Below are 115,343 nucleotides of genomic sequence, written 5' to 3'. Positions count from 1 at the left end.
ATTGGTCATGAAGGCCACCCTGAAGTTGAAGGTACAATGGGGCAATATGACCTGAAAAATGGTGGTGCGATTTATTTGGTTGAAGATGAACAAGACGTGGCTGAGCTTCAAGTGCATCATCCTGAGCGCGTGGCTTTTGTTACTCAAACCACTTTATCAATTGATGATACCGCAAAAGTGATTGATGCTTTACGGGCGAAATTTCCTGAGATTCAAGGGCCGCGTAAAGATGACATTTGTTATGCGACTCAAAACCGTCAAGATGCGGTGCGTGATTTAGCAACCCAATGTGATGTGGTTTTGGTAGTCGGTTCACCAAACTCATCGAATTCGAATCGTTTACGAGAATTGGCCGAGCGAATGGGTAAAGCCGCTTATTTGGTCGATAATGCAGATGAACTTCAGCAGGCATGGTTTGAAAATATCGCCAAGGTTGGCGTCACAGCGGGTGCATCTGCACCTGAAATTTTAATTAAGCAAGTGATTCAACGATTACAAGACTGGGGTGCAACCCCACCAAAAGAGCTTGCTGGAACGGAAGAAAATATTACCTTTAGTTTGCCAAAAGAGTTACGTATTGCGGTAACTCAAGCCTAAAAGGTGGATTGGTTAACATTCTAATTTTATTGAAAAATTGACAGATGATTGTAAATTGGCAATCATCTGTTTTTTTATGCCTTTTATCCTGTATTGTGCTGATTGTGTAAAGAATTAGAATATGATTTTAAATAGGGTAAAGTTTTGTTGCCTTGGGGAGGGAGTATGCAAAATAAACATAAAGGGTTCACCTTAATTGAGCTGATGGTGACGATTGCTGTTATGGCAATTATCGCGATGATGGCCGCTCCTTCTTTCGGGGATATGTTACAGCGCCAAAATTTAAATAAAAGTACAAAAGAATTGGTTGCTACTTTAAATCAGGCAAGGGCAAAAGCTGCTTTAGAGCGTAGAGAAATTACAGTTGAATTATTGTCTGCGGATGAAAATACTGACGATACGTTGAATTGGATGCCAGTCGGTAAGTCCAGTTTAAAGACTGGTCGTGCGACAGAAATAGTTTTTATGCCGACAGGCCTAGTGAAAGATCCAGCAGCAAATCAAATCATTGCCACAGATACGAGTTTTGAAATTTGTGATGCATCTTCTGATCCTAAATATTCCAGAATGGTCACGATATCTAAAATGGGGGCGATCCAGCAGATCGTTGAAGGGGATTGTTCATGATAACTATAAAAAAGCAAGCAGGTGTTGGGTTAATAGAAGTATTGGTTGCCTTGCTTATTCTTGCAGTTGGTGTGCTTGGTTTTGTAGCGTTGCAATATCGAGCAATTGAGGCATCTAGTGAGGGGGCTAACCGTGTACAAGCAATTAATTTGGCACGTGATTTAGCTGAGAAAATTCGTGTTAATCGTGACCAGTTGGGTGTGTATGCTACGGCTATTGCGGGAAATGCGACCAATATCACCAATCCGAATTGTTACACAGCATTTTGTACGCCAACACAAATGGCACGTTTTGATGCTGCACTTACAAATTTATCTGCTCAACGAGTGGGGATGACAGTCAATATGTTTGCTTGTCCAGAGGTGAGTAATGGGCGGAGATGCATTTATGTTGCATGGGGGGACACTGCGGCAACGAATGCGGATGGTTTAAATAACTGTACCACAGCGGGTGCTTACCGTGATGAATCGACTTGTGTAGTCATGGAGGCCTACTAATGAAAATACAAAAAGGCTTTACACTTATTGAACTCATGATTGCTCTAGCTCTTGGGCTCATTGTAGTTGCAGCAGCAGCAATGTTATTTTTGACAGGGGTGAAAAGTAGTCAAGTACAACAAGGAATGGCGGATTTACAAGACAATGCAAATTTTGGGCTTAACTATATAACTCAGGATCTTAGATTAGCCAATCTAGATACTGTTGAAGCTGCGATGAATGATGTTTTACTTCATGGGGGGGTTGTTTTGAGTCAATCCAATCTGCCTACAGGAATTCAAGCTGGTGTGGATGATGTTTTATTAAGCCAAAGTAATGGTGATGCAGTTGGTAGTGATAATGAGTGGACTGGTGCATCGAATGTAACTCAAAACAGTGATCAACTTGTAATTCAGTATAAACCTGCACAAACAGGTGGCTTTGATTGCGAAGGGCGTGAGATCACGACTGTAGATCGTATTGTTATTCAACGTTATTTTTTGCGAATAGATGCAAATGCTGGGGCTGGTGAGGGGAACCCTTTAGCTTTAGCATGTGATGCTGGTAACTATAGTGACACCAATCTTGCTCGTTATGGTGATGCTGGTGAAATCATTATGAAACGCGTTGATCATTTTCGTGTATTGCTTAATGTGAGTAATGCTGCTGGTAACCGTCGATATATCGGTATTCACGAATATATGGCATTGACAGGGACTAAACCGCGTATTTTAGGAGTGAGTTTAGGTGTGCTCGCACGCTCAGGCCAGTCAACAGGCCAAGAAGCGTCGACAGCACAAAACAATGCTTTTGTGGTGTTAGACCAAGATGTGGCAGTTGGAGAGAATGGTAACCCTCAAGGATTTATCCGTCAGGTTGTGACTCAAGAGGTTGCAATACGTAACGCGTTGGGAGAGAGAGAGTGATGATTAGACAACAACATGGCTCGACACTCATCGTCGTATTAATCCTTTTATTGGCGATCACTATTATTGGTACATTGGCTATTCGTCAAAGTATGGTGTCATTAAATATTGCGACCAATAGCCAAGCTCAACAACTCATGATCCAAAACTCTGATGCTGCAACGTTTAACGTTGAAGACACAAATAATTTATTACGCAGTTTAGCAGCTGATGGCATGTTTGGGTTTATTAGGGGCCCTGAAAACAAAGGTAAAGAGTTAGTGTTTTGTTATAGAGGCAGCCGAGCTCAATTCTTTACTTTGTCGCAAGCGAGCATGGTCTATGTGAATGACAGTGGAAATATCGTGAATACGGATCAAGGAGTAAGTGGCTTCTGTCGAACAGGAGCGAATAATGCAAACTTTTTTACCAGCGAACGTAGAGCAGTCATGACTCAAGTATCTGTGAGTTTTACAAATTCGGTATCATCTACCCCATTCCAAGACTCAGTTCGTGGTACGGATGAAGAACTATCTAAAATTCAAAAAACAGATCGCGTGATTGTGAATACGACTTCACTGATGCCTGCACTTACTTCAGCAGATACAGATGATATTGATGACTGTTTAGATAGCCATATTAGTAATAGTTCGACGAATGGTGTAGCAAATTGTCTATCGGATTTAAATGTACCTTTTACAACACATGTCACTGAATATACGTTAGGTCAGGCATTTCTTTAAGGGTGAATGAAATGAAAATTAAAAAGAAAGAACAACTTATAGCTCATCCTTTAAAGAAAGCATTGGCTGTGAGCCTATCAGCTCTTATGACAGGATTTGTGTTTAGTGCAACTGCTTCATATGCGAGTGATATTGAGATTTATCAACAAGCACGCTCGGGAAATATCTCTTTAATGTTTGTATTGGATATTTCAGGAAGTATGAGATATTTCGATGCAAATAATCAAGAGTTGACAAGTTGTAGTGGTGGTGCGAGTGAAACAACATTTACAGACAGCACTAATGGTATTTCTTATAATCGACGTTACTGTCAAATTAGCAGTCGTGAATACTATTACATGCGTTCTGGTGGGAGGAATAACCGTAAATGGTATCGTTGTGGAGGAGCTGCATCAGGGAGTACATCCGTAAATAAAACGGATTGTACTTATGCGCTAACTAGTGAACCAAGTCTGTCTGGACTTGATGATGATGGCGGTGGCAACCCGCAATATTATTATAGAAATGGAGCAGCCTCTACTTATTATGATCGTATCACTTTAGTTAAAGATGCGATGTACCAACTTTTATATGGTGCTAATGCCATTGGTAAAGATAAATTTTTTGGACTGACCACCTATTCTATTAATGGTGATGGTACTCGTGGACAAGTTCGTATTCCTGTTCAAAGGCTAGGTTTAGATACTGAAACTACCTTAGCCTCTGAAACACATCGTAAAACTTTAATGACTGAAGTGGCTAATTTGGAAGCTAGTGGAGGAACACCAACAGCAAATGCTTATGCAGAAGCGGCTGCTTATATGTTGGGAACCTCTACTTCAGGAGGTGTGTACAAATACGCATATTATGATCGTACTTGGTATGGATGTACCACTTCTAGTACAACGAACAACTGCCAAAGTGATGGCTATTCTTATAATACTCCAGGTGGATATTTCGGCGCGCATAGTTGTACATTGAGATATAGCAACAGAAATTATAGCGCTACATGTTACTACGCTGCTAATAATTCAGCATCTGGTCAATATGCGGCAGGTAGCGGAGTTTTAGTTACAGATCACTCAAAGTATCAAATGCCGACCTCCTTGTCTGCACAGTTAGAGCCGGATGCAGATACCAAACAGTGTAGTGGTCAAGGTATTTATGTACTAACCGATGGTGTTCCAAATGGGAATAATTCGGCACAGAGTTTAATGCAAACTGCGTTAGCTGGCAGTAGTGCTTTTACCTGTTCTGATTCAAGTGGTGGATGGAATTGTGTAGAGAATTTTAATACTCGTCTTTTAAATCAAACAACGAATGCTAGTCCACGTGATTTAAAACTCAAAACAGCTGTTGTTGGATTTGGCTCAGCTTATAACTCAATCCCTTCGTATAATAAAAACTTATCTGAAGAAGAAAATATCGCCTTACTAGGCACAGTGAATGATGGTGATGACGAAAAACGTGCAGCACGTTGGGGTATTCGTGGTCAAGGTGGTTGGTATGCGGGTACAAGTTCTCAGGACGTTATTGATAGCGTAAATGACTTTATTAATAACTTGTCAACAGAAATTCCAGCTGTAACAACTGGAACATCAACGATCCCAAATGATCAATTAAATCCTGCTGCATTGCAAAATTATGCGTATTATCCACAGTTCCAACCAACCCCTGATAAGAGCTATCAATTATGGGCGGGTAACTTGAAAAAGTATAAAGTTACTAGTACAGGTACGTTGGTCGATAAAAACGATGATATTTTTGTCAATAGTCAAGGTAAAATTGGTGATAACTACGATTTATGGTCTGCCGATGCAGTTACGGGTGTAAATCAGGATGATGAATCCATTCTTGGTAGCAGTAAAAATAGATTGGTTGGTGGTGTCAAATCACGGTTAAAACTACGTTCAAATACGAATGGTGCAATACAGCGCAAAATATTAACCGACAGACCTGCAACAGCAACAAATAATGAATATTTGGACGCAACTACATTAAGAGCGTTGGATTTAACTTTGGTCAATAGTACTGACCCAGCTAGAGGATATTTATTATCATTGCTTGGTTATCGTGTAAATGCCAAACAACCTCAAACCATTACAAATACGTCGATTGCTCAAGCGGAGGAGTTGCGTCAGGTAGGTGCTGTAATGCATTCTTCGCCATTGCTTCTTACAAACCAAGGGAAAGTGACATATGAAAATGGTGTTCTCGGTTCTGAAGAGCGAGATGACTATATTTTATTTGGAACCACGCAAGGTGTTTTGCATATAGTTGATGCAGATACTGGAGAAGAAAAATTCGCATTTTTACCGAATAGTATGGTGGAAAACCAAAAGGACGCATTGTTAAACTTTGATACCACTATTGGTGGAATGGATAAGTTGTATTATGGGGTTGATGGGCCTTGGACTTCTTATACTGAATATGTGAATGCGGCAGATGATATGTTAACTGTTGGGGCTGGTTTAAATAGTCGATCAGGTAAACAGATTGTTTATGGCGGTTTACGTATGGGGGGACGTAATTATTATGCGCTAGACTTAGCTGATATCAATAATCCAACACTTAAATTTACTATAACCCCGCCTGCATTAAGTCAGTGTTCGAGTGCGAATCCACTTGCGTGTATGGGGCAAAGTTGGTCTAAGCCTACATTGACTTGGATTAATTGGAAAGGAACCAAAAAACTCGTCATGCTAGTAGGTGGAGGTTATGATGCTGAAGGGTTACCAACATCCATTAGTAGTATGCCTGAGACTACAGCGGCAGAGCGTGCAGCGAAACAAGCAAAAATCAAATATTACCGTGGTTATGAATATAATGACTATGCTCAAACCAATAAGATTGGTTCTGGTGTGTATATGTTTGATGCGCTTGATGGTAGTTTGTTGTGGTGGGCGAGTGCGAATGCAACAGTGCATACATCACCAACAACAGCAAACCCTGGCCCGACTTATGCTCCAACAAATGGTACAGCCAGTTCTTATGATGTAGACATGAAATATAGTGTGGTGAGTCAGATTAAGGCTGTAGATAGAGACTCTGATGGATTAACTGATCACTTATACTTTGGTGACTTAGGTGGTCAAGTTTGGCGTATCGATTTAAATAATAAAGCTGGTACCAACACAGCATTATTTGCCAAACAGCCTACAAGAGTTCTTAATTTAAACAATGGTACATACAGTCCACGTTTCTATGAGATGCCTAGTTTCTCAACATATTCAGAAGGAGGAACAATTTTTGGTGTTGTATCGATTGGTAGTGGAAACCGAAGTCAACCTCTCGCTGAATATAGTACAAGTACCAATTATAAACACGATGGTGTTTTTAACTTATATGATAAAGACGTAGCAAGAAGTGATTTATTTAACTTAACGAGTGCAAATGCCTATAGTGTTACAGCAACAGGGACAGCTCCTAATAAATTAAATACATTAGGTGTAACGTTGTTGAATGAGAGTAGTAGTGTTGGAACCACTCCTATTAATCAACTCGTTGCACTTGATAATACCAATAGATTTGCTATTACCACTTATAGAGCGCCTTATGCCTTAACTCAGGGTTGGTACTACTTATTTAAGTCCACTTTAGTACAGAGTGAGAAGGTGATGTCTACACCATTGGTTATCAATAATGACATGTTTGTAACCACTTTTGATGGAAGTCGAAATGGAATGTCTGGAGATTGTGGAGCTGGTGTAAAGGGTGAAAGCTTCATGACTTTATTCTGTATGCCGTATGGGCAATGTAATGGTGGGACATCTACTTCTTATAGGCTAAGTATGGGGGCAGGTATCGTCGGTGGTGCTGTTGGTGCAGGTGATGGTAGTGGGATGCAGCGACTTATTGTTGCAAACGTAGATACATCAGGGGTTACGGGCAATGCTATTTTAGATAAACGTTACAATACTGGGAATAAACTGATTCCTCAGCGTTGGTACGATCGACGTTAATTTAAGGAGGAGCTATGAAAAAAATAATAAAGTCCTCTGGATTTACATTGATAGAACTAATGGTTGTTGTAGTAATTGTTGCGATTTTCGCAGCAATTGCTATACCGTCATACCAAGAGTATGTACGACGCGCCGTAGCTAGTCAGGCACAACAAGAGATACAGCGATTAGCTACTTTGTTAGATCGGCATAAAGCGCGTAATTTTAGTTATCGAGGATTTACGACCACAAGTGCAGTATTACCTGTGGGAGCAACTGGCTCTGCGATTAAATATACATTGACGATCAGAGATGGAAATGATCCAGATTTGGATTTAACAGAGGATGATGCTGCAGGTCGGAATTGGGCAATTCAAGCTGTGAGTTCGGACGATAAGAATTATACGATGCTACTTACGAGTACAGGGATGCGTTGTAAGAATAAAACTACAGCAAATGTTGATTTTGAGAGCTGTGGCAGTACTGCAAATGGTAGTGAGGAGTGGTAAATGAATAAAGGATTTACGCTTATTGAACTCATGATTGTGGTTGCAATTATTGGTATCTTGGCTGCTATCGCATATCCATCTTATCAAGAGCATGTACGAAAAACAAAGCGTGTAGAAGCTCAGGCTGAACTGGTTGCCCTAGCTAACCAAATTCAGCGTTATAAAGTATCCAACTTTAGGTTTTTATTGGCGAATGGTGACCCGATCACATTGGAAACATTAGGTTATACACTCAATGCAAACGATAATCTTGAAATTCCTCAAGGTAGTGATCCATTGTATGAAGTATCTTTAACAAATGTTGCGGCAAATACATGGACATTAACAGCGACTCCTATTAATGGAACCATTCAGGAAAATGACGGTGCTAGTATTTTGAATCACCGCGGGGAAAAATGCTGGACTAAAGGTGCATCGACTTGTGCCCTAAGTGGCACATCCAACTGGGACGGCAAATAAAATCCAAATTCAAAACTGTGGATAAATAAATTTTAATCTTTCTTTCGCAGCAAAGATAACGTAAAATATTGCCCTCTATGAAAGGGGTTTGAAATGTTCCGGTGGTCGGGGCAGGGATAATCCGTAAAAACTATAAGGTTGTATCATGGTAGTTATTCGTCTTGCACGCGGTGGTGCTAAAAAACGTCCGTTCTATCAAGTTATTGTAACTGATAGCCGTAATGCACGTGACGGTCGTTTCATCGAACGTATTGGTTTCTTTAACCCAACAGCTCAAGGTAAAGCAGAAAAACTTCGTTTAGATGCTGACCGTTTTGCACACTGGGTTGCTCAAGGTGCTCAACCATCTGAACGTGTTGCTTCTTTAGCTGCTCAAGCTAAGAAAGCTGCAGCTACTGCATAATTTTTGCTAATTAAGTAGTAGGTAGCCCATGACACCAACACAGAATGTTCCCGAAGATCGTATTCAGATTGGACAGTTACGTTCAGCATATGGATTAAATGGGTGGCTCTGGATCTATTCCAATACAGAACCGATGAGCAACATCTTTGACTATCTGCCTTGGTACATTGAAACCAAAGCAGGTTGGCAAACAATAGATGTAAAACGTTGGAAACCGCATGGCAAAGGCTTAGTTGTTTCGCTCAAAGGCGTCATTGATCGCACTGCAGCAGATAACCTAGTTGGCGCAAATGTCTGGATTTCAAAAGCGCAACTTCCTAAAGCAGGAATGGATGAGTTTTACTGGTCAGATTTGAAAGGCTTAACAGTGTTAGGTTTGGATGATGAAGAACAAGAAGTAAACCTCGGAAAAATCCATGAAATGTTTGAGACAGGTGCCAATGATGTGATGGTGGTTCACGCAACACCAGACAGCGTTGATTCCGAAGAGCGTATGATTCCATGGCATAAAGATGTGGTGCAACGCGTTGATCTCGAAGCTGGTCGTATCTACGTTAATTGGGGCGTAGATTACTAATTATTTTTGGAAATACGGGGGTCTGCGATGTTTTTTGCAGTCATTACGCTTTTTCCTGAAATGTTTGAAGCGATTACAGCCTACGGTATTAGCGGGCGTGCAGCAAAAAGTGATTTAGTACAAGTAACTTGTATTAATCCTCGTGATTATGCTGAGGGCAACTACAAACGAGTGGATGAACGTCCATTTGGTGGTGGTCCAGGTATGGTGATGATGGCTGAGCCTCTGGCAAAAGCAATTCAACATGCCAAAGAGCTTGCCATGCAAGCAGGTGCAGTTCATGTTCCTGTGGTGTATATGTCACCGCAAGGAAAAACCTTAAATGAGCCTGCAGTACAACAGTTTGTCGACTATGATGGATTGATTGTATTATGTGGTCGTTATGAAGGGGTTGATGAACGTTTGATCCAAAAGTATGTTGATCAGGAATGGTCCATAGGGGATTACGTTTTATCGGGTGGTGAGCTTCCTGCGATGGTTTTATTAGACAGTATTATTCGGAGACTCCCGGGTGCAATGTCTGATGAACAGTCTCATGTGCAAGACTCATTTGTGGATGGTCTTTTGGACTGCCCACAATATACCAAGCCAGACCATTTTGAAGGTTTGGATGTCCCTGAAGTCTTAAAGTCGGGACATCATGCCAATATTGAGAAATGGCGGTTTTTGCAGCGTTATCAACGAACACAACAACGCCGACCTGAGTTGGTGGACAATGTGGAGTTGACGAAGCAGCAAAAGAAATGGCTAACAGATTTGAATACTTAATTCAGAGTATTCTTTTAATAGGCTCTTTGTGCATTGAAGTGGTCAAGCATAAAGAGAAAGATAATCGGGTCTATGCGATTTAGCCTCTATACCCAGCGGATATCAGACCTCTTCTGACCCGCACATATTGGAGATACCCCATGAGCGGTAAGCATCCTTTAGTACAAGCTGTTGAAAATGCACAGCTTAAACAAGACATCCCAGCTTTTGCACCAGGCGATACAGTTATCGTTCAGGTTAAAGTAAAAGAGGGTGACCGTGAGCGTCTTCAGGCATTTGAAGGTGTTGTAATCGCGAAGAAAAACCGTGGCTTGAACTCTGCGTTCACAGTACGTAAAATTTCTAGCGGTGTTGGTGTTGAGCGTGTTTTCCAAACTCACTCTCCAATCGTTGCTAAAATCGAAGTGAAACGTCGTGGTGACGTTCGTCGTGCTAAACTTTACTACCTACGTGAATTGTCTGGTAAAGCTGCACGTATTCGTGAAAAGTTGCCAGCTCGTAAAGTTAAAGCTTAATTTTAAGTTTTATACGAGTAAAAAAATGCGCCCAATGGCGCATTTTTTATGCCTAAATTTTAAAGTCCTTGAAGCTTCAAACGGTTGGCGTGTTGACGATAAACATCCACAGGGTCTGGAGCAAAAATAGAACGTAGACCAAAGAACTGGTTAATCACATCTAAATGGTTCCAATTATAGTTATCGCGCACGGTCTTGCCATACTTGGCACTACAACGTGAGACTAAGCCATCATTATCATTGGGCGCTTGCATGAGTAAGCCTGTCGCACCCAATAATGAGTCTGGATCAAGAATATTGGTTAATGTTGAGTTGCCAGAGAAAGAGTAAAAATAAACTCCATTTTCTTTCGCTAAGCCTTCACCACAGCTTGTTTTTGGCATACCCAATGGATATCTTTGTGCAAAAGCTTTAGAACCAGCTTGACTTAAACTTTTACCAGCACCGAGTGCATCATGTGGAAGTGAGTTCGGATCTTGCTGTTGTGCCCAAACAATAGCCTTGGACCCAAAGTTGATTAAGCCTACCAGCGGTTGTTCTAGCGGCGTACCTTGCGCGGAAATAATCAGATCCGCTACAGGAGAGCCTTTTAAAGGACTAGAAATGGCTGTTGCAGACGCGATTTTATTGGGCATAACATTTGAGACATAGGCAATACTATGTCCGCCGTGACTATGACCAAGCAAATTAACTTTGGGTGCTCCTGTAATCGCTAAGATTTCATCAACTTGTTGCAGCAGTTGTTCACCACGCACTTCAGATGTGTTGAATGGAGAAACGCGTGTTGCCCATGCGTTTGCACCGTTACGGGCTAAATCTGGCAAGATTTGATACCAATAATCCACTCCGAGTTCATCGGTTCCTGCTCGAATCCAGCCACCCATACCATGTGCAAAAACCAAAGGGTATTTGGTCTTTGCATAATTAGAGGCAACGTAGTTTGATTTAATTTGTGAAGCGGCTGCTTGCGTTTGTGTAGCAGCAAGTGCGCAGGTCGACAGCAGTCCAGCTATCAATAATCCATATTTCATTGATCATCCTCATTTTTTATTTTTTATGACGACAATTTAAGTTGTCAAAAATGAGTATAAAGGTGAGGGAGGAAGAGCGTAGAGAAATCCGATTAAATTAAATACAGTTTGTAACTGGATAATTCTAGGAGGCATCCCTCCGAAACGGTAAAGATTCGAAGGGAAAAATAGAACTAGAGTCCTTGAAGTTTTAAGCGATTGGCATGTTGGCGATAAACATCAACAGGGTCTGCGCTAAATAGTCCACGTAGCCCCATAACTTGGTTGACCTCATCTAAATGGTTCCAGTCATAGTTATCACGGATGACTTTACCGAAGTGTGTACTACAGCGTGCCACCAAACCATCATTGTCTAAATGGCCATAGGCTAAAGGCCCTAACAGTGAGATCGCACTATCTGCAACATCGAGAATGTTCGTGACTTGAGATGTGCCTGTCCACGAATAGTAATATACGCCATTGCTGGATGTTGCACCGCTCTTGTTACAGTCTGAAGCCAGTGCTGATGTTGGATATTTCTGATTAAAAACAAGGGAACCTTGCTCACTAATTGAGGTGAGCGATGCCGTTAAATTGCTTTTTAATGCAGGGTTGCTTTGTCCATAGGCAAGCATAGGACCAATAATATAATCTGCCGCTAGGCTGAGGAGTTGTGTTCCGCCTTGATTGGCAAGAAGCTGATCAGCTACTTTTGAACCTCTAAACGTTGCTCCCACGCCTGTCAGTGAGGCCACATATTGCGGTTTAACTGCTTCTACATAACGGATGGTTGGTCCACCATGGCTATGCCCAATCAAATTAACTTTGGGCTTGCCAGTCAGGGCGATGACTTCTTCAACTTGTTGTAGTAACTGTTCACCACGTACTTCAGTTGATTCAAGTGGGGAAATTTGTGCTGCAAAGGTGGTTGCACCATTTCGAGCCAAGTCGGGTAAAATTTGATACCAGTAATCTAGTCCAAGTTCGGCAACGCCCACTCGGCTGAACCCAAACATGCCATGGGTAAATAGCAATGGATATTTAGTTTGAGCATAATTACTTTTTACGCTTGCAGTCACCGTCTGTAATCCAGCTGTGGCTGTGGTTGCGCTGAGTCCAAGGCTGGTAATCAGTCCTACGAGTGACATTGTTTGTATCATTCTTTTCATTATAAACATTTTTTTCATCCTGAAAAAGTCAAACACGGTATAGCTTTAATCTGCGAACGGAAGTTTTCCTCCCGTGTCATGCGTGGTTTCAAAGGCTCCTAGTCGAAGTTGTTCTTGTGAATTATTAAACTGTTGATCACGTAGTTTTTGAATGGCTTGCTGCTGCACGTCTTGACTCATGTTGCTGTTGAGAATGCTGTCGCGTTGTTCTAAGTAAGTATTGACCCGAGATTTCCAATTGTTTCGATCTTGGTCGAGTTTTTCTAGGCGTACGGTCGCTTCGGCACCGACAAGATTCTGGCGCATTTGGCGAATTTCTTCGGCAGAGCCGCCGCGCGCTTTAATATCTGAGGTCAGTTTACGCAGATCTTCGAGTTTGGAGAGTTGTTCTAGGTTTTCTTTCCAATCTTCAGGCAGTTGAGCAAACAGTTCTTTCAGTTTCTGCGCTTTTTGTACTTCGGTCAGGGACTGATCTGCCATGATGCTCATGCGGTCTAAGGTATATTCATGGTAGGTATTTTCAGCGCCAAATAGACCTTCGATTTCATAGTCAGAAAAGAACTGGCTACGTAGGTTTTTCATCAAAGTAAAAATTTTACGATAGTACTCGGGATCTTCTTTATTTAGGCTTGGCTCCTTCAGACTACCCAATTGCACACGATAATCTAAATAACGAGTCCAAAGATCTAAAATTTGCTTAAGCGCAGGTTCTTTATAACCTTGCTGGATATAGGCTTTAAAATCTTGCTTGATCTGGTCAATATTTTTTTCACCATATTGGGTGATAAAATATTCAAAACAGTTACGTGTTTGTTCATTAACAACTAAGCGATTACTTTGGTCGAGCACCAGTTGGCAGTTGACTTCGGTGTCCTGTTGGCTGTTACTGGCAAAAGGCAACCCTGAAGCATGTGGCAAGTCTGACGCTGTGGGTAATAAGCCTGTCGTATTTTGAGCGCTAGAGCGAATCGGCCCTTGGTTTGAGCCGACAGTTGCATTGGGTGCGAGCCAAATGAGAAAACCAAGAATGACAACAACGATCACGGCGAAAATGAGCCATAATTTCTTTTTTTGCATATCCTATGCCTAACATCCCTATTGTATTTTTTTATTGGGTTCATATGACTGAACTCGATTTATTCTGAAACAAAAGGGCAAATAAACAACAGAAAAGTTGTAAAACTAGACAAGCGGTTGATAGTATTGCGGCAGCTTTAAGACGTGTCTATGTTATGAAATCATCTGCTTCAAAAATCCAGCGCCGTGCAGTGAATGGTGTATTTTTATTGAATAAGCCATTGGGGATCAGTTCAAATGCGGCATTGCAAAAAGTGCGCTGGTTATACCGTGCGCAAAAGGCGGGGCATACAGGAGCGCTTGATCCATTGGCATCGGGACTGCTGCCGATTTGTTTGGGCGAAGCGACCAAGTTTTCGCACTTTTTGTTGGACTCGGTGAAGCGCTATCAAACCACCATTCAGCTGGGTCACAGTACCACCACAGGTGATGTAGAAGGTGAGCAACTGTTAGAGCAGGCTGTACCTGAGTTAACCGAAGAGCTGATTCAGCCCGTTTTGGCTCAGTTTGTGGGTGATATTCAGCAAGTGCCACCAATGTATTCCGCTTTGAAGAAAGATGGTCGTCCTTTATATGAGTTAGCCCGTAAAGGGATTGAGATTGAGCGTGAAGCACGTCCAATTACCATCTCTGCGATTGAGCTGCTTTCATTCACAGCAGACAGTGTCACCCTTGATATTACCTGCTCGAAAGGCACATATATTCGTGTTTTAGGCGAAGATATTGCGAAGGCATTGGGTACTTATGGTCATTTAACTTATTTACACCGCATTAAAACAGGTCATTTTGATCTGATTCCAAGTTATACCATTGAGTATTTGGAAAGTTTGTCTGAACAAGAGCGCGAAGCACTGTTGTTACCTGTATATGCACCTGTAGATCATTTTCCTAAAGTACAAGTTCCAGAAGGACGCAGTGAATACTTTAGTCGCGGTATGGAAAGTAATATTGAGCATACAGCCGAAGCACAGGTCTTGGTTTTCGATGGGGAAAAATGCTTAGGCTTAGCTGAAATTACTGATAAGAAAAGATTGGTTCCAAAGCGGGTTTTAAATCTATAATCGAAATATATCACTCGGTAAAAAGGACAAGGCGTGGACATCGACATTATTATCAGTCTGATCTTTTTTGCCTTTTGTGCAGGTGCAATTGACGCTGCCGTCGGTGGTGGTGGGCTGATCCAAATTCCCGCTTTGATGAATGCATTTCCGTCGATGGCACCTGCCACTTTATTTGGCACCAACAAATTAGCGGCAGTGGTGGGTACAGCCACTTCCGCCGTTTCCTTTGCCCGTAAAGTGCGCTTTGAATGGAAACTTTTGGCTGTGGTCGCAGTGTGTGCCACCATCAGTTCATTTGGGGGCGCGGCCAGTGTCGCCATGATTCCAAAAGAAGTCCTCCAACCCTTTGTCTTGGTCATGTTAATTGTGATGGCGGTATATACCTTCATGAAGAAGCAATTTGGGCAAGTGCATATGGCGCAGCGTGTGACGCCTAAAATTTTGCTGTTGGCGGGAATCGGAAGTTTAGCCATTGGCTTTTATGATGGTTTGTTTGGCCCAGGTACGGGCAGTTTCTTTATTTTCTATTTTATTCGCTATTTACGCGTTGATTTTTTGCATGCGGCGGCATTGGCTAAAATTGGCAATGTGATGACCAATCTTGCAGCGCTAAGCTTTTTCATTCCCTCGGGCCATGTGCTTTTTGCTGTGGGAGGCACGATGGCCGTTGCAAATATGATCGGGTCTATTTGTGGGGTAAAAATGGCGCTGAAATATGGCAGTGGTTTTATCCGCATTTTATTTCTTATTTTGGTGACGATTCTAATTGTAAGATTGAGCTATCAAATGTTTTGGATGTAATGGTGCGATACCTTTAAAACTTCATTACAAAAAACGCGCAGTCTGTGACCTCATTTCTCGTTTATTGCATTTAAGATCAATACAGTGCACTCAATGCTGTGCCAATAAGCTTTTCAATAAAAAATGATGTTTTAAGTTGAACGGAACTGGAGCATAGAATGAATATATTTGAAGCCTTAAGAGAAAGTCACGTTATACAACGAAATTTAGCTGAACGGCTACTCGAAACTTCAGGGGATACACCTGAACGCCGTGAGCTATTTGAATGCCTTAAAAATGAATTATTTGCGCATGCTGTGGCAGAAGACCGTTATTTTTATATCCCGTTAATGATGACTGATTCGGGCCTCAACATTACCCGCCATGCTTTGGCAGAACACCATAAAATGGATGAGTTATTGGAACAATTGACCGAGACGGAATTCTCAAATCCGGGCTGGTTGGCAATTGCAAAAAAATTATCGGAAACGGTACATCATCACTTACAAGAAGAGGAGCATGGTTTTTTTCAGCAAGCAGGAAAAATCTTACTCGATGCTCAAAAGACTGCGCTCGCCAAGCAGTATCAGCAGGAATACAAAAAGTACAAAAAAATTGAAAAAGACAGTTTGGTTTAAGTCCATTTCAAACAAAAGATGGCGAGTGCCATCTTTTGTGATTTAAAGCGCATCATCACTTTGCGGTTTGGCTCTAAAGGTAACACCAACGGAGGCAATCATAATGCAAACTAGCGCCAGCGTTTGCCACATGCTAATTTGTTCTTTCAGTAGTAACCAACCTGCCAAGGCTGCTAAAGCCGGCGACAAACTTGAAAGCGTCCCATAGCTGAGTTTACTTAAACGTTTCAAAGCCATGAGGTCTAGAGCATAGGGAATGGTTGTGGCGAGTAGTGCAATCAATAAGGCTTTGGGCCAGTATTCCGTTTGCATTAGCGCTGTAGGATTATGCGTGGCACTAATCGGCAGAAGCACCAAGGCTGAGATCACAATAGCAATACTGAGGGCATGCATGCCGATATTTTGACGGACGACTTTTTGCCCAAAATAGATATACAGCGCCCAGCAAGCACCCGCTGAAACCGCAAATGCGGCTCCTAAGAAGGAGAAGTTGGTTGCATTGGCTTGATGCCACGGCACCATCAGTGCAATGCCTAAAATCGCTAATCCGACCCAAATATAATCACGACGTTGTTTGATCGAGAGTAGAGCTAAAGTTAAAGGGCCTAAAAACTCTAAACCTACGGCAATACCTTGCGGCAGTTTACCCAGCGAAGCGTAGAACAAAATATTCATGAGGCATAAGGCTGCTGTATAACTGAGTAAATCTTTCCACTTTAAATGCGGTAGGCGTTTCATGATGCTCCATGAGCGGAACATCAGCACAATTAAAATTGCCGCAAAGCACAGTCTAAGGGTCACCACGGTCAGCGGGTCAAGGATGGCAATCAACTGCTTGGCAAAAGAAGCACTGATTTGATAGGACAGCATGGACAAGACCATGAACATCACTGCCATCAGTTGAGAATTAGGCATCATGTACACATCAGGTCATGGCGACCTGTTATTTTAAGAAGGTGGATTAGTATAACGATTCAGCACCCAAGTTGGATGCTGAATAAGCTGATTTTTTGAAATGCAACGACATGAATTTAAAAGTAATCGATAGAGCCTTTGGATTTAAATGCTAAATTCAAACGTTTGATCACATGGTTTAAACTACAGTTTTTCGGCTTTTCTGGGCTGTATAGGTACAACCAATAGACGCCATGATAATCACGCTGAGCGCAAGCCACTGTGACCACAATAGTTGCTCGCCTAGAAATACAAAACCAGATAGTGCTGCAATGGCAGGCTCAAGGCTCATGAGCGTTCCAAAACTTAGAGCGGTTAAATTGCGTAGCGCAATCATTTCCAAGCTAAAAGGCAAAGCGCTGGCCAAAACTGCTAAAGCCACGAAATAAATCAGGTTTGAGGGTTCAAACACATTTGTGGGTAAACCACTGAATACGGCGAGTGGCATTAATATCAGCATGCCGACAAACATACCTAAGCACACGGTATGATTGCCCGAAACACCCGATGGGCGCTGCCCCGCCACGATATACAAGGCCCAACATGCACCTGCACCTAGTGCAAATGCAATCCCAAGAGGGTCTAAAGGTTGAGCTGCTTGGTCGAAAGGAAACAGTAAAACCAAGCCTAAAATAGCCAGCCCGACCCAAACAAAGTCAAAGCGTTGTTTGGCATAAAACAGAGCAACACTGAGCGGGCCAATAAACTCAAACGACACTGCAATGCCGAGTGGCAGGCGAGCAATGGATAAATAAAACAATAGGTTCATGCCTGCCAAAGCAAAACCATAGCTGAGAATGGCTTTATATTTGACTTGCTTAAAATCAACCTGCCAAATTTTAAATAATACGGCCAAAATGATTGATCCCAACAGCAAGCGCATGGCGGAAACGGTTAAAATGGGAAATTGATCGAACAGCACTTTGGCCAGTGAACCACTACTTTGCAAGCTGAGCATTGCAATCAGCAATAAAACGGTCGCTTGGAGGTGGGGAGTACTTTTTAGATTTGGCATTATTAGAATACTAGATAGAGAAGTGAATACTTGCGAAAAGTAGCGGAGAATGTGCTTGGGTGGCACATAAAATTTTAACAAGTATTCAAAAATAAAAAAACCACAGCTTGGCAGCTGTGGTTTTTAAATAGAGTCGAATTAGAACAATACGCGAACGCGGATTGTGCCTTCAACGTCTTGTAGAGTATCTAAAGCTTCTTGAGATGCTGTTGCGTCTACATCCATCACCAAGTAACCCACATCACCTTTGGTCATTAAAGACTGACCAGAAATGTTGATGCCGTGTTCAGCAAACAAGTTGTTGATTTTTGACAACACGCCTGGCACGTTTTTGTGGATGTGAAGTAAACGGTGTTTGCCTTCGGTCAACGGTAACGCGATTTCTGGGAAGTTCACCGCAGATAAAGTCATGCCTTTATCTGAATAAGAAACGAATTTCTCAGCCACTTCTAAACCAATGTTCGCTTGCGCTTCCATGGTCGAACCACCCACGTGAGGGGTTAAGATCACGTTTGGAATGTTACGTAGTGGAGAAATGAACTCTTCACCATTGGCTTTTGGTTCTTTCGGGAACACGTCAACCGCGGCACCAGCAACATGACCTGATTTCAAGGCATCTGCTAAGTCTTCAATCACGACACATGTACCACGTGCAGCATTGATGAAGATGGCACCTTCTTTCATTTGTGCAAATTTTTCTTTGGTCATGAAGTTACGTGTAGACGGAACATCAGGTACATGCAAAGAAACAACATCAGCATTGGCTAAAAGTTCGTTTAAACTACCGACTTGACGTGCATTACCTAATGGTAGTTTTGTTACTGTGTCGAAGTAGATCACTTTCATACCCAAGCTTTCAGCAAGGACAGAAAGTTGTGAACCGATTGAACCGTAACCGACAATCCCTAAAGTTTTGCCACGAGTTTCGAACGAACCAACCGCTGACTTGTTCCAACCGCCTGCATGTGTATCTGTCGATTTTTCAGGTACACGGCGAAGAAGAAGAATAGCTTCAGCAAGTACAAGTTCAGCCACTGAACGTGTATTTGAGTATGGTGCGTTAAATACTGGAATACCACGAACCATCGCAGCATTTAAGTTCACTTGGTTGGTACCAATACAGAAACAACCAACAGCGATTAATTTATTCGCTGCTTCAAACACTTCTTCAGTGAGTTGTGTACGGGAACGAATACCAATGAAATGTGCATCTTTAATCGCTTCTTTCAACGCTTCACCTTCAAGCGCAGTTTTACGATAATCGATGTTGGTGTATCCGGCAGCATTTAGTGTGTCGATTGCGTTTTGGTGAACGCCTTCTAACAACAAGAAACGAATTTTATCTTTAGGAAGTGAAAGATGTTGGCTCATTACGGCTCCGCTACAAAGGCCAAATTTAGTGGCGATATAATAGCACGTACCGCGCCCGATATACATTTCCTTTATGCAGACTCTGCTGGGTATTTTTAACCTCTATGGTGCGTAAAAAAGTCTTTTTGGTCTAATTAAACTAATCATTTCAAAGGTATCCTGAATAAAACAGCTTTTTCTGCGGGAAACAGAAAAAATGCCTTATAATATGACTCCGTGAAAATAAGCCAGTTGCACACTGCTGCTTAAATCCTCACGAACTGCCTGAGCCTTAGGGCATGGAAAGACTGAAATGAAGCGCTTTTCATGCAGAGAACCCTAGCGCCACAAACAACTTGTTTACTTCTTGCAAGGTCTGAAAACGATGAATGCTCCAGTCGCTTTAACCCCAGAGTTATTGACCCAATTGACAGCAATTGTAGGTGAAAACCGCATTAAAACCGATGCGGATAGCCTTGAAAATTGGGGACGCGATCATACCAAACATTTTGATCCAAACCCGTCAGTCATCGTTTTTCCATCGAGCACGGAACAAGTGCAAGCGGTTGTGAAACTTGCAAATGAGTTTAATGTTGCGATTACACCATCAGGTGGTCGAACTGGCTTATCTGCCGGTGCAGTCGCTGCCAACGGTGAAATTGTGGTGAGCATGGACAAGATGAACCAAATCTTGGAATTCTTCCCAGCAGACCGTATGGTTCGCGTCCAAGCAGGCGTGGTGACTGAGCAGTTGCAAAACTATGCTGAAGAGCAAGGCATGTATTACCCAGTTGATTTTGCTTCTGCGGGTTCGAGTCAAATTGGTGGAAATATTGGCACCAATGCAGGCGGTATTAAAGTGATTAAATACGGCATGACGCGTAACTGGGTACTCGGTTTAACTGTAGTCACAGGTAAGGGTGATGTGCTGCGTTTGAACAAAGGCATGATCAAAAACGCGACTGGTTATGCACTGCAACATTTATTCATTGGTGGTGAAGGGACACTGGGCTTAGTGACTGAAGCTGAAATCAAGCTGGAACGCCAACCGCAGGACCTTCAAGTAATGGTATTGGGCGTACCTGACTTTGATGCTGTGATGCCTGTACTGCATGCTTTCCAAGCAAAAATTGACCTGACTGCATTTGAGTTCTTTGGTGAACTTGCAATGCAAAAAGTGTTGGCACATGGTCATGTACAACGTCCATTTGAAACTGAATGTCCATTCTATGTATTGTTAGAATTTGAAGCGCCATTTGAGCCAATTATGGATAAGGCGATGGAAATTTTTGAGCACTGCATGGAACAAGGCTGGGTACTGGATGGCGTGTTGAGCCAAAGCCTCGATCAAGTGGAAAGTTTATGGCGTTTACGTGAAGACATTTCTGAGTCGATTGCGCCATTTACACCATACAAAAATGACATTTCAGTTTTGATTACGCATGTGCCTGCATTTATTAAAGAAATTGATGCGATTGTGGCAAGCAACTACCCAGACTTTGAAATCTGCTGGTTCGGTCATATTGGTGACGGTAATTTACACTTAAATATTTTAAAACCGGCTGAATTAAGCAAAGACGAATTCTTTGCCAAATGTCAGGTAGTGAATAAATATGTCTTCGAAACTGTGAAAAAATACGACGGTTCAATTTCTGCTGAGCACGGTGTTGGTATGACCAAAAAGCCATACCTTGACTACACGCGTTCGGCGGAAGAGATTGAATATATGAAGGCATTGAAGCAAGTTTTCGATCCAAACGGAATTATGAACCCAGGTAAATTATTCGACCTTTAAGTTCGAATCGAGTTTTAAAAGCGCATCCATTGTGATGCGCTTTTTTATGGCTGAAGGGACTGAATTACATTTACTAAATAGTGTAATAGGCCTAAAAAAGGCATGATGGACTGATAAATAATGAATTTTGGGTGGGATTTATGTTGCGTCTTATTTTAGCATCAGCCGTATGTGTGGGATTATTGTCAGGTTGTGCGACGACCAAAGAGTTTGTGAATAAAGTCGGTTCGTCAGATACGCCGTTGGCTCAGGTACTTAAAGAGCGTCCAGATTTGCGTAATGAGTTGGCTACGGTTGAAATCCGTCAGTACTTTAATACAGTTGAGTCTCCGACTGCGGCAGAAGTTAAAGTGACTGAAACAGGGTTGTTAGATGATTCGGTGAAGTCGGTGCGTACCGTATATAACTTTAAGTTGGTCGATGGCGACTGGGAAAAAACTGCGACGAAAACCTCTTACCAATGTGCGCGCGGTAAAAATACCAAGAACTTCCAAACAGCGAAGTGTTCTTGATTGAAGTAGATCCTTGTTTTGTTGGTGATAAAAAGGCGTATTGGGTTTACGCCTTTTTATCATGGTCATGTTGAATCATTCAAACAAAGATGACGTCTTAAAAATGCGTCAGTCGATTCTGAATAATAATTTTAGAGCTGAGCTCACTTTTAGAATGAGCACCTAGCTTCTTCATTAAATTGGCTTTATGAACCTCGACTGTACGATGTGACAAAGAAAGTTTTCGTGCAATTTCTTTGCAGGTTAATCCATTTACAATGAGTTGCGTAATCTCAGACTCACGTTTGGTTAACTTCTGTTTATTGGTCAGCGGATGTTGTTCTTTACGTTCAAAATGCCACACCATCAATTGAAAAGGATCTTCAGGGGTGAGTGTACGTCCATGGGTATGTGTCCAGAAAATCTCTCCACTTTTATGCTGCATAAAACGTTGATCCGAATAATGCAGGCTATTTTTTTGCAATAGGCTTTGCAAAGCATCATTTCCGACTTTTTCATAGTCTTCAATACTGGGGAAAATTTTAATAATGGAGTGATGAAGAAGCTCTTCACGCTCATAACCAAACATCTGAGCGAAGGCGTGATTCATTTCGACCATATGCCGATTACTGAGCACCACGATAGGTGCAGGGCTAAAATCAAAAGCCAATTTATTATAGTGAATCATAATAAGTATCCATACTTAGTATATGAAGCAATATAGTAAATTGTGCTGAATTAGCAATTGTAAAAAATGACCTTTTTATTCTTTCTGTTGTTCTTAATAATGCATTTCTGATTCAAATATTGCGGTGGCTAAGTGCTTTATCAGCGCTTAAAAAGCAGTAATTTATTTTTAAGTTTATGTAATTTAAATAAAAAACATTTTATAAAAACTACTTAAGTAATTAAGTAGATTGACTCTGTTTCAAGATTAATCCACATTAATAAATTAGTGAATTTTAGTTCACTTTTATAATATTTTTCTTAAAGTTATGAGTGGTCATAGCTTTAAAACTCATGAAATCATAACCAATATCGTTATAGTCACGTGGTTTAAAAATCAGGACAGATTTTAACCGTGACAGAAAGCAGACAATACTAAGAATTGCAAGAGGTGGGTATGGAGCAGATACAAGGATCGGGTCTTCCACATAAAAAGGCTTCTCACCGTTTGGCTGGAATCTCCAGCATGGTAGGAACGACCATAGAATGGTACGATTTTTTTATTTATGGTGCCGCTGCGGCGCTGATTTTTAATAAATTGTTTTTCCCCAATTTAGACCCTTTAACTGGGGTATTGGCAGCTTTCGCCACCTATGCGGTGGGATTTATCGGACGACCACTGGGCGGGATTATTTTTGGACACTTTGGTGACAAAATTGGTCGTAAAACCATGTTGTTAACCACCTTGCTTATGATGGGAGTTCCGACGGTTTTGATTGGGCTGTTACCCACTTATGAAAGTATTGGTTATTGGGCAACCTTCTGTTTGGTCATTCTTCGATTTATTCAAGGTATGGCGATGGGGGAGAGTGGGGCGGTGCTGTTTTGATGGCAGTTGAGCATGCACCCGAAGGTGGTAAGGGTTTCTGGGGAAGTTTACCTCAGGCCAGTGCAGGGGGAGGTTTATTACTGGCTTCTCTTGCTTTAGGCGCTGTTTCTTTACTGCCTGAAGCTAGCTTATTTAGTTGGGGATGGCGGTTACCATTCCTTGCCAGCATTTTGCTATTAGGAGTAGGTTGGTATATTCGCGTAAAAGTGCCTGAATCACCTGACTTCGAAAAAGTGAAAGAGCAGGCGCAGGAAATTAAAGTTCCTGCTATGCAAGTCTTTAAAAATCACCCACGTGAGTTGCTGACGATTATTTTTGCCCGCGCAGCAGAAAATGCTTGGTTTTATATTGCCTCTACATTTGCCTTGGCGTATACCACCACCAAACTAGGGATTCCGCGTCAGGATATTTTATTTGCAACGATTTGTGGTGCAGGCTTAATTATGGTGATGACACCATTGTGTGGTCATTTATCGGATAAAGTCGGGCAACGAAATATGTTTATGTTTGGTCTCTTAGTCTTGGCATTATATTGCTATCCATTTTTCACCATGTTGGGCACCAAAGACCCAGTATTGGTTTGGACGGCGATTGTGTTAGGTATTGGTGTGGTTTTCCCCATTATGTATGCACCACAAGCCCAGCTATTTGCCCGTCAATTTCCGGCTGAAATTCGTTACAGTGGCATTTCCATTTCTGTGCAATTTGCAGGTGTATTAGGAGGGGGTTTAGCTCCGCTTATTGCAACTAAACTCTTGAGTATTGGCGATGGCAGCCCGCATTTAATCATTAGTTATATTGTGGGGATGGCTGTATTTGCAATCATTTGTTCTTTCTTTATGAAACCTGATCATCTCACTCGTGAACCGAACACGATAAAAGTCAAAACTGAAATCTCAGCTTAGCTACTGTAAGAAAAATTACAATTTCTCAAGTTATAAACTGCTAAACTACACCCACTCAAATTAGTGGGTGTAATTAGTTTGAGTTATAAAAATCTCACAACTGAAATCGTTTGATCTATCTTAGACACCTTGTGAATACGGTGTATTAAGCCGCGAAATCTCAGCGCATTCAAAAAAACGTAATTTAATAAATTTCTCAGTGCTTGCCATTGGGCTTAGTCGTCTCTCCCTCTAACTGACTTTGCTCAGGCTTGTACGCATTTTATATGTAGATAACAATGCAAAACGTACAAACTTTAAAGTTAAACCGTGCCACATTGATGTTTCCTTTGGCATTGGTTTTATTCGAATTTTCGGTCTATATCGGTAACGATTTAGTCCAGCCTGCCATGCTCGCGATTACCCAAGACTTTGGGGTAAGTAGTGCGTGGGCACCATCGTCTATGTCCTTTTATTTACTGGGCGGGGCTTGTGTCGCGTGGCTGCTTGGACCACTCTCAGACCGTTTAGGCCGTAAAAAAGTGTTGCTCGCAGGTGTGGCATTTTTCGTGCTGACCTGCCTCGCGATTTTACTCACTCAAAATATTGAGTCTTTTTTGGCGCTCCGCTTTTTACAAGGCGTGGGGCTATCGATGATTTCTGCGGTGGGTTATGCCGCAGTACAGGAAAGTTTTGAAGAGCGTGATGCCATTAAAGTCATGGCACTCATGGCTAATATTTCTCTGCTGGCACCGCTGCTTGGTCCAGTAGTGGGCGCGTTTATGATTGACCATGTGTCATGGCATTGGGGCTTTATTGGCATCGCCTTTTTGGCTTTTTTAAGTTGGTTTGGTTTAAAAGCCAAAATGCCTGCGACACAACAGCGTCATTCTAAAAAGCCGCTGCGTTATATTTGGGATGACTATAAAACGGTCTATAAAAATAAGACCTTTTTGGCGCTCACCTTTGGCCTACCTATGGTCGCGATGCCTTTGATGCTGTGGATTGCACTGTCACCCGTGATTTTGGTGGAAGAACTCGGCTTGAGCAGTATGCAATACGGCTTGGCGCAGTTCCCCGTCTTGGGTGGTCTCATTCTGGGCAACATTGTATTGATTAAAGTCATCGACAAAATGGCACTGGGTAAAACTGTGTTATTCGGTTTGCCTTTGATGTTCGTCGGTACGCAGTTGGTGGTGCTCGGCACCATTTTCCAAAGCTATTTCTTGCCGTTACTGATTGTGGGGATGACTTTGGTGAGCTTTGGTGAAGGCATTAGTTTTTCGGTGTTATATCGCTTTGCTTTGATGTCATCGGAAGTGTCCAAAGGGACGGTTGCCGCAGCAGTTTCCGTATTGATGATGTTTACATTCTTCTTCGTGATTGAACTGGTTCGCATGGCTTATGTGGCATTTGGTCTTTGGGCCTACAGTTTGGTCTGCCTCATTTTGATTGCACTTTGGTTTAGCTTTCCACGTGTGACCGTGAAAAAAGTGATGCAAAAACGTCTTGAGCGTGGTGTTTACTAAAATTTTATTCGCTGAATTCAGCGAAGTGCACATCATAAAAAAGCGCGCATTCATTTGAATGGGCGCTTTTTTATTAAGGCTTTAAAAAATCCTTTTTAAAGCCAGTTTTTTAAACTTAGGCTTCAGCTTGCTCAGGTTCTAATTTTTTAATTTTGGCATCAAACACAAAAGGCCCAAAAGGTAAGATTGAAGCGATCAAACCTAAAATAAACATCTTCAAAGACCATTTTTGCTTTTCACAGACCACAAACAGCACGATGAGAAACAGGATAAATAATACGCCATGGCCCATACCCACGTATTTGACTAGGATCGGGTTATCAAAGATGTATTTCATTGGCATCGCAACGAATAACAACAGTAAAAAAGAAATCCCTTCTAAAAATCCTACAACACGTAATGTCTGAATGTTCATGGTCAAAAAATCTATGAGAATGAAGCTCGAGTGTACGCAAGAACCAGATAAAAATGAACCACAATACACCCGTACATCATGAACCATTTAAAGATAGTCGTTGTGTCGTCCGTTTTATTTAATGTCTCGGGCCAGCAGTTCAGTTTTTAACTTCAGCAATTCAGGCAAGGTTTCCAGTAGTAGACTGATTTGTTTGAGGACCAAGTGTAAATTCTGACTCATTGTTTCTTGCGCATTTAAACGTTTAATCTCTGCCAGTTTCTGCTGGATGTCGAGTTCAGCTAATGCCTGCTGATGGAGTAGTAAATGATTCAGCGTATTTTGACACCAGAGCATGAGTTCCAGCACTTGCGTATCCTGCACCAATTCTCGGTGACTTCCCAAAGCAGAAATATAACTGAGTTGACTGTGGCTATATACCAAGTAGCGAAAAGCATGATGTACCAGTTCTGGGTTTGGATTGGGCTCGGTACTAAGACTGGAGATCATGTTTGCCAGTTCAGTTTGGGCATTATGCGCAGTACGACGCGCACTGCGGTAAGCCAGACTATTATTTTTACCGTGTTGATATTGCTCACAGATGGCATTGAAATAGTTGAGGGTTGCATCGGATGCTTTTTTAATGGTGTTGGAAATATTGCGGAAGTCCCAATCGGGCCAAATAAAACTCACTGCGAACCAAGCAATGGCACAACCAATGAGGGTGTCTATAATTCGCGGTAAAATAATGGCATAGCCTGCACCTTTTAAATTAAAAATCAGCAGCACCATGAGTGTTGCCATCAGGGTTGCCATGGCATATTTCTTGGAACTGAGATAGAAAAAGCACACGCCAAAAATAATGGTTAGTAGCAGTTGTCCTTCAATACTCGGCACAAAATACAGCAGCGGAATCCCTAAAACAACGCCCAAAATTGTGCCTAAGGTTCGCATTTTTAAGCGGCTTTTGGTGGCGAAATAACGCATTTGGCAAACGAATAAACTGGTGAGCAAAATCCAATAGCCATGTTGCGCAAAGGGCAGAAGCGAGATGCCATAACCTACAGCAAAGACAAAGGCGATGCGTACCGCATGTCGAAACAGTGCGGATTGGGGGGTGAGATGTTGACTGAGTTTGAGCCACAGATCATGCCAATCATGGATATCATCATCATATAAGTTGAGGTTATCAATATGCTGTTGATAACGCTGTTCTTGGCGCGATTGTAGTTCGTTGAGGTGCTGAAAACGTTCATGAACACTGTCCAAATTATTTAAAATCAGTTGTAGGTTTTTGACTTCAATATTGTGTGGATGATCTCGAACCCAGTCCTGCATGGAACTGTGTAAATTCAGCAACGCCTGAGTGGTCGTTGGATCTGATACATAGGTTTGATTGTTCAAAATACACCGTGCCAAAGCCTGACAGGCAAGGGCTTGCAGTCGAATATTTTTTTGAATACGAAAAATGAGATCAGTTCGGCTAAAGTTTTGATGTAACTGCTCATAGTGTAAATAATTAGAGCTGGCTTGTTCATGAATGTCTTGAACGAGAAAATATAGGTTGAGCCAATAAATTGTATTTTGGTTGGCGCGAGATGCTTTTAGTCGCGTCAGTAGTGAACTTTTGGTGTGGTTAAAACTTTGCACCACAGTACTGTTTTGTAGGGATAAATCGTAGAGCAGCGCTTCTACATTGTCTCGATTGTCTGGGTCGAATAGACGTGCTTTTGCGTTGAGCAAATCGGCAACTTGATTAAAACAGCGGGCTAAGTTGTCCTGAACGGCCAAGGTGGGTTTAAGAATATAAAACACAATGGCGGTACAGCCATACCACAATGCTCCCAAGACAAAACAACTAGGTTGAAAGTACCAAGCCGAATATTCACCTAGGCCAAACATACTGTATAGGGAAAGTAAAATGGTACCAAAGCTCATTGCTGCATAGCGTTGCCCCAGTGCCCCCAGTAAAATAAAACAAGCACTAGACAGTGATAAATATAAGATGAAGAAGAATTTATAAGGATGTAAAAAATCTAAAATGCTACTAACACTAAAGAACAAGATACAGACATAGGCAAGGTTTCTGAGACGAATGCTGAGCCGGTCATCGAAGTCGGTCAGGGCTGTTGCAATTGCACCTAATGTGGTCGGAACAATAAGCTGTTGTAGTCCTAAAAAATATAAACCTAAGGTTGTGCCACTCAGCACAATCAAAATTTGCAAGCAATACATAAAAATTGCATTGGACTGAAAGGACTGAAACCACTGACGAAGATTGTTCACGATGTAATAGTCTAGGCTTAGTTTTATTTTGGTTTTAGCCTGAACTTTTTTCAGGGCACTGTCAATTTAATGCGGTGCTCCATTGCATCAAAAATTCGCCTATGACAATAAAAATGCAGCGGAGCCATGCTCCGCTGCATTGTGTGTATAAGTCGAAACTTATCCACATGTGTGAGGTCAAAACACTGCTTTATTCACAGTGCAGGGGGCGATAGAGTTACTTAATCACGCCACACGCGATACGGTCACCGCCACCGCCAAGTGGTTTAGGTGTATCTGAATAGTTATCGCCACCTGCATGTACCATCACCGCTAAGCCCTCAACGTCAGCTAAACTTAAGCGAGGAGCGAGTAAATTGACTTTTGCATTACCTGCTGAGTCGACATTCAAGATTGGTAAATCACCCATATGGCCATTGAGTGGTGTGCCGTGGTTTGGCGCTTTTTCTGGGTTAAAGTGTCCCCCAGCGGCTAGAGCAGCCACAGGTTTTCCTTCTTTTTCAGCCACATCACACGAACCTTTTTCATGGATATGAAAACCGTGTGGGCCAGGTGGAAGTTGAGTCAAATTGGTTTGAATTGCTAAACCAACAGGGCTATCAATAAAACGAATGGTGCCAATTTTTTGTCCCACACCTGTAGTTGAAACAGCGTGTACATCGACGTCTTTGACCATCGTGTTGGTTTCAGTAGGTGTAGTGGTACATGCCACAGTCCCTAAACCGATTAAAGTCACAAGTGCGCTTAGTTTGAAAGCAGAAGACAACATGTTGGATCCTTTTTTCCTTAAAATTCAGAACCATTCAAACAAAGCCAGGGCTTCTGTTCAATGTTGTCCGTACAGCGTTTTTGTATCTGACATAAAAAACGCATGGTTTCATTGAAAGCATGCGTTGAAGTCATTTCACTGAACTTATTTTTTTGGCGTATCTAAAGGCTCTTCGGGTGGATCATAAGCCAATGTCGCTTTTGGCATCATTAGGGGTTCATTGACTTGTTCATGTAGCCATTCGCGCCAAATGGCTAACAGTACCGCTAGAATCACGGGGCCGACAAATAAGCCGACCATACCAAAGCTGGCTAAACCACCCAATACACCAAACATGATCAGTAAGAACGGAATTTGCGTTGCACCTGAGATCACCAATGGGCGAATCACATTGTCTGCTGTGCTGACCACACAGACACCCCACACCATCACACCAATCGCTTCAATAGTCTGCCCTTGAGAGAATAACCATAAAGACACGGCGCTATATGCCACAGGAGGGCCAAAAGGAATGAGTGCAAAGATAAAGGTCACAATGGTCAGTACCATTGGGTTTGGGACACCAGCAACAAAATAGCTCAGGCCTGCCAAGAGTGCTTGCGCAATTGCAGTCAGGCCAACCCCATAGACTACAGCACGCGTGGTTTCAGAAATAGTATCTAAATAGTGGTGGATACGTGGGCCAATCACCATCTCCAGCGCTTTACTGACCTGATTTAAAATGGTCTGGCCATCACGATAGAAGAAGAATAACGACATCACCGCAAAACAGAGTTTAAAAATATTTTTACTGATTTCACTCAGCACCAAACGACCATAATTTAAATGGCTTTGAAACCAGCCTGAGACATTTTGTACAATACTGTTCGGATCGGTGTTGATTTCTTTTAAAGTACGGGTGACTTCTTTACCAATAATGGGCAAGTCCCGAATAAATTGAGGTACATCTAAATGACCTGAGAACACTTGTCTTTGCAGTTCATAAAACAGATTACGGCCCTCATGCTGCAGCATAAAGATGGCAAAGGTCAGCGGGATGCCGACAACTAAAACCACCATACTGATCATGATGGTGGCGCTTAAGGTTGGACGCGGTCCACAGAGTTTCTGCACTGAGTGATATAGAGGCCATGTGATGTAGGCAATAATCGCAGCCCAAAGCACAGGTACAATAAAGTATTTCAGGACTTGAAAGCTCAAATAGAACAGAATAAAAATCAGTCCAAATAACAATACTTTTTGTAAGGCTGGTGCGTATCGTTGCACGGTATTCACTGCTATATCTCTAAGGTCAAAGTCATATTAACTGAAAAAAATGCGCACGAGAACGTACCCTTGGTAAGTTCTCGTGAATAACCGACTATAAATAGGGAATAGCCCCGTTTTATCTATAGCAGAATATTTTAGAACCAAGCACTTGGGTCATCGACAATGGCGTTGAGCAGCGGTTGCCATTGGCTTTGAATGGAGAGGTAATTCTTTTGTGTTTTATCAAATACACTTAAACCGTGCATTGCCAATTGGCCATACGCGGTACGTTCTGAAATCCATGCTACAGGTTGCTGTTCAATTTTCGCAAAAAAATCTTGGATGTCTTTGGCACTGGCGCTGTTGGCTTTGACCCGATTGGCCAAAAGCAAAATTTGCACTTTGCCTTTACGAATGCGTTTAATGTCTTGTAAATGTTTTAAAAAACGACGGGTACTGTCAATATCAAAAAACGAGGGTTGCAGTGGCGTCACAATCGCATGCGCTTCACTGACCAGCTGTTCGGCATGCTCACCAGACAGCGCACCCGGCGCATCGATAATTAAATATTCAATGTTTTTAGGCACTTCACCTATCGATTTCTCATGGCGCCAATCTAAACTTTGAATATGCGCCACTTGCTCTGGACGCTGTTTTAACCATTGACGAGCAGATTTTTGATTATCGGCATCGGCCAAAGCCACTTTATAACCTTTTTGTGCGAGTGCCGAAGCTAAATTGATTGCGGTTATCGTTTTGCCACAGCCACCTTTTTGGTTGGCGATTAATATCGTTTTCATGACCTTAAATGATTTTATTCTGCTCACCCCTAGCATATCATTCTTTTGTGTGTCGCATATGACACCAAACCAAAGTTGTAAGTTTAAATCTTGCTACCTGTAGCACAAAATTAGGAAAGAACCATGTCCATATGGATGGCAATGTTGATCGGTGCAGCAATTGGTGTGGTCTTGACCACCCTCATTTTAAGTCACAGCCGAAATGGACGCATCAAAGCAGAATATGAGCGCTACATTGCTGAATTAGAACTAGAGCATCAGCAGGCTTTGGCTCAAGCACAAAAGCGCAGTGTCAATACCAGTCGTGCAGTGCTCAAAGGCAAAATGGCGGAGCAACTGGCACCGATTATGCCGCAGTTTGAATACTTACCTAGTGATGCCAAGTTTTTGGGTGATCCTGTCGACTATGTGGTCTTTGATGGTTATACCGACCTGCGTGATGGAGAAGGGCGACCAGAGGACATTGAAATTGTTCTCATTGATATTAAAAGCGGTGGGGCGAGGTTAACCAAAGGACAAGTTGCCATTGCACAAGCGATTCAAGCAGGGCGGGTTCGTTTTGAAACGGTCCGCATCGACTTCGATACGATTGAATAAGCTTGATAATGTCTACCCATGAAAGCATCTTGCTTGATATAGAGCAGATGTCTTCTACATGACTATCATGACCCATCGCTTGAATGTAGCTTTTGAGCACGTGCAAAAAACATCAGTTGTCCGAGTTTCGGAATACCTTCGGCATAAAAGTAGTGTTGTTCTATCAAATTAAAACCTGCTGCTTTTAAGGCCAGTTCAATGTTTCGATTGAGATGGCAACCATCGGCTAAACGCTTTTGCACAGGTGTGAGTAAGTGTTGTAGACGCTGAATATAAAGGTTATTTGTATTTAATACATGTTCGACCACATGTAAGGTGCCACCCGGTTTGAGCACGCGTAATATTTCCGCCAAAGCCAGTTCTAGCTCAGCAATACTACACAGTGTCCATGTACTGACCACATGCTCAAGGCTCTGGTCAGCAAAAGGCAGCTTTTCCGCACGGGCTTGTACATGATGCACTTCAAATGCTGCTGCTTGTACTCGCTCTAAAGCTAAATGATAAATCTCAGGACTGGGTTCAAGGGCAAAGACAGTATCGACATTTTGATAAAAGGGTAGATTCAGCCCTGTACCAAAACCAATTTCTAATACCTCTCCCTGAATTGGCAAAAGCAGTTCGCGGCGTTTGTCCATTAAGCTTGGTACTTGCATGACCTGATTCAGGACATGCGGAAAGATGTGTTGTTGATAGTATTTATAAAGCATGATTGTTTTTGGGTCTCTGTTCTTCAGCTCTAGCCTAACTGAAAAGTTCTGTGGCTAAAAGTAGACTGCATAATTCGTTCACAATGTTACTAAGTTCATAAGCTTCTTTTCAGGAAACTGGACTAAGATGAAAATTGGTTGATATTTTCCTAGGTCGATGGGAATGAGGTTTGCAATGAAATCTAAATTTATCCTGCTTAGTTTACTCAGCAGTTTGCTGTTGCCCATCAGTGCAAGTGCCACGGTAGATTACAACATTGCCAAAGGTTTAGCGCCGACCTCTAAAGATCAATCGATTTCGGTATTGAAACCGTTTAAAGGTGATTTTCGAATTTTAGGTTCTAAAATGTATTCGGATGATGCACAAGCCAAATTCTCTCCGATTGACTACGCAGTGAGTTGGGGCTTATTTGCTGAACCTGAAATTGCACGTCATATTACCGTGAATCAATACGACCGTTATCTCAACTGGAAAATTGATCGTTTGCCTGTGCCTGCCGAGCAAGCCATGCAAATGGTGTCAAATATGCACATCATTCCAGCCAACCCTGAAATTGCTAAACAAATTAAACACGTGAAACGTGGTGATTTGGTCCGTTTAAAAGGTGAGTTGGTTGAAATTAAAGACAAAGATATGGTCTGGACCTCATCCTTAACCCCGACCGATACGGGCGATGGAGCATGTGAAGTATTTCGGGTCAGCTCAATCCAATGGATCGAACGGGTAAAGGGGTAATGTGGAAGTAGCGCTGAGTTACTTCAGCGTGCTGTTTTAATGTTTTATAGCTGATTAACACCCATATGAAGTCTTGCTCCACGTGAAACCTACTTGTCAAATCTGTGGATGCTTATAGGTGTATCAATGTTAATAGTGTTTATAAATATCTGATAATAAAATTAATATTGTATTTGTTTAAAACCACGTTCAAGTTACTTGGACGTGGTTTTTTATCTTTATTTTGCAGTTAATGCCGTACCCTCAAATTCAATACCATCCCATCCATTCAACATGAACTGACGAATATTTTGATGATCTGTTGCATCAGGTGTGGCTAAAACGGAAGCATAGTGTTCAGCAAATAGGCTTAAAGTTTGCATTTGATCGAGACCTTGAAGTTGTGCAAACGAAAACACTTTTGCGCTACCTTGGTTTTCAGTTGCCGCATTGTGCTGCAAACCATTTTTAAATGCAGTTGGTGTATGTGTATAGGCTGCTTCAATAAAAGCCAATACATCTGAAAATTTTGCTTCGCCCGCTGCAAGCTGAGCCAATAGTACTTGTGCCATGCGTCTATTTCCGACTAAATTTATGTCCACATCATACCCAAAAATTGCATGTTTGGGAGTTTTTGCCTGAGAGAAAACCTTCTGTTTTGCATGAAGAACCTATGTTAGTGATTTTGTGAATCTATGTTGCATTGGTCATAGTGCGCACTAGGGTGAAGTAAAGATATTTGGCGATCCTGAGTTCATTATCCAATGTAAAGCATGTGTGAGTTTGAATGCTGAAGTTCACTTTTGAGAGTGAGACAAGAAGATATATAAGGATCAACAACCGATGTTGAAAAACCTTGAAGTGCAAGGATTGATTCAGGTTTAATAGCGTTATAGTTGATGAACTGTGGATAACTTTGGACTTATCCATACCGCATTTTGTAAAGAATAGGATAGGTCAATGAATTGGATCTTGGTGGCAATGGGGGGCGGAATAGGGGCCTGTTTACGCTACGGTGCAGGATTATGGTTGTTTAAACCGAGTATGAGTTTTCCATGGCTGACATGGTGGATCAACATCATCGGTTGTTTTGCTGCGGGTATTTTCTTTGCTTTTAGCCAGAAGTTTCCAGTACTACAACAAGAAGCACGTTTATTTTTGATGGTGGGCATATTGGGCGGTTTTACGACATTTTCTAGTTTTGGCCTCGAAACTTTTCAGTTATTTAGACAGGGACAAACAGTGCTGGCTTTGAGCTATGCGCTGTCGAGTTTAGTGGTGGGCGTCATCGTGCTTGGGATCGGATTTTATCTGTTGGATAGTGTGCTTAAACATTAAGAAAAAAGCTGGTCAAAATAGGAACCAGAAAAGAACGCATAAAAAAGAAGCCTAAGCTGGAGGAGGTCTTAGGCTTCTTGATATCTTTACTATAACGCGTATAGCTTAAAGAAAAATGAAATTATTGTGAGCGTTTGAAACGCGCGAAACGTTTATTGAAGCTTGCAACACGACCTTCATTACTGGTTTGACGTTGTTCACCTGTATAAAACGGATGTGAAGCACTTGAGATATCTAAACTGACGTAAGGATAAGTCTTGCCTTCATACTCACGAGTTTGATGACTTTGTAAGGTACTGCCGATCACGAAAAACGCGTCGGCATTGGTGTCGTGGAACAGGACTTCACGATACTCTGGATGAATATTGGCACGCATAGACTTCTCCTTAAATGCATTATTTTGAAATGTTATAATATAACAATTGAGAAGTCAAAATAAACCCAGTGACTTTATGTAACTGGATTTATAGAGTTGTAGCGATTTTATCGTGCCCGCAGTTCTTATTTAGGCAGAAGGCGGGACCAACTCTTCAAATAGATCATTGAGGTTGTCGTGTACTTTGAGATGAATCAGGTTCCAATAATGTCCTGAGACTGTGCGATTGACCATTAGTGTATCGGGTGAGGGTTTAAATACATCCCAGTATTTTAGCGATGGTTTGACCAGTTCAATACCATCATGATGCGCTGAGTTCTCAGCAAAGTCATACAAAGTGGTCAGTGGACGCATGAGCACCTCTAACCATGCTTCATACAGTTCGGCAGGGAACTTGCCTTGCTCAGACATAGAGTGCAAAGCAGTCAGTTGCTGTTCCATGGCCAAGATATCACTGTCGCGCGCCGCTTGAATCAGCTGCTTAAAATGCATCACGATTTCAGTCGATAGGGTTTTTACACCGCCGTAGTCATATACGATCACGCTACCATCTTCTCGGAAAGCAAAGTTGCCCGGATGGGGGTCACAGTGGAAGCGCTTTAAGAAGAAAATCTCACGCCCAATGGCACGAAATAAACGACGGCCCAGTTCATTGCGCGTCTCTTGTGACCATGTACTAGCAGTTTCAATGCTTTCGCCGTGCTCTAAGCTTAAGGTCAAAATATGACGGCTTGAATAGTCTTTGTAGACTTGAGGAATAATAATTTTAGAGTCTAAAGCTTGATGAAAGGTTCTTGCGACCTCTAAGTTTTGGGCTTCTATTTGATAGTTTAGCTCGTTGTCTAAACTGTCCTGAATTTCTTTAAAGAGTTGATCTTGCAGCTTACGGTCAATTTTGAGCACGCCCATCAAGCGAAGCGCTAAGCGTACTTGTTTTAAGTCACTTTCACAGGCTTCTTCTACACCCGGATATTGAACTTTAACCACAACTTGCTCACCACTCGGTAAAGTGGCTTTATGCACTTGGCCAATGGAGGCCGCGGCAAAGGGTTGTTCATCAAAGGCGGTAAAAATTTGATTGAGCGGCTTGCCGAGTTCATTTTCAACTTGAGCTTTGATCTCTTGAAAAGGCATCGCAGGCGCTTGACGTTGTAATTTACTAATCGCACGTGCCACTTCAGGTGGGAAAATGTCTTTGTATTGAGATGCAATTTGCCCGACTTTCATCACGGCACCTTTCATTTCACCTAAGGTGTCTGCAATTTGAAGTCCAATGTCCTGAAAAAGCTGACTGCGCGCCGCATTTTTTTTATCTTCATCGGCATTGAAGTTTTTAATTGAATTGGTCACAGTTTTGGTTGCGATACTTGCTGTCATGCTGGCAAGTTTCATAAAGCGACGACCGGGCGTACGAGTCGTATTTGCCATGCGATATTCCTCGGGGAATTTTCATTACATCTCAGATTTGATCATAGGCGACAAATGCAAAACTGCCTACTTTAAATTGTTAAGCTGATGTTTCTATTTAAATAGTAGTGGTCGGTTGAGTGAATTGCACACAAGATGTCGCTGCATTTAAAAATCGCGTTACACTGTGCGAAAAATTTTGAGTAAGAAATAAATGAAAGTTTATCGTTATTTTACAGGCAAGGATGATGTGCATTTTTGTGCGCGTGTCACCAAAGCACTGAATGAAGGCTATAGTTTGTATGGTTCACCCACCATGACCTTTAATGGCAGTGAGGTGATCGTGGGGCAGGTGGTGGTTAAAGACGTTGAGGATGAGAGTGAAGTGCCACAAGGTCTGAAAGACGCTTTGGCACAACAGTAGAACAACTGGAATAGGAGAAGAGTCTGGCTCCTTCCTATTCTATGCCATGCATGACTTATGGATAGTCCTGACTGAGGCGTTTATTGTTGTTATAAAGTCGGAGCAAGAGCAGGACACATGCCACGCTTAAACCGACAATCAGTCCAATCCAAACACCTGCTGCACCTATGTTGGTGTAGCGCGCTAAATAGATACTGACTGGGAAAGCCACGATCCAATAGGCAACCATGGTAATCCACATTGGGCCTTTGGTATCTTGCATGCCGCGTAAACAGCCTGCGGCACTAATTTGCCAAGCATCCATCAGCTGGTAGGCCAGTGCAAATAATAGTAAATACATTGCAACTTCCGATACTTCATGATCAGAGGTATAAATCGCCACAATTTCAGGACGAAACAGTGCAATCAGCAGCATGGTCATCAGCGCCAAAACCGTGCCTGTAGCCAGTCCAAGCTTTTGTACCTTGCGCATCGCGATCCAGTTTTTTTCACCATAGTAAGTCCCGACACGAATAGTCAAGGCGATGGCAAGGGACATCGGAATCATAAACAACTGAGAGGTGACCGACATTGCAATTTGATGCGCTGCCACAATGGTTTCACCCAATGGACTGAGAATAATCGCAGCGGTACTAAAAATACTGACTTCGAAGAAAATAGCTAAGCCAATGGGTAGGCCAAGTTTTAAAATACGCTCGATCCAATAGCGATCCATCTTCTCCCAAGTGCTAAACACTTGAGTTTTTTGATATGCCGAGGCTTTAAAAATATAAGTGGCCAAGGTGAAAAACATGATCCATTGTAAAATAGCAGTGGCAAATCCGCAGCCTGCCGAACCGAGTGCTGGAATCGGGCCGAAACCATACATAAAGACAAAGTTCAGTGGAACCAAAAGAACCAAGGCTGCTAAGCTAATCACAGTGACAGGGCGCGGATGACCAAGTGCCTCAGAATATCCACGCAGTGCCGCATACATAGTCACCGCAGGCATGCCAAAGCCAATGGCATGTAAAAATAGGCTGGCTTTAGGTAGTAAGTTTGCAGGTACACCCATGAGTGGCAGTAAGAGTGGCATGCTTTGTAAAATTAAACCCGCAATGCTCCCCAAAATAAAGGCGACCCACAGGGACTGACGAGCAATGGTGGCGATTTTTTCAGGGGTGCGTGCACCATTGGCTTCTGCCACCAACGGTGTTGTCGCAATCATGATGCCGCTGAACAGCAACATCACTGGTATCCATAAACCAACACCGACGGCAATCGAGGCTAAATCGGTAGGGGATAAATGCCCCGCCATAATGGTATCAATTAACCCGAGACCCGCTTGAGAAAACTGCGTGATCAGGATGGGCAGCATTAACACCAATAACTTTTTTAATTCGAAACGATGGGACGTGATTTTATTTGTAGTCGACACAAAAATTACTCATATTCATCATGTGCTTGGTCTAAATAAATTCAGCGTTGTAAAGTGAGAAGCACACCAATAAAAATTACGACGCCACCAAGTAAACGCTGCCAATTGACAGGGGTTTTTTCGGTACCAAGTAGACCATAGTGGTCAAAAATCATCGAGGTCAGGATTTGTCCAAAAATAACCAAACCTGAAAACGTGAGAAAGCCTAATTTAGGCGCAGTATAGATGCTTATACTGATGGCATAAACCCCTAAGCAGCCACCGAGCCATAAGTACCAAGGAATATTGGAAAAATCATGTAACTGTGGTTTGTCGACGGGCTGGACTACAACCAAAAGTGCTAAAACGCAGGTTCCAATGAAGAAGGATAACAATGCGGCTTGTAGTGGAGAGTAAAAATATTCTCTGAGCTGTGTATTCAGCGCCGTTTGAAAAGTCATAGCAATGCCAATACCAAAGGCCAGTGGTAGCATAAACAGCAAGTGGCTCGATATTTTCATCATTTTAAACCATTCATTCTTCTTGTCTTTTTATCAGTCTAATCCAAATAGATTCAGATTTCATAAGTGTCTTGATGCAGTCATGTTAAAATATGCAAGATTACCGCTGTGCTTTAGAGTCTATTCCTTGACTGATTTACATCCTGCAAATATTCCGTTGTCTTTATATATTCACATGCCGTGGTGTGTGCGTAAGTGCCCCTATTGCGACTTTAACTCGCATGCGGTGCCAGATGGAAAACTGTCTTTAGATTTAGAGCAAGAATATTTACATGCTTTGGTGGAAGACTTTAAAACTCAACTCGAGTTTGCTCAAGGGCGTCATATTCATAGTGTGTTTATTGGGGGCGGAACACCGTCATTAATTTCAGCACAAGGATATCAATGGTTATTTGCCCAGCTGAAAGCACTGCTGCCTTTTGAGGCGGATTGTGAAATTACCTTAGAAGCCAATCCAGGAACAGTTGAACATGACCCTTTTGCCGATTATTTGGCAGCAGGTATCAATCGCTTGTCGATAGGGGTTCAAAGTTTTAATACTGAACATTTAACCAAGTTGGGACGAATTCACAGTAACGCCGATGCGATTTCTGCAATTGGCCTTGCGCGTGATGCAGGTTTTAAACGTATTAATGTCGACCTGATGCATGGTCTGCCTGAGCAAACTTTAGAGCAAGCTTTACTGGATTTGAAGCTTGCCGTGGATAATGGTGCAACGCATATTTCATGGTATCAACTCACGATTGAACCAAATACCGTGTTCTTTAGAACCAAGCCTGTCTTACCTGTGGATGATGTGCTTGAAGAGATTCAAGCCCAAGGTGAAGCTTATTTAAAAGCACAGGGTTTTATCAATTATGAAGTCTCGGCATGGCGTAAAGAGCAGCCTTCCACGCATAATTTGAATTACTGGCAGTTTGGCGACTATTTAGCGATAGGGGCAGGTGCACATGCCAAATTGACCCAGCCAGATGGAGTCTATCGTTTCCAGAAAACTCGTTTACCCAAAGACTATTTGGCTAAAGTCCCTGCGGAGCATGTGCAGTTTAAGCGGATTGAAGCCGACGAACTTCCATTTGAGTTTATGATGAATGCTTTGCGTTTAAATGATGGGGTTGCAGTTGAATATTATGCGCAGCGTACAGGTTTGAATCTGGATAGTTTGGCTGAAACGTTAGACTCACTACGCAGTCGAAAATTAATGGTGGATGATGCCATGCGCTTAGCATGTACCGAGCAAGGGCATATATTTTTAAACTCAGTGTTGGAAGAATTTATCTAAGTTTTATAAAGCCATGATTGTATGAGTTGCCATCATGGCTTTGAATTTTGCTCAAAAGCGATACATGCGCTGTGGAAGTTCTATAAAAATTCTAATTTTTGGTATTTTTTATAAGATATAGATTTATATAATAAAAAATATTTTACTGTTATTGATTGTAAGACCTATAAATCAGCACGGCACAATCTTCATTTCATAGTCGGCTAAGATATGTGAGAAAAAATAGAAGACATGAAATTGGGGGAACGAATATCACGGCCTTCGTTAAGAATCTTCATTTAATTAAAAAACTGAGAATTTGGGTATTCAAGCATGGCAAGAGTTTATACAAAGATCGGCGATATTTTTTCTGTAGACTTAGAGCATGGCACGAAGAAATATTTTCAACTTATTGCTTATGATCAAACACAACTGAATAGTGATGTGATTAGGGTATTTAAAACTGAGTATCCATGTGGACCTCACCTTGACATATCGGATATTGTTCATGGTGAGGTCGAGTTTTATGCTCACTGTGTGACGAGATGGGGAGTAAAAATGGATCTGTGGACTAAAGTTGGCAAGAGTACGGAGCTTGGAGATATTTCTAAAATTCTATTTAGAGATTCAAGAGATTATGGTGCGAAAGTAGGAGAGGAAACAATAAAAATATCTCAAAACTGGTATGTATGGCACATCAATGATGATCAATTTACTTATGTTGGCGAGTTAGAGGGGGAAAACCGTAAAGCCGAAATAGGGGTGGTTGTGAACCCTTTTGATATAGTGAAACGTATAAAAACAGGGTATTACGATTTCGTATATCCACAATTTGAATAGATATTTTCTTTTAAGTTTACTTAAGTTTTAGCTCAAATATTAAACAATAAAAAGCTTATGATTCAATCCCTCTTTTTACATAGAGTCTCATTCAAAGCCCAATCTGTGATTAGTGTTTCATGTATCTATATTGTTTTGATTTAAAAAATGACTGGATGATTTAATCATCATAGATCAGATCATCTTCATGCACATTGATAAAGTCAGGTTGCGGATTTGTATCAAATTGAACCGCAGAAATGGACGCCTTGCCTAAAATCTTTGCTTTTGCCACTCTGTGCATACCATCCATTAATCGGCCTTGAGCACATAAAATTATGGGATAAGATAAATCTGCATCTAGAATGAGTTGCATATGCGCAATAATGTCTTGAGTGGTGGGGTGAGTATCTGGATACCAATAAGCTTCGTCTAATTCCTTCATTTCTGATAGCGGAACTTGTCTGACTTGAAAAGATTGAGTGAGCTCGACCAAGTGATCGACATCCCAGATATAGGTATCGTTTTCAACTTTTCTAAAATGGTATTGCTTTCTCATCAGGATTAAACCCAGCTAAAATACACAAGAATTAAAACATAAAGTCTAAAAGAATACCTGCGCGTGAAATTAAGCGAGTTAATAATCATCAGGTTTTAAATGGTCAGCCATTTTTGATTCAGCCGATAATGAATAGGGTTGATTCATTTGTACGAATTAGCTTACATCAATTCCCGCTTTTTTCGCCTATACGTCTGCTTGTAAGTTTTCTAATATAGAACCATAGAGAGCAGGATGCTCCAATAGAATAACAATAAAGATCAGCTCAAGGACGAAGGTACGACAGGAGTCATACCTCAGCACTTAATACGAAAAACCCCGACAGGATGTCGGGGTTTTTTATTGTTCAAATTTTTATCTTGTCATACAGGCAAGCTTATATTTACATCTTAAAACAGAGCCACGTTGAAACTTTGTTATGCTGAATAAATGAGCTGTGGTACAGAACTCTAGGTTTCGTAAAACTGAAAATATCCAAGCAATAATAAAGGAGAATCAGCATGGCACAGACCAGCCAAGACCGTAATCCAAGCCCTGATTTAGCTGAAGATAATGCCTTTTTCCCATCACCTTATTCACTTTCCCAATACACCGCCAGTAAAACCGACTTCGATGGAACCGACTATCCAACACCCTATATTGGGCATAAAAAAGTTTTGATGGTCGCAAGCGATGAGCGTTATCTACTGATGAAAAATGGCAAGTTCTTCTCCACCGGCAACCACCCAGTAGAAACTTTATTGCCTATGTATCATTTAGACCGTGCGGGCTTTGACATTGATATTGCTACGTTATCCGGCAATCCAGTTAAACTTGAAATGTGGGCGATGCCCCATGAAGATGCTGTCGTGCCTGCAACATTCCAAAAATACCTAGCCCAATTTAAGAAACCCCTAAAACTGGCAGATGTACTGAAAAACAGTTTAGGTGATGACTCTCCCTATTTGGCTGTTCTTATTCCTGGTGGGCATGGTGCTTTAATTGGTCTACCTGACAGTGAAGACTTAAAAACCTTACTGAAGTGGGCGGTGGCAAAAGATAAATTTGTCATTTCGCTGTGTCATGGGCCAGCAGGCTTATTGGCTGCCGCGGTTAATGAAGCGCCTGAAAACTATATTTTTAAAGGCTATAAAATGTGTGTGTTCCCAGATGCACTCGATCAAGGGGCAAACTTAGACATAGGTTATATGCCAGGAGAATTACCGTGGTTGTTGGCAGATCGCTTAGAAAAGTTGGGTGTTGAAGTGGTCAATAAAGAGATGTCGGGACAGTGTATTCAAGACCGTAAGTTAATTACAGGAGATAGTCCTTTAGCATCGAATACCTTGGGTAAAATGGCAGCACAAGCGCTTTTGGCTGAGGTTCAGTAGTTTATTTTCTTCAATCAAGAGCGCCGTGGCGCTCTTTTTTATGTCCAATTTTCTTATTAAAAGTTCGATTTTTTAAGCTTGGAAACTGATCTTTAATGTGAGTCAAAGATTAAAATTCAGCACTCATTTGTTCCAACCAAACTGTTTAAAAATCGCATGGCCTTGTGGAGAACTTAAAAACGTAACAAAACTTTTTGCTTCAGGATTTTTTAGACTGTGCTGAGTCAGTGCAACACCTGCATCACGGTAAATCACCAGTTCAGGTTCGATCGGAATAATTTGCCCAATGTCTGGATTACTGACTCCCCAAATATTAAATACCAACCATGCATCATAACTGCTGTCTGTTTCCCATGCTTTTTTCGCTGCGCCTGTATTGGGCGCATACATGGCGATATTTTTACGGAAGGATTTTGTGAGCTGAATGTTGCCTGTTCTACCTGCAATATCTTCCCACATGCCCACTTGGCCTGCGCCATGTGTGACCAAAACTTTAGTGTTTGGTTTGCTTAGGTCTTTAAATCCTTGAATATGTTTTGGATTTCTTTTTCTGACTAAAATGGCAGCAGGGCGTAAGTAGAGTGGTTCAATCGAGTCCTTTACGATTTTGTCAGCAAATACGCTTTCGAAATCTGACATCATCGCTTCTGAACCGCTATAGATGATGTCGGCATCGAGTTTGGCTTTGTCGGCCCATTGTGAAGTAGGACCAGCGGTTACATGGACATCTATCCCTGTCTTATTTTTAAATTGTTTCGCTGCTTCATGCATCGCTGGTGCTGGCCCACCTGGGCCATAAACATTGATTGCCGCAATAGTGTCCATTGATAAAAAGCCCAGCATGAGCGGAAAGATATAGTAGCTCAGCTTATATATTTTTAACATAGTTATTTCCTTTACTGATATTTGAATGCTGATCATATTTGTTTTTCTGATGTAATTGAATATTTATATTATTTTTTTTGTTAAATGGTTTTTAAAATATTAGCGCGATTTTCTTACTTAAATTTAAGTTGTAGAAAGACAGAGCCCTGACAAAATTTTTAACGCACTAACTCTAAAAAACTATCTGGAAGCGTAGAGAGCCCTTTTTAACTGTAGGGGGCACTTTTTCCAAAGTCTAAGGATGAGGCCAGAAAATTGGAGCTACGGCTAAATTACAGGGGGAGTTGAATTTTAAGGTCGGACAGGAAATAAAAAGAGCGCCTGAGCGCTCTTTTTATCGGTCTAATACTGTTAATTAGTAATCAAAGCTAAAGTGTTCAGCAGCCAATGAGGTCATGGTTTTTGAAGGATTGACCATTGCTTCAGCATGACCTTGAGTGCGCGGTAACATGCGTTCAAAGTAGAAGTCAGCCAGCTTGATTTTTGCTTTGTAGAATTCAGGTGTTTCTTGACCTTCACCTGATGCCACTTTAGCAGAGGCTACAGCTGCTTGTTGAGCCCAGAAATACGCCATCATTACATAGCCCGAGAACATCAAGAAATCGACAGATGCAGATGACACGATGTCACGGTCTTTACGAGCGGCCAGCATGATACGAACAGTTAAAGCATTCCATTGCGCGCAAAGCTTAGTTAAGTCCCAAGCAAAACGGCGCATGTATTTGTTGCGAGCATGTTGGCCACAGAATTTCAGAATTTCAGCAGTGTAATCACGAATGACTTTACCTTTAGAGGTCAGAAGTACTTTACGACCAATCAAGTCCAGTGCTTGAACTCCTGTAGTGCCTTCATACAGTGTTGCAATACGTGCATCACGTGCAATTTGCTCCATGCCCCATTCTTTAATGTAGCCATGACCGCCATAGACTTGCATACCGTGGTTTGCAGCTTCCAAGCCCAATTCAGTTAAGAAGCCTTTTAAAATTGGGGTATAGAAACCTAAGTGATCATCATGTGCTTCAAATGCAGCAGTATCGCCACGTTCAAGCGCATCTGCCATTTTGTCGGCAATTTGCGCGGCATAATAAATCATTGAGCGGCCGCCTTCAGCAATCGCTTTTTGTGTGAGCAACATACGGCGAACGTCAGCGTGATGAATAATGGCATCCGCGACTTTTTCAGGGTCTTTCTTGCCAGAAAGTGCACGCATAGACATACGTTCTTTGGCATATGGAAGTGCACCTTGGAAAGAAAGCTCAGCATGTGCAATACCTTGAATTGCCGTACCGATACGTGCGGTGTTCATGAAGGTGAACATGGCATGTAAGCCTTTGTTTGGCTCACCAATCAAGTAACCGACAGCATTATCAAAGTTCAACACTGCGGTTGCAGAAGCACGAATCCCCATCTTATGTTCAATTGAACCACAGGTCACAGGGTTACGTTCACCAAGGCTACTGTCTGCATTGACCAAGAATTTAGGCACAATGAACAGTGAAATCCCTTTGGTGCCTGCAGGTGCATCTGGAAGACGAGCAAGTACGATGTGAATGATGTTTTCCGTTAAATCTTGTTCACCTGCAGAGATGAAGATTTTGGTGCCTGAGATGTTATAAGTGCCATCAGCATTCGGTTCGGCCTTGGTTTTGACTTGGCCTAAGTCGGTGCCACACTGAGGTTCAGTTAAACACATGGTACCAGACCATGTACCTGCCACTAAGTTCGGCATATACAGATTTTTCTGTTCGTCTGTACCAAACTGTAAAATGGTGTTCATACAGCCGATGCTTAAACCTGGGTACATTTGGAAAGACCAGTTTGCTGTGCCCATCATTTCCGATTTAATCAGATTTAAAGATTGTGGCAGATTCTGACCGCCAAATTCTTCAGGAAAAGACAAACCTTGCCAGCCACCTTGGACAAACTGGTCGTAAGCTTCTTTGAAGCCTTTTGGTGTTTTCACTTCACCATTGTCGAAGGTACAACCTTCTTCATCGCCCGATTGGTTTAAAGGAGATAAAATATTTTCACAAAAATCTGCTGCGCCTTCTAAGATCATATCTACCGTATCAGCGTCGGCAGCTTCACCATTCGATAGGGTTTGATAATGTGCAGGATAATCCAGCACTTCATTCATTAAGAAGCGAATATCATGTAAGGGAGCTTTATATGCAGGCATGTGTGTAATCCTAATTTAGAAATAGTATTGGATTATTTAAATCGATCATTTCATTATTCATACATCGTATCAAAATACATTGATAGATCCGACTTGAGAAAATGTCAGAAAGGCGAATTGGTAGATAAAATCATCAATCTAAAAAGACAGTTCTGTTACACTGACTCGATGGTCTTTTGATCATGTACTTTTTTAATAAACTATAATTAACTCAGGTTTTCAGCAAGTATTATGCGCTTAAAATATATAACACTTTGTTTATTGGGTTTGAGTATCAGTGGGTGTACTCAGCATGTCATTAAATCCAATGCCTCTTCAGATCAGCAGCTCGGGCAACAAGCCACGCAAGGCCTAAATGCCATGTTTGAAAATGCCAGCTATGATTTTAAAGGTCAGTTCTCTATTCAATCTGACTTTAATTTTAATGAGTCCAAGCCAAATTCTAAGTCGAATACTCAGTCAAATGGGACGAACTTAGATCCAGAGTTGAAAAAACAATTAGATCAACTATTAAAAAATCAAAAGATTTCTTTTACGGCCAAAGAAAAACAAGCCCTATATGATGCACTTGCGCGTGAACAAAATCCGTATGCATCGTTGTATGGCAGTGGTGAATCACGGTCTGCTAAGGTTCAAATCGCAGAATCTTTGGTAAATTTACTCAATGACTTACAGTTTAGTTATCAAGGCTCTGTGCATTTCCGTCAAAAATTGGCAGCATTGACTTTGCAGTTAAGTTATCAAAAACCAACCCTACAAGTGCAAGCACAGTTGCCGATGGTGGTTGATTTTAATGATTATAAATTCTACACCAACTACTTTGCCTTTATGCCGTTCATGGTGAATCGTGAAAGTCAGGATCGTTTTGCCTACATTGACTTTTCTAAGCATAAAGAAGCATTCGGTCATATTGATTTTAAAAAGTTTGCTGAATATTTGAAGCAGATGAATGCACTGCCATATGCTTTGGCAGAGCCAAATCAGGTGCATAGTGTTGATTTAAGCAAGTCAGAAAAAGAAGCAGGGCTAAGCAAGAAAATTCGCTATATGGGTGACTTAGAAACAGCACAAGTACAATTGGGCTTGTTTGAATACGTCAATAAACTGCACTATACCCAGCAGATACAAGCTTTTGATGCTGAGCGTCTGATTGAGGATGCTGCAAAAACGCCAAGCGCAGCGGAAGATGCAATGCAGGCAGTGAAAGAAGTAGAGAGTGCTGCAAGTAGCGCAAGTGAAGATCCAGCCTATGATTCACTCGAACGAGTCAGTCATTTGGTAAACCAAAAAATGCAGAACCTGAGTGGTTATGGGCAGAGCGATGAACAAGACATTGTTGTAGATGCAGCAGCAGATGTGGCTTATGCGCAGGCCGCGACAGAAGATGCTGATGAGACAGCAACTGAAGTGTCTACTTCTGCAGCACCAAATACACTCTCTGAAGAAGCTTGCGATGCCCTCATCAACAGCAAGAGCATTCCTATTGGGAAGGTGACCGCATGCCGTGATTATCAAGATATTGATGTACTTGCACCTAAAGTAACCAATGAATCTGCAGATGAAGAGAGCTTTGGACAAACAGCGACCAATGTTTTGGAAGAGCTGAAACCACTCTTTAGCGCGTATCAAACAGAGCAACTGGTAGACGCACAAAGCTTTAAACAACTTTGGCAAAAACATCAGGCTGAAATTACACCGATCATGGCGCAGCTGGGTAGCGAGCGTTCACCGTTTGTGATGGATGTTGGACTCGACCAAAAAGGTCGTGCGCAAAACATGGATTACAACATTGTGATTAGCGATGAGCAAATTGGTAAGCTACAAATTAAGAGCACCAATCAGGTGTTTAATTATGGCAGTGCGACCGCCATTGACCGTCAAGCTTTAAGAAATGCCAAATCGATTGAGGAAGTATCTAAAGGTTCACTGCTGGAAAATGTAGTGAAAGGCATGCTGGGCCCGTTAGGTGCAGATTCATCAAGTGTAGAGAGCGCATCATCAAGCACAACAGAATTACCTAAGGCTATTTCAGATTATTACCAGCAGGCAGCGCAGCAAAGCTATGCACGTCAGCATTCTGAAGTCAAAGCCTATCAAGCGGTATTTGCTTTGATGTTTGCTGCACAGCGTCCAGAGTATATTCGTTACTATAGCTCAGCGACCATCAATGAAATTTCAGAAGTTTATGCCTATGAGTTCATGGATGTTGCAGAGCCGAAGGGTGCAGCACTTAAACGTCTGAATCAGTTACGTCAAAAACATGCTTTACAACATGAACAAGACTTTGATGAGCTGGGAGAAAGTATCGCCAATATTGTTAATGATGCACTGGAAGATGTACAAGAAAATCAGCATTGGAAGGATTTGGCGAAGAAATACAAAACCAAGCAAGCGGTTTTTGCTCAGGTCTATCAAGACAAATTCACCGATACCTATGAGATTGACCAAGAGCAAACTGCATATTTGACTCAGTCTGCACAAGTCTTTGCTAAAGCATTTGCAGATGACTTAAAAGGTCAATTGACAGAAAAATCGTTGCAAGGTTTGAAGCTTGAACATGACGACTTCTTTAGCGATTCGACCTATTACGAGACCTATAAAGCCGTACAGAAACACATGAACTAATCTGAAAAAAAGAACCTCTGCGGAGGTTCTTTTTTATTTGTGCTTATAAAAAATCTTTCAGGTTAGGTTTGACGCTATTCCAAATTGAAAAAGATTCAATCGCCTGACCAACCAGCATGCCGTAGCCTTCTGAGGTAGGTATGCCGCGAGCTTTGGCTTGATCTAAAAAGGTTGAGGGTTTGCCATAGGCCATTTCATAGGCATGTTGAAACTGGAGTGTTTCTGGCAGAACGAGGGCATCGCCGCTTAGGCTGGCAGAGGTTGCGTTAATCACCAAGTCAAACTGACCTTCGAGCGCATCTAAGCCGATGGCTTGCAATTCGGCTTGCGGTACAGCTGTTTTTAAGTCAGCAACCAGTTGCTCAGCACGGGCAAGGGTACGATTGGCAATCACAATTTTTTTCACCCCTGCTTGGACCAGTGGATAAATGACGCCACGAGTTGCACCACCTGCACCGATGATCAGTGCATCTGTCTGGTCTAAGTTCCAGTCCAACGCACGAATGGCATCGACTAAGCCTTGTCCATCGGTGTTGTCACCATGTAATTGACCATCAACCATCCACAGCGTATTGACTGCTTTTGCGATTTTAGCGCGTTCAGTGAGGACTGCGCAGGCTGCAAAGGCTTGTTCTTTAAACGGGACCGTGACGTTTAGACCCATGCCACCTTGTGAGAAAAATTCTTGGATGTTGGCGAGGAAGCCATCCAGTGGTGCAAGACGTTTACTGTAGTTGAGGTTGAGCCCCATTTTTTGTGCAAACGCATGGTGAAGTTCAGGTGAGCGAGACTGCTCAATTGGGTTGCCAATGACAGCGAATTGTTTGCTCATCGCACCAAGTCCATGTGAGAAATGCCTTCAATATACGGCAAATTACATGCAGGCTAAAGCGTTCAATGGTGTTTATAAATAGAAAAAATAGTTAAATTATGGATTACAGATGCTGTGAATCGCATCAAACAATAATTTTGCTGCAGTCAGGGTTAAGCCGATACCTGCAAATACAGTGATGCTGATGGATGCATTGTCATTAAACGCACTTTCAGAAAAAATTGTGGTACTGATCGAGCTTAGCAACACAATAGCAAAGCAGAAAAGAACCATAGTGGTCGAGCTAACTCTTTTTGCGAACATGTTTTGGGCCTCATAGAACACAAAGGAGGATACTAAATGTTGATGTCATTAAAATGAATATATTGCAAATGACTTGATTTAGCTTACGACTTCAATGAACTCAAAAGAACCCAATTACTGTGTTAAACCTGTGACAATGCTTTAATAGATGCAAAGAAATGACGCTTTGTGTAGTAGCTATTCTACGGGGAATTGATCGGGAAATATATAAAATTTAATGGATAGGCTGCCCTAATCTAGTGAAAAGGGCATGCGTGGGGGGTGTAGAATTGTAAGCCTGTGTGTCTATTTGAGTAGGTTGAGCCAATCTTGCGGTTTGAGGTAAAAGGCGGTCAGTTTTTTCTCAGCGGAATCGACCTCCCATTCAGGTCGATATGACCAACCAGCCAAATTCGGCAAGCTCACTAAAATCGATTCAATCCGGCCACCTGTTTGTAACCCAAAAAGTGTACCGCGGTCATAAACCAAGTTATATTCGACATAACGACCACGACGATAGATTTGAAAGTCGCGTTGCGCCTCGCTAAATGGCTTGTCTTGGTTACGCTGGAAGATCGGAAGAATAGCTTCTAGGTAGCCATTGCCCACGGCTTGGATATATTGGAAACAGGTTTCAAAGTCCCATTGATTGAGATCATCAAAGAACAATCCACCGACACCACGTTGTTCGTCACGGTGTTTTAAATAGAAGTAGTCATCACACCATTGTTTATGTTCGGCATAGACTTCAGCGCCAAAGGGCGCACATAAGTCATGCGCTGTCTGATGCCATGACAGCACATCTTCATCATTTGGGTAAAATGGAGTGAGATCGAAACCCCCTCCAAACCACCAAATTGGATCTTGACCTTCTTTTTCAGCCACGAATAAGCGCACATTGGCATGTGAAGTCGGGACATTTGGATTTTTCGGATGGATCACTAAGGACACACCCATAGCCTGTGCTTTGGCACCTGCAATTTGCGGATGGCGCTCAGTCGCTGAAGAGGGGAGTTTAGAAATGTTGATGTGTGAGAACATCACTCCGCCTTTTTCAATCACTGTGCCATTTTGCAGCACGCGTGAACGACCACCACCGCCTTCAGGACGCTCCCAATCATCTATTTCAAACTGCGCAGTCCCGCCACCTGCACGTTCTTGTTGTTCAAGTGCGGCACAAATACGAGTCTGTAAGTCGAGGAGAAATTCGCGAACACGTTGGATATCCGCAGACGTTGGGTGCTGCATGAAAAGCCTCATGGGAAAAGATGAAAACTGCCTACATCAAAACATAAAACAGCAAAAAGATTAAGAATATTTTCCGAAGAGTCCTACCGCAGCATTCGATGTTGTGAAGCAATTCAAAAATGAAATGTTGCTATGTGCAAAATAACCTGACCAATTCGCTAGGTTGAATTCTGATACTAAGCTCAGCAGAATAACCACAGTACAGACCCGAGTTTGGCGATGCAGAATAGGCTGCATTTTCTGAATGTGGAAGAGCTGATGGTAAATATGCGCGATTCATTGATTCAAAAATACAATGTTCCTGGTCCACGTTATACCAGTTACCCAACGGTGCCGTATTGGGAAGAGCCACAGTTTTCTTTAGAGCAATGGAAACAGACGCTGAAAACATCGTTTGCTGAATCGAATTCGACTGAAGGCATAAGTTTGTATATTCATCTGCCTTTTTGTGAAAGTCTCTGTACTTTTTGTGGCTGTCACAAACGCGTGACCAAAAAGCATGAGATGGAGCAGCCTTATATTCAGGCGGTTTTAAAGGAATGGTCTCTTTATTGTGAATGGCTTGAAGAAAAACCCCGCATTAAAGAAATTCATTTGGGTGGAGGAACGCCCACTTTCTTTTCTCCAGCGCATTTAACTCAACTGATTGAAAGTATCCTTGCGCAAGCAGAGATTGCCGAGCAGCATGAGTTTAGCTTTGAAGGGCATCCGAATAATACCACACGGGAGCATTTGCAAGCCTTGTATGACTTGGGTTTTCGCCGTGTCAGTTATGGGGTGCAGGATTATAATGAAACCGTACAAAAAGCCATTCATCGGATACAGCCTTTTGAACATGTCCAGCAAGTGACGCAGTGGGCACGTGAAATAGGCTATAGCTCAATTTCACATGATTTGGTCTTTGGTCTGCCTTTTCAAAACCTAGATGATGTGCTCAATACCATTGATCAAACCAATCGTTTACGCCCAGATCGTCTGGCATTTTATAGTTATGCGCATGTGCCATGGATCAAAGGCAATGGGCAACGTGGTTTTAAAGACCATGATGTGCCGAAAGATGAAGTAAAACGCCAGTGCTATGAAGAAGGGAAGAATAAATTACTGGCACAGGGTTATCATGAAATTGGTATGGATCATTTTGCTTTAGAAAATGATGCGATGTATCAATCATTTCAGGCAGGCACTTTGCATCGCAATTTTATGGGCTACACCGCATCAAAAAACCAAGTGATGATAGGTTTAGGTATTTCATCCATCAGCGACAGCTGGTATAGCTTTGCGCAAAATGAAAAGAAACTCGAAGATTATTATGCGCGACTCGAAAACAATGAACTTCCTGTCTATCGTGGGCATATTTTAAGTGCTGAAGATCTGATGATTCGTCGTCACATTTTAAATTTGATGTGTAGCTTTCAGACGTCGTGGGCAGAATCAGATATGCAATTTCCTGAATTGGCTGAGGTCTTGGGACAACTGGAAGAAATGCGGGACGACGGTTTATTAGAGATTGGGCCACAGAGTTTACGAGTGACTGAGCAGGGTAAAGCCTTTGTGCGCAATATTTGTATGGCGTTCGATTTACATTTAAAACGCCGTCGACCCGAGAGTCGTATTTTCTCAATGACCATCTAATGTCATTAAAGCGCTCTAAGCCGGCCTTTTTCAAGCAGGCTTAGAGTATGTTTTCAAATTTTAGAAATCATCTTTCTTGTACAAGTGTGCCATGCGTTCATGTTTGGTTTTTAAATACTCTTCATTGAAAGGATTTAAACCGACCGTCAAAGGCACACGATCTACCACATTGATCCCTTGCTCTTGCAGTGCTGCAATCTTCAATGGATTGTTGGTAATCAAACGGACTTGTTGAATATTTAAATGCTCCAACATAATACTGACCATGTCATAACGACGTGCATCGGCAGGGAGGTTGAGCATTAGGTTGGCATCGACCGTGTCATGCCCTTGATCTTGTAGCGCATAAGCACGAATTTTATTGGTCAGTCCAATGCCACGACCTTCTTGGCGCAAATACAGAATCACGCCTTGCCCAGCTTCATTGATCAGTTTTTGCGTGGCTTGCAATTGTGGGCCACAGTCACACTTCAAGGAAGCAAAGGCATCGCCCGTGAGACATTCGGAATGAACACGGACTAAAACGGGTTCTGTGATCGGCTGATCCAAACCTTTTGAGAGTGCAACATGTTCTTCACCGGTCTTAGGATCTTGAAATACGGTGATGTTAAACTCACCAAAAGCAGTCGGTAAACGGGATGTAGCAACAAATTCAATAGGCACAGCTAAACCTGTAAATAGTTCAGAAATTGGCTAAAGTATAGCGTAATGCATCGACATTGGTAGAATTGCATCCATGAATTTATGCAGAAGATTTTCTTTTTTGTATAAAGCGAACGATAATAGTTGATAAATAGTAAGATTATTCAGGATAATCACCTGCACTAAACGAACACCCAGTGAGAGCACTGCTCAAAACTGCATCGCTAGAAATATGGCTGATTGAAGGTGATAGCATTCGACGATATGATCGAATTACCCATTTGACCTAGCTAGATTTGCCAGGCTTTAGAAGGCTTTGCCATATTATGTTGTATACAGAAATACCAGCTCATCGCCCTGTAACACCGTTGTTGGATACGATTGATCATCCTCAACAACTTCGCTCGCTTGAGCAAAGTCAATTAGCACAAGTGGCAGACGAGCTACGTCAATTTATTCTGTATGCCGCAGGACAAAGTGGGGGACACTTTGGTGCAAACCTCGGTGTAGTCGAGCTCACCGTGGCATTACATTATTGCTTTAACACGCCGAATGACCGCTTAATTTGGGATGTCGGTCATCAAGCCTATCCGCATAAAGCTTTGACTGGGCGTCGTGAACAGCTCACCACGATTCGTGCCAAAGATGGTTTAGCTGCCTTTCCTGCGCGTGATGAATCGGTATTTGATACCTTTGGAGTCGGACATTCTTCGACTGCGATTTCAGCAGGTCTAGGTATGGCGCTGGCACGTCGTTATCAAAACAATCCATGTGAAGTGGTCGCGATCATTGGTGATGGGGCGATGACAGCGGGTATGGCCTTTGAAGCTATGAACGATGCAGTCGCGCATGATGCGGACCTGATGGTGGTGCTGAATGACAACGATATGTCGATTTCATGCAGCACAGGTGGTTTTGCTAAACATTTGGCTTCGATTTGGGAAAGTGGGCAGTCCATTAATATATCAGCGGATGGCGAAGCTTATGTGCAGCCACATCCTGAATGGATCTATAACTCGCGCTTACATAGCGCAGCGACAGATGCGGCTGACAACGTATTTAAAGCGATTGGTTTTGATTACTTTGGGCCTTTCGATGGGCACGATGTCGAACAACTGACACAAGTCTTTACCGCATTGAAAAAACGTAAAGGTCCACGTTTGATCCATGTCTATACCAAAAAAGGCAAAGGCTTCGCCCCTGCTGAAGCTGACCAAATCAAATATCACGCGATTGCAAAAATAAATGCCAAGTCTGCGCCACAAACAGCGCCCAAATATTCAGATGTCTTTGGTCAATGGTTATGTGATGAAGCGGCACAAGATGAGCGTTTACTGGCGATTACCCCTGCCATGTGCGAAGGCTCAGGTATGGTCGGTTTTGCCAAACAGTATCCACAGCGCTTTTTTGATGTCGCCATTGCAGAACAGCATGCTGTAACTTTGGCGGCGGGTATGGCATGTGAAGGCTTAAAACCTGTGGTGGCCATTTACTCGACCTTCTTGCAACGCGGCTATGATCAATTGATTCATGATGTGGCCCTGCAAAATTTAGATGTTACCTTTGGTATCGACCGTGCAGGTTTAGTGGGTGAAGATGGCCCGACTCATGCTGGGGCCTATGACTATGCCTTTATGCGTACCGTACCGAATTTGGTGATTATGGCGCCAAAAGACGAAAATGAATGTCGTCAAATGTTGCATACCGCTTATTTATACAATGGTCCTGCCGCAGTGCGTTACCCGCGTGGCAATGGTTTGGGTGTTGAAATTCAACAAGAGATGATCCTGATGGAAATTGGTCAGGCTGAAATTGTAGCGAGCTTTAATGATGCCCAAGACGACGTTATTAGCATTCTTGCCTTTGGTAGTCGTGTTCAGGCCGCAGTAGAGGCAGCACAGAAATTGGCTGAGCAAGATTTAGCAGTTCGTGTGGTGAATATGCGCTTTGTTAAACCGCTTGATGAAAAAGTGATAGCGACTTTAGCGCCATCAACGGCTTTATTTGTTACGGTTGAAGAACATGCGGTGATGGCGGGTGCGGGCAGCGCGGTTAATGAATATTTGGCACAAGCTCAAATCGTGAAACCGATGTTAAATCTCGGATTAGCGGATACATTTATGCATCAAGCGACTCATGCGCAAATGTTGCATCAGGCAGGACTAGATGCAGAAGGCATTGAAAGCTCAGTGCGCCAAGCCTGGTCGAAACTTGTACATATGGTTTAAGCACCGTTTTTAAATTTTAGAAACATTTTTTCCCTAAAAGCCCCGATCTTTGATAAGATGCGCGGGCTTTTATGCATTATTCTTTATCAATATCTTCAAATTGTAGTGGGTGTTCAATGGAACCTATGGTGGTGATGGCTGCGCGTGCGGCTCAATTAGTCGGTCAAGAGCTTTTAAAAGCGCATCAAAATCGTCATAAGCTCGATCTACAAGTCGAAGAAAAAGGAATTGATGGTCCTGTAACGCGTGTAGACCGTTATTTGGAACAATTGGCTATCGATACCCTACGTAAAAGCTATAAAAATCACAGCTTCCTTGGTGAAGAGTTTGGTTTTCAAGAAGGTAAAGGTCACGACGCAGATTGGTGTTGGATCATCGACCCACTTGATGGAACTCTAAACTTCATTAACGGTGTTCCTCACTTCTGTATCTCTATTGCAGTTCAACATAAAGGCATTACTCAACACGGCGTGATTTATGACCCTGTGAAAGATGAGTTGTTCTCTGCAAGTCGTGGTCGTGGTGCCATGATGAACCAACGCCGTATTCGTGTAAATGTGAAAGACAGTCTTGAAAATACATTCATGTCTGTGGGTCATGCTTACCGTGCAAAACGTAATGGTGAAGTGATTTCTTATGCAAAAAATCATTTTGATTCATTGTTAAATGTGACTGAAGCTGGCGCGCAATATCGTCGCACAGGTTCAGCAGCATTAGATTTGGCGTATGTTGCAGCAGGTCGTTTTGATGCGTATTTCGAACTCGGTTTAAAGCCTTGGGATATCGCAGCTGGTGAGTTAATCGTGAAAGAAGCGGGCGGTACAGTGGTGGATGCACGTGGTGGTAGCGAATCTATGGAAAATGGCCAAGTACTGGCATGTTCTATGAAAATGTTGAAACCTCTGATGAAAGCAGTTGTCCCTGCTTGGGGTGAAGCGGCTAAGTAATAGCATGCAGATCGTGTTTTAAGACATTGGAAAAGCCCTCAGAAGAGGGCTTTTCTTTGATATGGATGAAAAAAATAAAGGCCTTTGTGGGGATTTACTTTATGGCTTTAATCTCTATTAGATTGTATAACATAGGCTGTGCCAGATTCTGATCACTTCTTAATGAAGATCACGCTATACAGAAATAAAGCGGGTTAAAATTAACCAGTGTATAGATACCTATTCAAGCTTGTTGTGTCTAATGTTCATTACAGGTCAGATAGCATGTCAAATCACGGCAGCATTAGAGCAAGAGCTAGTACAATTAATTGCGTCATATGGCTGATAGTTGAGGGATAGAACGTAGAATGCTATTCAATATTTTTCTAGATGGTCAAAAAAATTAAAGTGAAAACCTGCATTTATTCAATCTTTGAGGAAAATATTGTATCAATTTCACGAAAAGAGGTGACTTTTAAAAATATCCTGCTATACTCCGCCCACGCACTAAATTTCGTTCATTACCTGAACATTCTCTTCTATCATTGTGTATGCGCGTCCGGTCCAAAGAGAGGACATTATTTCGCGCCCCACCCAATCGCTTAAGCGATTCCTTCAGGTTGCGGCTGTAATCAAATGTGCGTTATACGCATCGTCGTTCTCGGATCGCCGCTGATTCTATATTTTCAGCGATTATTGCTGTGCCGCTTTTTGCCGATGTCCATCAGACCATATATTTAATGGAGCACCCATTTTTCGGGTGAAATACTCTATGAGCAAAACTTTTGCTGATTTTCCTTTACATGAATCGTTACAACAAGCTTTACAAAGCTTAGGTTTTACTTCTCCTACGCCTGTACAGGAACAATCGATTCCTGCAGCTTTGGAAGGTAAAGACCTTTTAGTATCTAGCCAAACGGGTTCAGGTAAAACTGCAGCGTTCTTACTTCCAACGTTAAACGCACTTGCAGCCCAAGAGACTTTCGTTCCGTTCAAAGAACGTATGAAAGCAATTACACAACCGAATATCTTGGTTCTTTGCCCAACTCGTGAGTTGGCGCAGCAAGTAAGCCAAGACGCGATTGGGTTTGTCCGTCACATGAAAGGTGCGCGTATTGCAGCGATCATGGGTGGTATGCCGTTTGGTAAGCAAATCCAACAGTTAAAAGGTGCGCAAGTTGTTGTTGCAACACCAGGTCGTTTACTTGACCTTGTAAACCGTCGTCAAATTAAATTAGACCAAGTTGATGCGCTTATTGTTGACGAGGCAGACCGTATGCTTGACCTAGGTTTCTCTGAAGACTTAGAAGCAATTAGCGATCTTGCTGCAAACCGTAAACAGACTTTAATGTTCTCTGCAACATTTGCTGGTCGTATCATTACACTTGCTGAACGCATGATGAATGATCCACAACGTATTGCAATCGAAACTGGTCACTCTACGAATACTGACATCACTCAGACTTTACACTGGACTGATGGCTTTGAGCACAAGAAAAAATTACTAACGCATTGGTTAAGTGCTGAAGACTTAGATCAAGCTGTTGTATTTGCTTCTACTCAAGAAGACACCGATATGTTGGCTGAAGAACTTGCTGAAGCAGGGTTATCAGTTGTAGCACTTCATGGTGCTATGCCACAAACTGTGCGTAACCGTCGTTTACGTAGCATCCGTGAAGGTCGTGCAAAAATTTTAGTTGCAACCGACGTTGCTGCACGTGGTCTTGACGTACCAACCATTTCACACGTAATCAACTTCGGTCTTCCAATGAAGAACGAAGACTATGTACACCGTATTGGTCGTACAGGTCGTGCGGGTCGTACTGGTAAAGCAATCACTTTAGCAACTTACCGTGAACGCGGTAAAATCCGTGCTTTAGAAGATTTCTTAGATGCGCGTTTGAATGTATCTGAAATTGAAGGCCTTGAGCCATCTCCACCTCCTGCACGCGGTAGTCGTGATGGCGGCGGTCGTGGTCGTGGTCGTGATGGCGGCGGTCGTGGTCGCGGTGGTTTCGGTGGTCGCGATGGCGGCGGTCGTGCTCGTTTCGAAGGTGAGTCTAACTTTAAACGTCGTGAAGGTGGTGATGACCGTCCACGTCGTAGCTACGATGACAAACCTCGTGGTGATCGTCCATCATTTGGTGGTGAAGATCGTCCACGTCGTGAGTTTAATAATGATCGTCCACGTCGTGAAGGCGGTTTCGGTGATCGTCCGCAACGTTCTTTTGATGACCGTCCAAAACGTGATTTTGGTGATCGTCCAGCGCCACGTCGTGAAGGCGGTTTCGGTGATCGTCCGCAACGTTCTTTTGATGATCGTCCAAAGCGTGAATTCAACTCTGATCGTCCACGTCGCGAAGGCGGTTTCAACGATAAGCCACGTTTTGACTCGAATGATGACAACCGCGGTAACCGTGTAGATTACAAACCACGTCGTGAAGGTTCTTTTGGTGACCGTCCAAAACGTGATTTTGGTGATCGTCCAGCGCCACGTCGTGAAAGTGGTTTTGGCGACCGTCCACAACGTTCTTTTGGTGATGACCGTCCAAAACGTACTTTCGGTGGTGAAGACCGTCCTAAGCGTACTTTTGGTGGCGAAGACCGTCCGAAGCGTGAATTTAATTCAGATCGTCCACGTGCTGAAGGTGGTTTTGACCGCCCACGTCGTAAGTTTAACGACTAAGTCTGAATGAATAAAAAAACCAGTGGAAACACTGGTTTTTTTTTGTCTGAGGCTGTAAAAAAATAAATTAAAATGTATACTGAGTCATATTTTAATTGTATTGATAATAATGATGCACAATAATGGGGTTGAATCAATCGCCACACTCTCTGACATGAAAGAGGTCAATATGGCACATTATCTCGGACTCTTTTTGCTGATTTGCAACATTCTTTTCTTTGTCTATAGTCGTTATGGATGAAGCAATTCATCTTATGTAGCTTGTTTTCGCAGTTCAAATAAATATAAATACAACCAACTGAAATCAATTCGTGCACAAAATTAGACACGGAATACGCTAACATATCGTTTTTTAATCCTTTATAGTATGCATGCTGAAAAAATGCAGGAAAACGCACAGCTATGAATAATCAAGCGCCTCTGACTGCTCAAGCCCTCATTGAGGTCAAAGACCTGAGCTTTAAGCGAGGGGAACGTGTCATTTATGATCAGGTCAATTTAAAAATTCGACAGGGTCAAATTACGGGCATTATGGGACCATCGGGTACAGGTAAAACCACTTTACTACGTTTAATTGGCGGTCAATTGACTCCCGACCAAGGTGAAGTGCTTTTTGATGGGCAAAATATTGCGAAAATGTCACGCAAAGAGTTATTCGCTGCGCGTGCGCGTATGGGAATGCTTTTTCAAAGTGGCGCATTGTTTACCGATATGTCGGTGTATGAAAATGTGGCCTTTCCGATAAGAGCACATACCAAGCTGCCTGAGCATTTACTGTCAGAAATTATATCTTTAAAACTAGAGTCTGTCGGCTTACGTGGTGCAGAACAGATGATGCCTTCTGAGCTCTCAGGCGGGATGAACCGTCGTGTGGCTTTGGCACGTGCAATTGCACTCGATCCTGAGCTGATCATGTACGATGAGCCATTTGCAGGACAAGATCCAATTGTGAAAGGTGTACTGACACGTCTGATTCGATCATTGCGAGAAGCTCTTGATTTAACAACAATTATTGTCTCACATGACGTGGCTGAAACCTTATCGATCGCAGACTATATCTATGTTGTTGCTGAAGGTAAGGTGCAAGGTGAAGGCACGCCTGAACAGTTACAGGCGAATGCCTCTCCGTTTGTTAAACAGTTTTTAACAGGTGCAGTTGAAGGGCCTGTCGATTATCAATTTAGCCATAAGGCATATCTAAATACTGAGGTGCAAGCATGAATGCGATAGCACTCTTGGGTCGACGCGTGATTGAACGGGTTCGCGGCATTGGTGTTGCTAGCCTGATGTTATTACAAATTTTATTTTCGATGCCCACTGCTTTAGGTGTTCGGTTATTTGTTTATCAAATGTACCGTGTTGGAGTGTTATCACTGCTCATTATTGTGGTGTCAGGGCTATTTATTGGTGCGGTACTCGGGTTACAGATGTATAGCATCTTGGTGACCTTTGGTAGTGAAGCGATGCTAGGTACAGCGGTTGCTTTGACCTTACTTCGTGAGTTAGCACCTGTGGTTGCAGCATTGCTGTTTGCAGGTCGTGCGGGCTCTGCATTGACGGCTGAGATTGGCTTAATGAAAGCCACAGAACAGCTGTCCAGTATGGAAATGATCGGTGTTGATCCACTTAAACGTGTAATTTCACCGCGACTTTGGGCCGGTATTTTTAGTTTGCCGATGTTGTCTGTCATCTTCGCTGCGGTGGGGATTATGGGCGGTAAAATGGTGGGTGTAGACTTCTTGGGTGCAGATGAAGGCTCTTACTGGAGTGGCATTCAAAGTAGCGTAGAGTTCTATAAAGATGTCCTGAATGGCACCATCATTAAAAGTTTTGTTTTTGCTTTAATTTGTACATGGATTGCGGTGTATCAAGGCTATGCCTGTGAACCGACATCTGAAGGTATTGCGACATCAACCACACGCACTGTGGTGTATTCATCGCTCTGTGTTTTAGGTTTTGATTTTGTGTTGACTGCGGTCATGTTTGGAGGTGTTTAATGAAATCACGTGCAAGTGAGCTGGCAGTCGGCATATTTGTCATTTTATTCGGTATTGCTTTGTTTTTTATCGCGATGCGTGTGAGTGGCTTGGTGGGATCGAATCTCAGTGATCGCTATGAAATGAGTGCAACCTTCGATAACGTAAATGGTTTAAAACCACGTGCGAAAGTGACGATGAGTGGGGTAAAAATTGGTCAAGTCGATCAAATAAGCTTAGACCCTGTGACACGTTTAGCGACCGTTTCTTTTTCTTTAGATGGTAAATTAACGACTTTTAATGCAGCACAACTTAAAGAAGTTGAAAAGAATGCACTTGAAGAGCTTCGTTACAGTAGCGACTATACCGCTGCGGATGCTGCGCAACAAAAAGAAATGGAAAAGCAACTTATTGCGAACATGAAGTCCATCACCAGCATTGATGAAGATGCTTATATTATGGTGGCAACCAATGGTCTGCTAGGTGAGAAGTACTTGAAAATTGTTCCAGGGGGCGGTTTGAACTACGTGAAACGTGGTGAAAGCATTGGTAATACCCAAGGCACAATGGACCTAGAAGACTTAATTACTAAATTTATTACGGGTGGTGCAGGTAAATCGAAAGATGCTTCAGCAACAACTGAGCAACCTGAAACCACTGAAACAGCAGATGCCAACGTGTCATTTGTTGAATGATTTGAAGAGGACCAATTGTAGTGAATACTTTATTGAAACAAACACTGACAGCTAGCATTTTAACTACAATGTTTGCAGGTACTGCTTTTGCAGCACCAAGTGAAGCACCACCTGCTTTTGTTAAAAAAGTGGCAGATGGCTTGATTGCGCGTTTAAAAGCGGACCATGCCAAGCTACAAAACAACCCAGCTGCTGTGAAAACGATTGTTCGTCAAAACTTAGACCCGTATGTGGATTCACAAGCGTTTTCTCGTATTGTGATGGGGACTTATGCAACCAATCAATACAGTACTGCTGCACAACGCGCGAAGTTTGAAAACAATTTCCGTGAAACACTGATTGAAAATTACGGTACTGCATTTGCGAAGTTCAGCAATCAGACATATACCATCCGTCCGTATAAAGAAACCAATAGCAAAAACCCTGTGGTGACGATCGACTTTAATAACAAAGGCGAAAAAATCCCAGTGTCTTTCCAGTTGGCGGATAAAGGCAACCAATGGAAAATCCGTAATATCAATGTGTCGGGTATCGACCTTGGTTTACAGTTCCGTAATCAGTTCGCGGCAACGGTTAAACGTAATGGCGGCGACCTAGATAAAGCGATTGCAAACTTCCAACCTGATGCAGAAGCAGCGGTTGAAAAGAAAAAATAAGTAGGTGAAAGGTGATTAACTTTAGCAATCAGGAAATGCAGCTTTCAGGTCAGATTACATATGACAATGCTGAAAGCTACTATCAACAAGGTCTGAAGGTGATTCAGTCACAGTCTTATCCTGTGGTGGTGAATCTGGCCCAGCTTGAGCATGGTAGTACATTGGCACTGGCGGTTTTGGTGCGTTGGTTGCGTCAAACACCCGATGCACATAGTTTACATTTTAAAGCTGTACCTGAGAAAATGATGAAAGTGATTCAAGCCTGTCATTTACAGGATGATTTAAAGTTAATCCCTTAAATAAAAAAAGCACCCTAAGGTGCTTTTTTTATATGTTGCTTTTCTTAAATATATGAGGAAAAGCAATGTTTTAAGCTGTACTCAAATCCATTTTTTCCAGCGGAAGTAAATGAGCGGGCCAATCAGGAAGGCCATTAAGATTAGGCTCACCACAATAAAACTGGTGCCGCCTTTGGCAAAAGGCAATACATCGGTGTTCATGCCGTAAATACTGGCAATCAGCATTGGTGGAGCAAGCATACTGGGTAAGATAGAGAAGCGACGAATCGTGTCATTCTGCTCGGTGTTAATGAAGCCTGAGGTGGTATCCAGTAAGAATCGCACTTTTTGGAACAAGAAGGCATCGTGCTCAACCAGTGAGCGAACGTCTTCACTGAGCTCTCGAATGTCTGCATCATAAATATGACTGCCTAAAGCACGCGGGCGTGATAGAAAGGTCAGTACACGACGTAAGTCAATCAAACACAGCTGTGCTTTTCCAAGCATATCTTCCAAGTGGGCTAGACGGGTAATCATGTCATCTAAGTCGAGAATCATCTCACGGTGACGGTTATTCAGCACTTCTGTGGAATACTTTTCCAAGTCCTTGTGGATATCTTCTAAGATATCCGCAAGCTCGTCCAGCTTCGCCTCGAGCAAACCGAGTAAGATCCACGTTGGATCTTTATAGTCGATTTCGTAGTCATTACGGCGCGCACGCGCACGAAAGGCACGGAACGCCACCAGTTTTTCCCCGCGAAGGGTAAAGAGACGTTCTTTATGTAAAATGAAAGCGACAGTTTGTACCGTGGCAAGGGCACCGCTGCTTTCTTCAGGCTCACCATCGACTTGATAGTTTTTATTTTTCGTTAAAAAATACGTACTGATATGCAAAATACCGTCGTCATCACGGTAGAATCGAGCTGAAGATGAAATGTCTTCGAGTGATTTTAGCGTAGGTAAATTTTGTTCATATGCATCTAAAATCCACTGTTGTTCTTCTTGGGAGGGAGCAATGAGGTCAAGCCAGACCAAATCGGGCTGAAGATCGAAATCGCCATTAATGGTGATGTCTTCTAAGCTACCGCGCTCTGTGGCGTAAAAGGCTTCAAGCATGCCGTCTTTCTCCTTTGCGCAGTAATGGTTGAAGTGGATGGGTGTATTTTAGACAAGGATTGCAATAAAAACACTGATCGAATGGTTAAATTGCTAAAAAATATCCATTCATTTTAGTGAAGTTGCATGACAATTAAATATCAGAGTAAAAAATGACAAATTCAATTGCGATCTTTTGTGGTTCCGCATTAGGTTCAGATCCAATCTTTTCTGAAACAGCACGTCAGGTTGGACACGCCATTGCAGAACAAGGCAAAACCTTGGTCTATGGTGGTGGTCGTTCGGGCTTAATGGGTATTGTGGCGGACAGTGCTTTAGAGGCAGGTGGTCAAGTGATTGGCGTGATTCCACACGTGCTGGTGGATCGTGAGTTGGCACATCAAGGTCTGACCGAGTTACATGTCGTCAAAGACATGCAAGAGCGTAAACTGAAAATGTCAGCCTTGTCGGATGGATTTATTGCAATGCCAGGCGGCGCAGGGACTTTAGAAGAAATCTTTGAACAATGGACGTGGGCGCAACTCGGTATTCATCTCAAGCCGAATGCCTTTTTAAATGTAAATGGCTTTTATGATGATTTACTTAAATTTCTGAAAATGACCACCGACAAAGGCTTTACCCATGCACGCTTTACCGACAGTCTGATTGTATCGGATTCGGTGAAAGCCATTTTAAAGCAGATGGATCAGTTCCAAGCACCTGAACCGAAGTGGGGTATGGTTGATCCTGAGTTGTTGGATGTCAAAGCATGAAGGTGATTACGGTCGCTGCGGCTATTATTGTGAATGAACAGCAGCAGCTTTTGTTGGTGCGTAAGCAGAACACCGCATGTTTTATGCAAGTTGGCGGTAAGCTTGAGCCCAATGAAGCACCTGAGCAAACCATGCTGCGTGAGATTCGGGAGGAAATTGGAAGTGATGCGACGATTGAACAGTTTGTTGGTCGTTTTGAAACAGCCACCGCCAATGAACCTGATTTTAAATTGGTGAGCTATGTTTACCATGTTCAGCTTCAGCAAGCGCCACAAATTGCGGCTGAAATTGCAGAAATGAAGTGGGTCAGTTTGAATGACCAGCAGACTGCACTTGCACCGCTAACCACTGAGGTGGTCATGCCATGGGTACGTGAACATTTGATGATTGACGTAGTCTAATTATTCAAGTGCATAGGCAATACACGCGGCGCTGACTTTATGACAACCCAATTGTTCAAGCTGTAAAGTCAGTGCCTGAATCGAGCTGCCTGTGGTCACGACATCATCCAAAATCAAAACACGCCGATAGAGTTTTGCGTACTGACGTTGCTGTGTATCGATTTTAAACTGTTGATGAATTTGATCTAAGCGTTCCAGTCGACTGAGTCCTTTTTGCGAATGTTGATGCAGTCGTATCACAGGCTGCCAAATGGGAACATTGAACTGCTTGGCTAAGTCTTTGGCGAGGATCATTGATTGGTTATAGCCACGTTCTGCTAAACGCTGAGTCGAAATCGGCATAGGAACAATTGCTTGTACTTTAGGTAAGCGAATTTGCTGAAGAATGCCTGACAGTAGAGGCTGCCAATGCAGTTGTTGTTCATATTTGAACTGCTGAATAAGGTGATCTAAAGGATATTGATACTGTCCTGCGACATGAATACTCAGTTCTTGTTTTTCAACGGTCTGTGGATGCAGTGGGAGTTGTTGCCAGCAGTCCAGACAGACCGAATGCAGATCTGCGCGTACAATGCCACACAACTGACAAGGTTGTGCTTTGTGTAGCAACTGTTTGGCGGTGTGCCGTAAATGACTAAACATAGGCATAGCGTGGTGCTTCAGGTAGCCAGCGTTTCAGTAAGGCTTCAGCATTTTTAGGATAGTCCTTTAAAATCTGCGCTGCGACAAAATGTGCTTGATTGAGCAAATGATCATCGCGTTCCAGTTTGGCTACACGAAAGCCCATATCACCCGTTTGTTTGGTACCGAGCAACTCACCGGGACCGCGGATTTCCAAATCTTTTTCGGCAATTAAAAAGCCATCATTGGTTTCACGCATGATGCGTAAGCGTTCTTGCCCATTTTGAGACAGTGGGCTTTTATATAATAGGGCGCAAAAGCTAGCCTTGGCGCCTCGACCAACACGGCCACGTAATTGGTGCAATTGAGAGAGTCCTAAACGTTCCGCATTCTCAATCACCATGATCGAGGCATTCGGTACATCGACTCCCACTTCAATCACTGTGGTCGCAATCAAGAGTTGTAATTCATTGGCTTTAAACTGTTGCATCACTGCTTGCTTTTCATCGGCTTTCATTTTGCCATGTACGAGGCCAATGTTGAGTTCGGGGAAACGTTCTTTAATTTCTAAATAGGTCGCTTCAGCAGCTTGAGCATCTAAGGTTTCAGACTCTTCAACTAAGGTGCAGACCCAGTAAGCTTGTTTGCCTTCTAGGCAGTTGCTGGCAATACGCTGTAGGACTTCTTCACGGCGGTCGAGTGGAATGGTCACGGTTTGAATCGGGGTTCGTCCGGGGGGAAGTTCATCGATCACAGACGTGTCCAAGTCTCCATAGGCAGACATGGCTAAAGTTCGTGGAATAGGGGTTGCGGTCATCACCAATTGATGTGGGGTCATATTCTGCGCGCCTTTATTGCGTAGGGCTAAGCGCTGATCGACCCCGAAGCGGTGCTGCTCATCAATAATTACTAATCCAAGTTTGGCAAAGCGGACATTGTCTTGAAACAGGGCGTGTGTACCTACCACCAGATGTGCTGTGCCATCGACAATCGCTTGTTCGGCTGTGGCACGTGCTTTGCCTTTTTGTTTACCTGAAAGCCAAGATACACTGAGTCCCAAAGGTTCAAACCATTTTTTAAAATTGAGATAATGTTGTTCCGCCAAAATTTCAGTCGGTGCCATTAACGCCACTTGCCAACCTTCCTCTAAGGCATGGCAGGCTGCGACTCCTGCGACCAAGGTTTTGCCTGCGCCGACATCTCCTTGAACCAAACGTAACATCGGTTTATTGAGTTTTAAGTCTTGTACAATTTCTTTGGAGACGCGCTTTTGTGCATTGGTCATTTCAAAAGGCAAGCTGCTGAGCAGTTGTTTGGCAAACTGACGACTGGCAGAAATACGCGGCGCTTCAATTTGTTGGATATAGGCACGACGGCTTAATAGACTGACTTGATGCGCAACCAACTCTTCAAAAATCAAACGTTGCTGGGCAGGGTGTGAGCCTTGGCTCAGTTGCAGCATATTGGCATCTACAGGAGGATGATGGATGTAATCCAACGCCTGTTTAAGTGCATAGCCATTGGTAAATTTTGCGGGCAGCAGTTCAGGTAAATCATCACTGTGCTTGGCTAAAGCCTGTTTGATGTATTCACGAAACTTAGGTTGAGTCAGACCCTCTGTGCTGGGGTAAATCGCAGTCAGTTGGGTTTGTGGAAGCGGGGTATGTTCTGTAATGATTTGAATTTCAGGATGATACATTTCCAAGCCACGCGCACCCACACGGACTTCACCAAAAATACGTAGACGATTACCGATCTTTGCGCGGTCCGTTAAGCCTTTATAAATATGGTAAAAGCGCAAAGTCACTTTGCCAAAGTCATCTTGCAGTCCAATCGCCATCGATTTACGCTTACCCGGCGGAAAGTCCACGCCTTGAATCGTTCCTTCGAGTAGGTAGCTACGTCCAACCATCAATTGGTTCATCGGGATGATCGTGCTACGATCTTCATAGTCTCGTGGCAGATGAAACAGCAGATCATCTGTAGTGAAGAGATTCAACTTTTCAAGTAGTACAGCAGAGGCAGCTCCGACCCCCTGCAACTGATGGACTGCAGCCATGTCCCCTCAACTTTGTCTGTGATTTGGTGCTAAATGCATATTTTATTTATAGGTTATGGTAAAACATCTCAGCGTGTTGCTAAACAGTTATTTCAGCAAGGCCACCAAATTACCACAATTAGCCGAAGTCCGAAATCAGATGATTGGGCTGAGCATTTGACTCAAGATATTCATCAGTTGGATTTGTCTCAAGTCGCACCGATTGATGCCGTATATATCTTACTCTCGCCTGAGAGCAGTACGGTGGAGGCGTATCAGCGAACTTTTGTAGACTCGATTGCACCCATGCTACATGCCTTAAAAAGTCATCCTTTAAAAAAAGTGATCGTGGTTTCTTCTACACGTGTTTATGGTGAAAGTGCAGGTGAGCGGGTTGATGATGACACGTGTCCCCAACCGAGCGATGCGCAAGGGCGAGTGCTATTGAACATGGAAACTTTGTGGCAACAGGCTTATCCATCTGAATGTGTGATTGTTCGTCCAACAGGCATTTATGGAACCTTGGTTAGTCGGATGATTAAACTTGCGGAAACCACAAAAACTTACCCAAAACTGCATTGGTCGAACCGAATTCATATTGAGGATTTGGCTGCTTTTCTAGCGCACTTGCTTCACGTGGAACATACTGAAAAGTCTTACATTTGCAGCAATAGCCAGCCACTGCCTTTACATCAAATTATTCAATGGTTTCAACAGCAGTTAGGACTGCCAGTTTTTATTTTGGAAAGTGATGTGCCATCAGGCAAGCAAATTTATGCTTCACGTATGCAACAGATGAATTTTGAATTACAGCATCCACATTGCTTTGATGATTATTTGGCGTTGTTAGCAGAGCGTGAGTCAAAATAATTTTTTATTTTCACTCATAAAAAATGTGAAACGTAGCAGAAAAATGACTACGGAGCGTGAAGAATCATAATAAATCCGTTCTAGTTAGCTGAACTGCATATAAGACATTGATGTTTATGTGAAAATTTTAATAATTCGTATGGGGTGTATTATTTTGATTTTAAAAGTATTGATAAACCCCTAAATTATGTGCTACTCAAAATTCAAAAAATTGATGATAGGAAAAAGATGAGAAATTACAAATTTTATCTAATGTTTATTTTATCGACATTGATACTTATTATTTTTATAACATCATCGCCACTATTAAAAAATAAATTTTTTTTAATGACTCATAGTAATTGGGTTAAAGTTAATAATTTTAAGATTATAGAAACATATACTTATTGTTCAAGTGAACCTTGGAGGAGGGGCATCGATAGAGCTGCTTACCGATACATCAAGTATGAATACTCTTTTGATAAAAGGAAATATATTGAAGAAAACGAAAAACTTTTTGGAGTATATAGAATCAATCTTTTAGACAACTGTGAAAAACTTAAAGAAAAAAATGAAGTGCTATGGAATGAATACAATAAGAATAATTATCCATTATATGCAAATATAAGTAATAGTAAAATACTAATTTCAAATGATTTATTTAAAATTGGTACATCTTCATTTTTATCTATACTATTTGAAATACAAGGAGTAATTATTACTCTAGTTATAGTTGTTTCATGTGCGTTATTCTATGATTTAATTAGAAGATAGTTCATTCAACTCTTTTAAAGCTTCACCTGCTGCCGCATTGCCATTTTCATATGATTTAATAAACCAAAATTTTGCTTTTTCTAAATCATTATAAGTATTTGCATATATATATGCTGCATTATTCTGAGCTTCAGGTAGGTTTTGTTCTGCTGCTTTAAGATAAAGTTCTAGAGCCTTTTCTTCATTTTTCTGAACAACTACACCATCACGATAAGCATTAGCTAAATTATATTGAGCCTCTGGTAAATTTTGCTCTGCAGCTTGCTTATAGAGTTCTATCGCTTTCTTAGGATCTTTATCAATACCATTGCCTGATAAGTAGGCATTAGCTAAATTATATTGAGCTTTACTTAATCCAGACTTAGCTGCTAACTGATAAAATTCTAAGGCTTTTTTTCTATCTTTAGTAACGTAATTCCCTGAGTCATATATTAACCCTAAATTATATTGAGCTTCGGGAAAATTTTGTTCCGCAGCTTTATTAAGCCAAAACAATGCTTTCTCAGGATTCTTATCTGTGCCTATTCCCTTAGTTAACATGGCTGCTAAATCATTTTGAGCTGCAGCAGATCCTGCCGTAGCAGCTTTTTCAAAATAAAAAAATGCTTTTTTATAGTCTTGAGGAACATCTCGACCTAAAAAGTGCTTTTCGCCTTCACTATATAAAGATTCTACTTGTACATTTTCAGTAGTATTGTCTACTGGATTGACCTTTGTACAACTAGGTAAACATATGATATTAAAAATAATGATAAAAAATAATTTATACATACGAATCTAATCTGATGCCTCTATCTGCCATTCTAACATAGGATCATTATTTATCGCTTTTTGTTTTCGTCTCTCTTCTGCTTGATCCTCCATTTTGTTTACAGCATCAAGACCATTAAGTAATCCCTGTGATACCTGAATAGCTACATTACTCTCTCCAACCTTTTCACCTAATTTATTGCCTAGTTCTTTATTTCCATATTTCAATACAGTCCCTGCAGCGATCGAACATGCAACACCAGCTATTGCAATTTTTTTAGGATCTAATCTTTTAGCTGCAATTTTTGTACATTTACCAGCTATATGTACGGCTGCTCTTTCTCCAGACGCTTCGCCTACCTTAGATAAGACTAATGTTGATGTCTTTGTCGCTAATGCTTTGGAATCTCTTTCAGTGACAGCTAAGAGAATTTCCCCTCCATCCCCTAAGTTACCTAAAGTTGAACCTACTTTATCAACATTGTTTAAAACTTTTTTAGTATTAAATACTTTCGTATGCGGATTACCTGTAAATATCCGACCAGTTTCAGAGTTTCTTGAATACATTTTTATCTCAGTAACTTTTTTAAAGCGTTCTCTACTTAACATAGGGGCATTCTTTGAATGAATTATTCCCCATTTAAAATTAAAATTTTCTGCTTTAAATACATCACCAGTATCTTTAACATACCCTAACCAATCAGAAGCTGTTTGACCATACTGAGATGCCTGTTCTAAATGTTCTTTACGAAAAACTAGTACTGGTCTACCATTTTTATTCGTTTTTTGTTCATTATCAGCCATATAAATACCCTTATGTTTGCTTATCTGAACTTATTCTGAGTAATTACTTCTTAAATAATCACCCTCTTTATCACTCTCTGGGAGTAGCTCTACATCTTTTAAAATTTTAGGGCTTATAAAAAGAATTTCTCTTACTATGTTTGTATCTATTCGTATAATAGGCTTATATTCATTACCTATTATTTTCTTAATTAATAGTAAAGGTAAACCATCATTTACGCACTGAAAAGCAGCCTCACCATCTTGATTTGTTTGACATTTTACAATCAATTTATTATTTTCATCGTGTAAACAAAATTCTAAATTAGGAATAGGCTCCCCAATGAAATCTATAAATTTTATATATGTTATATCTTCTACTGATCCACCTAGGCGACGGATATAATAATGCCACTCATCGCCTCCAATAAGAACTTTCACATTCTTTTCTCGCTTGATTTTATTCTGTTTGTTCTACCATATTTATCTAAAGAGCCCTTTTTAAACTCACCATTATCATATAAGACTGAATAATTTAAATTTTCGACATTTTTGAAGGATTCATTAGCAAAGATATTGTAAACATCTACCTTGTTACTATACAAAGGAGAAACCTCTGGTAGATCAGGTAAGGAATAATTTATTTTTGCTCCACTCTTAAAAAGGTATTGCCCTGATTTCGCTTCAAACCTTGCAGGAGTTATAATTTTAATCCCATCTTTATTAATGATAATCTGAGAACCACCAGCCATAGCTTACCTATTTTTATCAATCGTAAAACCTAATCAAATTTAGATTTATAAAATTTTTTAATTCAATATCTTAGAAGAAAATATGACTTTCATCGTAGCCATACAGTTAAATGATAGCATTATTGTCACAGCAGACAATAAAAAAATCGCTTTAAAAGAAACAGGGGAAATTCAATTTAATAATAAAAATAGTCAAAAAATTTACTCATGGGATAACGGTATTATTACAGGTACAGGGGAAAGCTATGTGATTAGCCGATCCATTGAATTATTTAAGAAACTCACTCATGCAGACATTAATACACTGCCTCAATGGTTGGATATATCAAGGCAAATAAGAGAGCTAGAAATAGGTACAGGCTACTTTCAGGTCGAGAATACTAAAATCCTTTGTAGCAGCTATAGTGAAAATGGAGCCCAACTTTATAAGATAGAGCGTTTTGATAACACACAAGCTTATACATTCACAGCTATTAAACCGATGAATATCACGGTATGGATGTTTGACCCCAATATTGAATTGATTTCCACAGATCTCCAGAACCTTTATACTTATTTAAAGGACTATGCAGCATTTTCTAATCAAACAGAATGGATTAATTACTATATCAACCATCTAGCTCCGATTTACCAAAAGCAAAGCCAGCAAGATTTACTGATGAGTCAGAGCTTTGATTTCTTTTTTCAAGCGAAGAGTGAATACATTATTGGTCATGTACCAAATACTCAAAATTCAACCCTAGAATTTAAAGAAATTTCTTCTAATTTTGAGTCTATTTAACCTAATGGCGCTTATACGAAATAGATTTTAATTTTTTTCATTTACAGCACAAGCACCTACCTTTTGTAGATACCTATGCTTTTAAAAAGAAATTACTTCTTCTTACGTTTCAAACGCTTCTTCGCTTGTTCAGCAGCGACTTTGTCTAGCGTGTCTTTCAGTTCTTCATCGCTGAAAGTGGTGATGTGTTGCAACATTTGTAGCGTGACATCATCTAGTACCAAGTTGGCATATTGAGCAACGTTTTGAAAGTTCTCATCAAACACAATCGCGTTGTCCGAGTTGGTGCTGATATACCCCTGTTGCGTTAGTACTTTAATAAAGCTTTGGAACAGGGCTTTATCAAAGAATTCAGGTGAGTTGAACTCATATAGGACAGAAAGACGCTGACCGACCAAATGACTCAGCTCTTCCACCTGACGCGCTGAAATGTTCCCAGAACCGCGCTGTGTAATTAGCGCAAGCGTCATGTAGTAACGCTCAAGACTCTGCATGACTGGCGCAGCCAATACCACCAATTGGTTATGATCTTCACTGTTTGGAGCAGGAGAAATCAAGTGGCCTTCGGCATCTTCAGAAATCAGTTTGGCTTGAATCAAACCATCTACATAGGCACAGATTTGATCTTTGAGCTCAGCATCTTCCCATTTTAAGAACAATTCAGCTTTTAAGAATGGATATAGCGTGCGAATTACATTGATTAAATCACCACGGCCAATGGTTCCATTGTGTTCAACTAAAGCGGCAACAAGAGATGGCAAGACAAAGGCATGCAAAATATTATTACGGAAGTAGGTCAGCAGTACCGCTTGATTGTCCGCAATTGCAATAATGTCACCGAGTACGTGATTGACGCGTTTGATTAGTTTCAGCTTTAAACCATAGGCAATGATTTCTTTACCTGATAATGGTGTGACCAAAAGGCGCTCGTCATAAGGAAGTGTCGTCAACAACTTACGATAGGTATCGAGCTGTTTAATACAAATTTCTTCATCCAGCGTATGTTTCTCAGTGGCCAATAGAACCAAAGACAGTAATGAAACAGGATTCACCACAGCCGCACGGTTAATATTTTCTAAAATTGCATGTGCTGAACTGTTGACTGCATCAGAGACTTCTTGCGGAATTGGATCATCATTTTTAGCAATTTGTACATTCTCAGCGCCATGCTTTTTCAGCATGTCATCGAGGAAAACGGGCTCACCAAAGTTGAGATGGACTTTCCCGAAAATACGTTCAATTTTGCGTAAAGTTTGCAGAATCCCAAAGACAGACTCGGCTTCTTTGGGTTTACCGTTCATCTCGCCGACGTAGGTTGCACCTTCCATCAAGCGTTCATAGCCAATATAGGTCGGAACAAAGACTATCGGTTTGGCACGACCACGCAAGTGACTGTGCACCGTCATGGCTAACATACCTGTCTTCGGAGGTAGCAGACGACCTGTACGTGAACGACCACCTTCGATGAAGTATTCTAAAGGCGTGTTACGCGACAAAATGCTGTATAGGTATTCTTTAAAGACCGAAGTGTAAAGTGCATTACCACGGAAGGTGCGGCGAATAAAGAATGCACCGCCACCACGTAAAATTTGCCCAACAAATGGCATATTCAGGTTATCGCCCGCAGCAATATAAGGCACCATCAAACCACGGTTATACACCACATAAGACAGCAGTAAATAGTCGATATGGCTGCGGTGACATGGGGTATACACAATTTCGTAGTCTTTAGCCAACTCACGAACCGTATTGAAGTTATGCACTTCAACCCCGTCGTAGAGCTGCGTCCATAAACGTGCCAGTGCCATTTCTGCAAAACGGATGGTCGAATGCGAGTAGTCAGACACGATTTCATTGACATAACCAATGGCACGACGTTCAGCATCCAACATGCTAATTTTGCCGCGGATACTTTCACGGCGAATCGCATCTTGTACATCACTGGCTTTAATCAATGAATGCATCACGTTGCGGCGGTCCGAAAGATCGGGACCGAGTACCGCTTCACGGTGTGCATCGAGCTGATTATTTAGAGTGTTTAGAATATAAGTCGCAGGGGATAAATTCGGATAGGTGGTTTTTGCAAAGTCAACCAAAGCACGTAAAGACTGACTTTCATGAAACTCTAAAAATGACTGACGACCATGCAAACCAATATTCATCAGCTGCTTCACCGTACTAGGTGTCGCCCAAGTATCGGTAAATAACAATTTAAACCAAGAGTCTTCTTTGTCTGGTGAACGTCCCCACAGTACCGTCACAGGCACCAGCTCCACGTCTAAATCGGGTTGTTGCTCTAAAGCTTCAACGAGACGTAACAGGCGCGGTGGAAAGGTGTGTGGTGAAGGGTTAAGTAAATTATTTTCATCGCTATGCTGTAAAAACACGATCGATGCTTTTTCTTGATGTGTCCCCACGACCAAAGGGTCGAGTGCAGGAGCAAGCTTTAAACGACGTGTTTCACCATCCACCAACAACGCATTACTGCGTGAGTGATTTTGAAGCACATAACAGACAATTTTTTTGGGATGGCCTGAAGCTGCTGGGTCAGCATCTGTTGCTGTCGGTTCTGTTGGAACCTCACCCAATACATGTGGGGTTACTATGAGGTCAAGAAGCTTACTTGAAAGCTTTCTATACATTTGACCAAAGCCACTTTTGGACATATACACTCCTGCTTAAATGACCAATCCCGCAGTTTGTCTGAAGGGGTATTTATTTTGCGTAATTGTAAACATAAACCGTATGTCATTTCCTGACAAATTTGTTTTATATGGTGAATTTTATCGTTAAAAATCGTATTTTTAGTCGGAAATAACGAAAAAAACTTATGACAACTCAGTCAAGCAATCTATAGGGTTTTAGTCTGAATTTATGGCAAAATAGATTTTAATATCGATATCATGCCTCATCACTTTACAGAAAAATCTGGTCTCTCACCATTAAGTAGGTTGCTTATGAATGCCTTAACCCAAGAGTTGGTTGAATTACTGAGCCTCGAAAAAATTGAGGAAAATATCTTTCGTGGACAAAGCCGTAATTTGGTTGGGAAGCGTGTTTTTGGCGGACAAGTCTTAGGTCAGGCCCTACGTGCGGCGTCATATACGACGGATCGTCCAGCTCATTCTTTACATGCATACTTTTTATTTGGTGGCGATGTGAACGCACCGATTATCTATGAAGTTGATCGAATTCGTGATGGTCGTAGTTTTGTCAGTCGCCAAGTGCGCGCTATTCAGCACGGTAAAACCATCTTTATGTGCATGGTGTCTTTTGCTGACAATGAAGAAGGGCTGAATTACCAAATCGGTGAGCCTGAGTATCCAGCACCAGAGTCTTTAAAGTCTGAGGCTGAACTGAAAAAAATGATGGTGGAATTTGTGCCTGAAAATGTGCGTGCAAGTTTCATGCGCGATCGTCATGTGGAAATTCGTCCCATCAATCCACAGAACCCGTACCAACCGCAGCCTGAAGCACCCGTATATGCGCACTACATTCGCACGCATGACCGCATTGCAGCAGAAGTGGATGAAATTTCATTGCATCAGGCGATTGCTGCATTCTATTCAGATTTCACTTTAATGACCACGGCACTGCGCCCACATGGTTTAAGTTATCTTTCGCCAAGTTTGCAGTGTGCGAGTATCGATCATGCTATGTATTTCCATAAACCCTTTCGCGTGGATGACTGGATGCTGTATGACATGGACGCCACAGTCAGTGCCAGTTCACGTGGTTTAAACTTTGGACGAATGTGGCAAAACGGTGAGTTGGTGTGTAGTACCACTCAAGAAGGTTTGATTCGGCTCCGTGAAATCGAAGCCCAATAAAGCCTAAGTACAGAAAAAGCTGAGTGATATCACTCAGCTTTTTTTATGACCGACTTTATGACTGAAAGGTGGTCAGAGCAGAGCTAGGAGTTGAGCTTCAATTGTAATGGTCTCATATTTTTGGGAGAGGCATATGGGGAAATGTGCAGTACTTGTGACAAAAAAATGCTCGATTCTAGCCCGTTCACATGGCATAGTTTCCCAAAGAAATCTTTGAAAAGCATGAAGCTATGAGCTTAAACACGCAAATTCTAATTGCAGCGATCTTCGGGGTCATCTTCGGATTTATTCTCAATCTTTTCCCAGGTAGCGCTTTTTTAGAGATGAGTTTGTATGGAATCGGGGTGGTCAGCAGTATTTTTATTGGTCTATTAAAAATGCTCTTGATTCCCCTTATTTTTAGCTCAATTGTGGTGGGGGTATCCAACTTACAAGCGGGTGGCCAGCTCTCCCGTGTTTGGAAAATTACGGTGGCATGCTGTGTCACCACCACGACTTTGGCCTTGATATTGGGTTTAAGCTGCGCGCATTTATTTGAAGTCGGCAAAGGTGTCGATATCGCCATGTTCCAAGACGCTATGGCCGCTCATCAAACGCTAGATACGCTCACGCCATCTTCTTTCTTCACCAACTTTATTCAAAATACGCTGATTAATCCCTTCAAAGCTTTTGCCGAAGGCAATGTTTTAGCGGTGGTGGTTTTTGCTCTGTTCATTGGAGTGGCACTGGTTAAAGGCGGAGAAAAATTCCGTACGGTACGTAAGCTGAGTCAACAGTTCTTTGACATCATGATGTTGATGATTGGTTGGGTGATGAAGCTAGCCCCGCTAGGAATTTTTGCCTTACTTGCTAAGTTGATTGCCACTGAAGACATTTCGGTATTGAGTCGTTTGGCTGAGTTTGCGGCTGTGGTAACGGGCACTACCATTTTTCATGGTCTGGTGGTCTTGCCGCTATTACTGTGGATTTTTGGCAAGATGAATCCGATGACCTTTTTTAAAGGTACACGTGTGGCGTTAATTACGGCTTTTGCCACCAGTTCAAGCTCGGCAACTATGCCTTTATCCCTCAAGTGTGCGCAAGAAAATCTTGGTGTACGTCCGCAAACGGCAGGCTTTGTGATTCCGTTGGGGACGCAGCTCAATATGGATGGTACTGCGCTGTATGAGGCAGCGGCGGCTTTGTTTATTGCCAACTTGATGGGACTAGATTTGACCTTGAGTCAACAGTTGGTGGTATGTCTGACGGCGATGATTGCCTCTTTAGGTGCTCCAGGGATTCCGAGTGCAGGCATGGTCACTATGATTATGGTATTGCAGTCTGTCGGGCTTCCTGCTGAAGCGATTGCGATTTTATTACCTATTGATCGCTTACTGGATACCGTACGTACTGTGGTGAATGTACAAGGTGACATGATGATTAGTGTGGTGGTGGATCGACATACCAAGGATCTGGATGCACCTTTGCCCAATTTATCGAATCCGTCTTAAGTTTTGCTCTAAAATAAAAAAAGCAGCCGATTGAGCTGCTTTTTTTATTTTAGGATTTAAGCGACTTTGAGCATGGCACGTTTAGCCGCTGGGGATTGGTCTAAGTAGGCAATCGCATCTTCTGTTTTGGCTTCGTGTACAGGGTCATACCATGGTACCAAATAGCCAAATTGCTGTGAGATGAGCCATAACGGACTTGGCAACACTTGATGATTCCGTTTAGAAATAGACAGCCACTCACGCCAAATCCAAGGTTTAAACAGACTGGGTTGAATCGACTTAAAGCGGTCATCTTGTTTCATAATATGAGCTGCACCATCGACCCATAAGCCCAGAACGGCAGCAATCACCACCAGACTCAAATAATAACGTGAAATATAACCCCCGTCTAAATGTCGGTACAAATCAAATGCGACGGTTCGGTGTTCAATTTCTTCTGCGCCGTGCCATTTGATCAAGTCTAACATCGCAGGGTCAGCGCCCATTTTCTCCCATTCGGTGTTGTCTAGTGCATATTTTCCAAGGACACAGGTCATGTGTTCCACCGTGGCAATAATACCGAGTCGAAACAGATCCCACTGGTGCTCTAGTGCTTTGGGTACAGTGAGATCAAGTGGTTTATCGGCCAGTAATTTTCCAAATAAGAAATCCATCAACGCTAGATTACGGGAGACATCAATCTTTCTTTGGCTGAGATACTCTTTATTGGCTGAGTTGTGTGCCTGCGCATGCATGGCTTCTTGGCGGATAAAGGCTTGTACATCCTGCTTCAGTTTTTCATCGCTAATTTGCGGTAAAACTTTGTTATAGAGGCGGCAGAACCAGAACTCACCTGCGGGCAGGATCATATTAATTTCATTGATGAAATAGCTGGCAAAAGGGTGGTTGGGAATCCAATCAATCGGACTGTCTTGCCACTCAAATTTAACTTTTCGGGGCTTAATGGTGTAGGCAATAGAGGAACGAATTTTGTTTTTTTTCAATCGAGACCATAATTTCATATGCTGACCTATTTTTATATGTATTGAACTTTTTCACGAGCTGAATAAAGTCAGTATAAAAAAAAGTCCCCGATTGCGATTAGCAATAGGGGACACAGATACAGCAATAGATGATGCTTTTATAGGTTGGCGTTTAAAACTTAAGCCTCAGACTGTGGTTTGGTTTCCACATCGTCTTCAGCGTCAAGATCTATCGCGGCTTCAGGATCTTCATCGAACTCGTCTGCATCCAGCTCATCGGCTGTTGCATCTGGAATGCTGCTTAAGTCAAAATGTTGGGCTTGATCTAAAGTAAAATTCAGTCGTCCGCCCATCACACTTGCCAGTTCTTCTAGGCCTTGTTTATTGAGAGAAGAGAACAATTGAATTGAGAAATCCAGTTTCATCTTTTTCAATTGGGCTTTCACTTCTTGCAATGCTTTAGAAGCAGGGCCACGGTTGAGTTTATCGGACTTGGTTAGCAGTACATGCACAAACAATTTACGTGAATACGCCCATTCCAACATCATCACGTCAAAGTGCTGTAGCGGATGACGAATATCCATCAACAACACTAAACCTTGTAAGCTTTTACGCTGAATCAGGTAATTTTCTAACTCTTTTTGCCACACGATTTTCATCGCTTCAGGCACGGCTGCATAACCATAACCGGGTAAGTCGACGAGACGTTGATCAGGATTACCCAGACTGAAAAAGTTAATCATCTGCGTACGACCCGGTCTTTTCGAGGCACGAGCCAATTGCTTTTGGTTGGTTAAGGCATTGATCGCACTGGACTTGCCTGCATTTGAACGACCCGCAAAGGCAATTTCATAGCCTGTATCTTCTACACACAGATTGAGCTTCGGGGCACTCATTAAAAACTCTGCTTTACGCAGCCAGTTGAGAGCGCGCACAGCATATTCAGTAACTGCAGAATCTACCTTTTTTTCATAGCTAATTTTTTGCTTTGGGGCAGCAGCAATTTTACTGTTTTTGGATTTTCCTCGGCTGTGGTGCATAACTCAACTTCAATTTATGATCTACAATCAGCCATTATAATGGAAGTCGAGCAGGCAATCGACCTTTGCAGCGTAAAGTCCGTAATCTTGTCTATAAAAGACCTTAATCGGCAAGATTGATCAGGTTAATCGGCGAGTGGGTTGTGAACTTATTTTGAGCTTCAGTGCCCAGTACATCTGCTAAGGTATATTGGTCTAAGCTGTGATAGAACTGATCCAGCGCTTGATCTAAGATCCCTTTGAGTCCGCAATTCGAGCGGAGTACGCAAGGCGGGGTGTTACATTCCACAATGTTCTGATCCGCTTGTAAGACCCGCACAATCTCGCCCAGTCTTAAATGTAGGGTTTCTGGATTGAGTCGAATCCCACCGCCACGACCGCGTGCAGTAATAATCCACTGCTGTTTCGCCATAAAGTGTACGATCTTCATCAAGTGGTTTTCAGACACTTGTAGTGCTTGTGCCAGTTCTGCGATGGTATGCGGCAGCGCTTTCGGCTGTGAAACATACATCAGAATTCGCAAAGCATAATCGGTAAATTTATTGAGCTGCATGAGGGTACTGGTCGTTGATAAGCAAAAAAACAAAGGGCTAGTCTAGCATAACCTGACTAACCCTCTCTATTTTATGCCGATGGCATGGATTAGTGATGAACACCACCTGTGCCAAAAGCTTCACTGTGAATATTTTCGGCAGGAACACCACGAGCAATCAGGGCTTTTTGTTGCTCTGCCATAAATGGCATTGGGCCGCATAAGTAGTAGTCTGCTTGAACAGGTAGAATCGCGCTATCAATGGTACTCAAATCAAGGCGACCCTGCGCATCATAATCTTGACCCAAAACATCGCTTTGATGTGGGAACTCATATGCAGTAAAGGTACTTAAACGTGGATATTTGGCTTTTAAGTCATGAATATGTTGTTTCATGGCATGCACTTGTTTGCTACGGCAGGCGTGCACAAAAGTCACAGGCTCTGGCATATCCAAAGTCACCAATTGATTCAGCATCGCCACCATTGGCGTGAGGCCTACACCACCACTAATAAAGACATTGCGTTTATTTGGGTCAATCAGGTAGAAGTTACCTGTTGGTGCAGACACTTCAATTTCAGCACCTTCGGCTAAACCATGCAGAGTATTTGACACCCAGCCTCCTGCCAAATCGCCTTTTTCATCTTCGCGTTTAACCGAGATACGTAAATAGTCAGCTTGAGGGCTAGTTGAAAGGGTGTATTGGCGAGGTTGTTTTAGACCAAGTTCCTCAACAAATACACGTACTGAAATGTACTGACCTGCTTCATATTTTGGTAAATCACCACCGTCCACAGGGGCAAGATAGAAAGAAGTGATTTCATCGCTTTCAACCACTTTCTTCGCGATTTTAAAGTTGCGCCAGCCTAACCAGCTTCCTTTGGTTTGTTGATGTTGCTCATAAATCGCTTTTTCAGTGCTAATGAATAAATCAGCCAATTGACCATACGCCGCAGCCCAAGCATCAATCAATGGATCCTCCATTGAAATACTTAAAACTTCACTAATCGAATGGAGGAGGTTTTCCCCAACAATATTGTAGTCGGGTGCTTGAATATTCAAGCTGACATGTTTGTGGGCAATCAGCTCAACCACAGGAAGCAATACAGAAGGATCTTCAATGTTTTCTGCATAGGCCAACACTGCACCCGCCAAAGCTTGGGCTTGAGCACCACTACGCTGATGCCCCATATTAAAGGTTTCTTTTAAATTAGGATTGTTACCTAACATGCGGTTATAAAAATAACCCGTGAGTGCGACACCATTTTCACGAAGGACAGGAACAGTTGCTTTTACAAGTTCAATTTGCTGCGGAGTCATGTTTGATCTCTCTTGGCTATCATTTATAAGATGTATTTAAAATATACCTTTAAAGATGTAATGTAAATACATCTTTTGGTAAAAGCTTAACTTTTATATGGGATATATGAATATCCCATAAATTTTGATTTTTAGATTTAAAAAGTAGATCACTTACGACCAAACAATGAGCCGAGTAAACCACGGACGATTTTTTGTCCCGTACTGCCCCCGAGACTACGTGCGGCGCTTTTGGCAAAAGTTCCTACTGTGTCTTGAATTAGCTTCTCACGCTGTTTTGCGTCACGTTCAGCTTCTTTTTGCTGTTCTTTCGCAATCCGCTCTTGCTCACGTGCTTGTTGCTTCGCTAGTGTTTCAGCTTCTTTGGCCTTCTGTTTCGCTAGCGCCTCTTGTTCTTTGGTTTGTTGTTTCTCTTGCTCTATCTGTACAGCTTGTTGTTGGCGTTCAACCACTTTATTTTGTAGAAGTTCAAAAGCGCTTTCACGGTCTAGGCTTTTTTCATAAATGCCTGCCACGATACTTTGTGAAATCAAGGCTTGACGTTGCTCTGGGCTAATCGGAGTGAAAGACGAATAGGGTGGCATCACCCATGCACGCTCTACGACTTGCGGCGTGCCTTGTTCATCGAGGCAACTAATCAAAGCTTCACCCACAGCTAGCTCGGTGATGGCTTGCTCAACCTTAAATTCAGGGTTGGCACGGAAGGTGTCTGCAGCTGTTTTAACCGCTTTTTGATCTTTCGGGGTAAAAGCACGTAAGGCATGTTGTACGCGATTGCCGAGCTGTCCTAGGACGCTTTCAGGCAAATCCAGTGGGTTTTGCGTGACAAAGTAAATACCCACCCCTTTGGAGCGGATTAGGCGCACCACTTGTTCAATTTTTTCTTGCAGTGCTGCACTGGCATTATCAAACAGCAAATGTGCTTCATCAAAGAAGAACACCAGCTTGGGCTTGTCCATATCACCAACCTCAGGCAGCTGTTCAAATAACTCTGAAAGCATCCAGAGCAGAAAAGTGGCATAGAGCTTTGGGGTATTCATGAGCTTGTCTGCGGCTAGAATATTGATATAGCCATGACCATTACTGTCGGTCTGAATAAAGTCGAGAATATTTAAGCTGGGCTCTCCGAAAAATTGATCACCGCCTTGATCGGCCAGTGCCAATAAATTCCGTTGAATTGCGCCAAGGCTGGCAGGAGATAGGTTGCCATATTCGGCTTTAAACTCTGCGGCATGTTCACTGACATAACCAATCATGGCTTTTAAGTCTTTAAAGTCGATCAGTAACATGCCTTGATCATCTGCAATACGAAATACCGCAGAAAGTACCCCTTCTTGGGTGTCATTTAAATTCAGCATACGTGCTAGCAACAGCGGGCCAATTTCGGTAATCGTGGTACGAATAGGATGACCTTGTTCAGCAAATAAATCCCAAAACACCACGGGGGATGCAGCAAAGGGAATGCTGTCGATGCCTAAACTTTTAATGCGTTCATCAAATTTGGGATTGGATGCACCGGCCTGCGCTAAGCTGGAAACATCACCTTTGGCATCGGCTAAAAATACGGGCACCCCGAGTCTGGAAAAACTTTCAGCCAACACCTTCAGGGTTACGGTTTTACCTGTCCCTGTTGCCCCTGCAATTAAGCCATGACGGTTGGCAAACTTCGAGTGTAGAACAACATCTTGTTGGGTATTCGTGGTTTTCTTGGCAATGATGATCGGGGTGCTCATACTTCTTCCTATTCAATTTTTTTGTGATGGTTATTCAGTTGTTTTAGTGCGTTTTCTATATCTTGAATTAAATCGGCAGGATGTTCTAGTCCTATACAAAAGCGAACCAATAAACCTTGTTGTAAATGTGTATGCTCAAGTGCACGCATGTCTTTGAGGTCATACAGCATCACTAAACTTACAGGACCGCCCCAACTAAAGCCGAGTTTGAAGAGCGACAGGGCATCACAAAACTGACGAATATCCTGTAGATCAAATTCGGGTTTGAAAATGACACTGACTAAACCTGCACTGTGTTGATCGACACAAATGTCTTTCCAATATGAATGACCTGCAGCACTCGAGTCAGCAGGGTGTAAGACCTGCACAAATTCGGGTTGTTGTTTTAGCCATGCCAGTAGCTGTAGCGCACTTTCAGACTGTGCGGCATACCGAACGCGCATTGATGCCAGACTACGTTGGACTTGAGCAACATCATCCCCAGAGACGCTAATGCCTTGAATGGCATGCGTGCGAAAGAGTTGATGATGTAAAGCTCGCTCACGTGTCACGACTGAGCCCATTAAAATGTCTCCACCGCCACTTGGGTACTTGGTTAAAGCATGTACCGTCACATCTACACTTAAGTGCTCATCACTAAAATCAAAAGCATTAAAGGCAAGACCTGCGCCCCATGTGTTGTCTAAAGCAGTGAGCACATGATGCGCTTGTGCCTTTTTCACCAATCCGACCAAATCTGGAAACTCCAGTGTGACTGAGCCTGCAGCTTCTAGCCAAATCAGTTTTGCTTTTTCCGTCGGTTGGAAAGAGGACACATCAATAGGGTTATAAACACGAACATCAATGCCATAGCGTTTTTCTAGATTACGAAGATGCTCCATGTTTGGCCCGTAAATATTATCTGCCACCCAAACTTCATCACCATGACTCAAAAAACATGAGTTCACTAGGTTGATGGCAGATAAACCACTTGGTGCCAATAAGCAGTAGGTTCCACCCTCAATTTGTGCAATGTTATCGCCTAACGTAAAGGTGGTGGGGGTGCCATGGGTGCCATAACTATAGTCATAGTCATCGGTCCAATGGCGATTAAACAGTGCATCGGTATCTTCAAAAATAATCGTCGATGCACGATACAGGGGAGGTTGGACCGTTGAAATGTACTGAGGCGCTTGTCTTGGTGCATGAACCAAGGCAGTTTGCGGATTTTTTTTCACGAATCGACTCATCATAAAGCGATAAATTGTTTTTAGCTTAAGAGAAAGTTTCTAAATAGGCGAGAAAATTGAACAAATGTGAATAAAGGTAAGCAAAATAAAAAGTTGGCTTCAATTTTGCTAAATCATCTATAAGGATAGTAAAAAGAAGGCATAAGCGCATGACGTCGCATTTAAAAGTACATTATTTTCAGCATATTGCTGGTGAAGGGTTCGGCAGTTGCTATACATACTTAAAACAACAAGGTGCAGTAATCAGTGCAACAGAGTTTTTTGCTTTACCTATAGATCAAGCCTTAGAGATAGAGGCCTTACCGAGTATTGAGGATGTTGACTTACTCATCATTATGGGGGGCACCATGAGTGTGAATGATGAAGTGAATTTTCCATGGTTAAAGATCGAGAAGCGTTGGTTAAGACGTTACTTGGCCGCAGGAAAACCCGCGATTGGTTTATGCTTGGGTGGGCAATTGATTGCGAATGCTCTCGGTGCCGCGGTCAGTCGCAATGAACAACAGGAGTTGGGTTGGGCGACAGTACGTAAAATCCAGCACGTCCCAACAGAATGCTTTGAGTTGCCTGAACAGTTTAATGTGATGCAATGGCATAGCGAGACCTTTGAAATTCCAAAAGGTGCTGTACATTTGGCTGAAAATACCGTCTGTCGCAATCAAATGTACCAAATTGGAAAGAATGTATTGGGTTTTCAATTTCACCCAGAGATCGTGCCAGAAACCTTGGCACTCTTTTTAGAAAATGATGACGAGCTGAATAAGTTTTCGGGGCAATACGTGGCAACTGAAACCGAATTGAAAAAATCACCAAAATTAAATTTTATTGAGGGAAATCAAATCCTTAATAGTGCAATTGATTATGTGCTGCGGCAAACAGTCTATTGATGCTTTTTTAAGCTACTGATAATCCAAACAAATTGAATATATTGTAAAAAATCAAAAATGGATTTGCTTATGCATTAAACAATGGCTATAATGAGCGACCCTTTAATGAAAGGGGGTTAACTGCGAATAAAGTAGTTAACATCGTGACAGTCGTGGCATCGATCATGACCTTAGTGATATTTCACTGCTCTTGACACTTACCTTTTAGTGGGGTGAGATGCGTCAGGAGTGATTCTTTATATATTTGGCTTGGAGTTTACTGGTATGTCTAACCAGAGAATTCGTATCCGTTTGAAGTCTTTTGATCACCGTTTAATTGATCAATCAGCTCAAGAAATCGTAGAAACAGCAAAACGTACTGGTGCACAAGTTTGTGGTCCAATTCCAATGCCTACACGCATTGAACGTTTTAACGTTTTAACATCACCACACGTTAACAAAGATGCGCGTGACCAATACGAGATCCGCACTTATAAACGTTTGATCGATATCGTTCAACCTACAGACAAAACTGTAGATGCATTGATGAAGTTAGATCTTGCAGCTGGTGTTGATGTTCAGATCGCATTGGGTTAAGGCTTTCGGGTTAATTAACGCTCTAAGTTAATTAGGCCGCTTTTTTAGAGGTTTATGCACATGGCTATTGGTTTAGTCGGTCGCAAGTGCGGTATGACACGTATCTTTACAGATGCTGGTGTTTCTGTGCCTGTTACAGTGATTGAGGTTGATCCTAACCGCATCACTCAAATCAAAACGCTTGAAACTGATGGTTATCAAGCGATTCAAATCACTACTGGTGAACGTCGCGAATCTCGCGTAACTAACGCTCAGAAAGGTCACTTCGCGAAAGCGGGTGTTGCTGCTGGTCGTCTAGTTCAAGAATTCCGTGCAACAGAAGCTGATCTTGAAGGTCGTGAAGTTGGTGGAACTATCGGTGTAGACATGTTCACAGTTGGTCAAGTTGTTGACGTAACTGGTCAGTCGAAAGGTAAAGGTTTCCAAGGTGGTGTTAAGCGTTGGAACTTCCGTACGCAAGATGCTACTCACGGTAACTCACTTTCTCACCGTGTTCTGGGTTCTACAGGTCAAAACCAGACTCCTGGTCGCGTGTTCAAAGGCAAAAAAATGGCTGGCCATTTAGGTGCTGAGCGCGTAACTGTACAGGGTCTAGAAATTGTATCTATCGACGCAGAACGTTCAGTTTTAGTAGTGAAAGGTGCGATTCCTGGCGCTACTGGTGGTGACGTAACTGTTCGTCCTACGATCAAGGCCTGAGGGGAAATAACGTGAATTTAAATACTGTTTCCGGCTCTGCTGTTGAATTATCAGAAGTTGCGTTCGGTCGTGAATTCAATGAAGCTCTTGTACACCAGGTTGTTACAGCTTATTTAGCTGGTGGCCGTCAAGGTTCAAAAGCTCAGAAATCACGTGCAGACGTTTCTGGCGGTGGCAAAAAGCCATTCCGTCAAAAAGGTACTGGTCGCGCTCGTGCTGGTTCTATTCGTAGTCCAATCTGGGTAGGTGGTGGTAAAACTTTTGCTGCTCGCCCACAAGATTGGTCTCAAAAAGTTAACCGCAAAATGTATCGCGGTGCAATGCAATGTATCTTAGCTGAACTTGTTCGCCAAGATCGTCTTGTATTGGTTGAAGAGTTTGCTGTTGCTGCTCCAAAAACTAAAGAGTTGCTTGCAAAACTTAACGACTTGAATGCTACTCGTGCATTGATCGTTACAGAATCTGTAGATGAGAATCTATACCTTGCAGCGCGCAACATTCCACACGTTGATGTGGTTGATGCTGCTGCTATCGATCCTGTTAGCTTGATTGCGTTCGATAAAGTTGTTATGTCTGTAGCTGCTGCTAAGAAAATTGAGGTAGAACTCGGATGAACAACGAACGTATCTATCAAGTCCTACAAGGACCTGTATTCTCAGAAAAAGCACAAGTTTTAGGCGAAACTGCTGGTGTTCAAGTTTTCAAAGTTGCACTTGATGCAAACAAACTTGAAATCAAAAAAGCTGTTGAGCAATTGTTTGGTGTTCAAGTTGTTAAAGTTAACACAACGATCACTAAAGGTAAGACTAAACGCTTTGGTAAAACATTAGGACGTCGTTCTGATGTTAAAAAAGCATACGTCACCCTGAAAGCTGGCCAAGATGTTGAAATGGCTGACTTGGGCGATACCGCTGAAAGCGCAGCGGAATAAGGACGAGAATTATGCCAATTCAAAAATGTAAGCCAACGTCTCCTGGACGTCGCTTTGTAGAGAAAGTCGTTCACGACCATCTTCACAAAGGTGCGCCTTATGCTCCGTTGGTTGAAGCTAAAAAACGTACTGGTGGTCGTAATAACAACGGTCACATCACGACTCGTCACGTTGGTGGCGGTCACAAGCAGCACTACCGTCTAGTTGACTTTAAACGTAACAAAGATGGTATTCCTGCAACTGTAGAGCGTATTGAATACGATCCTAACCGTACAGCACACATTGCACTAGTATTGTATGCTGATGGTGAGCGTCGCTACATCATCGCGCCTAAAGGCCTTCGCGCTGGCGATAAAGTTCAATCTGGTAACGATGCTCCAATTCGTCCAGGTAACTGTTTACCGCTTCGCAATATGCCTATCGGTTCTACTCTTCACAACATCGAACTTAAAATCGGTAAAGGCGCGCAATTAGCTCGTTCTGCTGGTACTTCAGTTCAGTTGTTGGGTCGTGACGGTTCTTACGCTATCGTTCGTTTACGTTCTGGTGAAATGCGTAAAATTCACGTTGAGTGCCGTGCAGTTCTTGGTGAAGTTTCTAACCAAGAAAGCAACCTTCGTTCACTTGGTAAAGCAGGTGCAGCACGCTGGCGTGGCGTTCGTCCTACCGTTCGTGGTATGGCGATGAACCCAGTAGATCACCCGCACGGTGGTGGTGAAGGTCGTAGCAAAGGTATTCAACCTGTAAGCCCATGGGGTCAAAAAGCTAAAGGGTACAAGACACGTACCAATAAGCGTACGACTAAGATGATTATTCGCGACCGTCGCGTTAAGTAACAAGTAAAGGAATCTGACAATGCCTCGTTCTCTGAAAAAAGGCCCATTCGTCGATGCGCACTTGTTCGCTAAGGTTGAAGCGGCTATCGCGGCTAATAACCGTAAGCCGATCAAAACTTGGTCGCGTCGTTCGATGATCCTCCCAGATTTTGTTGGTTTAACAATTTCTGTACATAATGGCCGTAACCATGTTCCAGTAATCGTATCTGAACATATGGTTGGTCACAAACTTGGTGAATTCGCGCCAACTCGTACCTATCGTGGTCACGGTGTTGACAAGAAATCTAAACGTTAAGGTGCTATGATGGAAGTTACTGCTAAATTACGCGGTGCCGCTATCTCGGCACAAAAAACTCGTTTGGTTGCAGACCTAATCCGTGGCAAATCTGTTGCTCACGCGCTTAATATTCTCAATTTCAGCAACAAAAAAGCTGCAGTTTTGGTTAAAAAAGCATTGGAATCTGCAATTGCAAACGCTGAACACAATAACAGTTTAGATGTAGACGACCTTAAGGTTACTACGATTTACGTTGATGAAGGCACTAGCCTTAAACGTATTATGCCACGTGCTAAAGGCCGTGCAGATCGTATTACTAAGCGTACTTGTCACATTACCGTTAAGGTAGGGGTTTGATATGGGTCAGAAGGTTCATCCAATCGGTATCCGCCTTGGTGTTGTAAAACGTCATAACGCCAACTGGTATGCGAGTCCGAAACAATACGCTGAATACTTGCTTAAAGATCTTCAAGTTCGTGAGTTTTTAACTAAAAAACTTAAGAATGCAATGATCAGCAATATTCTTATCGAACGTCCTACGGGCGCTGCTAAAGTAACTATTAGCACTGCACGTCCTGGTATCGTGATCGGTAAAAAAGGCGAAGACATTGAGAAACTACAGCGTGAACTTACTCAAATTATGGGTATTCCAGCGCAAGTAAGTATCAATGAAATCGATCGCCCAGACTTAGACGCTCGTTTAGTTGCTGAAGCTATCGCTTCTCAATTAGAAAAACGTGTAATGTTCCGTCGTGCTATGAAGCGTGCGGTTCAAAACACAATGCGTGCTGGTGCTAAAGGTATCAAAGTTGAAGTGTCAGGCCGTTTAGGTGGTGCTGAGATTGCTCGTACTGAGTGGTATCGTGAAGGTCGCGTACCTTTGCATACACTTCGTGCAGACATCGATTATTCAACTATGCGTGCTGAAACGACTTACGGTACGATTGGTGTTAAAGTTTGGATCTTCCGTGGTGAGATCTTGGGTGGCATGAAACAAGTCATGAACCCAGCTCCAGCTGAAGAACGTCCAGCTAAACGCGGTCGTGGTCGTGGTGAAGGTCAAGAGCGTCGTGGTCGTCGCAATGATCGTTCTGCTGAAAAAGGAGAATAATCCATGTTACAACCTAAACGTACTAAATTCCGTAAAGTGCAGAAAGGCCGTAACACTGGTCTAGCTCACCGCGGTAGCTCGGTATCTTTTGGTACAATCGCACTTAAATCTGTTGAGCGTGGTCAAATGACTGCTCGTCAAATTGAAGCAGCGCGTCGTACAATCAGCCGTCGTATTAAACGTGGTGGTAAGATCTTTATCCGTGTTTTCCCAGACAAGCCGATTACTTCTAAGCCTCTTGAAGTGCGTATGGGTAAAGGTAAAGGTTCTGTGGAATACTGGGTTTGTCAAATCAAACCAGGTAAAGTCTTGTACGAAATTGATGGTGTTAACGAAGAATTGGCTCGCGAAGCGTTTACGCTTGCAGCTGCTAAACTTCCGTTTAAAACCACTATCGTGACTCGGACGGTAATGTAATGAAAACTAAAGATCTACGTGAAAAGTCGGTAGAAGAGTTGACAGCTTTGCTTGATGAGCAACAGCTTAACCAATTCCGTCTTCGTATGGCAAAAGCAACTGGTCAATTGGGTAAATCGCACGAAGTTGCACTTACTCGTAAGACAATTGCTCGTATTAAGACACTCCTTACCGAAAAACAGGGGAACGGACAATGAGTGAACAAACAGTTCGCACGTTAACCGGCAAAGTAGTAAGCGACAAAATGGACAAGTCTATTGTTGTACTTATCGAACGCCGCGTTCAACACCCGTTGTATGGCAAATCAATCCGCCGTTCAACTAAATTACATGCTCACGATGAGAACAACACAGCTAAAACTGGCGACGTTGTGACTATCAAAGAAAGCCGCCCAATTTCTAAAACTAAGTCTTGGACTCTAGTTGAAGTTGTTGAAGCTGCTGCTGAGTAATTAGACGTATCTGTTGCATCATCGGTTAATTTCGAGTACTCTTTGAGCCTTTCGAAATTGTGACCGGTGATGCTCGGTTTTGGAGTAGGGCAATGATTCAAACCGAAAGTATGCTAGACGTAGCAGACAATAGTGGTGCTCGCCGCGTACAATGTATTAAAGTACTTGGTGGTTCACACCGTCGTTATGCTTCTGTTGGCGACATTATTAAAGTTACTGTAAAAGAAGCTATTCCACGCGCACGTGTTAAAAAAGGTGACGTGATGAATGCTGTTGTAGTTCGTACAAAATTCGGTATCCGTCGTCCAGACGGTTCAGTAATTCGTTTCGACGATAATGCTGCTGTTATTTTGAACAACAACAAAGCGCCGATTGCAACTCGTATTTTCGGACCAGTGACTCGTGAACTTCGTACTGAACAGTTCATGAAAATTATTTCACTGGCTCCTGAAGTTCTATAAGAGGCAATCATGGCTAAGATTAAAAAAGGCGATCAAGTTATTGTGATCGCAGGTAAAGAAAAAGGCAAACAGGGTACTGTTCTGTCTGTTTCAAATGACCGTGTTATGGTTGAAGGCCTTAACTTGGTTAAGAAGCATCAAAAGCCGAACCGTGCAACAGGTGCTGAAGGCGCTGTAGTTACACAAGAAGCTTCGCTTCATATCTCTAACGTGGCAATTTTTAATGCTACAACCCAAAAGGCTGACCGTGTTGGTTACCAAGTGACTGAAGGCGTGAAAACTCGCGTTTACAAGTCAAATGGTGAATCAGTGGCGGTAGCGAAGTAATAGGTTGAAAAGGCAATGGCCAGACTTAAAACGCGTTACAACGACGAACTTAAGGCTCAATTACAAGAGACTTTAGCCGTTAAAAATGTGATGGATATTCCTCGCATTACTAAAATCACGATCAACATGGGTGTTGGCGCAGCTGCTGCTGACAAAAAACTCCTTGATGGTGCTCTTGCTGATATGCAAGCTATCGCTGGTCAAAAACCAGTTCTTACGTTAGCTCGCAAATCAATCGCTGGTTTCAAAATCCGTGATGGTTGGCCGATTGGTTGTAAAGTTACTTTACGCGGCGAACGTATGTACGAATTCTTAGACCGTCTAATCTCGATTGCGATCCCTCGTATCCGTGACTTCCGTGGTTTCTCTGCGAAATCATTTGACGGTCGCGGCAACTACTCAATGGGTCTTAAGGAACAAATCATGTTCCCTGAAATCGATTTTGATAAGATTGATCGTATTCGTGGTATGGATATTACCATCACTACGACTGCTCGCACCGATGACGAAGGCCGTGCGCTTATGCGTGCATTCGGCTTCCCGTTCAAATAAGAGGTCGATATGGCTAAGAAAAGTATGATTAATCGCGAATTGAAACGCGAAGCTACTGTTGCTAAATACGCTGCAAAACGTGCTGAATTAAAAGCTGTTATTGCAAACGTAAATGCTAGCGATGAAGAGCGTTTCGAAGCGATGATGAAATTCCAAGCATTACCACGTAATGCGTCTCCAGTACGTTTACGTAACCGTTGTGGTTTAACTGGTCGTCCTCATGGTTACTTCCGTAAGTTCGGTTTAAGCCGTAACAAATTACGCGATACAGTAATGCAAGGTGATGTACCGGGCGTTGTTAAGGCAAGCTGGTAAGGAGCACTATAGATGAGTATGCAAGATACCGTTGCCGACATGTTAACTCGTGTTCGTAACGCGCAAATGGCAAAGAAACAAACCGTTTCTATGCCTAACTCTAAGTTGAAGGTTGCTATTGCAAACGTTCTTCAACAAGAAGGTTACATTTCAAACGTAGAAGTTGCGGATGCTGAAGGCAAAGCAACTCTTACTTTGACTTTAAAGTATTTCGAAGGCAAACCAGTTATCGAAACTGTGAAACGCGTAAGCCGTCCAGGTCTACGTCAGTATCGCGGTAAAGATGCACTTCCGAGCGTTAAGCAAGGTTTAGGTATTGCAATTGTTTCTACAAGCAAAGGCATCATGACTGATCGCGCTGCACGTGCTGCAGGTATCGGTGGTGAAGTTATTGCTTTTGTTTCTTAATAGGTGATTCCTCATGTCTCGTGTGGCTAAAGCCCCAGTAACTGTACCTAACGGTGTAACAGTTACTCAGAACGGCCGGCAGGTCGAAGTGAAAGGTAGCAAAGGTACTTTGTCTTTCACCCTGCATGCGCTGGTCGAGCTTAAACAGGAAGACGGTATTTTAGCGATTGCTCCAAAAGCTGAGTCGAAAGACGCTTGGATGCAAGCTGGTACTGCTCGCGCTGTGCTTAACAACCTTGTAAAAGGTGTGAGCGAAGGCTTCGAACGTAAGTTACAACTTATCGGTGTTGGTTATAAAGCTGCGGTTAAAGGTAACATTGTTAACCTTAACCTTGGTTTCTCTCACCCGATCGACTATACGCTTCCTGAAGGTGTAACTGCTGAAACTCCTACCGCAACTGAAATCGTTCTTAAATCTGCTGATAAAGCACGTTTAGGTCAGGTTGCTGCAGATATCCGTGGTTACCGTCCACCAGAGCCTTATAAAGGTAAAGGTGTTCGTTATTCTGACGAAGTTGTACTTCGTAAAGAAGCTAAGAAGAAATAAGGCGCGAGGTTCTTATGAACGAAAAGAAACAATCCCGTTTGCGTCGTGCGAAAAGCACACGCTTGCACATCCGTGCGTTGGGTGCGACTCGTTTGTGTGTAAACCGCACTCCGCGTCACATCTACGCTCAAGTTATTTCAGCAGATGGTGGCAAAGTTTTAGCGCAAGCTTCAACTTTAGATGCTACTTTACGTGCTGGCACAACTGGTAACGTTGAAGCAGCTACTAAAGTAGGTGCTTTAATCGCAGAACGCGCTAAAGCAGCTGGTGTTACTAAAGTTGCATTTGACCGTTCTGGTTTCAAATATCATGGTCGTATCAAAGCCTTGGCTGATGCTGCTCGTGAAAACGGCTTGGAGTTCTAATCATGGCTAAAGTTGAACAAAACGAAGGTCTTGTTGAAAAGCTGGTTGCCGTTGATCGTGTAGCCAAAGTTGTTAAGGGTGGTCGTATCTTCTCTTTCACAGCATTGACTGTGGTTGGTGATGGTAATGGTCGTGTAGGTTTTGGTCGTGGTAAAGCACGTGAAGTTCCAGCTGCTATTTCTAAAGCACTTGAAGCTGCTCGTCGCAACATGATTACTGTTGACCTTGTTAACGGTACTGTACAGCACCCTATTAACGCGCGTCACGGTGCAAGCCGTGTTTACATGCAGCCTGCTTCTGAAGGTACTGGTGTAATCGCTGGTGGTGCTATGCGTGCAGTTCTAGAAGCTGTAGGCGTACGTAACGTATTAACAAAATGTTATGGTTCTACTAACGCTGCAAACGTAGTAAACGCGACTTTTAACGGTCTGCGTGATATGACTTCTCCTGAGAAGGTTGCTGCGAAACGTGGTCTTACAGTAGAACAAATTCAAGGGTAATCAATCATGAAAACGATTAAAGTTACCCAGACTAAATCTTCTGCGCATCGCTTGAAAAATCACAAGCTTAGCCTACAAGGTTTAGGTCTGCGTCGTATTGGTCATACTGTAGAAGTGCAAGATACGCCTTCTAACCGTGGTATGATCAACCAAGTCTACTATATGGTTAGTGTAGAGGAATAAGCCATGACTCTGCGTTTAAATGAGCTTGCACCTGCTGAAGGTGCAAAACGTGAAAATCGTCGTCTAGGCCGTGGTATCGGTTCTGGCGTTGGTAAGACTGGTGGCCGTGGTGTCAAAGGTCAGAATTCGCGTAAGAGCGGTGGTACTCGTCCAGGCTTTGAAGGTGGTCAAACTGCGTTATATCGTCGTTTACCTAAATTCGGTTTCACTAGCCAAATCGCTTTGAAAACTGCTGAAGTACGTTTATCTGAGCTTACTAAAGTGGAAGGCGACATCGTTAGCCTAGAAACTTTAAAAGCTGCAAACGTTGTACGTAAAGATATGTTACGTGCTCGTATCGTACTTTCTGGTGAAATTACTCGTGCATTCACTGTTCAAGGTGTTGCTGTGACTAAAGGCGCTAAAGCTGCTGTTGAAGCTGCTGGCGGTAAAGTCGAGGAGTAATCGCTAGTGTCTATGTCTCCTAGTTCTTCAGGTCATGTCAATATGATGAAAGGCCAGCCATTTCATGTGAAATACCGTGAAATTATTCGCCGCATGATGTTTCTCATCGGTGCATTATTGGTTTTTCGACTAGGAGCACATATTCCAGTACCAGGCATTAATAATGCTGCACTTGAAAATCTTTTTAATGCAAACCAAGGCACGATCCTTGGTTTGTTTAACATGTTTTCGGGTGGTGCATTAGAGCGTATGTCCATTCTTGCTCTTGGGATTATGCCGTACATTTCTGCATCGATTATTGTGCAGTTAATGTCTACTGTTATTCCTTCGCTGGAAGCTTTAAAGAAAGAAGGCGAACAAGGCAAGCGTAAGATTAATCAATATACGCGACAGGGTACATTGTTCCTTGCACTCGTGCAGGCAATTGGGATGTGTGCTGGTCTGATCAGTCAAGGGATTACCTTAACTGCAGGTCTGGCTTTCTACGTACCAGCTGTAACCTCTTTGGTTGCAGGTACAATGTTCTTGATGTGGTTAGGTGAGCAAATTACCGAGCGTGGGGTGGGCAATGGTATTTCCATGATCATCTTCGCCGGTATCGTTGCAGGTTTGCCGAATTTAATTCTGCAATCAATATCATCAGTAGATAATGGTCAAACCAGTCTAATCGGCTTGGTAATTTTTGGCGTGTTGTCGCTGGCTGTATTAGCTGCAATTGTGTTTATTGAGAAAGCGCAACGTCGTATTCCAGTAAACTATGCTCAAAAACAACAAGGACGTCGTGTATTTACTGCACAACAGTCGCATTTGCCATTAAAAATTAATATGGCGGGTGTGATCCCAGCGATTTTCGCAAGTTCATTGCTTTTGTTCCCTGCGAGCTTAGGTCAATGGGTGGGTAGTGCAGATCCGAATGCGGGTATTATCAAACGTAGTTTGCAAGATTTGGCATTGGTGCTTTCGCCTGGTCAGCCGTTGTATTTGGTGCTCTTTGGTGCGTTAATTATCTTTTTCTGTTACTTTTATACAGCGCTTGTATTTAGCCCGAAAGAAGTATCGGAAAACTTGAAACGCAGCGGGGCTTATGTGCCTGGTATTCGTCCAGGTGAGCAAACTGCTCGTTACTTAGATCATATTCTTAACCGTTTGACATTTATTGGCGCGATTTATATCACCATCATTTGCTTAATGCCGATGATTTTACAAAGCTCATTTGGTATTCCATTCTCTTTAGGTGGTACCTCTTTGCTTATTGTTGTGGTGGTAGTGATGGACTTTATGGCTCAGCTGCAAGCACATCTCACCTCGCATCAGTACGATAATCAAACGTTAATGAGAAAAACGACTGCTCATCCTAAGGGATAAGCGCACTTGAGGTTTCATCATGAAAGTACAAGCTTCTGTAAAGAAAATTTGTGGTAGCTGTAAAGTTATCCGTCGTAATGGGGTTATTCGCGTAATTTGTAGCGCAGAACCTCGTCATAAGCAGCGTCAAGGTTAATCTGATCAAGACCTGTTGATTTCAGTAGGCTAATTAGGTTATTATCCGCCCCTCAAGATTTTTGTGGGGCGGTTGATTGTCTTAACTGCCTTTTTGGAGAAAATTGAATGGCTCGTATTGCCGGTGTAAACATTCCGGATAACAAGCATGCTGTTATCTCTCTAACGTACATCTTTGGTGTAGGTCGCCACACTGCTAAGAATATCTTGGCTGCTGTTGGTATCGCGCCGACTACAAAGATCCGTGAATTAGATGACGCTCAGCTTGATGCGATTCGTGCAGAAGTTGCTAAGGTTCCGACCGAAGGTGATTTACGTCGCGAAATTTCCATGAACATTAAACGTTTAATGGATTTAGGCTGCTACCGCGGTCTTCGTCATCGTCGCAGCTTGCCTGTCCGTGGACAACGCACCAAAACTAACGCACGTACCCGTAAAGGTCCGCGCAAACCTATTAAGAAATAAGATTTCTGGAAGCTAAAAGATGGCTAAAGATACTCGCACACGCAAGAAGGTCACTCGTACCGTCTCTGAAGGTGTTGCACACATTCACGCTTCTTTTAATAACACCATTGTGACTATTACCGATCGTCAAGGTAATGCACTGGCTTGGGCTACCTCTGGTGGACAAGGCTTCCGTGGATCACGTAAATCAACTCCGTTTGCTGCTCAGGTAGCTGCTGAAGTTGCTGGTAAAGCTGCTTTAGACTACGGTTTGAAAAACTTGGACGTCCTTGTAAAAGGTCCTGGTCCTGGTCGTGAATCTGCGGTTCGTGCTTTAGGTGCAGTGGGTTATAAAATTAACAGCATTACCGATGTGACGCCAATCCCGCACAACGGTTGCCGTCCACCTAAAAAACGTCGCGTGTAAGGAGAAACATTCATGGCTCGTTATATTGGTCCAAAATGCAAACTCTCTCGCCGCGAAGGGACAGACCTGCAATTAAAATCTGGCGTTAAACCATTTGACGTCAAAACTAAAAAAGCTGCTAAAGCTCCTGGCCAACATGGCGGAGCGCGTGGTGGTAAACAATCTGAGTACTCACTACAATTACGTGAAAAACAAAAAGTACGTCGTATGTACGGTGTTTTAGAGCGTCAATTTAGTAATTACTATAAAGAAGCTGCTCGTGTGAAAGGCGCAACTGGTGAAAACTTGTTGAAACTGCTTGAAAGCCGTCTTGATAACGTCGTTTATCGCATGGGTTTTGGTTCTACACGTGCAGAAGCTCGTCAGCTTGTATCTCACCGCTCGATCACTTTGAATGGCCGTCGTGTTAACATCGCGTCTATCCAAGTTAAAGCTGGTGATGTAATTGCTGTGCATGAAGGTGCTAAACAACAATTGCGTATCAAAAACGCAGTTGAATTAGCTGCACAACGTGGTATTCCTTCTTGGATGGAAATTGACCATTCTAAGCTGGAAGGTACGTTTAAAGCTGCACCAGATCGTTCAGATTTACCTGCTGAAATCAACGAAAGCTTGATTGTAGAATTGTATTCTAAATAATCCTTGAGGTAGCAATATGACGCGTACTGCAAATGAGTTTCTAACTCCGCAAGCGATCAAGGTCGAAGCGGTTAGCGGGACCTCGGCAAAAGTTATTCTAGAACCCTTAGAGCGTGGCTTTGGTCATACTCTGGGCAATGCTTTACGTCGCATCCTTCTTTCTTCTTTACCTGGCGCTGCTGTGGTTGAAGTTGAGATTGAAGGTGTCGAGCACGAGTACAGTACTTTGGAAGGCTTGCAGCAGGACATCGTCGAGCTCTTGCTGAACCTAAAAGGATTGTCTATTAAGCTGTTCGATCAAAATGAAGCTTATTTGACATTAGAGAAACAAGGTCCTGGCGACGTAACTGCCGCTGACCTTCGTTTACCTCATAATGTTGAAGTGGTTAACCCTGAACATTTGATCGGTACTTTAAGTGCTTCAGGCTCATTAAAAATGCGCTTGAAAGTTTCTCAAGGTCGTGGTTATGAAACTTCTGACTCGCGTTTCCCAGAAGGCGAAACTCGCCCTGTAGGTCGCTTACAGTTAGATGCTTCTTATAGCCCAATCAAACGTGTGTCTTACACAGTGGAAAACGCTCGTGTAGAACAACGTACAGACCTTGATAAATTGGTCATTGATCTTGAGACCAACGGTACAGTTGATCCAGAAGAAGCGATCCGCAAAGCGGCAACAATCTTGCAACAACAAATTGCAATTTTTGTTGACCTTCAGAAAGATCAAGCTCCTGTTGCTCAAGAACCTCGTGAAGAAGTTGATCCGATTTTGCTTCGTCCAGTAGATGATCTAGAGCTTACTGTTCGTTCTGCTAACTGTTTGAAAGCAGAAAACATTTACTACATTGGTGATCTTGTACAGCGCACTGAGGTTGAGTTACTCAAAACTCCTAACCTTGGTAAAAAATCGCTTACTGAGATCAAAGATGTTCTGGCTTCAAAAGGCTTACAACTCGGCATGCGTTTAGAGAACTGGCCACCAGCTAGTCTCCGTATGGACGATCGTTTCGCCTATCGTAGCCGTTAATTAAGTAGGACTATCACCATGCGTCATCGTAATAGTGGTGTGAAATTAGGCCGTACAAGCAGCCATCGTAAAGCGATGTTTCAAAACATGGCTAACTCTTTGTTTGAGCACGAGTTGATCAAAACAACTGTGCCTAAAGCAAAAGAGTTACGTCGTGTAGCTGAGCCTTTAATCACTTTAGCTAAAAACGATACTGTTGCAAACCGTCGCTTAGCGTTTGCTCGTACTCGTTCAGCAGCAACTGTTGGTAAATTATTTACCGTTCTTGGCCCTCGTTACAAAGAACGTAACGGCGGTTATCTACGTGTTCTTAAAGCGGGCTTCCGTGCAGGTGATGCTGCGCCGATGGCTTACGTTGAACTAGTAGATCGCGAAGTTAAATAATTTCGTAGAACTATTCAGTTGTTCTTAGAAAAAGACCAGTGTTTCACTGGTCTTTTTTTATGGGGTTTTGTTCGACAATCTTTGTATTTTGGCCTGTAGTGACATATTTTACGAAAGATCTGCTTAAACTTGACATTGTGTATTGTCAGTTTTATGGTTTAATAAGAACAGAATATAAGAAAGGATAAAAACAACATGGATAAGCACGTCGATCTGCTCATTGTAGGTGCTGGTATTTCAGGTATCGGCCTTGCGGCACATTTAACCAAGCATTGTCCACAACGTTCGTTTGAAATTATTGAACGTCGTGACAGCTTTGGTGGAACATGGGATTTGTTTAAATACCCAGGTATTCGTTCTGATTCAGATATGTCGACCTTTGGTTTTAATTTTAAACCGTGGCAACAAGCCAGCGTTTTGGCAGATGGTTCTTCGATTAAGGGCTATTTGGCGGAAGTCATTGATGAACAGAAACTCAAAGAAAAAATTCATTTTAAGCATCGCGTACTTAGCGCCAATTATGATTCTGCTCAGAAAAAGTGGCAGGTAGTGATTGAGAATGCAAAAGGCAAAAAAGAAAACTGGATTGCAAATTTTGTGTTTGGTTGTACAGGCTATTATAACTACGACCAAGGCTACCAACCTGATTTTCACAATAAAGAAGTATTTAAAGGCGAGTTTGTAAATCCACAGTTTTGGCCTGAAAAATTAGATTATACAGGTAAAAAAGTCGTCATTATTGGGAGTGGTGCGACAGCGATTACACTGGTGCCTGCGATGGCCAAAGGTGGGGCGGCGCATGTCACTATGCTACAACGCTCTCCAACTTATATTGCTTCGGTGCCATCGATTGATTTTGTGTATGACAAAATGCGTAAAGTGTTGCCGGAAGATGTGGCTTATAAACTGACTCGTGCACGTAATATTGGGATGCAACGTGGGATTTATGCACTCGCGCAGAAGCAACCGAAATTGCTACGCCGACTGCTGCTCCAGTCGATTAAGATGCAGCTCAAAGGTAAAGTGGACATGAAACACTTCACCCCAGAATATAATCCTTGGGATCAACGTTTATGTGTGGTGCCAGATGGTGATTTATTTAAAATTCTTCGTTCAGGCCAAGCCAGTGTTGAAACAGATCAGATTGAATGCTTTACCGAAACGGGCCTTCAATTAAAGTCTGGTCAGCATTTAGAGGCCGATATTGTTGTCTCAGCCACTGGTCTAGAAATTCAAATCTTGGGTGGTATACAAGCGACCATTGACGGTAAACCGTTAGATACCTCTAAACATATGTTGTATCAGGGCGTGATGGTCAGTGATGTACCGAATATGGCGATGATTATTGGCTATATTAATGCGTCATGGACCTTGAAAGTGGATATTGCAGCTGAATATATTTGCCGCTTACTCAACTATATGGATCAAAAGCAGTGGGCTGAAGTGATCCCGCAAGGGGATGCGACAGAGCTGATGGAAGATACGGTCATGGGTAGTTTGAGTTCGGGTTATATTGCACGTGCTGCCAATGTGATGCCAAAACAGGGTAAACATGCGCCATGGAAAGTCAGCAATAATTATCTTGCGGATCGTAAGACATTGAAAAGTGCTTCTTTTGAGGATGGAGTACTGAAATTTGCTAAACGTGATGCAGCATTGAATCAGAAACCTAAACTGGTGTCTTAGGCTGAGTGGTTGATTTTAAAAGGAGCGTAACGCTCCTTTTTTATGGAAATGACTTTAGGGTGTTCTGTTTGTACTTCCTTAAACTGTAGGACTGGTAGATGATTTTTAAAACTTAAAAGATAATGAATAGGGAATATTTTGAATATCTTAGAACAAAGTTACCAAGTCCCATTTGCATCAAATATGATTCATGCTAAAAAATGGCACACTGATGCAACAGATCATGCTTTAGCTCCGATTATTTTAATGCACGATTCATTAGGTTGTGTGGCTTTGTGGCGGGATTTTCCTGCTCAACTGGCACAAGCCACCGCGCGCGTGGTCTATGCCTATGATCGCTTAGGTTTGGGTTTATCCGATCCGAGTACGCAGCCCTTGGCACATAGTTTTGTCATCACTGAAGCAGAACAAACCTTTAAAGCTGTATTAGATTATTTTTCGATCCAGAACTTTATCATCCTAGGGCATAGCGTGGGTGGAGGGATGTCTGTTGCGATTGCTGCAGCTTATCCAGTGCGTTGCCATCTGCACAGTATGCGGTTGAAGCGCTGACACTGGCGGGTATAAGTGAAGCAAAAATTGGCTTTCAATAAGCGGGACAAATGGAACATTTAGAGAAATATCACCCTGAAAAGGCGCAGTGGGTGCTTGATGCATGGACTGAAACATGGCTATCACCCATTTTCCAAGATTGGAATTTGTCCAGTGTGATTGATGGTGTGCGTTGTCCAACGTTGGTTATTCATGGTGAACTGGATGAATACGGCAGTACGGCACAACCCCAGCAGATTTTCGAAGGGGTGTCAGGGCATGCTGAACTGCACATATTAGAAGGTTTACATCATATGCCACATAAAGAGCAACCAGAGTTGCTGGTTGCTTTGATTGCGGAGTTTCATCAAGCACATTGTTAAAAGTAAAAGCCCATCGAAAGATGGGCTATTTGAGTTAAAGAGAACGTGAAATGAGCTCTTTCATAATTTCATTGGTTCCGGCATAAATGCGATTGGCACGATTATCCAAATAAGCCCGTGCAATTGGATATTCCAGCATATAACCATAACCGCCATGCAGTTGCAGGCATTCATCAACAACTTTAGAAAACATCTCGGAAATTTTATATTTGGCTGCTGCTGCGGCATCAATACCGAGACTTTCTTCCAGTTGCAATTGCATACAGCGGTCAAGATAAGTACGGCAAAAATCGATTTCTGTACGCAACTCCGCCAATTTAAAGCGGGTATTTTGAAAGCTTGAAACTGCTTTCCCAAAAGCTTTACGCTCTTTGGTGTACTGAACAGTATGCGCCAGTGCTGCTTCTGCACCCGCTTGGCAGATGATAGCCACCAACATGCGTTCCCAAGCCAGTTCTTTCATCAGCATCATAAAGCCCATGCCTTCCATACCGAGCAAGTTTTCTTTGGGGACTCGGACATGATCAAAAAACAATTCGCAGGTGTCTTGTCCTTTCATGCCAATTTTATTGAGAGGTTTGCCTTTACTGAAGCCTGTACGATCAGCTTCAACGATGATTAATGAGAGATTGGCTGAACCCTTTTCGCTGTCGCCTGTCTTGCAGACCACAATCGCCATATCGCAGAGATAGCCGTTGGTAATGAAGATTTTGGAGCCATTGATAATATAGTCATCCCCGTCTAAAACAGCTGTTGTTCGTACCGCTTGCAAGTCTGAGCCTGTGCCGGGTTCAGTCATAGCAATGGCTGTGACGGTTTCACCCGAAGCCATCCGCGTTAACCAATGGTGTTTTTGTACTTCACTGCCAAAGTTATTGATATAGTTTGCGACAATGTCCGAGTGTAGTGAAAATCCAGTTGAGGAATCCATGGCATAGGCTTGCTCCTCAATCAAAATCATACTGTACAAGCGGTCTACACCTGAGCCACCATAAGCTTCAGGCATAGTGGCACACAGTAGCCCCATGGCGCCTGCTTTATTCCATAGCTCACGATCGACATGCTGCTGTTGTTCATATTTTTCAATATTTGGAACAACTTCTTTGGCATAAAACTTTCGCACAGTTTCTCGAAATGCCTCATGTTCAGTATTAAATAAGTTGCGCGGCAGCATATTGTTTAACGGGCGAATTGCGCCTGATTGCATGGAAGCTCATCCTGATGTTGTTATTTTGCTAAGAGAGTAGTGAAAAGTAGATACAGCGACAATGGACTGAATGCTCAAATGTGGCTGATTTTTTGATGTGTTTTGCCAGTTGTTAAAATTGCGACATTTAACTAGTGGCGGGACAGGCATGATCGGTTAAACTAAGCCGTTTCAATTAATTTGGGGAATATAATGACTGAAGAAATGAGCTTAGAAGAGCGTAAAGTAATCTATCGCGCACGTCGTGGTTTAAAAGAAATTGATGTGTACTTTGACCCTTATGTGAAAAATTATTATCTTCAGGCGGATCCTGCGGAAAAGGCCATGTTTGCGGCATTGGTTGAACAAGAAGATCCAGATTTGTTGGATTGGTTTATGGAAGTCTCTGAGCCGCCACGCCCTGAAATGAAAACCTTGATTCAAAAATTAAAGCATTATGTACACGGATAAGTGCAATGGAACATCGTCATTTTCAACTTAAACCCAGCCGTCTGGCTTATGTGTTTCAGTTGTCGATTTATGCCGTTCTGATGCTGGTCTTGTATCAGCTACTTCCTTTAGGACTTTGGCTGATCGCTTTGGTTGCAGGCTTTGTGCTGTATTTGTTTTTTCTACGTGGGCCGCAACATTTTCAGCTTCAGCATTTAGATGGCCGTGATTGGTCTTTGTCACTTCAGAAACAAACCAATATGCAACGAGTGCAAATCAGCCATATTGTGGATCATCGTGCTTATATTGTGATTTATTTTCAACACTTTAGAGCAAAACCGATGTTGGTTTGGTGTGATCAGTTACCCATCACACAATGGAAAGCTCTGAAAATACTCACTAAAATGCAATAATTGTTGGACAATTTCAATTCACGAAATTTAATTAAGTAATTGAAAAATAATAAGTATAAATATATGAAGTCTTGCTTTGTCTGACATATCTGAAGAAAATGATGTGCTTTTTTGGATTGTCAGACAACTTTCCTACAGTTTTTTGATCTTAAAATGTACATTCAAATCACCAACAGCAAACAAGGAAAATCGTATGATGATCCCAACTTGGATGTTTCTAGTGGTAGCAATTGTGTTAGCGATTGTTATAGGACGATTAGGAACTGTGCTGAAGGAACGATTTGCACCAAACAAAGCCTAGCTAGGCTTCCCAGTTGATAAGTAGCATGTGCCGAACCGTCGCTATGCTACTTTTTTTTGCCTAAAAAAAAGTTGAGGCGTCATTTTAGTCAATTTTCCGCTTTTTATTTCATGGCAGAGTAGTGGTCTGATTTAGAGTAAATACTCTTTTCTTCGGAAAATGCTTCTGCTATGTTTGTCAGCATGGACACATACAATTATACAAATAGAGGACAGGAAAATGTCGCAAGTCCAAAAAATAGGCCAGGGTGTGGCTGTTGTAGCGCTTACGAGTTTATTATTTTCGGGTTGTTCACAAGTGGTTAAAACAGGTGCCAATGTTGCGCTTGGGTTTAGTGAAAAACATATAGTACCGCCTATTTTAGCCATGGAAGACGCTGAGATGGTGTGTAACTCAGGCAATGCTTTGACTCCAGCGATTATGTCGACCAAAGACATGGGGGCAGATCCAACCCGTGTGGCGGTTCTACTTTATTCAGCATCGGGTATTTGTGCGGAAAATCAGGCACTTGAGGCTGAGTTACGTTATTTGCGTGCCTCGAAAGCAGGTAATGTGTCTGAAGCACAGGATGCTCGGATTGAACAAAAGCGTTGGGCGGCGACTGCGGCACAACGCCAATATACTGGCTATCAGCTTTTTCAAAACCGCTGGGAAAAGAAATATAAGAAACCATTGGGTGAAGGTTGTCCAAAAATGAACAGCGATTTGGATCAAACTGTGTATCTGCTGGGAATGCTGAGTGGGCTACAAGCCATGACCAATGATATTAACTCAGGTGGTGCAGTCAATGTTCCTAAAGACATTGCGGCTATTGTTGAACGTGGGATGGTGTGTCTAGACAATGAAAAGTTTTGGGGTGCGCCGAATGCAACACGTGCGGTGATTTGGACCTTATTGCCAGGTGCGGGTGAAGGTAAACCTGATCCGTATCAGACCTTGAAACAATCGATGCAAATTGGAGAGCAAAAAGGGGTTCGTTTATCTCATGCAATGTATGCTGTGGCTGCCCAAGCCAGTGGTGACGATGCCAAGATTCGTGATGCATTGAAAAGTTATGCGGGCTCTTATAGCGATGAAAAACAGAGTAATCCACAATTTAAACTGATTGATAGTATGGCCTCGAGTATGGTTCAGGGGATTTCAGATCGTTATTGGACTGAACACACGGGGACACGAACTGGGGATGGTGGTATGGCGCATTTCTGGGATGAAAAAGAAGACCGCTCTGAGCTAGATGAGTTGTTTAGTGAAAGTTAACCAATTTTAAACTGAGCCGAAGCGCAGAAAAAATAACAATAAATAAATGAGCAACACGATAAGGACATGTGATGCATGATCAATTTCTGACTCGAAAAATTATTTTGATAGCGTTTGTCGTATCGATCTCGGCATGCCTACAGATTTTTAAAGATCAATTTATTTATTGGCGAGTGGATATTTTTCCTGAAGTTTGGCGCTTGTGGACCGCGCACTGGGTGCATGTGGGTTGGATCCATTTTGCACTCAACATGCTAGCTTTTATGTGTTTGCCTTTTATTTTTCCACGCGCCCGCGTTTGGCATTTTGTGGCGTTATTGCTGATTTTACCGCCGTTGATCAGTCTTAGTTTTTATTATTTCTTGGCGGATATTGAAGCCTATGCTGGGCTGTCAGGTGTGTTGCATGGGATGTTTACTGCCATAGCAATTGTCCATTTGCTGTACCGTAAAGAACGGATGTTTGCGAGTTTGGTGCTGTTTCTCATTTTAGGCAAACTGATTTGGGAAAACACCTTTGGTGGGAGTACTACGGCTGAACTGATCGGGAGTCCTGTTTTGGTCGAAGCGCATTTGTTGGGCGTGATCTGGGGGATTGTGATTGCAGCTTCGTATTTAATCGGGGTGAATCTATTTGATGAATAGAGGATTGACCTAAATTCTAAAAAGAAAATACAGATTGTCATATTCAAAAATATAAATTTGATGCAAAGATAAACAAAACAAAAATCTAAAGGCATAGAGAAAGGACAAGCTCGAGCCAACTAAAACGACAGGTTCTACGGTGTATTGCGCTGGACAGAACGGTAATAAAAATAGGAAACAACATGCAGAATCATGGACAGCGCAGATCAGGACTCGATCTGCTGAAGTATATATGGACCGAGTGGATTTCTACTTTTGTCATTCTGATTTTACTGTTACTTACGCTATTAATTGGTACAGGTGAAATGATTCATGGCCAATTACTGCGTATGGGTGAGCGCTTATATGGCGATCCAGCCACAGGTATGCAGTATTCTTTTTTAAGGGCAGAGCCTGCCAAGCCAGAGTGTAATCGTCAGCCGAATGTGGATGCTTTGGTCAAAACCCAAATGCAAGCCAACGCTGCAGATGAGTTCGCCGACTTCTTTGGTACGGCTTCGGAAGCTGATGTGCGTGCGTCCATTTTGGCAGGTGTGCAGCAGTGTGAAGAAAAGTATCAGTTTTATGATAAAGCCATGCAACATATGGAGGCACACCCAAGTATTCGTGCCTATCGTAATTTTGAAACCACTTTTTTTGGTATTTTTAAATTCGGAACAGAAAATCGCGCCATTCTATTAATTTTTATGGTGGTTTTAGCTGCGATTAGCGCGACCTTAAAAATCCATCATATTGGTTTGCGTGGCCCTGCAACCAAGCTGGATTATCGTGTTTATAGTCTCCTGATGACACTGGGTAATGGTTTATTAACTTACTCGAGCATTAGCCAATTTAACTCAGTGAAAGACTCGGGTGTGCCGATGAATGGCGAAACCCAGCTGATTTATTGGCTGTGGATGATTCTGTTTTCGGTACTTACCTTGATAAGTGTGTGGCAGCTGTTTAGCCCACCGAAAGAGGCCAAAGCTGGCGGGCGTCTAGGCTTTGCTTTCCTGAGTGTGCCTCTGTATGCCTACATGGCGGTGATTACGGGTGTGGCGTTTATCTTCTTCATGGACTACCCCATGGGGCAAGGGATTTACTTGGGACAGCTGGTTGAGTTCTCAAGTATTTTCCTGAATTTAGCCCTATTTATTTGGGCGGGTATGTTGTTGAAACAAACCCGTGTCGTGGATCTGTTCTTAAATATTTTGCGTCCATGGAATTTGGCGCCTGAAACGCTCACCTGGTTGATTTTAATCGCTGCGGCTTTACCGACCGCATATACGGGTGCATCGGGGATCTTTGTGATTGCAGCAGGGGCGATTATTTATAAAGAAGTCTGGAATGCAGGTGGACGTCGTCAGTTTGCTTTGGCTGCAACGGCAATGTCGGGTTCGCTGGGTGTAGTTTTGCGTCCATGCTTATTGATTGTGGTGGTGGCATCCTTAAACAAAGAAGTCACGACGGACTTACTTTATCAATATGGTGTTTACACGTTCTTACTGACCTCAACACTGTTTTTAGTGGTTTCACTCTTCTTTGCAGAGAGTAAATTCCGCATCGCGGCACCGAGTTTGGCCGCACCGAAATCAGGGCGTGCTTTCTTAGCAGTTGTGCCTTATATCGTGATTTTTGTCCTCACGTGGATGTTCTATAAATTCTTATTAGACACTGACCTAAATGAATTTACTGCACCCGTGATGATGCCTGTGATTTTATTGATGATCGTGTTGTTTGATAAATTACGTCATCAGCCTGCGCCTTTGCCTGCTGTGGGGCATTGGGATGAGACACTCAGCGCAAATTATAACTCGGGCGGTGAACCTGCATTGGCTGGGGCTCAAGTTGCCCATGCAGAATACCGTGAAGGGCTACATGGTAATGCCGCAGATGATGGACAAGTGGTAAATCATGGGGTGGTTCAATCTAGTTCCATGGACGTGTTACGCCAAGTCGGTTTTTGGAAGTCGATGCATATCTCGACCAGTGAAACCGTTGGACACATTGGTGCTTTGGTCATTTTAATGGCACTGTCGGTAAGTGTGGGGGGATTGCTTGAACGTACGGAGGTAATGAGTTTCTTCCCGACTGATATTAGCAGTACGTTCTTGGTCATTACTCTGATTTTGGGGTTGATGGTCTTTGTTGGGATGATTATGGATCCGTTTGGCGCCGTGATCTTGATTTCTGCGACGGTTGCACCTGTGGCCTATCAATATGGTATTCATCCTGTCCATTTTTGGATGATCACCTTGATTGGCTTTGAGTTGGGCTATGTGACACCACCTGTGGCCCTTAATCACCTTTTAGCAAGGCAATCCATTGGTGATGCCGAGGTGAATGAGGCCGATGAGGAAGTGCGTCATTTGTCTTTCTATTATCGTTATGAACGTTGGATTTTACCTTTGATCGTGTTGTTCCCAGCGATGCTGATCATTGCTTATGTTCCATACTTCTTTAAGTTATTTGGCTGGTATCACTAAGTTGTGAACTTGAGTTAGACCATAAAAAAGCATCTTCGGATGCTTTTTTATGCTTGGGATTTTATTCATGATGATTTTAAGGAAAATGGTTTCTTTGCAGCGACTACCCACTCAAATCAAAACAAAGTACAAGGGTATTGTTAAGCGTCCCATCTTAAAAAATCAGCCCGCACTTAAGCTTAATGAAAAGAATTAATCGACCCATAAAGTCCCTCTAAAAGAAACTCTTGGCATAGCTAGGAGTAGGTCTATAACAAATGCAATGTCATTCATGGAGCGAGGTAGGTAAGAATAATGAGTGGTCTAATAGCTTGGCGCTGATTGAAAAGGTGGGTGAAGCAGCAGGGCAAAAAAAGACGTTAGCGTATCAGTCGATAAGCTAACGTCTTTAAAAATAACAACCGTATTTTACTGAGCAGCCAATTGGGCTTCTAATAGTTTAATTTGTTCTTCTTTGAGCTTTACCAGTTCATCGGCATCTTTGTGCTGTGCTTGCAAGCTCTTTTCCTGTTCCTTCAACTGGCTTTGAATATCGTCCAGTTTCGCCACTTCTTCTTTAGCAAGTGAGGCATTTTCAGGGACAGGTGCTTTTAAAATATCTTCTTCGACCAATTTAATGGTGTTGTCAGCCATGGCGGTCGAAGCTGCTTTTTCAGCTTCTGGAAGGGCCTTCACGGTCGGCTGAATCAACTCCGCTTGATGCACTGGTTTTGCAGACTCTTGTGCAGCAAACAACCACTGATAAAGTGCGAAAATCGCAATGATTGCGACCAAACCTGCTGTAATACCCCAGAGTAATTTAGGGTTGTTGTGTTGTACGGACGACATTCGATTCAACCTTTATTCTTTGGATTGACGTGGTTTAAATTGAATGACCCCAACCTCGTCGGGGATAGCGGAGATCTGAGGCTCATCTACATGAGTTGGACGATTCTCAGAATAACCACAGTCGATACATTCAATCCATTCATCGTCATTCGAGGTAAGCATAACAACTCGATCCATCGCCTGACATTTAGGACATTTTGCACCTGCAATGAAACGACGTTTAATAGTCATTAGACTTACCTTCTGAACAATTTAGGCGCCTAGTTTACTCACTTTTTTAGCGGTTCGTCCAACCTTGATGACGAAGTAAAGCATCTATTTTTGGCTCGCGTCCACGGAAATTGATAAATGCATCAAGCGCTGTATCTTTTCCGCCAACTGCTAGAATAAACTGACGAAATTCTTTTCCAGTGGCAGTATTAAAAATCCCTTCATTTTCGAAACGATCGAAGGCATCACTGGCCAAAACTTCCGCCCATTTATAAGAATAATAACCTGCTGCATAGCCGCCTGCGAAAATATGGCTGAAGCTATGCTGGAAGCGGTTATAAGGCGTGGTCTCTAAAACAGCATATTGTGCACGGATCTGGTTTAAGGTGGCTTGGATTTGATCCGCTTTCAAAGCAGGAGCTGCTTTATGAATGCTGAGGTCGAACAGGGCAAACTCGATTTGACGTAGACTTTGCATGCCGGATTGGAAGAAACGCGCATCCAGCAAGGCTTTCAGTAGACTTTCTGGTAAGGTTTCTTGGGTCTCAATATGTGCACTGAGCAGGTCTAAGCTTTCGGTATCCCATGCCCAAAACTCCATGAATTGGCTTGGCAACTCCACCGCATCCCATGCCACACCGTGTGTCCCCGCAACCGCAATATTATCAACTTCTGTCAACATATGATGTAAACCATGTCCAAATTCATGGAACAAGGTAATCACTTCATCATGGGTCAGCAGCGCTGCTTGATCCCCCACAGGTGGCGTAAAGTTACACACCATATAGCAAATCGGTTTTTGTAGGCCATGCGTTGTTTGGGTGCGAGAGCGGAAACCACTCATCCATGCGCCGCCACGTTTGCCCTGACGTGCATAGAGGTCAAAGTAGAATCCACCGACCACTGCGCCTTGATCTTCTAGTTCAAAATAACGTGCATCTGAGTGCCAAACAGGGGCTTCACGCTCCACAATTTGAATCCCATAAAGGCGATTCACAATGCTAAATAAGCCCTGCAAAATCTTGGGTGCAGGGAAGTAGGGCTTGAGTGCTTCTTGAGATAAATTGAACTGTTGGACTTTCAGTTTTTCCGAATAATACGTGCTGTCCCACGGTTTTAAATCCTCAATGCCATCTTCAGCGGCAATGGCTTTTAGCTCCGCCACTTCTTTGAGCGCAGGGGCACGTGAATGTTCAGCTAAATCACGTAAGAATTGATCCACCGTTGCTACATTTGGCGCCATTTTGCTGGCCAATGAAAGCTCGGCATAGTTGTTGAAACCTAACAGTGCAGCCATTTCCTGACGCAGGCTTAAGATTTCTTCCATCGCCGCGGTGTTATCAAACTCAGCGTGTTCAGACTGATCTGATGCACGTGTGGTATAGGCACGATACAGTTCTTCGCGTAAAGGACGGTTTTCCGCGTAGGTCATAATCGCCAAGTACGATGGAAAGTCTAAAGTGGCAACGGGTTGATCCAGTTCGCGCTGCTGACCATATTGTTTTAACAGCTCAACACTGCTTTCGGGTAAGCCTGCCAGTTCGTGTTCCGCTAAAGGTTTGAAATAGGCTTGGGTTGCATCCAGAACATGGTTGGAAAAGTCAGACGATAGTTGTGATAAGCGTGCGGAGATTTCTGCATAACGTTTTTTGGCTTCACCTTCTAAAGCCACACCCGATAGTTTGAAGTCGCGCAGTGCAAGTTTAATCGCACTTTGTTGGGCTTCAGGGAGGTGATCAAATTGCGCAGCATCATGAATGTGTTGATAGGTTTGATACAGCGCTGTGTGTTGGCCTAACTCGGTATAGTATTCACTTAAGCTTGGTAATAGTGACTGGTACACCTCACGAGTTTCAGCATTGTTCATCACGGCATTGAGGTGGGACAGCACGCCCCATGCTTCACTCATATTATTTTCTAAATGATCAACTTGTTCTAAGACCGCAAGCTGTGCCTGAATCGATTTAGGGACTTCGCTCAGGTCTTTTAAAAAACTTTGACCCTGTTGAATGGCTTGTTCGATCTGCTGTTGGAGTTGTACTAAGGTGATTTGATCAAACTGTGGAACAAGCAAGGTTGCTTTTTCTAATGTCATGCGTTTAAGCCAAATTAAATGTTCAGTTATCACTAGATGTAAGGGTGATGCCGTGGGAAATCAAGTTTTAATTGGTTTTGATGTTTTGCGCCGCTTGAAATTCAGTCCATGAAGGGTAGTGCTGATCAATGTGTGAGGGCTGATAAAGCACTTTGGCAAAGTTACGGGTCATGCATTCAGTGGCTAAGATTTCACCGCTTTTATATTTTTCTTTGCGGTGTCGCCAAATTTCGTTTTGTCGGTAGTAATCCGTCCCGATTTTTAGGAAGGCATGCTGTTGTTCAAACACGTGATAGACATAGCCTAAATCGGCGGAGCAACGCAGTTCACCTTCTAAACATTTCTCACTAAACCACAGCCGAATTTGAAAGCTATGCGGGGTGGGGTTGTAAAATTGATAATCAATATAGTTATAAAAAATTGCAGCGCCACTACCAAATGGAAGTACACGACCATGATCTGGAAAAGGATCAAAGGAATGCTGTGAACGTTGTACCACTTGCAATGGGCTATGCAAGACAAGCCAGTGAATGAGATTGGCAATTTGGCAAATACCGCCACCGATACCACCGCGTGCTTGACCAAAGCTGAGTTCCATTCCCTCAACATAGCCTTTTTGAGTTGTTGGTTGTCCCACTAACTGACAAAAAGAAAAAGTCTGTTTTGGGTGGATTAAAATCCCGGAAATACACGGAGTGGCAATTTTGAGATTGATGACTTTATTGTGTTGCCAGTGCTGATCGCTGTCGCCTAATTTACGAATCAGAACGGACTGATGCTTTTTGACGCGAAATGCCAAAGGGACGTCAGAAAATGAATGTGCGTAGTCTTTCCCATCTGTTTTCCATTGCCAATAGCGCATCATACGTCGGCTACGCGTGGCCATGAAATAAAGCAGGGGATGGTATTGGCTGATAGGTTTGCTTAAAAATAAACGCAAAAAGTTCATGTTGGCCCTATGAAAAAAAGGTGCTAGAACATTAAGCCCTAGCACCTTTTACATCATTTACTCAGTTTTCGCTTTTGCATTTGATTTTTTCTTTTTAGGTTTCGACTTTTTCTTCACTTTATCTTTAACCTTTGTTTCAGACTTTGATGAAGATTTTTTACCAGACTTTTTGCTGTAGGAGCTAGGTTGGGATTTATCTTTTTTGCGTCGTATGGGCTGGTCTCCGCTGTTACTGGGAGAGGCGTTTGTCGACTCGCTGAAGACTTCTTCTTTACTTTCGCTTCGTGCTGTTTTGGCTTTGCCAACACGGGGTGCTCGACTACGTATGGGCTGACCACCATGTGAGAGTTGCTGCAATAATTCAAAATCAATTTTGCGATCTTCTAAATTCACTGCTGCAACTTTGATTTTTACTTCATCGCCCAAGCTAAAGCTTTGACCGCGTGCCTGCCCAATCAAGCTCTGACTTGGTTGGTCATAGACAAAGTAGTCATCACCCAGTTGGCTGACATGGATCATGCCGTCAACATATAACTCTTTGAGTGTCACAAACAGACCAAATTCTGCCACTGCAGAAATGGTGCCGACAAACTCTTCACCCAAATGCTGCTGCATATAATGGCATTTCAACCATGTGGTGACAGAGCGAGACGCTTCATCTGCACGACGTTCAGTCGCCGAGAAATGTTGACCAGCATCATCTAGCGCAGCCCCTGAAAGAGGTGCAGGTTTATGTTTTAACTTGGCTTTAATGGCACGGTGTAACAACAAGTCTGGGTAGCGACGAATTGGAGATGTGAAGTGCGTATAGGCTTCATATGCCAAACCAAAGTGACCCGCGTTATTCGCACCATAGTAGGCTTGCATCATTGAACGTAACAGCACGGCATGGATACTTGGAGCATCAATACGGTCTTTGGTTGCATCAATCACGGCTTGGTAGTCTTTCTGAGTCGGCTGCTCTGGGAACGGTAGACCTAACAGTTTGACAAAGTCGCGTACTTTTTGAATACGTGAAAATTCAGGTGGTTCATGAATACGGTATAACATTGGTACATCATGTTGTAGCGCATATTCAGCCGCTGCCACGTTTGCCAACAACATACATTCTTCAATCAGTTTGTGCGCATCATTACGCGTACGTGGTAAAATTTCCTTAATGCCGCCCAGCTCATCAAATGTCATGTACGTTTCAACAGTTTCAAATTCCATGGCATGACGTTCAGCACGTAAACCTTTGAGGACTTGATAGAGTTGGAACAGGGTGTTCAAGGATTTGCGAACATCACGATCTTCAGGAATGGCACTGCTGTCGCCTTCAAAGTACTGGGCAACATTGGTATAGGTTAAACGTGCCTTTGAGTGCATCACAGACGGGTAGAACTCAAACTTGGTGACGCGACCGGCACGTGACAGGTTTAAATCACAGACCATACATAGACGGTCCACATGCGGATTGAGTGAACATAAGCCATTCGAAAGAGCTTCAGGCAACATCGGTAAAACAAAGTGCGGGAAATACACCGATGTACCCCGTTCTTGGGCTTCATCATCCAGTGGTTTGCCTGAACGGACATAGTGACTCACATCTGCAATGGCCACCACCACACGGTAACCGCCGCCTGGACGTTTTTCTGCATAGACTGCATCATCAAAGTCGCGTGCATCTTCACCATCAATAGTGACTAAGGCTAAATCACGTAGGTCAATACGACCTTCACGGTCTTGCGCTGAAGGCTCTTTAAAGCTTTCTGCTTCTTTAATGACTTCTTCTGGGAACTCATACGGCAAACCAAACTCTAAAATGGTTTGCGGAATAATAATTTCAGTGTCGGCCTTGTCTGCCATCGATTGCACAATATGACCTGTCGCCAACTCATCTTTGGTTGGGTAGTCATCAATTGCGACACGAACCGAATCGCCCACTTTGACTTGTGCGTGTTCGATTAACTCTTTTTCTAAGGTAATTGGTTGGTGCGCATTGGGATTTGCTGGCTGAATAAAGTATTCACCGTCATGTATTGATACTTTACCAATGATTTGCTTCACACGGTGTTGCACTACATCGGTAATAAAGCCCCAAGCTTTACCTTTGCGGTCTACTGAGGTTTGACGCACTTTAACACGGTCACCATTAAACACTTGGCGCAGTTCGCGTTCAGGCAGAAGTAAGTCTTCATGACCTGCAATATTCGCCGTGCCAAAGCCTTTACTGTTGATGTAAACCGTTGCTTCATGTTCAGGTTGCTCTTCGGCAATTTGAAACTTGAAGCCATCTTTCATCAGTTGACCATCACGAACCATCGCAATTAAGCGATGGCTGAGCGCTTCAATGCTTTTTTGATCTGCAATTTCAAAAATTTCGACCAAGTCCGCATGCGATAAAGCCGTCTTTTTTTCTTCGATGGTTTCTAAAATGAGCGTGCGGCTCGGAATAGGGTTGTCATAACGTTCAGCTTCAGCTTTTGCTTCAGGATCGACCCAATTTTTCATAATGTCTTTGGCTGTATGTCAGTAGATAGGATTAGCATAAGTCATGCGAAGACAGACTGCACGCAAATGATTGCAATATTGTGTTTTATGTCGGCAATTTAGAATATTTGCTGTTTTATTCAACATGCAGATATAGAGAAAAGAATAAATTCGGCTGAATCCGCCCTAAATTGTTTAAAAAGTATTTAATTGAACGAAAATATGCAAAAAATTGAGTGTCTGTGCTTGCAGTGCTAGCATGAAGTTTGTATTATGGCCGCACGTTACGGTGAGATGGGTGAGTGGCTGAAACCACATCCCTGCTAAGGATGCGTACGGGTAACTGTACCGAGGGTTCGAATCCCTCTCTCACCGCCAACTTTACTTATGTCGCGCTCATAGCTCAGCTGGATAGAGCACTTGGCTACGAACTAAGGGGTCGGGAGTTCGAA

The 115,343-nt window shown here is 42.6% G+C and carries 122 protein-coding genes, 1 tRNA gene and 4 pseudogenes (1 of these 127 cut by a window edge); 82 read left to right on the top strand and 45 right to left on the bottom strand.

What is annotated here, in order from left to right; genetic code table 11:
* The 12 genes from ispH to rplS form a co-directional block, all read left to right on the top strand.
* On the top strand, positions 1-597 hold the 3' portion of the coding sequence (gene ispH, locus PTT44_RS14295; RefSeq protein WP_168158655.1) for a 4-hydroxy-3-methylbut-2-enyl diphosphate reductase. It extends 354 nt beyond the left edge of the window; 597 of the gene's 951 nt are visible here — the last part of the coding sequence; the start codon falls outside the window, past its left edge; the stop codon is at positions 595-597.
* Between the two features lie 165 nt (positions 598-762).
* The gene (locus tag PTT44_RS14290; protein ID WP_058870400.1) at positions 763-1,224 is read left to right on the top strand and encodes a GspH/FimT family pseudopilin; all 462 of its coding nucleotides are present in this window, start codon (positions 763-765) and stop codon (positions 1,222-1,224) included.
* Positions 1,221-1,721 carry a type IV pilus modification protein PilV gene (gene pilV, locus PTT44_RS14285; protein ID WP_078425501.1) on the top strand — a complete coding sequence of 167 codons (501 nt, stop codon included), beginning with the start codon at positions 1,221-1,223 and terminating at the stop codon, positions 1,719-1,721. The genes PTT44_RS14290 and pilV overlap by 4 nt, the downstream gene beginning before the upstream one ends.
* Positions 1,721-2,626, top strand: a complete 906-nt coding sequence (locus tag PTT44_RS14280; protein WP_168158654.1) for a prepilin-type N-terminal cleavage/methylation domain-containing protein — start codon at positions 1,721-1,723, stop codon at positions 2,624-2,626. The genes pilV and PTT44_RS14280 overlap by 1 nt, the downstream gene beginning before the upstream one ends.
* On the top strand, positions 2,626-3,348 hold the full coding sequence (locus PTT44_RS14275) for a pilus assembly protein PilX (RefSeq protein ID WP_171262495.1): 723 nt from the start codon (positions 2,626-2,628) through the stop codon (positions 3,346-3,348). Before PTT44_RS14280 ends, PTT44_RS14275 begins: the two co-directional genes overlap by 1 nt.
* 11 nt (positions 3,349-3,359) lie before the next feature.
* Complete coding sequence (locus PTT44_RS14270) at positions 3,360-7,289, top strand: pilus assembly protein PilY (protein ID WP_168158653.1); 3,930 nt, start codon at positions 3,360-3,362, stop codon at positions 7,287-7,289.
* 14 nt (positions 7,290-7,303) lie between these two features.
* Positions 7,304-7,777, top strand: a complete 474-nt coding sequence (locus PTT44_RS14265; protein WP_168158652.1) for a type IV pilin protein — start codon at positions 7,304-7,306, stop codon at positions 7,775-7,777.
* Complete coding sequence (locus PTT44_RS14260) at positions 7,778-8,236, top strand: type IV pilin protein (protein ID WP_168158651.1); 459 nt, start codon at positions 7,778-7,780, stop codon at positions 8,234-8,236.
* Between the two features lie 145 nt (positions 8,237-8,381).
* A complete protein-coding gene (gene rpsP, locus PTT44_RS14255) occupies positions 8,382-8,639 on the top strand; it encodes a 30S ribosomal protein S16 (protein ID WP_004718284.1) in 258 nt (85 codons plus the stop codon).
* A gap of 28 nt (positions 8,640-8,667) precedes the next feature.
* Positions 8,668-9,216: a ribosome maturation factor RimM gene (gene rimM / locus PTT44_RS14250; protein WP_168158650.1), complete on the top strand. Its 549-nt coding sequence runs from the start codon at positions 8,668-8,670 to the stop codon at positions 9,214-9,216.
* Between the two features lie 27 nt (positions 9,217-9,243).
* Positions 9,244-9,984: a tRNA (guanosine(37)-N1)-methyltransferase TrmD gene (trmD, locus tag PTT44_RS14245; protein WP_005401335.1), complete on the top strand. Its 741-nt coding sequence runs from the start codon at positions 9,244-9,246 to the stop codon at positions 9,982-9,984.
* 140 nt (positions 9,985-10,124) lie between these two features.
* Positions 10,125-10,499, top strand: coding sequence for a 50S ribosomal protein L19 (gene rplS, locus PTT44_RS14240; RefSeq protein ID WP_004691454.1), 375 nt, complete (start codon positions 10,125-10,127; stop codon positions 10,497-10,499).
* Positions 10,500-10,558: 59 nt separating this feature from the next.
* On the opposite strand, the gene PTT44_RS14235 is transcribed toward rplS, so the two are convergent.
* The 3 genes from PTT44_RS14235 to PTT44_RS14225 all read right to left on the bottom strand — a co-directional run bounded on the left by PTT44_RS14235 (position 10,559) and on the right by PTT44_RS14225 (position 13,755).
* Entirely contained in the window at positions 10,559-11,530 is a 972-nt protein-coding gene (locus tag PTT44_RS14235) for an esterase/lipase family protein (protein ID WP_168158649.1), read from the bottom strand.
* A gap of 173 nt (positions 11,531-11,703) precedes the next feature.
* The gene (locus tag PTT44_RS14230) at positions 11,704-12,669 is read right to left on the bottom strand and encodes an esterase/lipase family protein (protein WP_130235350.1); all 966 of its coding nucleotides are present in this window, start codon (positions 12,667-12,669) and stop codon (positions 11,704-11,706) included.
* 54 nt (positions 12,670-12,723) lie between these two features.
* Positions 12,724-13,755, bottom strand: a complete 1,032-nt coding sequence (locus PTT44_RS14225; protein ID WP_168158647.1) for a lipase secretion chaperone — start codon at positions 13,753-13,755, stop codon at positions 12,724-12,726.
* Positions 13,756-13,910: 155 nt separating this feature from the next.
* Between PTT44_RS14225 and truB the strand changes: the two genes are divergently transcribed.
* The 3 genes from truB (at position 13,911) to PTT44_RS14210 (ending at position 16,234) form a co-directional block, all read left to right on the top strand.
* The gene (gene truB, locus PTT44_RS14220) at positions 13,911-14,816 is read left to right on the top strand and encodes a tRNA pseudouridine(55) synthase TruB (RefSeq protein ID WP_168158646.1); all 906 of its coding nucleotides are present in this window, start codon (positions 13,911-13,913) and stop codon (positions 14,814-14,816) included.
* A gap of 33 nt (positions 14,817-14,849) precedes the next feature.
* Positions 14,850-15,617 (top strand): sulfite exporter TauE/SafE family protein, encoded by a 768-nt coding sequence (locus PTT44_RS14215; RefSeq protein ID WP_168158645.1) that lies wholly within the window; start codon positions 14,850-14,852, stop codon positions 15,615-15,617.
* A gap of 158 nt (positions 15,618-15,775) precedes the next feature.
* On the top strand, positions 15,776-16,234 hold the full coding sequence (locus PTT44_RS14210; RefSeq protein ID WP_168158644.1) for a hemerythrin domain-containing protein: 459 nt from the start codon (positions 15,776-15,778) through the stop codon (positions 16,232-16,234).
* A 42-nt stretch (positions 16,235-16,276) separates the two neighbouring features.
* On the opposite strand, the gene PTT44_RS14205 is transcribed toward PTT44_RS14210, so the two are convergent.
* From PTT44_RS14205 to serA, 3 genes are all read right to left on the bottom strand, one after another.
* Complete coding sequence (locus PTT44_RS14205) at positions 16,277-17,149, bottom strand: EamA family transporter (protein ID WP_125273561.1); 873 nt, start codon at positions 17,147-17,149, stop codon at positions 16,277-16,279.
* A 178-nt stretch (positions 17,150-17,327) separates the two neighbouring features.
* Complete coding sequence (locus PTT44_RS14200; RefSeq protein ID WP_168158643.1) at positions 17,328-18,203, bottom strand: EamA family transporter; 876 nt, start codon at positions 18,201-18,203, stop codon at positions 17,328-17,330.
* A gap of 138 nt (positions 18,204-18,341) precedes the next feature.
* The gene (gene serA / locus PTT44_RS14195; RefSeq protein WP_004691438.1) at positions 18,342-19,574 is read right to left on the bottom strand and encodes a phosphoglycerate dehydrogenase; all 1,233 of its coding nucleotides are present in this window, start codon (positions 19,572-19,574) and stop codon (positions 18,342-18,344) included.
* A gap of 364 nt (positions 19,575-19,938) precedes the next feature.
* Here serA and PTT44_RS14190 point away from each other — a divergent pair, with 364 nt between their 5' ends.
* Both PTT44_RS14190 and PTT44_RS14185 read left to right on the top strand, forming a co-directional pair.
* The gene (locus PTT44_RS14190; protein ID WP_168158642.1) at positions 19,939-21,348 is read left to right on the top strand and encodes an FAD-binding oxidoreductase; all 1,410 of its coding nucleotides are present in this window, start codon (positions 19,939-19,941) and stop codon (positions 21,346-21,348) included.
* Positions 21,349-21,488: 140 nt separating this feature from the next.
* Entirely contained in the window at positions 21,489-21,860 is a 372-nt protein-coding gene (locus PTT44_RS14185; RefSeq protein WP_168158641.1) for a hypothetical protein, read from the top strand.
* A 97-nt stretch (positions 21,861-21,957) separates the two neighbouring features.
* Here PTT44_RS14185 and PTT44_RS14180 read toward each other — a convergent pair whose 3' ends face one another.
* Entirely contained in the window at positions 21,958-22,527 is a 570-nt protein-coding gene (locus PTT44_RS14180) for a LuxR C-terminal-related transcriptional regulator (RefSeq protein ID WP_168158640.1), read from the bottom strand.
* 435 nt (positions 22,528-22,962) lie between these two features.
* Between PTT44_RS14180 and PTT44_RS14175 the strand changes: the two are divergent.
* Both PTT44_RS14175 and craA read left to right on the top strand, forming a co-directional pair.
* Positions 22,963-24,299, top strand: a pseudogene (locus tag PTT44_RS14175) (MFS transporter).
* Positions 24,300-24,577: 278 nt separating this feature from the next.
* A complete protein-coding gene (craA, locus tag PTT44_RS14170) occupies positions 24,578-25,807 on the top strand; it encodes a chloramphenicol efflux MFS transporter CraA (protein ID WP_168158639.1) in 1,230 nt (409 codons plus the stop codon).
* Positions 25,808-25,922: 115 nt separating this feature from the next.
* Here the strand turns inward: craA and PTT44_RS14165 are convergent, their stop codons facing one another.
* The 5 genes from PTT44_RS14165 to PTT44_RS14145 all read right to left on the bottom strand — a co-directional run bounded on the left by PTT44_RS14165 (position 25,923) and on the right by PTT44_RS14145 (position 31,304).
* Entirely contained in the window at positions 25,923-26,222 is a 300-nt protein-coding gene (locus PTT44_RS14165; protein ID WP_004977999.1) for a DUF3817 domain-containing protein, read from the bottom strand.
* A 114-nt stretch (positions 26,223-26,336) separates the two neighbouring features.
* Positions 26,337-28,487, bottom strand: coding sequence for a YccS family putative transporter (gene yccS, locus PTT44_RS14160; RefSeq protein ID WP_168158638.1), 2,151 nt, complete (start codon positions 28,485-28,487; stop codon positions 26,337-26,339).
* A 217-nt stretch (positions 28,488-28,704) separates the two neighbouring features.
* A complete protein-coding gene (sodC, locus tag PTT44_RS14155; protein WP_159127901.1) occupies positions 28,705-29,256 on the bottom strand; it encodes a superoxide dismutase family protein in 552 nt (183 codons plus the stop codon).
* Between the two features lie 144 nt (positions 29,257-29,400).
* On the bottom strand, positions 29,401-30,522 hold the full coding sequence (locus tag PTT44_RS14150; RefSeq protein ID WP_168158788.1) for an AI-2E family transporter: 1,122 nt from the start codon (positions 30,520-30,522) through the stop codon (positions 29,401-29,403).
* A 137-nt stretch (positions 30,523-30,659) separates the two neighbouring features.
* Positions 30,660-31,304: a ParA family protein gene (locus PTT44_RS14145; RefSeq protein WP_148825413.1), complete on the bottom strand. Its 645-nt coding sequence runs from the start codon at positions 31,302-31,304 to the stop codon at positions 30,660-30,662.
* 123 nt (positions 31,305-31,427) lie between these two features.
* Between PTT44_RS14145 and PTT44_RS14140 the strand changes: the two genes are divergently transcribed.
* Positions 31,428-31,901: a Holliday junction resolvase-like protein gene (locus PTT44_RS14140; RefSeq protein ID WP_005401318.1), complete on the top strand. Its 474-nt coding sequence runs from the start codon at positions 31,428-31,430 to the stop codon at positions 31,899-31,901.
* A 65-nt stretch (positions 31,902-31,966) separates the two neighbouring features.
* Here PTT44_RS14140 and PTT44_RS14135 read toward each other — a convergent pair whose 3' ends face one another.
* The gene (locus PTT44_RS14135; RefSeq protein WP_094148673.1) at positions 31,967-32,608 is read right to left on the bottom strand and encodes a class I SAM-dependent methyltransferase; all 642 of its coding nucleotides are present in this window, start codon (positions 32,606-32,608) and stop codon (positions 31,967-31,969) included.
* Between the two features lie 175 nt (positions 32,609-32,783).
* Between PTT44_RS14135 and PTT44_RS14130 the strand changes: the two genes are divergently transcribed.
* Positions 32,784-33,344, top strand: a complete 561-nt coding sequence (locus tag PTT44_RS14130; RefSeq protein WP_058870379.1) for a hypothetical protein — start codon at positions 32,784-32,786, stop codon at positions 33,342-33,344.
* Positions 33,345-33,562: 218 nt separating this feature from the next.
* Here the strand turns inward: PTT44_RS14130 and PTT44_RS14125 are convergent, their stop codons facing one another.
* Entirely contained in the window at positions 33,563-33,895 is a 333-nt protein-coding gene (locus PTT44_RS14125) for a HopJ type III effector protein (RefSeq protein WP_168158637.1), read from the bottom strand.
* 388 nt (positions 33,896-34,283) lie between these two features.
* Here PTT44_RS14125 and crcB point away from each other — a divergent pair, with 388 nt between their 5' ends.
* Positions 34,284-34,661, top strand: coding sequence for a fluoride efflux transporter CrcB (gene crcB, locus PTT44_RS14120; protein WP_168158636.1), 378 nt, complete (start codon positions 34,284-34,286; stop codon positions 34,659-34,661).
* 121 nt (positions 34,662-34,782) lie between these two features.
* Here the strand turns inward: crcB and PTT44_RS14115 are convergent, their stop codons facing one another.
* Together PTT44_RS14115 and PTT44_RS14110 are read right to left on the bottom strand one after the other, a co-directional pair.
* Positions 34,783-35,037: a type B 50S ribosomal protein L31 gene (locus tag PTT44_RS14115; protein ID WP_004691406.1), complete on the bottom strand. Its 255-nt coding sequence runs from the start codon at positions 35,035-35,037 to the stop codon at positions 34,783-34,785.
* Between the two features lie 129 nt (positions 35,038-35,166).
* Complete coding sequence (locus PTT44_RS14110) at positions 35,167-36,465, bottom strand: ABC1 kinase family protein (protein ID WP_168158635.1); 1,299 nt, start codon at positions 36,463-36,465, stop codon at positions 35,167-35,169.
* Between the two features lie 193 nt (positions 36,466-36,658).
* Between PTT44_RS14110 and PTT44_RS14105 the strand changes: the two genes are divergently transcribed.
* Positions 36,659-36,868 (top strand): DUF1737 domain-containing protein, encoded by a 210-nt coding sequence (locus PTT44_RS14105; RefSeq protein ID WP_004691402.1) that lies wholly within the window; start codon positions 36,659-36,661, stop codon positions 36,866-36,868.
* A 55-nt stretch (positions 36,869-36,923) separates the two neighbouring features.
* On the opposite strand, the gene PTT44_RS14100 is transcribed toward PTT44_RS14105, so the two are convergent.
* Complete coding sequence (locus PTT44_RS14100) at positions 36,924-38,225, bottom strand: MATE family efflux transporter (protein ID WP_168158787.1); 1,302 nt, start codon at positions 38,223-38,225, stop codon at positions 36,924-36,926.
* A gap of 101 nt (positions 38,226-38,326) precedes the next feature.
* Entirely contained in the window at positions 38,327-38,788 is a 462-nt protein-coding gene (locus tag PTT44_RS14095) for a DMT family transporter (RefSeq protein WP_168158634.1), read from the bottom strand.
* A gap of 124 nt (positions 38,789-38,912) precedes the next feature.
* Here PTT44_RS14095 and hemW point away from each other — a divergent pair, with 124 nt between their 5' ends.
* Together hemW and PTT44_RS14085 are read left to right on the top strand one after the other, a co-directional pair.
* Positions 38,913-40,067 carry a radical SAM family heme chaperone HemW gene (gene hemW / locus PTT44_RS14090; RefSeq protein WP_168158633.1) on the top strand — a complete coding sequence of 385 codons (1,155 nt, stop codon included), beginning with the start codon at positions 38,913-38,915 and terminating at the stop codon, positions 40,065-40,067.
* A gap of 312 nt (positions 40,068-40,379) precedes the next feature.
* Entirely contained in the window at positions 40,380-40,886 is a 507-nt protein-coding gene (locus tag PTT44_RS14085; RefSeq protein WP_168158632.1) for a hypothetical protein, read from the top strand.
* A gap of 160 nt (positions 40,887-41,046) precedes the next feature.
* On the opposite strand, the gene PTT44_RS14080 is transcribed toward PTT44_RS14085, so the two are convergent.
* Positions 41,047-41,424 carry a hypothetical protein gene (locus tag PTT44_RS14080; RefSeq protein WP_168158631.1) on the bottom strand — a complete coding sequence of 126 codons (378 nt, stop codon included), beginning with the start codon at positions 41,422-41,424 and terminating at the stop codon, positions 41,047-41,049.
* 500 nt (positions 41,425-41,924) lie between these two features.
* On the opposite strand from PTT44_RS14080, the gene hchA reads away from it, so the two are divergent.
* Positions 41,925-42,794, top strand: a complete 870-nt coding sequence (gene hchA / locus PTT44_RS14075; protein ID WP_062032281.1) for a glyoxalase III HchA — start codon at positions 41,925-41,927, stop codon at positions 42,792-42,794.
* 123 nt (positions 42,795-42,917) lie between these two features.
* Here the strand turns inward: hchA and PTT44_RS14070 are convergent, their stop codons facing one another.
* A complete protein-coding gene (locus PTT44_RS14070; protein WP_148825420.1) occupies positions 42,918-43,679 on the bottom strand; it encodes a substrate-binding domain-containing protein in 762 nt (253 codons plus the stop codon).
* Positions 43,680-44,034: 355 nt separating this feature from the next.
* Positions 44,035-45,858: an acyl-CoA dehydrogenase C-terminal domain-containing protein gene (locus PTT44_RS14065; protein WP_168158630.1), complete on the bottom strand. Its 1,824-nt coding sequence runs from the start codon at positions 45,856-45,858 to the stop codon at positions 44,035-44,037.
* A 231-nt stretch (positions 45,859-46,089) separates the two neighbouring features.
* Between PTT44_RS14065 and PTT44_RS14060 the strand changes: the two genes are divergently transcribed.
* A complete protein-coding gene (locus PTT44_RS14060) occupies positions 46,090-48,483 on the top strand; it encodes a hypothetical protein (protein WP_168158629.1) in 2,394 nt (797 codons plus the stop codon).
* A 43-nt stretch (positions 48,484-48,526) separates the two neighbouring features.
* Here the strand turns inward: PTT44_RS14060 and aroE are convergent, their stop codons facing one another.
* The 3 genes from aroE to hemF form a co-directional block, all read right to left on the bottom strand.
* Positions 48,527-49,315, bottom strand: coding sequence for a shikimate dehydrogenase (gene aroE, locus PTT44_RS14055; protein ID WP_168158628.1), 789 nt, complete (start codon positions 49,313-49,315; stop codon positions 48,527-48,529).
* A 96-nt stretch (positions 49,316-49,411) separates the two neighbouring features.
* Positions 49,412-49,618 (bottom strand): hypothetical protein, encoded by a 207-nt coding sequence (locus tag PTT44_RS14050; protein ID WP_010327619.1) that lies wholly within the window; start codon positions 49,616-49,618, stop codon positions 49,412-49,414.
* Positions 49,619-49,903: 285 nt separating this feature from the next.
* Positions 49,904-50,845 carry an oxygen-dependent coproporphyrinogen oxidase gene (gene hemF / locus PTT44_RS14045; RefSeq protein ID WP_273795674.1) on the bottom strand — a complete coding sequence of 314 codons (942 nt, stop codon included), beginning with the start codon at positions 50,843-50,845 and terminating at the stop codon, positions 49,904-49,906.
* A gap of 267 nt (positions 50,846-51,112) precedes the next feature.
* Here hemF and hemN point away from each other — a divergent pair, with 267 nt between their 5' ends.
* A complete protein-coding gene (hemN, locus tag PTT44_RS14040) occupies positions 51,113-52,477 on the top strand; it encodes an oxygen-independent coproporphyrinogen III oxidase (RefSeq protein WP_168158786.1) in 1,365 nt (454 codons plus the stop codon).
* A 60-nt stretch (positions 52,478-52,537) separates the two neighbouring features.
* Here hemN and ribA read toward each other — a convergent pair whose 3' ends face one another.
* Positions 52,538-53,140, bottom strand: a complete 603-nt coding sequence (ribA, locus tag PTT44_RS14035; RefSeq protein WP_159151594.1) for a GTP cyclohydrolase II — start codon at positions 53,138-53,140, stop codon at positions 52,538-52,540.
* 305 nt (positions 53,141-53,445) lie between these two features.
* Between ribA and dxs the strand changes: the two genes are divergently transcribed.
* The 8 genes from dxs to PTT44_RS13995 all read left to right on the top strand — a co-directional run bounded on the left by dxs (position 53,446) and on the right by PTT44_RS13995 (position 62,585).
* Complete coding sequence (gene dxs / locus PTT44_RS14030) at positions 53,446-55,347, top strand: 1-deoxy-D-xylulose-5-phosphate synthase (protein ID WP_168158626.1); 1,902 nt, start codon at positions 53,446-53,448, stop codon at positions 55,345-55,347.
* Between the two features lie 116 nt (positions 55,348-55,463).
* On the top strand, positions 55,464-56,294 hold the full coding sequence (locus PTT44_RS14025; RefSeq protein WP_004691373.1) for an inositol monophosphatase family protein: 831 nt from the start codon (positions 55,464-55,466) through the stop codon (positions 56,292-56,294).
* A 751-nt stretch (positions 56,295-57,045) separates the two neighbouring features.
* On the top strand, positions 57,046-58,959 hold the full coding sequence (locus tag PTT44_RS14020) for a DEAD/DEAH box helicase (protein ID WP_168158625.1): 1,914 nt from the start codon (positions 57,046-57,048) through the stop codon (positions 58,957-58,959).
* A 402-nt stretch (positions 58,960-59,361) separates the two neighbouring features.
* Positions 59,362-60,180 carry an ABC transporter ATP-binding protein gene (locus PTT44_RS14015; protein WP_004691369.1) on the top strand — a complete coding sequence of 273 codons (819 nt, stop codon included), beginning with the start codon at positions 59,362-59,364 and terminating at the stop codon, positions 60,178-60,180.
* Complete coding sequence (gene mlaE / locus PTT44_RS14010) at positions 60,177-60,956, top strand: lipid asymmetry maintenance ABC transporter permease subunit MlaE (protein ID WP_004691368.1); 780 nt, start codon at positions 60,177-60,179, stop codon at positions 60,954-60,956. Before PTT44_RS14015 ends, mlaE begins: the two co-directional genes overlap by 4 nt.
* The gene (gene mlaD / locus PTT44_RS14005; RefSeq protein WP_087011667.1) at positions 60,956-61,630 is read left to right on the top strand and encodes an outer membrane lipid asymmetry maintenance protein MlaD; all 675 of its coding nucleotides are present in this window, start codon (positions 60,956-60,958) and stop codon (positions 61,628-61,630) included. Before mlaE ends, mlaD begins: the two co-directional genes overlap by 1 nt.
* A 20-nt stretch (positions 61,631-61,650) precedes the next feature.
* Positions 61,651-62,286 carry an MlaC/ttg2D family ABC transporter substrate-binding protein gene (locus PTT44_RS14000; RefSeq protein WP_004691364.1) on the top strand — a complete coding sequence of 212 codons (636 nt, stop codon included), beginning with the start codon at positions 61,651-61,653 and terminating at the stop codon, positions 62,284-62,286.
* Positions 62,287-62,297: 11 nt separating this feature from the next.
* Positions 62,298-62,585 (top strand): STAS domain-containing protein, encoded by a 288-nt coding sequence (locus tag PTT44_RS13995; protein ID WP_004691363.1) that lies wholly within the window; start codon positions 62,298-62,300, stop codon positions 62,583-62,585.
* A gap of 81 nt (positions 62,586-62,666) precedes the next feature.
* Here the strand turns inward: PTT44_RS13995 and PTT44_RS13990 are convergent, their stop codons facing one another.
* Positions 62,667-63,680, bottom strand: a complete 1,014-nt coding sequence (locus PTT44_RS13990) for a CorA family divalent cation transporter (RefSeq protein ID WP_004691361.1) — start codon at positions 63,678-63,680, stop codon at positions 62,667-62,669.
* Positions 63,681-63,832: 152 nt separating this feature from the next.
* On the opposite strand from PTT44_RS13990, the gene PTT44_RS13985 reads away from it, so the two are divergent.
* Both PTT44_RS13985 and PTT44_RS13980 read left to right on the top strand, forming a co-directional pair.
* Positions 63,833-64,432 (top strand): TIGR00730 family Rossman fold protein, encoded by a 600-nt coding sequence (locus PTT44_RS13985; RefSeq protein ID WP_168158624.1) that lies wholly within the window; start codon positions 63,833-63,835, stop codon positions 64,430-64,432.
* Entirely contained in the window at positions 64,429-64,833 is a 405-nt protein-coding gene (locus PTT44_RS13980; protein ID WP_010327611.1) for an NUDIX hydrolase, read from the top strand. The genes PTT44_RS13985 and PTT44_RS13980 overlap by 4 nt, the downstream gene beginning before the upstream one ends.
* Here the strand turns inward: PTT44_RS13980 and PTT44_RS13975 are convergent, their stop codons facing one another.
* Together PTT44_RS13975 and recG are read right to left on the bottom strand one after the other, a co-directional pair.
* The gene (locus tag PTT44_RS13975) at positions 64,834-65,481 is read right to left on the bottom strand and encodes a ComF family protein (protein WP_168158623.1); all 648 of its coding nucleotides are present in this window, start codon (positions 65,479-65,481) and stop codon (positions 64,834-64,836) included.
* Positions 65,468-67,513, bottom strand: coding sequence for an ATP-dependent DNA helicase RecG (recG, locus tag PTT44_RS13970; protein ID WP_168158622.1), 2,046 nt, complete (start codon positions 67,511-67,513; stop codon positions 65,468-65,470). The genes PTT44_RS13975 and recG overlap by 14 nt, the downstream gene beginning before the upstream one ends.
* A gap of 33 nt (positions 67,514-67,546) precedes the next feature.
* Between recG and PTT44_RS13965 the strand changes: the two genes are divergently transcribed.
* Positions 67,547-68,362 (top strand): NAD-dependent epimerase/dehydratase family protein, encoded by an 816-nt coding sequence (locus PTT44_RS13965; protein ID WP_168158621.1) that lies wholly within the window; start codon positions 67,547-67,549, stop codon positions 68,360-68,362.
* Positions 68,363-68,590: 228 nt separating this feature from the next.
* Positions 68,591-69,115 carry a hypothetical protein gene (locus tag PTT44_RS13960; RefSeq protein ID WP_168158620.1) on the top strand — a complete coding sequence of 175 codons (525 nt, stop codon included), beginning with the start codon at positions 68,591-68,593 and terminating at the stop codon, positions 69,113-69,115.
* Here PTT44_RS13960 and PTT44_RS13955 read toward each other — a convergent pair.
* From PTT44_RS13955 to PTT44_RS13940, 4 genes are read right to left on the bottom strand one after another with little or no spacing between them, the layout of a single operon-like run.
* On the bottom strand, positions 69,101-69,886 hold the full coding sequence (locus PTT44_RS13955; RefSeq protein WP_273795673.1) for a tetratricopeptide repeat protein: 786 nt from the start codon (positions 69,884-69,886) through the stop codon (positions 69,101-69,103). The two genes, PTT44_RS13960 and PTT44_RS13955, sit on opposite strands and share 15 nt — an antisense overlap.
* 6 nt (positions 69,887-69,892) lie before the next feature.
* A complete protein-coding gene (locus PTT44_RS13950; RefSeq protein WP_168158618.1) occupies positions 69,893-70,669 on the bottom strand; it encodes a hypothetical protein in 777 nt (258 codons plus the stop codon).
* A 30-nt stretch (positions 70,670-70,699) separates the two neighbouring features.
* Entirely contained in the window at positions 70,700-71,089 is a 390-nt protein-coding gene (locus tag PTT44_RS13945) for a hypothetical protein (RefSeq protein WP_252726121.1), read from the bottom strand.
* Positions 71,086-71,400: a hypothetical protein gene (locus PTT44_RS13940; protein ID WP_252726120.1), complete on the bottom strand. Its 315-nt coding sequence runs from the start codon at positions 71,398-71,400 to the stop codon at positions 71,086-71,088. Before PTT44_RS13940 ends, PTT44_RS13945 begins: the two co-directional genes overlap by 4 nt.
* Before the next feature lie 82 nt (positions 71,401-71,482).
* On the opposite strand from PTT44_RS13940, the gene PTT44_RS13935 reads away from it, so the two are divergent.
* Positions 71,483-72,181: a hypothetical protein gene (locus PTT44_RS13935; protein WP_168158617.1), complete on the top strand. Its 699-nt coding sequence runs from the start codon at positions 71,483-71,485 to the stop codon at positions 72,179-72,181.
* A 92-nt stretch (positions 72,182-72,273) separates the two neighbouring features.
* Here the strand turns inward: PTT44_RS13935 and plsB are convergent, their stop codons facing one another.
* A complete protein-coding gene (plsB, locus tag PTT44_RS13930; RefSeq protein WP_005401290.1) occupies positions 72,274-74,847 on the bottom strand; it encodes a glycerol-3-phosphate 1-O-acyltransferase PlsB in 2,574 nt (857 codons plus the stop codon).
* A 291-nt stretch (positions 74,848-75,138) separates the two neighbouring features.
* Between plsB and PTT44_RS13925 the strand changes: the two genes are divergently transcribed.
* A complete protein-coding gene (locus PTT44_RS13925; protein WP_010327600.1) occupies positions 75,139-76,011 on the top strand; it encodes an acyl-CoA thioesterase in 873 nt (290 codons plus the stop codon).
* A gap of 230 nt (positions 76,012-76,241) precedes the next feature.
* On the top strand, positions 76,242-77,501 hold the full coding sequence (locus tag PTT44_RS13920) for a dicarboxylate/amino acid:cation symporter (protein ID WP_168158616.1): 1,260 nt from the start codon (positions 76,242-76,244) through the stop codon (positions 77,499-77,501).
* Positions 77,502-77,557: 56 nt separating this feature from the next.
* Here the strand turns inward: PTT44_RS13920 and PTT44_RS13915 are convergent, their stop codons facing one another.
* The 6 genes from PTT44_RS13915 to PTT44_RS13890 form a co-directional block, all read right to left on the bottom strand.
* A complete protein-coding gene (locus PTT44_RS13915; protein WP_168158615.1) occupies positions 77,558-78,502 on the bottom strand; it encodes a metal-dependent hydrolase in 945 nt (314 codons plus the stop codon).
* A 140-nt stretch (positions 78,503-78,642) separates the two neighbouring features.
* A complete protein-coding gene (gene yihA / locus PTT44_RS13910) occupies positions 78,643-79,503 on the bottom strand; it encodes a ribosome biogenesis GTP-binding protein YihA/YsxC (RefSeq protein ID WP_010327597.1) in 861 nt (286 codons plus the stop codon).
* 103 nt (positions 79,504-79,606) lie between these two features.
* Entirely contained in the window at positions 79,607-80,056 is a 450-nt protein-coding gene (locus PTT44_RS13905) for an RrF2 family transcriptional regulator (protein WP_004977913.1), read from the bottom strand.
* 89 nt (positions 80,057-80,145) lie between these two features.
* Positions 80,146-81,354: an NO-inducible flavohemoprotein gene (gene hmpA / locus PTT44_RS13900; protein ID WP_058870354.1), complete on the bottom strand. Its 1,209-nt coding sequence runs from the start codon at positions 81,352-81,354 to the stop codon at positions 80,146-80,148.
* A 149-nt stretch (positions 81,355-81,503) separates the two neighbouring features.
* Positions 81,504-83,087, bottom strand: a complete 1,584-nt coding sequence (locus tag PTT44_RS13895) for a helicase HerA-like domain-containing protein (RefSeq protein WP_168158614.1) — start codon at positions 83,085-83,087, stop codon at positions 81,504-81,506.
* 8 nt (positions 83,088-83,095) lie between these two features.
* Complete coding sequence (locus PTT44_RS13890) at positions 83,096-84,316, bottom strand: PLP-dependent transferase (RefSeq protein WP_216076718.1); 1,221 nt, start codon at positions 84,314-84,316, stop codon at positions 83,096-83,098.
* Between the two features lie 149 nt (positions 84,317-84,465).
* Between PTT44_RS13890 and PTT44_RS13885 the strand changes: the two genes are divergently transcribed.
* From PTT44_RS13885 to PTT44_RS13730, 32 genes and pseudogenes are all read left to right on the top strand, one after another.
* Complete coding sequence (locus tag PTT44_RS13885; protein WP_058870351.1) at positions 84,466-85,203, top strand: type 1 glutamine amidotransferase; 738 nt, start codon at positions 84,466-84,468, stop codon at positions 85,201-85,203.
* A gap of 264 nt (positions 85,204-85,467) precedes the next feature.
* Complete coding sequence (rpsJ, locus tag PTT44_RS13880) at positions 85,468-85,779, top strand: 30S ribosomal protein S10 (RefSeq protein ID WP_000070912.1); 312 nt, start codon at positions 85,468-85,470, stop codon at positions 85,777-85,779.
* Between the two features lie 60 nt (positions 85,780-85,839).
* Positions 85,840-86,478 carry a 50S ribosomal protein L3 gene (gene rplC / locus PTT44_RS13875; RefSeq protein ID WP_004691328.1) on the top strand — a complete coding sequence of 213 codons (639 nt, stop codon included), beginning with the start codon at positions 85,840-85,842 and terminating at the stop codon, positions 86,476-86,478.
* Between the two features lie 11 nt (positions 86,479-86,489).
* Positions 86,490-87,092, top strand: coding sequence for a 50S ribosomal protein L4 (gene rplD, locus PTT44_RS13870; protein WP_004691326.1), 603 nt, complete (start codon positions 86,490-86,492; stop codon positions 87,090-87,092).
* Positions 87,089-87,409 (top strand): 50S ribosomal protein L23, encoded by a 321-nt coding sequence (rplW, locus tag PTT44_RS13865; protein ID WP_004691323.1) that lies wholly within the window; start codon positions 87,089-87,091, stop codon positions 87,407-87,409. The genes rplD and rplW overlap by 4 nt, the downstream gene beginning before the upstream one ends.
* Before the next feature lie 11 nt (positions 87,410-87,420).
* A complete protein-coding gene (gene rplB / locus PTT44_RS13860; RefSeq protein WP_004691322.1) occupies positions 87,421-88,245 on the top strand; it encodes a 50S ribosomal protein L2 in 825 nt (274 codons plus the stop codon).
* Between the two features lie 19 nt (positions 88,246-88,264).
* A complete protein-coding gene (gene rpsS / locus PTT44_RS13855) occupies positions 88,265-88,540 on the top strand; it encodes a 30S ribosomal protein S19 (RefSeq protein WP_004281508.1) in 276 nt (91 codons plus the stop codon).
* A gap of 9 nt (positions 88,541-88,549) precedes the next feature.
* Positions 88,550-88,879, top strand: a complete 330-nt coding sequence (gene rplV, locus PTT44_RS13850) for a 50S ribosomal protein L22 (protein ID WP_004691320.1) — start codon at positions 88,550-88,552, stop codon at positions 88,877-88,879.
* 1 nt (position 88,880) lies between these two features.
* Positions 88,881-89,697, top strand: a pseudogene (gene rpsC / locus PTT44_RS13845) (30S ribosomal protein S3).
* Positions 89,637-90,050 carry a 50S ribosomal protein L16 gene (gene rplP / locus PTT44_RS13840; RefSeq protein ID WP_004691317.1) on the top strand — a complete coding sequence of 138 codons (414 nt, stop codon included), beginning with the start codon at positions 89,637-89,639 and terminating at the stop codon, positions 90,048-90,050. The pseudogene rpsC and the gene rplP overlap by 61 nt, the downstream one beginning before the upstream one ends.
* A complete protein-coding gene (rpmC, locus tag PTT44_RS13835) occupies positions 90,050-90,247 on the top strand; it encodes a 50S ribosomal protein L29 (protein WP_004650482.1) in 198 nt (65 codons plus the stop codon). Before rplP ends, rpmC begins: the two co-directional genes overlap by 1 nt.
* On the top strand, positions 90,244-90,501 hold the full coding sequence (rpsQ, locus tag PTT44_RS13830) for a 30S ribosomal protein S17 (RefSeq protein ID WP_004691314.1): 258 nt from the start codon (positions 90,244-90,246) through the stop codon (positions 90,499-90,501). Before rpmC ends, rpsQ begins: the two co-directional genes overlap by 4 nt.
* Positions 90,502-90,593: 92 nt before the next feature.
* Positions 90,594-90,962 carry a 50S ribosomal protein L14 gene (rplN, locus tag PTT44_RS13825; RefSeq protein WP_004657680.1) on the top strand — a complete coding sequence of 123 codons (369 nt, stop codon included), beginning with the start codon at positions 90,594-90,596 and terminating at the stop codon, positions 90,960-90,962.
* 9 nt (positions 90,963-90,971) lie between these two features.
* Positions 90,972-91,289, top strand: coding sequence for a 50S ribosomal protein L24 (gene rplX, locus PTT44_RS13820; RefSeq protein WP_004691313.1), 318 nt, complete (start codon positions 90,972-90,974; stop codon positions 91,287-91,289).
* Positions 91,290-91,304: 15 nt separating this feature from the next.
* Positions 91,305-91,841 (top strand): 50S ribosomal protein L5, encoded by a 537-nt coding sequence (gene rplE, locus PTT44_RS13815; protein WP_004691311.1) that lies wholly within the window; start codon positions 91,305-91,307, stop codon positions 91,839-91,841.
* 9 nt (positions 91,842-91,850) lie between these two features.
* A complete protein-coding gene (rpsN, locus tag PTT44_RS13810) occupies positions 91,851-92,156 on the top strand; it encodes a 30S ribosomal protein S14 (protein ID WP_004691309.1) in 306 nt (101 codons plus the stop codon).
* Positions 92,157-92,168: 12 nt separating this feature from the next.
* Positions 92,169-92,564 carry a 30S ribosomal protein S8 gene (gene rpsH / locus PTT44_RS13805; RefSeq protein ID WP_004691308.1) on the top strand — a complete coding sequence of 132 codons (396 nt, stop codon included), beginning with the start codon at positions 92,169-92,171 and terminating at the stop codon, positions 92,562-92,564.
* A 13-nt stretch (positions 92,565-92,577) separates the two neighbouring features.
* A complete protein-coding gene (rplF, locus tag PTT44_RS13800; RefSeq protein ID WP_004691306.1) occupies positions 92,578-93,111 on the top strand; it encodes a 50S ribosomal protein L6 in 534 nt (177 codons plus the stop codon).
* Positions 93,112-93,125: 14 nt separating this feature from the next.
* A complete protein-coding gene (rplR, locus tag PTT44_RS13795; protein WP_004650473.1) occupies positions 93,126-93,476 on the top strand; it encodes a 50S ribosomal protein L18 in 351 nt (116 codons plus the stop codon).
* A 2-nt stretch (positions 93,477-93,478) separates the two neighbouring features.
* On the top strand, positions 93,479-93,976 hold the full coding sequence (gene rpsE / locus PTT44_RS13790) for a 30S ribosomal protein S5 (RefSeq protein WP_004691304.1): 498 nt from the start codon (positions 93,479-93,481) through the stop codon (positions 93,974-93,976).
* A gap of 6 nt (positions 93,977-93,982) precedes the next feature.
* The gene (rpmD, locus tag PTT44_RS13785) at positions 93,983-94,159 is read left to right on the top strand and encodes a 50S ribosomal protein L30 (RefSeq protein WP_004691302.1); all 177 of its coding nucleotides are present in this window, start codon (positions 93,983-93,985) and stop codon (positions 94,157-94,159) included.
* A gap of 3 nt (positions 94,160-94,162) precedes the next feature.
* A complete protein-coding gene (rplO, locus tag PTT44_RS13780; protein ID WP_004691300.1) occupies positions 94,163-94,603 on the top strand; it encodes a 50S ribosomal protein L15 in 441 nt (146 codons plus the stop codon).
* A 45-nt stretch (positions 94,604-94,648) separates the two neighbouring features.
* The gene (secY, locus tag PTT44_RS13775; protein WP_171054269.1) at positions 94,649-95,968 is read left to right on the top strand and encodes a preprotein translocase subunit SecY; all 1,320 of its coding nucleotides are present in this window, start codon (positions 94,649-94,651) and stop codon (positions 95,966-95,968) included.
* Between the two features lie 19 nt (positions 95,969-95,987).
* Positions 95,988-96,104: a 50S ribosomal protein L36 gene (rpmJ, locus tag PTT44_RS13770; protein ID WP_000867907.1), complete on the top strand. Its 117-nt coding sequence runs from the start codon at positions 95,988-95,990 to the stop codon at positions 96,102-96,104.
* Positions 96,105-96,211: 107 nt separating this feature from the next.
* Complete coding sequence (rpsM, locus tag PTT44_RS13765) at positions 96,212-96,568, top strand: 30S ribosomal protein S13 (RefSeq protein WP_004691296.1); 357 nt, start codon at positions 96,212-96,214, stop codon at positions 96,566-96,568.
* A gap of 19 nt (positions 96,569-96,587) precedes the next feature.
* Positions 96,588-96,974 carry a 30S ribosomal protein S11 gene (gene rpsK / locus PTT44_RS13760; RefSeq protein ID WP_001040166.1) on the top strand — a complete coding sequence of 129 codons (387 nt, stop codon included), beginning with the start codon at positions 96,588-96,590 and terminating at the stop codon, positions 96,972-96,974.
* A 12-nt stretch (positions 96,975-96,986) separates the two neighbouring features.
* Positions 96,987-97,613 carry a 30S ribosomal protein S4 gene (gene rpsD, locus PTT44_RS13755; protein WP_004691294.1) on the top strand — a complete coding sequence of 209 codons (627 nt, stop codon included), beginning with the start codon at positions 96,987-96,989 and terminating at the stop codon, positions 97,611-97,613.
* A 16-nt stretch (positions 97,614-97,629) separates the two neighbouring features.
* Positions 97,630-98,637 carry a DNA-directed RNA polymerase subunit alpha gene (locus PTT44_RS13750; RefSeq protein WP_004691292.1) on the top strand — a complete coding sequence of 336 codons (1,008 nt, stop codon included), beginning with the start codon at positions 97,630-97,632 and terminating at the stop codon, positions 98,635-98,637.
* An 18-nt stretch (positions 98,638-98,655) separates the two neighbouring features.
* The gene (gene rplQ, locus PTT44_RS13745; RefSeq protein ID WP_004691290.1) at positions 98,656-99,021 is read left to right on the top strand and encodes a 50S ribosomal protein L17; all 366 of its coding nucleotides are present in this window, start codon (positions 98,656-98,658) and stop codon (positions 99,019-99,021) included.
* Between the two features lie 195 nt (positions 99,022-99,216).
* Positions 99,217-100,707 (top strand): flavin-containing monooxygenase, encoded by a 1,491-nt coding sequence (locus tag PTT44_RS13740; RefSeq protein WP_168158611.1) that lies wholly within the window; start codon positions 99,217-99,219, stop codon positions 100,705-100,707.
* A gap of 138 nt (positions 100,708-100,845) precedes the next feature.
* A complete protein-coding gene (locus PTT44_RS13735) occupies positions 100,846-101,259 on the top strand; it encodes an alpha/beta fold hydrolase (protein WP_252726119.1) in 414 nt (137 codons plus the stop codon).
* Between the two features lie 50 nt (positions 101,260-101,309).
* A complete protein-coding gene (locus PTT44_RS13730) occupies positions 101,310-101,621 on the top strand; it encodes an alpha/beta fold hydrolase (protein ID WP_252726118.1) in 312 nt (103 codons plus the stop codon).
* 34 nt (positions 101,622-101,655) lie between these two features.
* Here the strand turns inward: PTT44_RS13730 and PTT44_RS13725 are convergent, their stop codons facing one another.
* The gene (locus PTT44_RS13725; RefSeq protein ID WP_168158610.1) at positions 101,656-102,828 is read right to left on the bottom strand and encodes an acyl-CoA dehydrogenase family protein; all 1,173 of its coding nucleotides are present in this window, start codon (positions 102,826-102,828) and stop codon (positions 101,656-101,658) included.
* Between the two features lie 192 nt (positions 102,829-103,020).
* Between PTT44_RS13725 and PTT44_RS13720 the strand changes: the two genes are divergently transcribed.
* The 6 genes and pseudogenes from PTT44_RS13720 to PTT44_RS16600 form a co-directional block, all read left to right on the top strand.
* Positions 103,021-103,278 (top strand): FAD assembly factor SdhE, encoded by a 258-nt coding sequence (locus PTT44_RS13720; RefSeq protein ID WP_004977895.1) that lies wholly within the window; start codon positions 103,021-103,023, stop codon positions 103,276-103,278.
* A gap of 5 nt (positions 103,279-103,283) precedes the next feature.
* Entirely contained in the window at positions 103,284-103,670 is a 387-nt protein-coding gene (locus PTT44_RS13715; RefSeq protein WP_273795672.1) for a protein YgfX, read from the top strand.
* Between the two features lie 520 nt (positions 103,671-104,190).
* Complete coding sequence (locus tag PTT44_RS13710) at positions 104,191-105,228, top strand: hypothetical protein (protein ID WP_168158609.1); 1,038 nt, start codon at positions 104,191-104,193, stop codon at positions 105,226-105,228.
* Positions 105,229-105,299: 71 nt separating this feature from the next.
* Entirely contained in the window at positions 105,300-105,872 is a 573-nt protein-coding gene (gene rrtA / locus PTT44_RS13705; RefSeq protein ID WP_168158608.1) for a rhombosortase, read from the top strand.
* 182 nt (positions 105,873-106,054) lie between these two features.
* A pseudogene (locus PTT44_RS13700) lies at positions 106,055-107,657 on the top strand (TRAP transporter large permease subunit); the annotation flags it as partial.
* A 140-nt stretch (positions 107,658-107,797) separates the two neighbouring features.
* Positions 107,798-108,337, top strand: a pseudogene (locus tag PTT44_RS16600) (TRAP transporter large permease subunit); the annotation flags it as partial.
* A 408-nt stretch (positions 108,338-108,745) separates the two neighbouring features.
* Here PTT44_RS16600 and PTT44_RS13695 read toward each other — a convergent pair.
* From PTT44_RS13695 to rnr, 5 genes are read right to left on the bottom strand one after another with little or no spacing between them, the layout of a single operon-like run.
* On the bottom strand, positions 108,746-109,165 hold the full coding sequence (locus tag PTT44_RS13695; RefSeq protein ID WP_168158606.1) for a hypothetical protein: 420 nt from the start codon (positions 109,163-109,165) through the stop codon (positions 108,746-108,748).
* Between the two features lie 12 nt (positions 109,166-109,177).
* Entirely contained in the window at positions 109,178-109,390 is a 213-nt protein-coding gene (locus PTT44_RS13690) for a YheV family putative zinc ribbon protein (RefSeq protein WP_171527525.1), read from the bottom strand.
* A gap of 52 nt (positions 109,391-109,442) precedes the next feature.
* On the bottom strand, positions 109,443-111,485 hold the full coding sequence (locus tag PTT44_RS13685; protein WP_171527524.1) for a M3 family metallopeptidase: 2,043 nt from the start codon (positions 111,483-111,485) through the stop codon (positions 109,443-109,445).
* 52 nt (positions 111,486-111,537) lie between these two features.
* Positions 111,538-112,419, bottom strand: coding sequence for a VanW family protein (locus tag PTT44_RS13680; protein ID WP_168158603.1), 882 nt, complete (start codon positions 112,417-112,419; stop codon positions 111,538-111,540).
* 57 nt (positions 112,420-112,476) lie between these two features.
* A complete protein-coding gene (rnr, locus tag PTT44_RS13675) occupies positions 112,477-114,915 on the bottom strand; it encodes a ribonuclease R (protein WP_273795700.1) in 2,439 nt (812 codons plus the stop codon).
* Positions 114,916-115,179: 264 nt separating this feature from the next.
* On the opposite strand from rnr, the gene PTT44_RS13670 reads away from it, so the two are divergent.
* Positions 115,180-115,269: transfer RNA gene (locus PTT44_RS13670), tRNA-Ser, on the top strand.
* Positions 115,270-115,343 lie beyond the last annotated feature (74 nt).

Source organism: Acinetobacter sp. Gutcm_16, assembly GCF_028649355.1.
Classification (GTDB): domain Bacteria; phylum Pseudomonadota; class Gammaproteobacteria; order Pseudomonadales; family Moraxellaceae; genus Acinetobacter; species Acinetobacter johnsonii.
The sequence above is the reverse complement of the archived record's forward strand: the minus strand, read 5'-3'. Positions and strand labels throughout refer to the sequence as shown.

Coding starts and splice junctions, on each gene's coding strand:
- PTT44_RS14290 (WP_058870400.1), top strand. CDS start 763: ATGCAAAATAAACATAAAGGGTTCACCTTAATTGAGCTGATGGTGACG.
- pilV (WP_078425501.1), top strand. CDS start 1,221: ATGATAACTATAAAAAAGCAAGCAGGTGTTGGGTTAATAGAAGTATTG.
- PTT44_RS14280 (WP_168158654.1), top strand. CDS start 1,721: ATGAAAATACAAAAAGGCTTTACACTTATTGAACTCATGATTGCTCTA.
- PTT44_RS14275 (WP_171262495.1), top strand. CDS start 2,626: ATGATTAGACAACAACATGGCTCGACACTCATCGTCGTATTAATCCTT.
- PTT44_RS14270 (WP_168158653.1), top strand. CDS start 3,360: ATGAAAATTAAAAAGAAAGAACAACTTATAGCTCATCCTTTAAAGAAA.
- PTT44_RS14265 (WP_168158652.1), top strand. CDS start 7,304: ATGAAAAAAATAATAAAGTCCTCTGGATTTACATTGATAGAACTAATG.
- PTT44_RS14260 (WP_168158651.1), top strand. CDS start 7,778: ATGAATAAAGGATTTACGCTTATTGAACTCATGATTGTGGTTGCAATT.
- rpsP (WP_004718284.1), top strand. CDS start 8,382: ATGGTAGTTATTCGTCTTGCACGCGGTGGTGCTAAAAAACGTCCGTTC.
- rimM (WP_168158650.1), top strand. CDS start 8,668: ATGACACCAACACAGAATGTTCCCGAAGATCGTATTCAGATTGGACAG.
- trmD (WP_005401335.1), top strand. CDS start 9,244: ATGTTTTTTGCAGTCATTACGCTTTTTCCTGAAATGTTTGAAGCGATT.
- rplS (WP_004691454.1), top strand. CDS start 10,125: ATGAGCGGTAAGCATCCTTTAGTACAAGCTGTTGAAAATGCACAGCTT.
- PTT44_RS14235 (WP_168158649.1), bottom strand. CDS start 11,530: ATGAAATATGGATTATTGATAGCTGGACTGCTGTCGACCTGCGCACTT.
- PTT44_RS14230 (WP_130235350.1), bottom strand. CDS start 12,669: ATGATACAAACAATGTCACTCGTAGGACTGATTACCAGCCTTGGACTC.
- PTT44_RS14225 (WP_168158647.1), bottom strand. CDS start 13,755: ATGCAAAAAAAGAAATTATGGCTCATTTTCGCCGTGATCGTTGTTGTC.
- truB (WP_168158646.1), top strand. CDS start 13,911: ATGAAATCATCTGCTTCAAAAATCCAGCGCCGTGCAGTGAATGGTGTA.
- PTT44_RS14210 (WP_168158644.1), top strand. CDS start 15,776: ATGAATATATTTGAAGCCTTAAGAGAAAGTCACGTTATACAACGAAAT.
- PTT44_RS14205 (WP_125273561.1), bottom strand. CDS start 17,149: ATGCCTAATTCTCAACTGATGGCAGTGATGTTCATGGTCTTGTCCATG.
- PTT44_RS14200 (WP_168158643.1), bottom strand. CDS start 18,203: ATGCCAAATCTAAAAAGTACTCCCCACCTCCAAGCGACCGTTTTATTG.
- serA (WP_004691438.1), bottom strand. CDS start 19,574: ATGAGCCAACATCTTTCACTTCCTAAAGATAAAATTCGTTTCTTGTTG.
- PTT44_RS14190 (WP_168158642.1), top strand. CDS start 19,939: ATGAATGCTCCAGTCGCTTTAACCCCAGAGTTATTGACCCAATTGACA.
- PTT44_RS14185 (WP_168158641.1), top strand. CDS start 21,489: ATGTTGCGTCTTATTTTAGCATCAGCCGTATGTGTGGGATTATTGTCA.
- PTT44_RS14180 (WP_168158640.1), bottom strand. CDS start 22,527: ATGATTCACTATAATAAATTGGCTTTTGATTTTAGCCCTGCACCTATC.
- craA (WP_168158639.1), top strand. CDS start 24,578: ATGCAAAACGTACAAACTTTAAAGTTAAACCGTGCCACATTGATGTTT.
- PTT44_RS14165 (WP_004977999.1), bottom strand. CDS start 26,222: ATGAACATTCAGACATTACGTGTTGTAGGATTTTTAGAAGGGATTTCT.
- sodC (WP_159127901.1), bottom strand. CDS start 29,256: ATGTTGTCTTCTGCTTTCAAACTAAGCGCACTTGTGACTTTAATCGGT.
- PTT44_RS14145 (WP_148825413.1), bottom strand. CDS start 31,304: ATGAAAACGATATTAATCGCCAACCAAAAAGGTGGCTGTGGCAAAACG.
- PTT44_RS14140 (WP_005401318.1), top strand. CDS start 31,428: ATGTCCATATGGATGGCAATGTTGATCGGTGCAGCAATTGGTGTGGTC.
- PTT44_RS14135 (WP_094148673.1), bottom strand. CDS start 32,608: ATGCTTTATAAATACTATCAACAACACATCTTTCCGCATGTCCTGAAT.
- PTT44_RS14130 (WP_058870379.1), top strand. CDS start 32,784: ATGAAATCTAAATTTATCCTGCTTAGTTTACTCAGCAGTTTGCTGTTG.
- PTT44_RS14125 (WP_168158637.1), bottom strand. CDS start 33,895: ATGGCACAAGTACTATTGGCTCAGCTTGCAGCGGGCGAAGCAAAATTT.
- crcB (WP_168158636.1), top strand. CDS start 34,284: ATGAATTGGATCTTGGTGGCAATGGGGGGCGGAATAGGGGCCTGTTTA.
- PTT44_RS14115 (WP_004691406.1), bottom strand. CDS start 35,037: ATGCGTGCCAATATTCATCCAGAGTATCGTGAAGTCCTGTTCCACGAC.
- PTT44_RS14110 (WP_168158635.1), bottom strand. CDS start 36,465: ATGGCAAATACGACTCGTACGCCCGGTCGTCGCTTTATGAAACTTGCC.
- PTT44_RS14105 (WP_004691402.1), top strand. CDS start 36,659: ATGAAAGTTTATCGTTATTTTACAGGCAAGGATGATGTGCATTTTTGT.
- PTT44_RS14100 (WP_168158787.1), bottom strand. CDS start 38,225: ATGCTGCCCATCCTGATCACGCAGTTTTCTCAAGCGGGTCTCGGGTTA.
- PTT44_RS14095 (WP_168158634.1), bottom strand. CDS start 38,788: ATGATGAAAATATCGAGCCACTTGCTGTTTATGCTACCACTGGCCTTT.
- PTT44_RS14085 (WP_168158632.1), top strand. CDS start 40,380: ATGGCAAGAGTTTATACAAAGATCGGCGATATTTTTTCTGTAGACTTA.
- PTT44_RS14080 (WP_168158631.1), bottom strand. CDS start 41,424: ATGAGAAAGCAATACCATTTTAGAAAAGTTGAAAACGATACCTATATC.
- hchA (WP_062032281.1), top strand. CDS start 41,925: ATGGCACAGACCAGCCAAGACCGTAATCCAAGCCCTGATTTAGCTGAA.
- PTT44_RS14070 (WP_148825420.1), bottom strand. CDS start 43,679: ATGTTAAAAATATATAAGCTGAGCTACTATATCTTTCCGCTCATGCTG.
- PTT44_RS14065 (WP_168158630.1), bottom strand. CDS start 45,858: ATGCCTGCATATAAAGCTCCCTTACATGATATTCGCTTCTTAATGAAT.
- PTT44_RS14060 (WP_168158629.1), top strand. CDS start 46,090: ATGCGCTTAAAATATATAACACTTTGTTTATTGGGTTTGAGTATCAGT.
- aroE (WP_168158628.1), bottom strand. CDS start 49,315: ATGAGCAAACAATTCGCTGTCATTGGCAACCCAATTGAGCAGTCTCGC.
- PTT44_RS14050 (WP_010327619.1), bottom strand. CDS start 49,618: ATGTTCGCAAAAAGAGTTAGCTCGACCACTATGGTTCTTTTCTGCTTT.
- hemF (WP_273795674.1), bottom strand. CDS start 50,845: ATGCAGCACCCAACGTCTGCGGATATCCAACGTGTTCGCGAATTTCTC.
- hemN (WP_168158786.1), top strand. CDS start 51,113: ATGCGCGATTCATTGATTCAAAAATACAATGTTCCTGGTCCACGTTAT.
- dxs (WP_168158626.1), top strand. CDS start 53,446: ATGTTGTATACAGAAATACCAGCTCATCGCCCTGTAACACCGTTGTTG.
- PTT44_RS14025 (WP_004691373.1), top strand. CDS start 55,464: ATGGAACCTATGGTGGTGATGGCTGCGCGTGCGGCTCAATTAGTCGGT.
- PTT44_RS14020 (WP_168158625.1), top strand. CDS start 57,046: ATGAGCAAAACTTTTGCTGATTTTCCTTTACATGAATCGTTACAACAA.
- PTT44_RS14015 (WP_004691369.1), top strand. CDS start 59,362: ATGAATAATCAAGCGCCTCTGACTGCTCAAGCCCTCATTGAGGTCAAA.
- mlaE (WP_004691368.1), top strand. CDS start 60,177: ATGAATGCGATAGCACTCTTGGGTCGACGCGTGATTGAACGGGTTCGC.
- mlaD (WP_087011667.1), top strand. CDS start 60,956: ATGAAATCACGTGCAAGTGAGCTGGCAGTCGGCATATTTGTCATTTTA.
- PTT44_RS13990 (WP_004691361.1), bottom strand. CDS start 63,680: ATGCTTGAAGCCTTTTACGCCACAGAGCGCGGTAGCTTAGAAGACATC.
- PTT44_RS13985 (WP_168158624.1), top strand. CDS start 63,833: ATGACAAATTCAATTGCGATCTTTTGTGGTTCCGCATTAGGTTCAGAT.
- PTT44_RS13980 (WP_010327611.1), top strand. CDS start 64,429: ATGAAGGTGATTACGGTCGCTGCGGCTATTATTGTGAATGAACAGCAG.
- PTT44_RS13975 (WP_168158623.1), bottom strand. CDS start 65,481: ATGCCTATGTTTAGTCATTTACGGCACACCGCCAAACAGTTGCTACAC.
- recG (WP_168158622.1), bottom strand. CDS start 67,513: ATGGCTGCAGTCCATCAGTTGCAGGGGGTCGGAGCTGCCTCTGCTGTA.
- PTT44_RS13965 (WP_168158621.1), top strand. CDS start 67,547: ATGCATATTTTATTTATAGGTTATGGTAAAACATCTCAGCGTGTTGCT.
- PTT44_RS13960 (WP_168158620.1), top strand. CDS start 68,591: ATGAGAAATTACAAATTTTATCTAATGTTTATTTTATCGACATTGATA.
- PTT44_RS13955 (WP_273795673.1), bottom strand. CDS start 69,886: ATGTATAAATTATTTTTTATCATTATTTTTAATATCATATGTTTACCT.
- PTT44_RS13950 (WP_168158618.1), bottom strand. CDS start 70,669: ATGGCTGATAATGAACAAAAAACGAATAAAAATGGTAGACCAGTACTA.
- PTT44_RS13940 (WP_252726120.1), bottom strand. CDS start 71,400: ATGGCTGGTGGTTCTCAGATTATCATTAATAAAGATGGGATTAAAATT.
- PTT44_RS13935 (WP_168158617.1), top strand. CDS start 71,483: ATGACTTTCATCGTAGCCATACAGTTAAATGATAGCATTATTGTCACA.
- plsB (WP_005401290.1), bottom strand. CDS start 74,847: ATGTCCAAAAGTGGCTTTGGTCAAATGTATAGAAAGCTTTCAAGTAAG.
- PTT44_RS13925 (WP_010327600.1), top strand. CDS start 75,139: ATGAATGCCTTAACCCAAGAGTTGGTTGAATTACTGAGCCTCGAAAAA.
- PTT44_RS13920 (WP_168158616.1), top strand. CDS start 76,242: ATGAGCTTAAACACGCAAATTCTAATTGCAGCGATCTTCGGGGTCATC.
- PTT44_RS13915 (WP_168158615.1), bottom strand. CDS start 78,502: ATGAAATTATGGTCTCGATTGAAAAAAAACAAAATTCGTTCCTCTATT.
- yihA (WP_010327597.1), bottom strand. CDS start 79,503: ATGCACCACAGCCGAGGAAAATCCAAAAACAGTAAAATTGCTGCTGCC.
- PTT44_RS13905 (WP_004977913.1), bottom strand. CDS start 80,056: ATGCAGCTCAATAAATTTACCGATTATGCTTTGCGAATTCTGATGTAT.
- hmpA (WP_058870354.1), bottom strand. CDS start 81,354: ATGACTCCGCAGCAAATTGAACTTGTAAAAGCAACTGTTCCTGTCCTT.
- PTT44_RS13895 (WP_168158614.1), bottom strand. CDS start 83,087: ATGAGCACCCCGATCATCATTGCCAAGAAAACCACGAATACCCAACAA.
- PTT44_RS13890 (WP_216076718.1), bottom strand. CDS start 84,316: ATGAGTCGATTCGTGAAAAAAAATCCGCAAACTGCCTTGGTTCATGCA.
- PTT44_RS13885 (WP_058870351.1), top strand. CDS start 84,466: ATGACGTCGCATTTAAAAGTACATTATTTTCAGCATATTGCTGGTGAA.
- rpsJ (WP_000070912.1), top strand. CDS start 85,468: ATGTCTAACCAGAGAATTCGTATCCGTTTGAAGTCTTTTGATCACCGT.
- rplC (WP_004691328.1), top strand. CDS start 85,840: ATGGCTATTGGTTTAGTCGGTCGCAAGTGCGGTATGACACGTATCTTT.
- rplW (WP_004691323.1), top strand. CDS start 87,089: ATGAACAACGAACGTATCTATCAAGTCCTACAAGGACCTGTATTCTCA.
- rplB (WP_004691322.1), top strand. CDS start 87,421: ATGCCAATTCAAAAATGTAAGCCAACGTCTCCTGGACGTCGCTTTGTA.
- rpsS (WP_004281508.1), top strand. CDS start 88,265: ATGCCTCGTTCTCTGAAAAAAGGCCCATTCGTCGATGCGCACTTGTTC.
- rplV (WP_004691320.1), top strand. CDS start 88,550: ATGGAAGTTACTGCTAAATTACGCGGTGCCGCTATCTCGGCACAAAAA.
- rplP (WP_004691317.1), top strand. CDS start 89,637: ATGTTACAACCTAAACGTACTAAATTCCGTAAAGTGCAGAAAGGCCGT.
- rpmC (WP_004650482.1), top strand. CDS start 90,050: ATGAAAACTAAAGATCTACGTGAAAAGTCGGTAGAAGAGTTGACAGCT.
- rpsQ (WP_004691314.1), top strand. CDS start 90,244: ATGAGTGAACAAACAGTTCGCACGTTAACCGGCAAAGTAGTAAGCGAC.
- rplN (WP_004657680.1), top strand. CDS start 90,594: ATGATTCAAACCGAAAGTATGCTAGACGTAGCAGACAATAGTGGTGCT.
- rplX (WP_004691313.1), top strand. CDS start 90,972: ATGGCTAAGATTAAAAAAGGCGATCAAGTTATTGTGATCGCAGGTAAA.
- rplE (WP_004691311.1), top strand. CDS start 91,305: ATGGCCAGACTTAAAACGCGTTACAACGACGAACTTAAGGCTCAATTA.
- rpsN (WP_004691309.1), top strand. CDS start 91,851: ATGGCTAAGAAAAGTATGATTAATCGCGAATTGAAACGCGAAGCTACT.
- rpsH (WP_004691308.1), top strand. CDS start 92,169: ATGAGTATGCAAGATACCGTTGCCGACATGTTAACTCGTGTTCGTAAC.
- rplF (WP_004691306.1), top strand. CDS start 92,578: ATGTCTCGTGTGGCTAAAGCCCCAGTAACTGTACCTAACGGTGTAACA.
- rplR (WP_004650473.1), top strand. CDS start 93,126: ATGAACGAAAAGAAACAATCCCGTTTGCGTCGTGCGAAAAGCACACGC.
- rpsE (WP_004691304.1), top strand. CDS start 93,479: ATGGCTAAAGTTGAACAAAACGAAGGTCTTGTTGAAAAGCTGGTTGCC.
- rpmD (WP_004691302.1), top strand. CDS start 93,983: ATGAAAACGATTAAAGTTACCCAGACTAAATCTTCTGCGCATCGCTTG.
- rplO (WP_004691300.1), top strand. CDS start 94,163: ATGACTCTGCGTTTAAATGAGCTTGCACCTGCTGAAGGTGCAAAACGT.
- secY (WP_171054269.1), top strand. CDS start 94,649: ATGAAAGGCCAGCCATTTCATGTGAAATACCGTGAAATTATTCGCCGC.
- rpmJ (WP_000867907.1), top strand. CDS start 95,988: ATGAAAGTACAAGCTTCTGTAAAGAAAATTTGTGGTAGCTGTAAAGTT.
- rpsM (WP_004691296.1), top strand. CDS start 96,212: ATGGCTCGTATTGCCGGTGTAAACATTCCGGATAACAAGCATGCTGTT.
- rpsK (WP_001040166.1), top strand. CDS start 96,588: ATGGCTAAAGATACTCGCACACGCAAGAAGGTCACTCGTACCGTCTCT.
- rpsD (WP_004691294.1), top strand. CDS start 96,987: ATGGCTCGTTATATTGGTCCAAAATGCAAACTCTCTCGCCGCGAAGGG.
- PTT44_RS13750 (WP_004691292.1), top strand. CDS start 97,630: ATGACGCGTACTGCAAATGAGTTTCTAACTCCGCAAGCGATCAAGGTC.
- rplQ (WP_004691290.1), top strand. CDS start 98,656: ATGCGTCATCGTAATAGTGGTGTGAAATTAGGCCGTACAAGCAGCCAT.
- PTT44_RS13740 (WP_168158611.1), top strand. CDS start 99,217: ATGGATAAGCACGTCGATCTGCTCATTGTAGGTGCTGGTATTTCAGGT.
- PTT44_RS13730 (WP_252726118.1), top strand. CDS start 101,310: ATGGAACATTTAGAGAAATATCACCCTGAAAAGGCGCAGTGGGTGCTT.
- PTT44_RS13725 (WP_168158610.1), bottom strand. CDS start 102,828: ATGCAATCAGGCGCAATTCGCCCGTTAAACAATATGCTGCCGCGCAAC.
- PTT44_RS13720 (WP_004977895.1), top strand. CDS start 103,021: ATGACTGAAGAAATGAGCTTAGAAGAGCGTAAAGTAATCTATCGCGCA.
- PTT44_RS13715 (WP_273795672.1), top strand. CDS start 103,284: ATGGAACATCGTCATTTTCAACTTAAACCCAGCCGTCTGGCTTATGTG.
- PTT44_RS13710 (WP_168158609.1), top strand. CDS start 104,191: ATGTCGCAAGTCCAAAAAATAGGCCAGGGTGTGGCTGTTGTAGCGCTT.
- rrtA (WP_168158608.1), top strand. CDS start 105,300: ATGCATGATCAATTTCTGACTCGAAAAATTATTTTGATAGCGTTTGTC.
- PTT44_RS13695 (WP_168158606.1), bottom strand. CDS start 109,165: ATGTCGTCCGTACAACACAACAACCCTAAATTACTCTGGGGTATTACA.
- PTT44_RS13680 (WP_168158603.1), bottom strand. CDS start 112,419: ATGAACTTTTTGCGTTTATTTTTAAGCAAACCTATCAGCCAATACCAT.